The organism is Ruegeria sp. AG1 (assembly GCF_056541705.1).
This window is the reverse complement of the sequence record NZ_JBQFYU010000012.1, coordinates 1-107,839: the sequence shown is the minus strand read 5'-3', so window position 1 is coordinate 107,839 and position 107,839 is coordinate 1. Positions and strand designations below refer to the sequence as shown.

Genomic DNA, 107,839 nt, shown 5'->3' with positions numbered 1-107,839 from the left:
TAGAAGTCGCGATTCACTACATTACCGCAGGAACTTCGTGGCTTCGCTGGCTTCAAACATTCGACTCTAAAGGCGGTTAGCACCGCCAATACCAAGATAAGTCCAAACAGCCCGAGCGCCTTGTATTGGCATCATAAAGTGCACTGATCCTCCGTTGTAGCGTCAACCGTGGGGCAGTCGCTGGCGCGACTTGCGATCTTATCCGAGGGACCGCCTGCGGCACAGTGGCTCGGCCTCCACCGCGATCCTCTGCTTGAGCTTGATATGGCCCAAGACCTCGCGAAAAGCGCGGTGTTTGGGTTTGCCTTCCAGATAATCCGCAAGTTTGAGCAGGTTGATTGGGTGTTTCGCAATCAACCCCTCGATCCGCTGCACGGCATCGTCCAACTCATAGTGATCCACGTACTGACAGGCCACCTGCGTCGGCGTCAGCAGGCAGTAATCCTGCGGGCGTTTCTCGGTGTAGCGCGCGATATCGAAAGGTGACGCACCGAGGGCATGGAACTTGGGGATGTGCACGCGCATATCGGCCTCGGCATGCTCCAGCACCGTGCCGGAGGTCTGGCGGAACCCCAACGGGCCAAGCTTGCCGACCACATGCTTGCGCATCGCCGGAGAGATCATGTCCACATCTGCGCGGTCGTATTTCAGATCATCGAAAACCGACAACAGCCCCAGCTTCTCATCGGCAATCTGAAAATAAGGCTCGGCACTGAACGCCCGCATCTGCTCCAGCACCTGCGCACGCACGGTTTCAGGGTCTGAAACGAAATCGGCCCCGGCGGGTTGAACCGCCGAGGCCGTGAATAGTCGCAGTAAGCGTCGGATCAAAGACCAGTGCTCACGTCGATGGTGTTCCCCTCTTCCAGGGTCACATATGCTTTTTTGACGTCTTTCCGACGGCCCAGCTGGCCGCGGAACCGCTTGACCTTGCCTTTGGTCACGGTGGTGTTCACCGCTTTGACCTTCACACCAAACAGCGCCTCAACGGCCTCTTTGATCTGCGGCTTGTTGCTGTCGATCGCCACTTCAAAGACAACCGCGCCATTTTCGGACGCCATGGTCGATTTTTCGGTGATGATCGGCTTGCGGATCACGTCGTAGTGTTCTGCCTTAGCGCTCATTTCAGACGAGCCTCCAATGCTTCGACAGCCGCTTTGGTGAGCACTAGGGTGTCACGCTTGAGGATGTCATAGACGTTTGCGCCCATCGTCGGCAGGATATCCAGACCTTCGATGTTCTTGGACGCTTTCAGGAACCCTTCGTTCACGGTCGCGCCGTCGATGACCAGAGCACGTTTCCAGCCCAGGTTTGCAACCTGTTTGGCTAGAGCGGCGGTCTTGCCTTCGGCTTCGGCATTCTCGATCACAACCAGTTCACCTGCCTTGGCTTTGGCCGACAGAGCGTGGCGCAGGCCAAGCTTGCGGAACTTCTTGGGCAGGTCGTGGCCATGCGAGCGCACGACGGGGCCTTTGTAGATACCACCACCACGGAAGATCGGCGCGTTGCGGTCACCATGACGTGCGCCACCGGTGCCCTTCTGGCGATAGATCTTCTTGGTCGAGTAGCTGGTTTCCGAGCGGGTCTTGACCTTGTGAGTGCCGGCCTGCGCGTTGTTGCGCTGCCAACGGACCACACGGTGCAGGATGTCCGCCCGCGGCTCGAGACCGAACAGATCGGCGTTCAGCTCGATGTCGCCGGCTTTGCCGCCGTCCAGTTTGATTACATCAAGTTTCATGCTTCACCACCTTCCGCGGGAGCTTCTTCCGCAGGTGCTTCGGTTGCAGCCGATTTCACAGCAGCCGGGAAAGGCAGGCCTTCCGGTGCTTTCTTCTTCACGGCGTCCTTGACGGTGACCCAGCCCGATTTCGGTCCGGGAACGGCGCCTTTGATGAAGACCAGGTTCCGGTCGGCGTCGGTTTTGACGACTTCCAGGTTCTGGGTGGTGACACGGGCAGCACCCATGTGACCGGCCATCTTCTTGCCTTTGAAAACCTTGCCCGGGTCCTGACACTGACCGGTCGAACCGTGCGAACGGTGGCTGATCGAAACACCGTGCGAGGCGCGCAGACCACCAAAGTTCCAACGCTTCATCGCGCCGGCAAAACCTTTACCGATCGAGGTGCCCGAAACGTCAACTTTCTGACCTTCCAGGAAGTGTTCTGCCGAAATCTCGGCGCCCACATCAATCAGACCATCTTCGGAGACGCGGAACTCGGCCAGCTTACGCTTGGGCTCGACCTTTGCAGCGGCATAGTGACCGCGCATGGCTTTCGAGGTGCGTTTTGCCTTGGCAGCACCGGCGCCCAGCTGAACGGCGGTGTAGCCGTCTTTGTCAGCGGTGCGCTGTGCAACGACCTGCAGGTTGTCCAGGTGAAGAACGGTCACAGGGATCTGCTTGCCGTCTTCCATGAACAGGCGGGTCATGCCGACTTTTTTTGCGATAATACCAGAGCGCATAATTTATACCCTCCGATCTTACGACTGCAGCTTGATCTCGACGTCCACACCAGCAGCGAGGTCGAGCTTCATCAGCGCGTCAACGGTCTGGGGGGTCGGATCAACGATGTCGAGCAGACGCTTGTGCGTACGGATCTCGAACTGGTCGCGGGATTTCTTGTCAACGTGAGGACCACGGAGAACCGTGAACTTCTCAATCTTGTTCGGCAGCGGGATCGGGCCGCGCACGTTCGCGCCGGTCCGCTTGGCAGTGTTGACGATCTCTTGCGTGCTGGCATCCAGAACGCGATAGTCAAATGCCTTCAGCCGAATACGGATATTTTGGCTTTGCATATTAACAGCCTTTTTTAGGCGTTGAGGTTGAGAGGAGGACAGACGCGCATCGCCAACCCTCTTCGAACCCAAAAGGCGGGAATCACCCCGCCTTGACGTTCTTATCGAGAACTCGCGCGTATTAGTGGGGTTGGTGGGGTTTGGCAAGGGGTTTGTTGGCTTTGTCCCACCTCAAAGAGCGACACGACCCAGTACCAAGAACTGATCTTCAGGACCAACTTCGCAACAAGAACGCGCTAAAGAACTATGGGCGAGGTGTACAGCCTACACGCGACAATTGAGCATTCAGAGAAAACCGACTTGGTCTGGAAGGTTTTCACCCCACGCTACAGTGAATACGCTGGTTGACGACACAGGTTCTGGACGTGCTTTAGCGCTTCAGGTTCTGTTAGGCTGCTCGGCAAGCCGGACGTCGAACCGCTTACGCTCGCGGTTAAACTCACTGATATCACAGTCGACTTCTTGGTCGTCGTCACTAAGGATCGCAGCACGCATGTCCTCCAGATCCTTGCTGTGAAGGATTTGCGTTCCATAGTTCAAGAATTCAAAACCTAACATGATTTCCTCCTGATTGCGTCAGCGGATCGGCCTGCGCACGCCCCGCTTTTTGTTTCAGATCACATGTGGGTTTCCTGTCTTTGGGTGAGGTGGAGTTTGGATTAAGAAACCTCAATACATTTTTCCCCTTAACGACGGCGAACTTTCTAAGCGTCATCTCGGTTCGAACACGTTTAGGCCCACCTCGGAACAGTATGGCTCAAACGAAAAAGGGCGTCCCGAGGGACGCCCTTTCCGTCTGATCATTCGCTTGCGCGACTTATTCAGTGATTTTGGACACAACGCCGGCGCCGACGGTGCGGCCGCCTTCGCGGATCGCGAAGCGCAGGCCCTGCTCCATCGCGATCGGCGCGATCAGCTCAACGCCGAACGACACGTTGTCGCCAGGCATGACCATCTCGGTGCCTTCCGCCAGGGTCACGGTGCCGGTCACGTCAGTTGTACGGAAGTAGAACTGAGGACGGTAGTTCGCGAAGAACGGAGTGTGACGACCGCCTTCTTCCTTGGTCAGGATGTAGGCTTCGGCTTCGAACTTGGTGTGCGGTGTAACCGAACCCGGCTTACACAGAACCTGGCCACGCTCAACGCCGTCACGGTCAACACCACGCAGCAGCGCGCCGATGTTGTCGCCCGCTTCACCGCGGTCCAGCAGCTTGCGGAACATTTCAACGCCGGTGCAGGTGGTTTTCGAAGTGTCGCGGATGCCGACGATTTCAATCTCGTCGCCAACGTTGATCACGCCACGCTCAACACGGCCCGTGACAACGGTACCACGGCCCGAGATCGAGAACACGTCTTCGATCGGCATCAGGAACGGCTGGTCAACAGCACGCTCGGGGGTGTCGATGTAGTCATCAACAGCCGCCATCAGTTCCTTGATCTTCTCTTCGCCAATCTCCGGGTTGTTGCCTTCCATCGCGGCCAGAGCCGAACCTGCGATGATCGGAATATCGTCGCCGGGGTATTCATACGAAGACAGCAGCTCGCGGATTTCCATTTCCACCAGTTCCAGCAGCTCTTCGTCGTCAACCTGATCGACTTTGTTCATGAACACGACCATCTTCGGGATGCCAACCTGGCGGCCCAGCAGGATGTGCTCGCGGGTCTGCGGCATCGGGCCGTCAGCAGCGTTCACAACCAGGATCGCGCCGTCCATCTGAGCGGCGCCGGTGATCATGTTCTTGACGTAGTCGGCGTGGCCGGGGCAGTCGACATGTGCGTAGTGGCGGTTCTCGGTCTCGTATTCCACGTGGGCGGTCGAGATGGTGATCCCGCGCGCTTTCTCTTCCGGCGCACCGTCAATCTGGTCATACGCTTTGAAGTCACCGAAATACTTGGTGATCGCTGCGGTCAGCGTGGTCTTGCCGTGGTCAACGTGGCCAATCGTGCCGATGTTGACGTGCGGTTTTGTACGCTCAAACTTTTCCTTTGCCATTCCTCAGGCGCCCTTTTGCGATTTGGGGGACCCTTGGTCCCGTGGTTACATCTGCGCGCGCGAGATATTTGGTTCAAAGGGGAAAATCAAGCACATCCTGAGGGAAATGCGCCGATCACGCCGGATTCTGCGTGAGCTCGCTCGTTTCCAGCGGCTGGATCAGGTCCGGACGCCGGTCAAACCAACCATTGTCCTTGTGTTCTTCGGCCAACCACTCTTCGACTCGGTCGGCAACTTTCAGGGCAAGGCCGCTCATCTGCTCTTCTTTGGTGCGGGTATTGCCCGATCCTGTCAGAGCGCTCTCTCCGGTCGTGTCTTCCAAAACCTGGAACTGCTTGCCCTTGGCGAGGAATTCTTTCTTCTTCACATCGTAGACATTGACCAGAACAATCGCCGTGCTTTTGGGATTGTAGATGACGGGAATGCCCGGAGGCGCCAGCATGTATCCTTCGAGGCTGATACCGATGTCGTATTCCTGAGCGCCTTCATAGCGGCCGAGACGGATATCAACCGCGTTCTGAATGGCGTTTTCCCATTCTTTTGGTGTCGCATCGCGCGAGACCGGTCCTTGGCGGGCTTTCTCAGCGAAGGCGTAGTTTACGCGCAGCTTGAATTCGCCCAACGACTCGGGTTCTTCATAGACTTGCGTCTGCGTGCAGGCGCCCATCAGGGCAAGTCCAGTAATCAGGGTCAAAATGCGCAGCATGATCTCGTCTCGATAGGCCTGTTTTTCTTTGATCTAGCGCACCGATACGGCCTGTGCCAAGCCGTATCGGCGGAATTTGCCCGAAACCCTCGTCAGATCACGAGAATTTATAGTCACGCGGGAAACCATAAGGGGGCTTTTTCCCGACGCTGGCGCGTTTGGCCAGCCATTGGGACATATCCGCCTCGTGCCGGGTTTTGTCGCCACCCATGGACCATTTGAGCCCTTCTTCCCAGTTAAAGGTGGTGATGTCGGACAGGCCGCCATCCAACTCCAACGTGCCCTGCCGGCCGCGCGCCATATTGTATTTCTGCAAACGCACGCCTTTGCCTCGGGTCATCTCGGGCAGCTCTTCGGTCGGGAAGACCAGGAACTTGCCATTCTGCGAGACCACTGCGACGTGGTCACCATCGACCGGTTTACAGATCATCGCCGTCTCGTCGCCTTTGACGTTCAGCACCTGCTTCCCGTTTCGGGTCTGCGCCAGCACATCATCCTCGGGCACCATGAACCCGTTACCCGCGTCCGAGGCCACCAGCAGCTTGCGCCCCGGTTTGTGGATCAGGATGTCGATGATCTGTGCCTCGTTCGGCAGATCCACCATCAGGCGGAGCGGTTCCCCCATGCCGCGCCCGCCGGGCAGGTTGGCGGCGCTGACGGTGTAGAATCGCCCGTTCGATGCGAACACCAGCAACCGATCCGTGGTTTCACCATGGAAGATGAACCGGGGGCCGTCGCCATCTTTGAACTTCAATTCGCGCTTGAGGTCGATGTGGCCGGTCATGGCCCGAATCCAGCCCATCTGAGAGCAGACCACCGTTATCGGTTCCTTGTCGATCATCGCCTCAAGCGGCACTTCCTCGACCTGTCCGGCCTCGGCGAATTGCGTGCGACGCGCGCCGCCTTCGTAGTCTTTGCCGAAGGTCTTCTTGGTCTCTTTCAACTGCTCGGCGATCTTTGCCCATTGAAGGGCAGGATCGGCCAGCAGGTCTTCGAGATTGGCGCGTTCCAGCATTAGCTCGTCACGCTCGCGAACCAGTTCCATCTCTTCCAGACGACGTAGGCTGCGCAGACGCATGTTGAGGATGGCGTCGACCTGAATCTCGGACAACTCGCCCTCGCCCGGTTTGGGCGAGACATAGTCGGATTCGTCCGTGGCACGGACGTGGTCGATACCCCAATCCTCGCGCATCAGCGCGACTTTGGGGTCGTCGTCGTAGCGAATGATGTCGATCACACGGTCGAGATTGAGGAAGGCGACGATAAAGCCCTCCAATACCTCCAGCCGATGGTCGATTTTCGCCATGCGGTGACGCGAGCGACGGATCAGGACCTCTTGCCGGTGATCGAGGAAGGCGCGCAACACTTCTTTCATCGAGCAGACTTTAGGCGTCACACCGTCGATCAGCACGTTCATGTTCAGGCTGAACCGCACCTCAAGGTCCGAGTTGCGATAAAGCATGCCCATCAGCACCTCGGGATCCACGTTCTTGGAACGCGGCTCGAGGATCAGACGGATGTCATCGGCGGATTCGTCGCGCACATCGGCGAGAATCGGGATTTTCTTGGTCTGGATCAGTTCTGCGATCTTTTCGATCAGCTTGGATTTCTGAACCTGATAGGGGATCTCGGTGACCACGATCTGCCACTGACCACGACCCAGATCCTCGACCTCGAACTTGCAGCGTAGGCGGAAGGACCCGCGCCCGGTGCGATAGGCTTGCGCGATATTCTCGGGCGGCTCGACGATCACGCCGCCGGTCGGGAAATCCGGGCCGGGCACGTAGTTTAGCAGAGTGTCGTCGCGCGCATCTGGCGTTTTGATCAGATGCAGACAAGCGTCGCAGAGTTCCGAGATATTATGCGGCGGGATATTCGTCGCCATGCCCACGGCAATACCGCTGGCACCATTCGCCAACAGGTTCGGGAACTGAGCGGGCAGTACGACCGGCTCAGTCAGCGTCCCATCATAATTGTCGCGGAAATCAACGGCGTCTTCGTTCAGACCTTCCAGCAGCGCCTCGGCCACGATGGTCATCCGCGCTTCGGTGTAACGCGAGGCCGCCGGGTTATCGCCGTCGATATTGCCGAAATTCCCCTGCCCGTCGACCAGCGGGTAGCGCACGTTGAAATCCTGGGCCAGACGCGCCATCGCGTCGTAAATCGCGGCGTCACCATGCGGATGGTAGTTGCCCATCACATCGCCCGAGATCTTCGCAGACTTCCGGAAACCTCCGGTTGCACTGAGTCGTAGTTCCCTCATCGCATAGAGGATTCGCCTGTGAACCGGTTTCAAACCATCACGCGCATCCGGCAGCGCCCGATGCATGATGGTGGACAGCGCATAGGTCAGATAGCGCTCACCAATTGCGCGGCGTAGCGGTTCGGCTACCTCGCCCCCATTGTCAGGGGCCTCCATGTTGGGGTCGTCGATCGTATCGTTCATATATGATGTGATACGACGCAAGCGCAGCTTGGTAAAGCAACCAAGACTTATTTTACTGGGGACAAGTCGCGCTTTTTGCAACAGGGGGAGGCAACCCACGGATTTCCCCCATTTTTCGACTCCCGCCTCGAAATATGCTATGGTCTCATGAATTAAACTGCTGCCAATTCTTGTATTTACGATTTCTTCGGGGGGAAGCGTCATGACGCGCCTGATACTTGTTACTTTTGTCGCCCTTGGCTGGGCCTTCTACGTCATGAGCGGAGGCCCCGATTTCGAGCCGCGCGGCCTGCGCAGTGACAATCCGCAGCGTATGGCGGCCACGTTCGAACCTGCACCCAAGGCGACGCCTCCGGCTGCCGCACCGGTTGAGGAGTTGGTGACCCGCGCCGCAGTTCAACCCATCCCTGTTATTGAGTTTATTGCAGAACCAGAACCTGTTCTGGGTGAGGAAGAAACCAAGGCGCTTCTGTCTCAGGTTGCAGCCGGATTGCAGGCGAATCCGTCCCTGTTCGAAGATCAGGATGTCACGTTGACGCTGGCCTCGCTGGAAGGCGGCGTAACGGCGATACAGCAGGTCACAACCGATGCCGAACCTGCTGTGGCACCTGTCGCAGAGCCCGAAAAGGACATCCGCGAAATCTCTGGCACCCGCGTCAACATGCGTGACGGCCCGGGCACGATCTATCCCATCATCGGCAAGGCCACGATCGGGCAAAGGGTCGAAGTACTGAGCGATTCCGGCACGGGTTGGTTGCGCACACGCGTGTTTCCCGGGCAACAGGTCGGATGGATTTCGGCATCACTGGTCCGCAAAACCACGAATTGACGTCCGGGCGTCATTGCCCTGTTTCCTCTCGCAGCCTAGGTGTTGGGGACGTTGAGGTTCGGGGCCATCATGCAGAAATCCATTCTTATTACCGGCTGCTCGTCCGGCATCGGCCTGGATGCAGCACACGGTATGCGTGCACGCGGTTGGCGCGTCTTTGCCTCGTGCCGTCAGCAGCGTGATTGCGACAGGCTGCGCGCGCAAGGATTTGAAAGCCCGCTGATCGACTATCAGGACACAGACAGCATCACCGCCGGACTGGCCGAGGTTCTTGAGGCCACCGGAGGCACCTTGCACGCCCTGTTCAACAACGGGGCGCACGGGCTGCCCGGCGCGGTCGAAGATGTGCCGACCGACGGTTTGCGGTTCATCTTCGAATCGAATGTCTTCGGCTGGCACGAACTGACGCGGCAGGTCATTCCCGTCATGCGCGAACAGGGTCATGGGCGCATTGTCCAGAACTCCTCGGTTCTGGGACTGGTCGCGTTTCCTTGGCGCGGCGCCTATGTCGCCACCAAATACGCGATCGAAGGTCTGACCGACACGATGCGCCTGGAACTGCGCGGTAGCGGCGTCAAGGTCATCCTGATCGAACCCGGTCCGATCACGTCGAAAATCCGCGAAAAAGCGATTCCGGTGTTCGAGCGCTTCGTGGATTGGGAAAACTCGGTCTTGCGTGACAGGTATGAGGCATCTTTGCTGAAACGGCTCTATGAAGGCTCTGGCCCGGACAGGTTCGAACTGCCGGCCTCGGCGGTGACAAACAAACTGGCACATGCGGTCGAAGCGAAACGGCCCAAGGCGCGCTACTACGTTACGACTCCGACCTATATCGCAGGCTATTTGCGGCGAATTCTGCCAACAAAAGCCGTAGACCGCATACTGTCAGACATCTGAGGCAATATTTCCCGTTCGCTTTTGGCCCTGCAGGCGCTAGATCAGGCGCACCCAAAGAAAAAGCGGACGGTGACTGACGATGGACCCTTTGATGGTCGTTTTGCTCCTGGCGATGGCGGCGGTTGTCGTCGTGCTGACCCTTGGCATCGCAAATTTCGGTAAAAGCGGCATGGATGCCGCCAAGAAAAGCAACAAGATGATGCGGCTGCGCATCCTCTTTCAATTCATTGCCGTATTGCTGATTGTGCTTTACGTCTTCCTGCGCGGACAAGGAGTTTGAAGATGGTCGTTCTGAACAAGATCTACACGCGCACAGGCGATGACGGAAAAACCGCTTTGGGCAATGGCGAGCGGGTTGCGAAATACTCGGGCCGCGTGGCCGCATATGGCACGGTAGATGAGCTGAACGCCTTTGTCGGCGTCGCCCGGACCGAAGCCGAGGGTGAAACCGATGCCGCCTTGGCCCGCATACAGAACGACCTGTTCGATCTGGGGGCTGATTTTTGCCGACCCGACATGGAAAAAGATGCCGAGGCCGACTACCCGCCGCTGCGCATCGCGCCTGCTCAGATCGATCGGCTTGAGGCTGAAATCGACGCTATGAATGCTGATCTGGAACCGCTGCGCAGCTTCATCCTGCCCGGCGGCTCGCCTTTGGCGGCGCATCTGCATGTCTGCCGCACCGTCTCACGCCGGGCTGAGCGTCTGGCTGTTGAGCTTACCAATATGGAGCCTGTCAACGAGGTCGCGGTTAAATATCTGAACCGTCTGAGTGATTGGTTCTTCGTCGCCGCCCGCTGCGCCAACAACAGCGGCAAGGATGATGTCTTGTGGGTTCCGGGCGCGAACCGCTGAAAGCGGCGGGACGTCCACTGGACGTCCCGGCGACCGGAAGGGCGGAGCCCCGGCCCGAAGGGCGGGCGCAAAGCGTCGTATACTCGGCGCACCGCTAACCAAAACAATCAGTCTTCTTGGTTCAGCTAGAGGGGTTGGCCTCCGACGAGCAAATCCCCCCGACCCCAACTTCGACGGCTAACCGTCAAAAAACTCTGCTCCCTATTCTTCAAAAAACACAAAACGCGACGTCTCAAGCCCATGACGTGACGATTTTGCTCTGTTGTCGATGAGATTGAGGCGCTATCTAGTCTCGCGAGAGCATTGGTGGAGTCGCGACGCGGCTTGCCGTTTTTGTAAGGAGCGAACGCAAAAATGAAGGTACTTGTGCCTGTCAAGCGCGTGATTGACTACAACGTTAAGGTCCGTGTTAAGGCGGATGGCAGCGGTGTTGATCTCGCCAATGTAAAGATGTCGATGAACCCGTTCGACGAGATTGCAGTTGAAGAGGCGATCCGCCTGAAAGAAGCAGGCAAGGCTGACGAAGTCGTTGCTGTTTCGATCGGTGTGAAGCAGGCGCAGGAGACGCTGCGGACTGCTCTGGCCATGGGTGCGGACCGCGCGATTCTGGTTGTGGCTGCGGATGACGTCCACACGGATATCGAGCCTCTGGCCGTTGCGAAAATCTTGGCCAAAGTGGTCGAGGAAGAGCAGCCGGGCATCGTTCTGGCGGGCAAGCAGGCGATCGACAATGACATGAACGCCACCGGCCAGATGCTGTCGGCCCTACTGGGCTGGAGCCAGGGCACCTTCGCCTCCGAGCTGGACATCGAAGGCGACACCGCCAAAATCACCCGTGAGGTTGACGGCGGTCTGCAGACCATCAACGTCAAGATGCCGACTATCGTGACCGTTGACCTCCGCCTGAACGAGCCGCGCTATGCGTCGCTGCCGAACATCATGAAGGCGAAGAAAAAGCCGCTGGACGAGAAAACCGCCGCCGATTACGGCGTCGACGTCACTCCGCGTCTGGAAATCGTCAAAACCGATGAGCCGCCGGCCCGTGCCGCTGGTATCGTCGTCGGCTCGGTTGATGAGCTGGTCTCGAAACTCAAAGAAGCGGGGGCTGTGTAATGGCTGTACTTCTGCTTGCCGAAGTCAACAACGGCGAACTGTCGCTGGACGCCACTGCCAAGGCCGTGTCCGCTGCGAAATCGCTGGGTGATGTGACCGTTCTGGCCGCGGGCGGTTCTGCCGCTGCTGCCGGTGAGGCTGCTGCCAAGATCGACGGCGTGTCCAAGGTTCTGGTTGCTGAAGACGAGTCGCTGGGCCACCGCCTGGCGGAATCGACCGCAGCGTTGATCGTGGGTCTCGCCGATGGCTATGAGCACATCGTTGCCCCTGCCACCACCGACGCCAAGAACGTCATGCCGCGCGTTGCTGCGTTGCTGGATGTGATGGTGATCTCGGATGCGTCTGGCGTGGTTGACGGCTCGACCTTCGAGCGTCCGATCTATGCAGGCAACGCGATCCAGACCGTCAAATCGAACGACGCCAAGAAAGTCGTCACCTTCCGCACCGCTTCCTTTGATGCGGCAGGCGAAGGCGGTTCGGCTGCGGTTGAGACCATCTCGGTTGGCGAAAACCCCGGCCTGTCGTCCTGGGTTGAGGACAAGGTTGCCGAGAGCGATCGTCCCGAGTTGACCTCGGCTGGTGTTGTTGTTTCGGGCGGCCGTGGTGTCGGCTCGGAAGAAGACTTCAAATTGATCGAGACTCTGGCTGACAAGCTCGGCGCCGCTGTTGGCGCGTCGCGTGCCGCCGTGGACTCGGGCTATGCCCCGAACGATTGGCAGGTGGGTCAGACCGGTAAGGTTGTTGCACCGGACCTGTATGTCGCTGTCGGCATCTCGGGCGCGATCCAGCACTTGGCTGGTATGAAGGACTCGAAGGTCATCGTTGCGATCAACAAAGACGAAGAAGCACCGATCTTCCAGGTTGCTGACTTCGGTCTGGTTGCTGACCTGTTCCAGGCCGTACCCGAACTGACCGAGAAACTCGGCTGATCGAACCAAGCGGTTGCTTGGAAAACCATTGCAAGGCCCGCCCCACCGGCGGGCCTTTTTCAATGCAAATCCCGGATCGAACGGGAAAGAGTTTCTGCGATCCGACGATGGGTCGCCGGGCCGATCATATGTTCGGCCATAGGCTGCTGAAGGGTCCCGAACAGCATATCTTCCAACTCATCCGATTCGCCGGAGATCCGGACTGACATCGAAACGACATCCGCACTGTAGGGCCTCAGTGCGTCCAACATCTCGGTATCCACAAAGACCGGCTCACAGCCCAGCGGCCCTGCAACCTCATGGGCGATCTCGCCATCGACCTGCAGGTTCAGCAAAACGACCGGAGGCCGGATCGCCTGTAGAAAAGCGCCAAGCGCCTCGACCCACTTTTTGCGAAGTTCGTGGGTGACGATTTCGAAGCGTGCGTCCGAATAGGAATGCAACAGTCCCAGCAAGTGACGCACGAAATGGACGTCCGTGAAATCCACTTCTGGGTAGAGCGTCAGCAGGTCCGGTGTCGGAGATAAAAACCGGTCGTTGCGGCGCGGATGCACGCGGTAGAAGCGATTCGATTGCCCCAGCGCCCCTGGCAATTGCAGCACGCAAAGTTCGGACTCATTCGCCAGCTCAACCAAGGTGGAATCGCCGCACAGCGCCTCAACCCCACAAAGAAGACTGCCGAAGTTGATGCATTTGCGGTCCAGCAGACCTTCGAGAATCGCGACGTAGGGGCGTTCGACGAAGCGACCGAATGTCTCGTCCCCTCCTATACACGCCAGATAGGACCCGTCCAACGCGCGCAACGGCCCCCGGAATCGCAGTTTTGACGCCCCATACTGACAGACGCTGTCTTCGAGCACGGCTGCGCACGTTTGATGATAGCTCATATCACTCACCCAATTTTTCACCCGGTTGCCATCTTGCCGTCGCAAGTCTTGCGAAATTGCTAATGTGCGGATTTGAGGCAAATTTGACCGGTCCGCAGACCTCGGATGCCTCTTGCCGCCCGCCCCAAACTGCCGGTAATGTCGCGGCGAGCTGAGAGCAGAGGCACCAGAGCATGGAAATCAAATCGGTCGGAGTGATTGGCGCAGGCCAGATGGGCAACGGGATCGCGCATGTTCTGGCCTTGGCCGGCTATGACGTGTTGGTCAATGACGTCAACAAGGACGCCCTGGACAATGCCATAAAGACGATCGAAGGCAATCTGGCGCGTCAGGCCTCACGCGGGAAAATCTCGGACGAGGCTGTGCAAGCCGCTTTGGGGCGGATCACCACCACGCTGGAATTGCCGCGTCTGGGCCAGACCGATCTGGTGATCGAGGCCGCGACCGAGCGTGAGACGATCAAGCAGGCGATCTTTGAGGATCTGCAACCGCATTTGCTGCCGCATACGATCCTGACATCGAACACATCCTCGATCTCGATCACGCGATTGGCCAGCCGGACCGACCGACCAGAGCGGTTCATGGGGTTCCACTTCATGAACCCGGTGCCCGTCATGCAACTGGTCGAGCTGATCCGAGGGATAGCCACCGACGAAGAGACCTATAACGCCTGTAAGGCCGTTGTCGACAAACTGGGCAAAACCGCCGCCAGCGCGGAGGATTTCCCGGCCTTTATCGTGAACCGTATCCTGATGCCGATGATCAACGAGGCGGTCTATACGCTCTATGAAGGTGTGGGGAGTGTTCAATCCATCGACCAGTCGATGAAGCTGGGCGCCAATCATCCTATGGGGCCACTGGAACTGGCCGATTTCATCGGGCTCGACACCTGTCTGGCGATCATGAACGTGTTGCATGATGGGCTGGCGGATACCAAGTATCGCCCCTGCCCGCTGCTGACGAAATATGTTGAGGCCGGTTGGCTGGGGCGTAAGACCCAGCGTGGATTCTACGACTATCGCGGCGACGTGCCGGTTCCGACGCGCTAAGAGGGGGCCAGCCCCCTCGCCCGGATTTCATCCGGTCTCACCCCCGGGATATTTTAGCCAGATGAAGGAGCGGATCAGCGTTTGGCTGTACCGCCCAAAGACATCGTGTGGTTTCGCAGCCACGCCATGAAACCGCGCGGGTCGCGTTCAAGCAGTTGCATGTCTTCATCCGAGATCGGCTCTCCGATCACCGGGGACTGGGGCTTGTTGCAAGAGCGGACGATCTCATGCAGCAACAGGCCCTGCCGTAGGATCGGCGAAAGCTTGTTGGCGATCTGATAGGCGCGCGAGTTGCGGCCGGGGAAGTAGATCGGCACTACGGCCGCGCCTGAACGGCGGATCATCTTGGCGGTGAAGACGTTCCATTCGCGTTCGATCGCCGGCCCGAACCAATCATCCGAGGACATCACCACACCCGAGGGGAACAGGGCGACCACGCCACCTTCTTTCAGGTGGTCCATAGCCTTGGTCCGCATTTCCAGCATTTTGGTTTGCGCTTCGGGATCGTGCGGGAAAGGAACGGGGATCATGAACGAGGTCGCGGCCTCATCCAGACCAGTCAGAACCGAGCGGGTCAGGATACGGTAGTCGCTACGGACACGTCCAATCAGCTCAGCGAAAATCATGCCGTCCACCATGCCATGAGGATGGTTAGCAACAACAACAACGGGGCCGGTTTTGGGAATACGTGCAATCTGTTCTTCGGGCGTGGTGAGGGTAATCCCCATCGTCTTGAGCGCCCCACCCCAGAACCGCTGGCCACGATACTGCTCGTTTTTCTTTTCGAATTTATTGACCATCCGAAGAATGGTCAGCTTGCCAGTACACCATTCGATGGCGCGGATTGCCGTCGCGGTCCAGGCATCGTCGAACGAATTGGCATATGTCAGGGTTCTACGGTCGTAGACCTCGCCCTGATCTTCGGTCCCGTTGACAACGGGGCCTGTCTTGGTGTCGTGCGTTGTTTCCGCCAATTCTTGGTCTTCCCGTTCTTCCTGTCCCGGCGGGGTGGCTTTAGAACCCCTCGCCGAACTTGTCGTTCACAAGCGTTTCCAAGGCTTCTGCCAATGCCTCAGCATCCGGCCCGGAGGTCTCGACGTCAATAGTGGTTCCGCGCGAGGCTGCCAACATCAAAAGGCCCATGATACTGTCGCCTGATGCAGAAAGTCCGTCCTTGGAGACTTCGGCACTGGCATCGAAACCTTCTACCACCTCAACCAGCTTGGCCGAGGCACGGGCGTGCAGGCCCTTTTCATTGATGATTTTCAAGCTTCGATTGGTCATTTCAATACGTCCGGTCCTAATCCAATGTCACATTTTGCGCATTGATGTACTTGCGTCCAGCCTCCATCGCGTGACGCACGGCATCGGCTACAGGCAAGTGGCGACTTTTGGCCAGTTTGATCAGCATGGGAAGGTTCGCGCCATACAAAATGCGCCGATCCTGCGGCGCACAGGCCCGGAGGCTGAGGTTCGACGGGCTGCCACCGAACAGGTCCGTGACGATCACCACACCGCCGCCCATATCAACGTCGTTTGCGGCACGGCAGATTTCGGCCTGCTTTTCATCGCGGTCATGATCGGCTTCGATCGCGATCGCGACGAGGCCGGGCTGCGGCCCGACAACATGCTGCATGGCGGCCAGATACTCTTTGGCCAACCCTCCATGCGCTACGATCACTATCCCGATCAATCCGGCCTCACATTCAATGCGCGTCGTTCCATCTCGCGGTGCCTAATTGCCACCTGCTGCCCCCTGTCTGCAAGGGCTTTCGCAACCGCCTCTGCCAAAGCGACAGATCTGTGCTGGCCACCGGTACACCCGAAAGCAACCGACAGGTGCGCTTTGCCTTCGGCGCGAAAGGCTGGTAGCAAAATGTCCAGCATTCCGACCACCCGGTCAAAGAACGGAGCGTAATTCTTATCGGTTTGGACATAGCGCGCCACGTCAGCGTTTCGACCGTCGGCGGTACGCAATTCGGGCCGCCAATAGGGATTGGCCAGAAAACGGCAATCGAACACCATGTCGAGGCCGCGCGGCAGGCCGCGTTTGTAGGAAAAAGACTCGATCGAGACCGCAAGATGGCGGCCACCCTGTGGGGCGAACCAGTGTTCGACCTCTTCACGCAGTTGGTGAACATTCAGGGCGCTGGTTTCGATCAAGGTATCGGCAATTTCGCGGATCGGGGCCAGCAGTTCTTTTTCCTGGCGCACGCCGGTTTCAGGGCCCGCGTCCTTTGCCACAGGGTGGCGCCTGCGAGTTTCCGAGAAGCGGCGCAGAAGAACATCATCACTGCAATCCAGATAAAGGACGGTTAGGTCAACCTGTTCCATACGGCCCAGCTTGGCGGCCAGTTCGATGAAGCCGATGGTCGAGAAATCCCGGTTACGCGCATCAATCCCCAACGCCATGGGTCGATCATCCCCCGCGCCTTCCAACAGGCGCGTCAGCAGGCCCATGGGCAGATTGTCTATCGCCTCGAACCCCAAATCCTCAAGCACGTGAATGGCTGTCGATCGTCCTGCCCCGGACGGGCCAGTCACCAGAACGATCCGCCGTTGCGCTGTCATGTGCTGGTCCATTCCGGGTCTACGCGCCCCATTTTAAGCAATTGCATCAGTGCTTCGGCCAAATTGGGCACGCCGGCGCCATACAACAAGGGTACATAGTGCCCCAGCAACTGCAAAGTAACGGGTTCTGGCAGGCGGGCGGGCTGCGTCTGGTCCATGTCGAGCACATAATCCAAAGCCACCGGGCCGCAAGGGGCGGCGCGCAACAGCCCGATGCCACGCGCCTCGATCAAGCCCGCAATCCGCGGTGGTGCGTCGGCAATCACCGCGCCCGCGTCCCGCCGCAGATTGACCCGGTCGTCGGCAACCAGATCGGCCCCAAAGGCCATCATGCGAAGGGCGAGTGAGGACTTTCCCGACCCCGAGGCCCCAACGATCAGAAGCCCCCGCCCCTGAACCGCAACACAGGTCGCGTGAACACAGGCGCTGTCTTTGTCCCCAAAGTCTGAAAGCGTCTGACTGCTCATGTCCTACACAGGAAGCCCCACGACGAAACGCGCTCCCAGCGGCTCCGAGGTGACATCGGCTTCGGTCGGTCGGATATTCTCGGCCCAGATCACGCCGCCATGCGCCTCGACAATCTGTTTCGAGATTGCCAACCCGAGGCCGGAGTTGTTGCCAAAATGCTCCTCGGGGCGCTCAGAGTAGAAGCGTTTGAAGACCTTGGTCAGGGCCTGTTCCGGAATGCCGGGACCGGTGTCTTCGACGACGACCAGCACGCGGTTGTCGCGCTGACGCACCCAGACGCGGATTGCGTCGCCGTCTTCGCAGAAGGAGATCGCATTGGTGATCAGGTTGACGAAAACCTGTGCCAAGCGCGCCTCAAGCCCATTGATCACGATCGGGTCGGCGGGCAGATCGGTGGCGTATTCAATGCCCTTGGACTTGGCATCTTCGCCCAAAAACTGACCCAGATTGTCCAGCAGTTTCAACAGGTCAAAGGGCTGCTCAGCCTCTTTCACAAGCTCCGCATCCAGCCGCGAGGCGTTGGAGATATCGCTGACAAGGCGGTCCAGACGCCGCACGTCATGTTCGATGACGCCCATAAGCTTTTCACGCTGATCGTCGCGCTTGACCATCCGTAGCGTTCCAACAGCGGATTGAAGACTGGCCAGCGGGTTCTTGATCTCATGTGCCACGTCGGCCGCGAATTGTTCATTTGCGTCAATCCGGTTGTAGAGCGCCGTGACCATGCCCCGCAGCGCCAAGCTGAGGCGACCAATCTCATCAGGACGGGCGCTCAGATCCGGGATACGAATGCGGCCCGGATTAACGCCTGTGCCACGGTCTTTGCCCATCTCGGCCGCGGCGGCCAGATCGGCCAACGGATTGGCAATGGTCGACGCCAGAACAAGGCTAAGACCGACCGAAACCAGCAGAGCGACAACAAACATTTGCAGAATCCGCTCCTGCTCGCGTCGGGCCAGCGCGTCGATTTCACCTGCCGGTCCGGTTATGGCAACAGCTCCAACCGTCGCGTCGTTGAACACAATGGGAGATGCGGCAACGATCACCGTCTCGTCCATCTCGTCCTGAACGGCCTGCACCTGCGTTCTGCCGCCAAGCGTATCGGGGATGATGGATTGCACCCGTTGGGCCAGTGTTGGGGCCTCGTCAGTCGTTGACCAGTTGAACACCCGGGACACCCCGGTCCAGACCGCATTCAAAGCGTCACTGATAACGGTGCTTCCAGTTTGGATATCCGCCTCTGACTGCAGGATGGTTGACAGATCCACCGCAACTGAGGCACCCCGCGTCCAGCCGATCAACGTGCCGCTGGCGTCGTAGACGAAAACTTCGCCACCTTCTGGTAGGCTTAACCCTGCCAGCGTGTCACCCACATCCAGCACCCGCGGATTCTGAGCGCCCGCGGCTGCGTTCTGACGGATCTGAGCCTCGAACACGTTGCTAACCAGCTGCGCATCGCCCATGAGATTGCGCGCGGTTTGCTGCACCTGTTCCTTCCGGGAATCGTCCAGATACAAAAGCCCGGTCACCAGAATGACCAAAGCGATCAGGTTGAAGGTGACGATCTTGCGTGCCAAAGGCGAGCCGCGCAGAGAAAACAGGTTCCTCCGCGACCGCTTTTCTCGCAGCTCGGCAGACTCGGGGTCTTGCGGGATAACCCAGTCATCCCCGATGACGACATCACCGTCGTGCAGCTCGTCAGATTGGTCAGTGTCACGCACGGGACCACAATACCTTCAAACGGGGCGCGTGCCTATTCTTCGTTGTAGCGGTAGCCAATACCATAGAGCGTCTCGATGGCCGAGAACTCAGGATCAGCGGCGCGCATCTTCTTGCGAAGACGTTTGATGTGGCTGTCGATGGTGCGGTCGTCGACATAGACCTGATCATCATAGGCCACATCCATCAGCTGGTCGCGGCTTTTGACGAAGCCCGGGCGTTGTGCCAGGGCCTGCAGAAGCAGAAACTCGGTCACGGTCAATGAAACATCATTACCCTTCCAGGTCACCGCGTGACGCAGCGGGTCCATCCGCAGCTCACCACGTTCCATGACCTTCGCATCACCGGTGCTGACCGCAGCGCTATCGCCCTCGGTGGCTTCCTGACGACGCAGCAAGGCGCGAATACGTTCGACCAGAAGGCGCTGCGAAAACGGCTTCTTCACATAGTCGTCCGCGCCCATGCGCAGACCCAGAACTTCGTCGATCTCGTCATCCTTGGAGGTCAGAAAGATAACCGGCATCTGGGTTTTCTGGCGCAGCCGCTGCAACAGATCCATCCCGTCCATCCGCGGCATCTTGATATCCAGAACAGCCATATCGGGCAGCTTTTTGTTGAAAGCATCCAGCGCAGCCTGACCGTCATTATACGTTTCAACCTCGAAACCCTCGGCTTCGAGCGTCATGGATACCGACGTCAGAATGTTTCTATCGTCATCCACTAGTGCAATCTTTGACATTGGGGTCACCCCTATTCCTGCTCATATACGCAATAATACGCTTTTTTGTAAGATATTGTTGGCGGTTTTAAGGCGCCGAATCAATCCGTAACCACGAATCAAGCCATTCTTGCGGCAGTTCTGCGGCAAAAATGCCTTGCCGACCGCAAAATGCTGCCCGGTTTTCCGACAGGAAATTTGTGATGGCGCTAAACCTAGACTTGGTTGCGCTAACTGCGTCAAAGCCTCCTGTTCATGCCCCAAACGACCATGATAAGAGGACGCCTGTCCGCCGGAGTCGTCCGGCATGATTGCCCCAAGAGCGCACCGGGCCGAACTGCCTCCGCGCCGCCACAGGAGAAGACACAAATGACATCTGGACGGGTTAACCCGCAATTCCGCCTCGAAGATCAGGGCATCGAGGGTCTGGGCAATGTCTATTACAACTTCATGGAACCGGCGCTGATCGAAGAAGCGCTGAAGCGCGGCGAAGGCACCCTTGGCAATGGCGGGGCCTTTCTGGTCACCACCGGCAAGTTCACTGGCCGTTCGCCCAAGGACAAACACGTCGTCAAAACCGAAAGCGTCGCCGACAGCATCTGGTGGGAAAACAACGCCGCCATGAGCCCCGAAGGCTTTGACGCACTGTACGAAGACATGCTGGCCCATATGAAAGGCCGCGACTACTTTGTGCAGGACCTCGTTGGCGGGGCCGATCCGACCTACTCGATCAACGTGCGCATGGTCACCGAGCTGGCCTGGCACAACCTGTTCATCCGCCACCTCCTGCGCCGCCCGGATCGCGAAGATCTGGATGATTTCACGGCTGACTTCACCATCATCAACTGCCCCAGCTTCCAAGCGGATCCCGCCAAGCACAACTGCCGTAGCGAGACGGTGATTGCACTGAACTTCGACCGCAAGCTGATCCTCATCGGCGGCACCGAATACGCGGGCGAGAACAAAAAATCCGTTTTCACCCTGCTGAACTACATGCTGCCGGAAAAAGGCGTGATGCCAATGCACTGCTCGGCCAACCACGCTGTTGGGAACCCGGTCGACACCGCCGTCTTCTTTGGCCTGTCCGGCACCGGCAAGACCACCTTGTCCGCCGATCCGGCACGGATTCTGATCGGTGACGACGAACATGGCTGGTCGGATCGTGGTACGTTCAACTTCGAAGGTGGCTGCTATGCCAAGACCATCAACCTGAACGCCGAGGCCGAGCCCGAGATTTACGCGACGACCTCGAAATTCGGCACGGTGATCGAGAACATGGTCTTCGATCCCGAAACCAAGGAACTTGATTTCGATGATGACTCACTGACTGCAAACATGCGCTGCGCCTACCCGCTCGAGTATATCTCGAACGCATCCAGCAGCGCTCTGGGCGGTCATCCCAAGAACATCATCATGCTGACCTGTGATGCGTTCGGCGTACTGCCTCCCATCGCGCGGCTGACACCGGCGCAGGCCATGTATCACTTCCTGTCGGGCTTCACCTCTAAGGTAGCAGGTACCGAGCGTGGCGTGACCGAGCCGCAACCAACCTTCTCGACCTGCTTTGGCGCGCCCTTCATGCCGCGCCGCCCCGAGGCCTATGGCAACCTGCTGCGTGACAAGATCGCCCAGCACGGTGCGACCTGCTGGCTGGTCAACACCGGCTGGACCGGTGGCGCCTACGGGATTGGCAGCCGGATGCCGATCAAGGCAACCCGCGCCTTGCTGACTGCTGCGCTGGACGGTTCGCTGGCCGATGCCGAGTACCGCAAGGATGCTAATTTCGGCTTCGACGTACCTGTCTCGGTTCCCGGAGTGCCTGAGGTTCTGCTGGATCCGCGCCGCACCTGGGATGATCAGGTTGCGTTCGACAAGCAGGCAGAGAAGCTGGTGCAGATGTTTGCGGAGAACTTTGAACAGTACATTCCGTTCATCGACGAAGACATCAAGGCTGTTGCCATCGGCTGACCTGAATCAAGGGCGCTTCGGCGCCCTTTTCTATGCCAGAGCGTTCACCTTCCGGTTACCGCGCGGAAACAGCATATACAAATGCGTTGTTCCGAAGTTTCCGATACGCTACAGTCGCTACATTAAATTGGCCCGGAGCTTTTGCACCGGGCCGAATCTTAAAATAACCTTTGGGCAGCTCATGCGCGGACACTCACACCAGCGAATTGGGCAACCTAATCACGACGCTAGTCTAAGTAGATGGGGTAAAGTGTCAATATGAAACCAGCCAGACACCACGGTGTTTGGATATATTTCCAGGTTTCGGCTTTGGCCGCGTTGGCACGAAAAAGACAGGTAAGATATGACCGAAATCTCGAAACTCACCGAACTTCGCAAGCTCATGCAAAGCATGGAGCGCACACTAGGCCTTGAACAGCTTTCTCCGGTCGAGCGCGACATTTATTACGCGGCCGAAGAGCTATCGAAAGCCGATCAGGAAGTCCGGACATTCGGCTTGATCGAACACACTCTGGTCCAGAGCGTTTCGCGGCCCACCTTTTTCCGCGCGCTGAAGTCGCTGGTCGAAAAGGGTTATCTGTCGCAAAGCGGCACAGCCAATCGCGGACGGTATATCGTACATGCACCACGGTGACGCCGCGCCCCGGCAGATCAACGGCTGATCGACGTGCGCAAGTGGGCCTCGGAAACATTTTTTGCCTCTTTGGCCTATGTGATCGCATCCTTCCTCACTTTTGAGGTCCTGATGCCTTTGCAGAACTTGTTCTTTCCCGAATATCCAAGCCGGGCAAGTCTGCTGTTTCTACCACATGGCGTGCGCGTTCTATCCGCGTGGTTGTTGGGCTGGAGGGCGATCTTTGCCCTTCTTCCCGGTGTTTTCATCGTTTTCGCAGCACTCGGCGGCAGCGATGTGTTCCTGCCAAGCCGTCTTTTGGCAATGGCAATCGCCGTAACCACGGTTCCAGCGGTCTTCTATCTCTGCAAATGGCTCGGTTGGGATCTGTTTCCACGCGCCGACCGCAAACCCTGCTGGATTTGCATCATGGGCGTCGGCGTCGTGACCTCGTTCCTGGTCTCAGGTCTGACGAATTTGGCCTTCGGCAGTGCGACCGCAGAGTACATCGCCTTTCTGATCGGAGACGTCTCAGGCCTCTTCTTCCTGATGCTCGGCCTCTATTTCGCGTTTCGCTTTGCGGACAAGCGGGCGTGATCCGCTAACCGAAGAGACCACGGCGGACAAGGTTCAGCCCAGCAACCAGCAGCACCAACAGGGTGATTTTCCGAAACAGGGCCTGATCAATGCGGTCCTGCAACCGCATCCCCAGCCACAACCCCGCAAGGGCTGGCACGACCAAAACGGCTGAGAACGGCGCTGTCTCTCGATTCAGTATCCCTGAGCCGATATGCGCCACTGTCAAAGCCACAGCGCCCAGACCATAGATCACACCCTGCACTCTCAACTGCTCTTGCTTTGGGGTGTTCAAGGCCGTCAGATACGCCACGGTCGGAGGCCCCCACACGCCCGATATCCCACCTACAAAGCCCGCAATTACGCCGAAGATCGCTTCTATACGCGCTGATGCTTCCTTGAGGGAAAAGGTAACCCCGAGGATCTGCAGCAATGCAAAGGCTGTCACCGGAATGCCGATCAACATCAGGAAGGTCGAGGCCGGAACCAGCGTCACCAACTGCGCTCCGATCAGCAGAAAGATCAAACCAACGCTCAGAAAGACCCGGAACCGCCGGATCGAGGCAATAGCCGCCCGCCCCCCTTCCTGCAGCGCCTGAACGCCGTTGGTCACAACGGTCGAGAAGATCAGACCGGCAACAGCAAGCTCGGGCGGCAGAAACATACTCAACCCCGAAACCAGAACCATCGGCATCGCGAAACCGACCATTCCTTTGACCCATCCGGCAAGACAGGCAATCGCGGCGGCAAGGGCAAGATCGGTCGGAGAGAGTGTGGAAAACAATGTCATGCCGTCTAGATATCACCCTGTGCGCTCTCTGCACTGCAAAAATACCAAGGTAATATTTGAACTTTTTCGCAGCGTAATAAGTATTTTTGTTGCGCTGCACGTGCAGCATGATATGACCAGACGACGCAAAAGAGGACGTGATTCATGGCCCATGACGGACAGGATATGACCCAGATGACGACAGCTGCGATTTTGCCGGACCTTCTGGCCCTGACAAAGGCCGCTGTACCAGCGGTCGAAGCTGTATTTGAGCGCGCGCGCGATTCGGTGCGGTCCATGGTCGAGGCTGACGGTCGCATCTCGGGTGCGTTGATCGAGGCGAACCAGACAGCTGCTCACGGGCTGGCATGGCTGGCGACCTATCATCAGTCCCTTGCACAGATGCAACGCTGGGCCGAAGCGCTTGAGGCGGACGGCAAGTTTGGCGAGATTGAGCAACTGCTGCACCAGATCGCCTTTGGTGAGTATCTGCATCAGGTCGCTGGCGGTATCCCCATGAACCAGGGCGAAGTTGTACGCCTGCAGGATCTGGGGCTGGGCTGGGACGCTCTGTCCGGGTTCCAGACTTCTGAGATCCAGACGCTGATGGCGCAGGCCAATACGCAAGCCGCGCGGTCTCGCCTTGTCGCTCTCATGGAAGATCAGGCCGGAGCCACCATGTTCGGCGCGTCGGGTCTGGACGAAGAACTTGAGATGATCCGCGACCAGTTCCGTCGCTATGCGGTCGAAAAAGTCGAACCGCACGCCCATGACTGGCACCTGAAGGACGAACTGATCCCGATCGAGGTCATCGAAGAGCTGGCCGAAATGGGCGTTTTCGGCCTGACCATCCCCGAAGAGTTCGGCGGGTTCGGCCTGTCCAAAGCCTCGATGTGCGTGGTGTCCGAGGAGTTATCGCGTGGCTATATCGGCGTCGGCTCTCTGGGCACACGCTCCGAGATTGCGGCCGAGCTGATCATCGCAGGCGGCACGGATGAGCAAAAAGCAAACTGGCTGCCGAAGCTGGCCAGCGCCGAGATACTGCCGACCGCCGTGTTCACCGAACCCAACACCGGCTCGGATCTGGGCAGCCTGCGCACCCGTGCGGTCAAGAACGCTGATGGCGACTATGAGATCACCGGCAACAAAACGTGGATCACCCACGCGGCCCGAACCCATGTGATGACCCTGCTGGCACGTACCAATCCTGACAGCACCGACCACCGGGGTCTGTCGATGTTCCTGGCCGAGAAGACGCCAGGAACGGATGAAGTCCCCTTCCCCACCCCCGGCATGACCGGCGGTGAGATCGAGGTGCTGGGCTATCGCGGCATGAAGGAATACGAGCTGGGCTTTGACGGCTTCCACGTGAAGGGTGAAAACCTTCTGGGTGGCGAAGAAGGCAAAGGCTTCAAGCAGTTGATGGAGACCTTCGAATCCGCCCGCATCCAGACCGCCGCCCGCGCCATCGGCGTTGCGCAAAGTGCGCTGGATATCGCGATGCAATATGCGCAGGACCGCAAGCAGTTTGGTAAATCGCTGATCAACTTCCCGCGCGTTTCCGGCAAGCTGGCGATGATGGCGGTTGAGATCATGATCGCGCGGCAGCTGACCTATTTCTCGGCCTGGGAAAAAGACCACGGACAACGCTGCGATCTAGAGGCCGGTATGGCCAAGCTGCTGGGCGCACGTGTGGCCTGGGCCGCGGCCGATAACGGGCTGCAGATTCACGGCGGTAACGGCTTCGCGCTGGAATACAAGATCAGCCGCGTCCTTTGCGACGCGCGTATCCTGAACATTTTCGAAGGGGCTGCCGAAATTCAGGCACAGGTCATTGCACGGCGTCTGCTGGGCTGACCGAAATTCGGCAACTTCATTTCCCCAACTGAACCCGGCGCCCGCGCCGGGTTTTTTTCTTGAACTGCACATTTTGTCCGTGGCGCTAACCACGCGTACATAACCAATTCCGAACACTCCTCACTGCAACTTCCCCCTTCCCGATCCTGCGCAGATCACTTACACGACCTTTCGAAACCCGGACGGAGAGACAAACGTGATACGCCTGACCGCGCTGCTGGCTGCCTTGGTGATGCTGACCCTTGGGGCCTGCGCTCCGTCTTCGACCGTTACACGGGCGGATGTCGATGGGCTGGCGCTTGAGATCCGCAACCTTGGCCCCGATGTCGATCCGGCCGAGGCCCGCCGCGCCGCGGAAATCTCGTACAGCTATTCGCAGCAGTTGAAGCGGGACTGGAACGTGACGGATTCGCCGATCGTTCACAACGCCAAGGTCATCAACGGCTTTCGCGACTACGGCCTATGCAATGACTGGGCGCAGGCCATGACCCGGCGCTTGCAGCAAGAGAACTTTCAAACGCTGGATGTGCATTGGGCCACCTCTCCTCCGACCACGTTCCGCATCATCCACCATTCGGCAGCGATCAGCGCGCGGGGAGACAGCCTGAAGGACGGCGTGATCCTTGATCCCTGGCGGCAGAGCGGCGACCTGTTCTGGGGCGAGATCTCGGAAGACGACCGTTACAACTGGCGGCCCCGGCTGGAGGTGCGCGAAGAGCTGATCTCGGCCAGCGCGGGCAGCTGAGATTCTGGTTCAGCACAAACCGAAGTCGCGCTAGATTGTGCCCATGCTACGCCTGACCCTCGTTCTGCCCTTGATGGCCCTGTTTCAATGCGACCGCGACGAAACCGTGGCAGCCTATGGCGCGTCTGACCGGTCCTGGGTCCTGCAGGAGATTGACGGACAGCCCTTTGAAGCCAGCGCCCTGCTGCAATTCCCCGAGGAGGGCAAAATCGCGGGCAACGCCCCCTGCAACAGCTACAATGGCACGCTGAACGCGCCCTATCCATGGTTCGAGATCAAGGACCTTGCCGCCACCCGCGCCGCCTGTGCCGCGCTTGAGGCCGAGGGCATGTATTTCGCAGCCCTGTTGGCGATGACCCAATCCGAGGTTTCGGGCGATGTGCTGATCCTGCGCAATGAGGACGGGCACGAGATGGTGTTCAAAGCCGCCGAGTAAGCCTTTCGATGAACCGCGCTCGCGCCTCGGGTAGCGGATGATGACCCAATGCAGGGGCAACGCGGTGTTCCATGAAATACCCCGTCGTGTTCAGCCCCTGGACGATTTCGGCATCCGGGGCCGTCCCTTCGCCCCGCAGACAGGGCGGAAGGGGCAAAAGGCGGTCGGCCCACTCTCCGGCACCCTCCAGACTGACGGCCCGACCCGTTTTGGGCGAGACATAGACCAGCCCCTCGGTCGCGCCGGTTACAGCGCAAGAGGACAGGTCGAGGCCAAAGCCCAGCTCCTCAAGCAGCGCAAGTTCCCAACGCAGATAGGCCAGCGGCCAGATCTCATCCTGCCCGAGCAGATCCATCAACTGCTCGGTCTGGCTGTAGATTGCGGGATGCGGCTCGCGCTCGGGCAGGCAAAAGGACAACAGCGACACTACGGCGTTCAGCCCCGCCAGCGCCAGCCGACCAGAGAACGCCGCCGCCGCGCGCGAGCGTAGGGGTTCGACCTGGAAGGTGCCAATATGTTCCTCAAGTCGCGCCCGCCACAGCACGTCCAGTTGCGCGCCGGGCTGTAGGATCGGCGCGATCTTGCGGCTGGTTCCCCCGCGCACCACGCCCGCATGACGGCCATGAGCCTCGGTGAAGACCTCGATAATCGCGGCCGTTTCACCGTGGCGGCGCGTGGTCAGTAAGATGCCGTGATCGCGCCAGTCCAAGGCAAGCTCCGCTCGAGGTTGGAAATCGGTTGTCTCACAAGAGCGCAACCGCGCGGCAGGCGCAAGCGGGATGGGGGACTCGACAAACCGGATACGACGACCAAGAGTGGAGCAATGGGACAAAAGACGCCACGGCCAGCCAATTTCTGGGTAACGCTGATCGCATGGATCATCGCACCCCTTTCCGCCTTCGCGCAGGCAGACTGGTCACAGGTCAAGCCGGTTCTGGACAAGCGATGCGTGGTTTGCCACGGCTGCTACGATGCGCCCTGTCAGGTCAAACTGACCTCGCCCGAGGGGCTGCTGCGCGGCGGCAACAAACTGGCGGTTTACCATTCGCAGCGCCTAGAAGATGCCCAACCCACCCGTTTGGGACAGGATGCCACAACAATTGAGGGGTGGCGGGATTTGGGGTTCCATCCGGTTCTTCCGCAGGCAAAAGGCGAGACCAGCCTGCTGGAGCGCTATCTGGCGCTGGGGGCCGAGAACCCTCTGCCCACAAACGCGCCCCTGCCGGACTCGTTGGGTCTAGCGCTTGACCGCCCCTTGGTCTGCCCAACCGATCAGGAATTCGACGCCTTCCGCGAAAGTCATCCCATTGCCGGAATGCCCTATGGGACTGCTCCACTGGCAGCCTCAGAACATGCGTTGCTGATGGATTGGGTGCAGAGCGGAGCAGCCTTGCCTGAGGCGACCACGCCATTGCCGGACGATATCCAAGAGCAGGTTACCGAGTGGGAGGCATTTTTGAACGCCCCCGACCCGCGTGCGAAATTGATGAACCGGTATCTGTTCGAACATCTGTTTCTGGCCCGCCTACATTTCGAAGGCGATGACCCACGGCGGTTCTTTCAAATGGTCCGGTCCAGAACGCCCGGTGGAGAAAAGATCGACATAATCGCCACACGCCGCCCGTTTGATGATCCCAGCTCTGACCCTTTCTTCTACCGCTTGCAACAAGTCGATGAGACCATCGTCCACAAGGAACACCTAGTCTATACGCTAAGCCCCGATCGCATGGCACGGTTTCAGGCGCTGTTCCTGCAGCCCAACTGGGCACTGACCGACCTGCCCTCCTATGGCGATGCCGAAGGCGGAGACCCGTTCTCGACCTTCGCGGCAATCCCCGCGCGCAGCCGTTATCAATTCCTGTTAGACGACGCGCTGTTCTTTGTCCGTAGCTTCATCCGCGGCCCCGTCTGTCACGGAGAGACTGCCGTTGACGTCATCGAAGACCGGTTCTGGGTCAGTTTCCTTGACCCCGACGCCGACCTCTCGATCACCGACCCAAGTTTTCTGGCCGAGGGCGCTGCGCTTCTTGAGCTCCCCGTCGCGCAGGTAGGTCAAAGCTTGGGCGACCTGCACATGTTCTCGCATCAGAACCAGGCCCAGTACCTTGAGTTCCGCGATACCCGCTATGGCAACAGCCCCGCGCATCAAAGTGGTTGGGGCTATGACGCGATCTGGGATGGCGAGGGCACCAACCCGAACGCCCTGATAACCGTGTTTCGGCACTTCGACAACGCTTCGGCCCTGACTGGGTTTCATGGCGATATCCCGGAAACCGCCTGGGTTATCGACTATCCGGTGTTTGAACGGATCTACTATAATCTGGTCGCTGGATATGACGTGTTCGGACGTGTCGAGCATCAACTGGCGACCCGCATCTACATGGACGAATTGCGCATGGAGAGTGAGGACAACTTCCTGACCTTCATGCCGCGCAATCTACGGCCGGGGATGCACGAAAACTGGTACCGAGGCGTTCTGGCCAGATTGCACACTTTCTGGCACACCCGACGCATCGACGACACGATGCCCACCGGGATCACGTTTGAAACGGACGCCCCCAAGCAGGAGTTTTTTCTGCAGCTTCTGGCACGCGGCAACGGTCTGTGGCCGCGCTCAGACCCGATCAACCGATGCGATGGCGCGGATTGCGCGCAGGATGCGCTGACTGCCCTGGCCAGCCAGACCGGGCCTTGGGTGAAGTTCCTGCCTGACCTTTCCTTGCTGGTGGTCGAGACAAGCGACGAGAAAGCCGAAGTTTTCACCCTGATCCACGACAAGGCCCATACCAACATTGCCTTCCTGTTTGACGAATCCGCCCGGCGAGAACCCGAAGAAGACGTTCTGACCATTTTACCTGAGATGATCGGAAGCTACCCAAACTTCTTCTTCAAACTGCCTGAGGCGCAATTGCACGGCTTTGTTCAGGCTGTGAAAGCTGTCGCCACGCAAGAGGACTGGATGCAGCTGGTTGCCGATTTTGGCGTGCGTCGGACCAGCGAAGATTTCTGGGCCATCAGCGATCAAATCCATGCCCGTTTTCTGAAGAACAAACCAATTCAGGCGGGCATTCTGGACCTCAACCGGTACAAAGAGCCAAAGCCCGGCGAAGATCCGACCTGAGCATTGCGGTTTGATGAAGAGGGGATGAAAAACACCCCCCAGCGCCGCAAGCTGTGACACCTACACGATAAGTTCAGCCCAACAGACTTGCCCAAGGACGGCACCGGCCCTACCCTTTTACCATGCGGTCTTTTGCACATATCCGGCCAGCCTATAGCCGGGCCGAGCGCATCAGTGACGGAGTTGTACATGTTCTGGGCCTGTTTCTGGCCCTCATCGCGGTTCCCATTCTGATTGTCATGACGATGTTTTATCGCGCCGACCCGGACGCGGTCATGGGCGCGTCGATCTATGGAGTGACGCTGATCCTGATGCTCAGCTTTTCTGCGCTCTACAACATGGTCGTCAGTGATCGATGGTCAGAAGTTCTGCGCAGGCTTGATCACTCGGGCATCTATGTGAAGATCGCAGGCACTTACACGCCCTTCCTGCTGCTGTCCGGAGCGCAAGCCCCGGGGCTGATGATCGGCCTTTGGTCCTCGGCCACGCTGGGATCAATGCTGAAGATGGTGGACCCGCACCGCTTTCGCTGGATCGGGCTGGTCTTGTATCTGGGAATGGGCTGGGCCGCCGTCTGGAGCGGGCACGCTTTGCTGGACGAGCTGCCACCTTCGGTACTCGCTCTGATGATTGCCGGAGGGGTAGTCTATACCGCAGGCGTCATCTTCTACCTGTCCGACTGGATGCCCTATCACAACACGATCTGGCATGTTTTCGTTCTGACAGGCAGTGTTCTGTTCTTCGCCGCGGTATCGTTGCGGGTGTCGCTGGAGCCGCTGGTGCTAGGCTAATGCTCGCTCAGAACGTCAGCCCCGCGTGCATCAGGATACCAACGACCATCAACAGGTTGAGGATCATCGAGATCCCATTGCCCACATAAATCGGCAGCTTTCCGACCACCAACCCATAGGCAAACCAAAGGAATGACAGCGCAGCATAAAGCGACCAGGACAAAAGCGACTGGCCGGTGGCGTGTTGTGAATGGGTGAAAAACAGTTTGATCAGCTGCGGCAACGTGGCAAAGGGGCCGACGACACCAATGAAGACCATGAAGCCTTCGAATCGCTGCATCCAATGACCGAGGTTCGATTTTTCAAGTTTCTCAGCGAGTGTTTCAGCCACGCCTACACCTGACCTTATTGCGGTTATCTCAATGATCGGCCTTGCCGACCTGCCCTTCAAACTAGACGGTTTGGGCCGCCTGTCCAAGTCCCTGTGGGTGGGGCTATTCCAGACCCTCTTCATCCAGCAAATGCCGCCCCTGCCGGTCTTCGACCTCAATCACCCAGAGATCAGGGTCAAAGCTGCGCTGGCGTTGGATGGCCTCGTCCACATCACGCTCGGCGCCGCTTGAAAGTTCCACCCATTTGCGCGCGCCGCTCATCAGGTCAAAGCTGCGCTGAAAAGCCACCGCCTGCCCATCAAGTGTGTTGAGCTTGACCAGCACCGCACCCGCCGTGTCGTCGCCATGCGCCACCACAAAGGCCGGGATTTCCTGAAACCGCAGCCGTGCCAGATAGGCATGGACCCAGAAGTCTGCGGTCAGACGGGTCATGCGTTGCCGTCTTTGAAATCCAGACCCATCTCCGAGTACCGCTCGGATTCCTCCAGCCAGTTGGGCCGAACTTTGACCTGCAGGAACAGGTGAATCTTGCGGTCGAGGAACTCTTCCAGTTCGGCCCGCGCGGCCTGGCTGACCGCCTTGATCGTCTCGCCCTTTTTGCCCAGCACGATGCCTTTGTGACCGTCGCGCATGACATAGATGATCTGATCAATCCGGGCCGAGCCGTCTTTGCGCTCTTCCCAGTTCTCGGTTTCGACGGTTAGCTGATAGGGCAGTTCCTGATGCAAGCGCAGAGTCAGCTTTTCGCGTGTCATCTCAGCGGCGATCATGCGCAGGGGCAGATCGGCGATTTGGTCTTCGGGATAAAGCCAAGGGCCTTCGGGCAGCTCACCCGCCAGCCATTTGCGCAGGTCGTCGACGCCGTGGCCTTTCTCGGCCGAGATCATGAAGGTCTCAGCAAACGGGTAGCGTGTGTTCAGGTCACTGGTCAGCGCCAGCAGCTTCTCGGAGGGCACCTTGTCGATCTTGTTGATGGCCAGCGCGATGGTGCGCCCCTGTCCGATCTCTTCGAGCCCTTCGAGGATGCGCTCGACCCCTTCGGTGATGCCGCGATGGGCCTCGATCATCAGGACAACCACATCCGCATCAGCCGCCCCGCCCCACGCAGCGGCAACCATCGCACGGTCCAGACGGCGGCGCGGTTTGAACAGGCCGGGCGTGTCGACAAAGACCAGCTGCGCGTCGCCTTCCATCGCCACGCCACGGATGCGGGCGCGGGTGGTCTGCACCTTATGCGTCACGATCGAGACCTTGGCTCCGACCATGCGGTTCAAAAGGGTGGATTTGCCTGCGTTTGGCTCTCCGATCAGGGCGATAAATCCGGCGCGTGTGGTCATGTTTGTTGCGATCCTGTTTGCAAGTGCGCACCCCTATAGCAGAATGCCCGCGCGGGCCAGAGGGTTTTGTCGCATTGCGATCCGTCGTGCGCAGTGAAACTGTAGCCCCACGCCACGCCGATGACAGCCAGGCGAGGATTTCATCAAAGAGGCAAATCATGAAACGTCGCGAGTTCCTTTTGGGCGGCAGCGCCGCCGCTGGGGCAATCGGACTAGGAGGGTTCGGGCTGGCTTCGGCCGCGCCCGAACTGATCATTCAATCGGCCAGTTTCGCACTGCGCGATCAGGTGACGACCGGGATGGTCAGCCTGTCCTCGGATGCGCCGCCGCCGGTGTTGCGGGGCCGTCAAGGCGAGGCGATGAGCCTGCCGGTGCGCAACTCGACACTGGACTACACCGCAATGCATTGGCACGGGCTGCGTATTCCGAACGCAATGGACGGCGTTCCCTATCTGACCCAGATGCCGATGGGACCGAATGAACTGTTCGACTATGAGTTCACGCCCCCCGACGCTGGAACCTATTGGTACCACCCGCATTGCATGACGATGGAGCAGATGGCCCATGGTCTGACCGGCGTGATGGTTATTGCCGAGGCCGAAGACCCCGGATTTGACAGCGAACAAGTCATCAATCTGCGTGATTTCCGTTTGGATGAAGAGGACCAGTTCCTGCCCGCGTACACCCAGCGCGGCGCGGCGCGAGCCGGGACATTCGGCAATATACAAACCGCAAACTGGCTGGATACACCTGTCTACGATCATATCTCGGGCGGGTTGGTGCGGCTGCGAGTGGTGAACACAGACACGACCCGGATCTGTCGGCTGCATCTTGAAGGCGCCGAGGCCCGCATCATCGCATGGGACGGACATCCGGTGGATGTCGAGGTGCCCCTGCCAAGCGCCGAGGACCCTCTGCTGGTCGGACCGGGCCAACGGGTGGATTTCGCGGTGGCGATGCCCTCAGGCGAGGCGCAGATGGTGGATCTGGTCGCGAAACTGCCGGGTCAGCCGCATCGCCCGATGGCGCGTCTTCGGGCCGTAGGCGCGGATGTTGCGCGGGACTTGCGGGAGTTGAAACCACTGCCCCCGAACCCGGTTGCACGGCCTGATCTGGCAAAGGCCGAACTGCATGAGTTCGTCTTTGGCTGGACGCCCGAAGATGGAGAGCCAAACAACGGGTTCTGTGGCTCTCTAGGGTATAATTTCTGGTCGATCAACCAGACCCCTTGGGCGGGAGATGCCGCCGAGGGCGTTGGCCCCCTGGCCGTTTTGGAGATGGGCAAAAGCTACGTTCTGCGGCTACGAAACGAATCGCCGAACCTGCACCCGATCCATTTGCATGGGCTTGTGTTCTCGCCGCTAAAGTCGAACCTACGTAAGCTGCCGCCTTTGCTGACCGATACAATGCTGCTGCTGAAAGATGAGGTGGTCGAAATCGCTTTGGTCTCAGACAATCCCGGCGACTGGGCCTTTCATTGTCATGTGATCGAGCATCAGAAAACCGGTCTGACCGGGTATATCAAAGTGATTTAGGCATCGGGTTGGCCGCGCCAATCCAACCGGGAGCGGGCCAGCCCCCTAGTCCGGATTTCATCCGGCCTCACCCCCGGGATATTTTTGGCCAGATGAAGAGCGGATCGGGTTTCGGAAGATGAATGGGGGCTACTTCGGCAGCGAGTCCAGAAGGGCCTTTGCAGCAGCCTGTTCGGCCTGGCGTTTTGATCCGGCGGTGGCCTGTGCCTCGGTCCCGTCTTGCAGGCGGGCGGCGATGGTAAAGACCGGCGCGTGGTCGGGGCCGCTGCGTTTGACCTCGATATAGCTGGGGGGCTTCTGGCCACGGGCCTGTGCCCATTCCTGCAGCGAGGTTTTGGCGTCGCGAGCGTCGGCTTCGACCGTGTGGATGCGATCCCCCCAGAGGGCGAGGATGACATCGCGGGCGGCCTCGAACCCGGCGTCGCGGTAGATGGCGGCGATTACTGCCTCCATCGCGTCGCCCAGAAGTGCCTGTTTGCGGCGGCCGCCGGACAGCATCTCGGACCGGCCCAGCTTGAGCACGGCACCCAGATCAATTTGACGGGCGACATCGGCACAGGCTTCTTTACGCACCAGCGCGTTGAAACGAGGGGCCAGCTGGCCTTCGGAGGCTTTCTTATCCGCCTCCAGCAATGCTGTTGCCATCACCAGACCCAGCACGCGGTCGCCCAGAAATTCGAGCCTTTGGTTATCGGGCCGGGTGGCGGAGGAAACCGAACCGTGGGTCAGTGCACGCACCAACAGTTCGGGGTTCGAGAATTCGTACCCCAAGCGGTGTTGAAATGCCTTTATGTCGGCCGATACCTTCAATTGACCGCCTTAAAGAAGCGGTCGCTGCGCCATGTCCAGAAGAACAGCATAGACCGGCCGGCCGAAGAGAACATGATCCGGTCGGCACGACCGATCAGATTTTCGTAAGGAACATAGCCTACACCGCCAGCAGATTGCGGCAGACGGCTATCAGCAGAGTTGTCCCGGTTGTCACCCATGAAGAAATAGTGGCCTTCGGGCACGGTGTATATGCCGGTATTGTCGGACCCCTGATTGCCGATACTCAGCACGTCATAGGATACGCCATTGGGCAGGGTCTCAACAAAGCGCTCTTTCTCGCAGACGCCACCGATACCGACCGGACCGTTGGAGCATCGTGGACGCAAGCGTTGCGGGCCTTGCGGAGCCGCCACTTCGGTAAACACACCATCGGCTTGTTGCGGGACAGGTGTGCCGTTCAGAATGATCTGCCCCTGACGGACCTGAACGCGGTCGCCCGGCAGACCGATGAGGCGCTTGATGTAGTCACGCCCCGTCACAGGGTGACGGAAGACGATCACATCGCCGCGCTGGGGCTCTCCGCCCCAGATGCGGGTATTGTCGTCACCCGGAAGCCAGCCGCAGATATCCTCGGCGTCGATATTCAGACCGACACTGGGGATGATCAGGCTGGGGCAGGAGGCGTAGGAGTAACCGTAGGCCATCTTATTGACGAACAGGAAATCGCCGATCAGCAGGGTCTGCTTCATCGAGCCGGAGGGAATCCAGAAGGGCTGGAAGAACAGGGTGCGGAAAACGCCTGCGATCAACAGGGCGTAGACAATGGTTTTGATCGTCTCCCAGATGGGATTTCCGGTTTTGACGTCCTCGGCCATACTGCTCTCTGCTCCTTGGTGTGTTGGGTGCTACATGCGGGCCATGCGGGGGCAAGTCAAGGCTGCGTACCGGCTTCTTGAAACGGGCGCGCCTCGATCACCACAAAGGCCTGCGCCCAAGGGTGGTCATCGGTCAGGGTGACGTGGATGATCGCCTCATGTCCGGGGGGCGTCATCTGGTGCAGCCGGTCGGCGGCCCAGCCGGTTACATGCATCACGGGCTGGCCCGTGTGCAGGTTGCTGACCGCCATGTCCTTCCAGGCGATGCCCATGCGCAGACCGGTGCCCAGCGCCTTGGAGCAGGCCTCTTTCGCCGCCCAGCGTTTGGCATAGGTGCCTGCGGTGTCGTGGCGACGTTCGGCCTTGCGCTGCTCGGTCTCGGTGAACACGCGATTGCGGAAACGGTCGCCGAAACGGTCGAGCGTGCGCTGAATCCGCTCGATATTCGCGAGATCTGTGCCAACGCCTAGGATCACGACAACCGCACCGTCAAAATCTTATAGCTGGCGACGCCGAAGAACCCTGCAAAGGCAAAATCGAACCAACGTCGAGCACGCCGGTAGGCGCTAACCATACGCACCGAGGAAAACAGGAAGGCGTAACCGATGAAGATCAGCAAAGATCCCGCATAAAGTAGGCCGAAATATCCCAACAACACCCATAGGCTGGCATCATTTGGGGCAACAATCGCATAGATCGATCCCCAACTGAGGATCGCCTTGGGGTTCGTCAGGTGAATGGCTGCACCTTTCGCAAAGATCGTACGCAGCGACCCGGTGACAGGCTTGCCCAACGGCACCTCACCGGCGGTCATAGCGCGGCGCAGGGCCTTGAGGGCCAGCCAGCCCAAATAGGCGACACCAAAGTAACGGATCACCTCGAAGACCCAGACATTTGCCAGCATGATCGCCGACAAGCCCAGCGCGGCGGCGATCCCCCAAGCAGCAGAGCCCGCGCATATGCCAAGTGCAAAGACCAGCCCTGCGCGGCGACCTTCAGTCATAGCGGTACCGGCAATGCCCATGGTGGCCGGACCGGGTGAGCCACCGGCCATCAACCAGGCAAACCAGATCGCTATGAAAGTCGGCGTGATCACGCCCGCGCCTCATCCATCAGGCGGCGCATTTCCTGTATGGCGGGGGTGAGGCCCAGAAAGATCGACTCGCCGATCAGGAAGTGGCCGATGTTCAACTCACGCACCTCGGGGAAGGCCGCTACAGGTTTCACCGTCTCATAGGTCAACCCATGGCCCGCATGGACTTCGAGGCCCAGCGAATGGGCAAACGTCGACATTTGGCGCAGGCTTTCCAGCTCACGCTCGGCGTCTTCCATGCGGCCTTCAGCGAAGGCGTCGCAATAGGCGCCTGTGTGTAGCTCGATCACCTCGGCGCCGATGCGGTGGGCGGCCTCGATCTGGCGTTGGTCGGCGGCTATGAAGATCGACACGCGACAACCGACATCGCGAAGCGGAGCAATGAAATGGGCCAGTTTGTTTTCCTCGCGCGCGACTTCGAGCCCGCCTTCGGTGGTGCGTTCCTCGCGCTTTTCCGGCACGATACAGACCGCATGAGGTTTGTGCCGAAGGGCGATCTTCTGCATCTCGTCAGTGGCCGCCATCTCAAAGTTCAGCGGAACCGAGAGGACGTCCATCAACCCGTCGATATCAGCGTCCGAGATGTGACGGCGGTCTTCGCGCAGATGCGCCGTGATGCCATCAGCCCCAGCCTCTTCAGCCAGCTTGGCGGCGCGCAGCGGGTCGGGGTAAGCCCCCCCGCGTGCGTTACGCACAGTTGCGACGTGGTCGATATTCACACCAAGACGCAGATAAGTGTCAGACATCGCGCGATTCCTTTTTCACGGCTTGAGCTGAAGCTAGTGCCTTTTCCACCGAAGTGTCAGCCTCGGTTTCGGCAAGACGTTTGATTTCTTCGAATTTGGCTTTGATCCGTGCGCGGCGGCGCTGTTGATAGGTGCGGATCAGCGGCAGGCTGAGGTAAAAGCAGATTACCCCCGCCAGCAGACCGGGAAGAATGCCGCCGATCATATAGGGGTAGAATACCTCGCGGTAGAAAAGGCCCAGGCCGTGCCAATCTGCGACGCGGTCAGTGAACATCGCGAGAAAGTTGTTCTTGAGATCGCCCATCGCATCCGCGAATTTCCCCATCAGACCGCGGGTTTCACTTTTCTCGAATTCGGTTCCCAGAAGGAAGTGCCCCGTCTGCAGGCAGATGACACCGATTGGAACATAGGTCAGCGGATTGCCGAAGAACGTGCCGCTGAGGGCGGCCACGATATTGCCGTTGAGCAGGCGCGCGCCGATGGCGGCGACCAGAAAATGCAGGCCATAGAAGGGTGTAAACGCTGCAAACACCCCTGCCCCGATACCGCGTGCGATCCGCTCGGGCGAGTCTGGCAAACGGCGAACGCGATGTTTGACATAGTGAAAGGCGCGGGTCCATCCGCCACGTGGATAGACAAACTCAGATGCGGCCTGAATGGGAGAGCGTCGATCTCGGCGCTTGAAAACCACTCCTGATCACCTCATCTCAACCAGCCGGCAGGGCGGCATTTTCACGCTCTCGGTACCGTTCGACAGCGGCCACGTCACTTTCTGCCTCGAGCATCAGCATCAGCGAATGCAATTGTTCGAGGTCTCGCAGTTCGACATTGATCAACAGTCGGTAAAAATCCGGTTTGCGGTCGACGAACTCAAGGTTTGAGATATTGGCCTTTTTCTCGCCGATCAATGTGCAAATACGCCCCAGCACGCCCGCATCGTTGCCGATGGTGAGGTCAAGTGTCGCGCCATAGACCGCCGGGTGGGTGCCGGAATGCCAGTGAAGATCGACCCACCGCTCGGGCTCATTCTCATATGCGCCCAGGCGGTTACAATCGATGGCGTGAACTTCAACACCCTTGCCACGATGCGTGATGCCGACAATCCGCTCGCCCGGCAGGGGCTGACAGCAGGGGGCGCGGTCGAATTTCTGACCCGGTTCAAGACCAATCACGGCGCGCCGCAGCGGGATCGCATCGCCGTCATCCTGTGTCAGTTCCGGATAAACGGCGCTGACCACATCATGGGCTGTCAGTTCAGCACTGCCCAAACGCGCGAGCAACTCATGCCGGTCTTTCAGGCGCAGGTGTTTGGCGGCTGTATCAAGCGCCTTATCGGTGGATTTGCGGCCGACATGTTCAAACCCGGAACGCGCAAGCTCTTTGCCCAGCTTGATGAACCGCTCACGGTCAACCTCGCGCAGGGCGCGGCGGATCGCAGTCCGAGCCTTTCCGGTCACCGCTATCTCAAGCCAAGTGACCTGAGGGGTCTGGCCATCGGCGGTGATGATATCGACCGACTGCCCGTTCTTCAGCCGGGTCCAGAGCGGCACGCGGATCGCATCGACCTTTGCCCCGACACATGCGTGCCCAATACGGGTGTGGATGGCGTAGGCAAAATCAATCGGCGTCGCCCCGCGCGGTAGTTTTACGACATCGCCTTTCGGCGTGAAACAGAACACCTGGTCCGAGTACATCTCAAGCTTGACGGCTTCGAGGAAGTCTTCGTGATCTTCCTCATTGTCGAATTGCTCGGTCAGGTTCGAAATCCACTTGGCGGGGTCGACCGCAAATGGGTTCTCGGTCCGGACACCGTCACGATAGGACCAGTGTGCGGCCACACCTGTTTCGGCCACATCATGCATCTGGCGGGTACGGATCTGAACTTCGACCCGTTTGCCGTCACGTCCCGAAACAGTGGTGTGGATCGAGCGGTAGCCGTTCGATTTCGGCTGAGAGATATAATCCTTGAACCTCCCCGGCACCGCCCGCCAGCGTTGATGGATCGCGCCGAGGGTGCGGTAGCAGTCTTCCTCGGTTTCGGTGATGATACGGAACCCGTAGATGTCGGACAGGCGCGAAAAGCCCTGATCCTTTTCCTGCATCTTGCGCCAGATCGAATAGGGCTTCTTGGCGCGACCGAATACTTCGGCCTCGATGCCCGCTTTCTCCAGCTCATGGCGCATGTCGCCGGTGATCCGGTGGATCACGTCTCCGGTTTCGCGCTGCAGGGTTATGAAGCGGCGGATGATCGACTGACGTCCCTCGGGGTTCAGCACACGGAAGGCGAGGTCTTCGAGTTCCTCGCGCATCCACTGCATCCCCATCCGACCCGCAAGCGGCGCGTAGATATCCATGGTCTCGCGTGCTTTGACGATCTGCTTTTCAGGGCGCATCGCCTTGATCGTGCGCATGTTGTGCAGCCGGTCGGCCAGCTTGACCAGGATCACCCGAAGGTCCTTGGACATGGCCATGAACAGCTTGCGGAAATTCTCGGCCTGTTTGGTTTCGCGGCTGGAGAGTTGCAGATTGGTCAGTTTGGTGACGCCATCGACCAGTTTGGCGACCTCATCCCCGAACAGCTCCGCCACTTTGCCATAGCTGGCTTTCGTGTCTTCGATCGTGTCGTGCAAAAGCGCCGTGATAATGGTCGCATCATCCAGACGCTGTTCGGTCAGGATGGCGGCAACGGCAACGGGATGGGTAAAATAGGGCTCGCCGGAATGACGGAACTGCCCTTCGTGCATCTGCTGACCGAATTCATAGGCCTTGGCGATGCGTTCAGCGTTTGTTTTTGGGTTATAATTGCGGACCAGCGCAATCAGGTCGTCAGCAGAAATCATCCGGTCCGCACCTTCGTTTTGAGGGCTTACCCCTGCCCTTGAGCCTCCATCAGAGCACGCAGGAGTTTTTCTTCCGACATGTCATCTTCGGCAGGCTTGTCCGATTCGGCACCCATCAGCAGCGCCATCTGATCTTCTTCCGGCTCATCAACCTCGATCTGGGTCTGGTTGGCCTCGATCAGACGCTCGCGCAGTTCGTCCGCGCTCTGGGTTTCGTCGGCGATTTCACGCAGTGAGACAACGGGGTTCTTGTCGTTGTCACGGTCCACAGTGATCGGTCCACCGGCGGAAATCTCACGCGCACGATGGGCGGCAAGCATCACCAGTTCAAACCGGTTGGGAACCTTGTCTACGCAGTCTTCAACCGTCACGCGGGCCATGGAACGCTACTCCGTTGCTGAGTCCATATCAGGAAGCGTTGTATCTAAGACCGATTGCGCGCCTTGACAAGCAGGAAATAGCGCAAATCCACCAATCTACAAAGGTGTGACTGCTGCTATATCTTCAGCTGGCAGCGCCTTTAGCATCTGCTGGACGGTCTGGCCTAGAACCGGATGGCGCCAATCCGGGGCCACGTCGGCCATGGGGACAAGCACAAACGCCCGGTCCTGCAGGCGGGGATGGGGCAAAATCAGCTGCTCTGGCGCCTCTTGACGCTGTGCATCCGCGGGCAGGCTCAGCCAGCGATCGAAGGTGGCGGGATCGGGCAACACCTGATCCTCGTAGGCCACCAGATCCAGATCCAGCGTCCGCATCCCCCAGCGCTGCACCCGTTCGCGACCGAACTTATGTTCGACCTCATGCAGAACCTCCAGCAGAGGCGCAGGCGGAAGGTCGGTCTCGATCAAAAGGGCGGCATTGACGTAGTCGGGGCCCGCCCCCGGAGGGAAACAGGGGGTTTCAAAAAACCGGCTTTCGGCGCGAATCACCACACCACGGTCCGCAAGCGCTTTTATTGCGTTGCGAAGTGTCACCTTGGGCCCTAGTCCGCTCAGATTGAGATTTGCGCCCATCGCAACAACTGCATTTGACGTGGTTTTGCCCATTAATACCCCCATATTCGGCCAAATGCATACTTGCGATGCGCATTAAAAGCCCTAATTATAGGCACACCAGCACGCTTAATTTTACACCACTCACTCTTAAACGCGCAGCGGGCTGGATTATACCGGAAGGACCTATTTATGTTTTATAAAGACGAACGGCTAGCGCTGTTCATCGACGGCTCGAATCTTTATGCCGCCGCAAAAGCACTTGGCTTCGACATCGACTACAAGCTTCTGCGGCAGGAATTCATGCGCCGCGGTAAGCTTCTGCGTGCTTTCTACTACACAGCGCTTCTGGAGAATGACGAGTACTCTCCGATCCGACCACTGGTTGACTGGCTGCACTACAATGGCTTCACCATGGTGACCAAACCGGCCAAGGAATACACCGACAGCATGGGGCGTCGGAAGGTAAAGGGTAACATGGATATCGAACTCACCGTCGATGCCATGGAACTGGCACCACGCGTTGATCATATCGTGTTGTTTTCGGGCGATGGGGATTTCCGCCCGCTGATTGCCAGCCTGCAACGTCAGGGCGTACGTGTTTCGGTCGTGTCGACCATCCGCAGCCAGCCGCCGATGATCTCGGACGAGCTGCGCCGCCAGGCCGACAACTTCATTGAACTGGAAGACCTGCGCGACGTGATCGGCCGCCCGCCTCGGGAAATGCCGACCGAACCACGCAGTGTTGCTGCCGCCGGCGGGCACTAACCCACGGCGTCACAATTGGGGATGAGATTAGCGCGGTCAGGGTATGAAACCCTGGCCGCGCTTCTTTAACTAAGGTTTGGTACTGAAACACCTAACGGCTATCAGTGATTCATGTCAGATCAATGACGCCGCCCTGTCTGGACCAAGGCCGTGAAAAGACCTACCTGTGGCGCAAGGAGACAGCGACATGACCAAGCCGCCATTGACTTTGTACCTGGCCGCGCCGCGCGGGTTCTGCGCGGGCGTGGACCGCGCCATAAAGATCGTCGAGATGGCGCTGCAGAAATGGGGCGCGCCGGTCTATGTCCGGCACGAGATCGTCCACAACAAATTCGTGGTCGACGGGCTGCGCGCCAAGGGGGCCGTGTTTGTCGATGAACTGGATGAATGCCCAGATGACCGGCCGGTGATCTTCTCGGCTCATGGGGTCCCCAAATCCGTACCTGCCACCGCCGCTCGTCGCGAGATGATCTATGTCGATGCCACCTGCCCTCTGGTCTCGAAGGTCCATGTCGAGGCGCAGCGCCACTCGGACAACGGCCTGCAGATGATCATGATCGGCCACAAAGGCCACCCCGAGACCATCGGCACCATGGGACAACTGCCCGAAGGCGAGGTGCTGCTGGTCGAAACCGTCGAAGATGTCGCCACCGTTCAGGTCCGAGACCCGGATCAGCTGGCCTTTGTCACCCAGACCACCCTGTCGGTTGATGACACAAAGGATATCATCGCAGCGCTTGAAGAGCGGTTCCCCAAGATCGTCGGCCCGCACAAGGAAGACATCTGCTACGCCACAACCAACCGGCAAGAGGCCGTGAAAGCCGTAGCGCCGAAAGCGGATGCGCTGCTGGTGGTGGGCGCTCCGAACTCGTCCAACTCACGGCGATTGGTCGAGGTCGCCTCGCGCGCTGGATGCAACTATGCGCAGTTGGTGCAACGTGCCTCCGATATTGACTGGCGCGCGCTTGAGGGAATTTCGAGCATTGCCATCACTGCCGGGGCCTCGGCCCCTGAGGTACTGGTGAATGAAGTCATCGACGCGTTCAGCGATCACTACGACGTAACCGTCGACCTCGTGGAAACCGCCGTCGAAAACGTAGAATTCAAAGTCCCCCGCGTGCTGAGGCAACCGGCATGAACGGCGTCCCCAAATCCGCGCTCTATTTGGGGTTGGCGGGGCTGATCCCGTTCATTTGGGGGGCGCTGACCTATCTGTACTCGGACCTGCACGATCTTGGCACGCGCGAGCTGGGCTCTCGTTTCGTAGGCCCTTACATCCAACTTTTCTATGGCTCGGTTATCCTGAGCTTCATGTCCGGTGTCTTGTGGGGCTTCGCCACCAAGACCTCGGGCAGCAAGGCGACTGTGGGCTATACCCTGTCGGTCCTTCCCGCCCTTTGGGCCTTCTTCATGACAGGCGGCGGGCCGATCAGCGCTGGCACCAATCTGATGATCGGCTTTGCCGGGCTTTTGGTGCTGGACGCCCTGTTCTGGTACTGGGGCCTCGCGCCGCGCTGGTGGATGCGATTGCGTATCCTGCTGACGGCCATCGTGCTGCTGTGCTTGGCCGTCGGAGTGTATCTATGAGCGATCGTGCGACGATCTCAGTCTATAACGAACAGGCCGCGCGCTATGCCGATCTGACTGATGAAGCCAACACCGAGGACCCACAACTGACCCGTTTCATTCAGGCGGTTCCAAAAGGTGGCAAGGTGTTGGATCTGGGCTGCGGCCCCGGTGCCTCGGCGGTGATCATGGCGCAGGCGGGGCTACAGGTTGAGGCCATGGATGCCTCGGCCGAGATGGTCCGGCTGGCCTCGGCTCACCCTGGCGTTTCCGCATGCCAAGCAGCGTTTTCGGACCTGAAGGACGAGGATGTCTATGACGGCATCTGGGCCAATTTCAGCCTTCTGCACGCCAAACGCACGGATTTCCCGAACCATCTGGCCGCCATTCACCGGGCGTTGAAACCCAAGGGCGTCTTCTATATCGCCATGAAGCTGGGCCAGGGTGAAGGGCCGGATCGTTTGGGGCGCTTCTACAGCTATTATTCCGAGGAAGACTTGAAAACCTATCTGCAAGAGGCGGGCTTTACCGTCACCGCACGACGACTTGGCAGCGGCACCGGGCTGGATGGCTCGGTCTCAGACTGGATTGGGCTTGCCACCCATGCCTGAGCTATTTGCCTATACCGATGGGGCCTGTTCCGGCAATCCCGGTCCCGGTGGCTGGGGTGTGCTACTGCGCGCAATGCAGGGGGACTCGGTCCTGAAAGAACGGGAACTAAAGGGCGGTGAGGCCGAGACCACCAACAACCGGATGGAGTTGCTGGCCGCCATCAGCGCGCTGGAGGCGCTGGAGCGCGCGTCCAAGATCACCGTTGTGACCGATAGCGCCTATGTGAAAAACGGCGTGACGGGCTGGATTTTCGGGTGGAAGCGGAACGGGTGGAAAACCTCTAATAAGAAACCCGTTAAGAATGTCGACCTTTGGCAGCGGTTGGACGAGGCGCAGGGTCGTCACGACGTGACATGGGAATGGGTCAAAGGCCATGCGGGCCATCCCGAAAACGAAAAAGCAGATGAGCTGGCCCGCGCGGGCATGGCGCCCTTCAAACCCGCAAAGGCGCAGGAGTGAGCGCGCTTGCCCTGCTGGATTACGCCTCGGTTCTGGTCTTCGCGCTGACCGGGGCGCTGGTGGCCAGCCGGGCGCAGCTTGATCTGGTCGGGTTTGCCTTCATCGCCTGCCTGACTGCGGTCGGAGGCGGCACCGTGCGGGACCTGCTGCTGGATCGCCATCCGGTCTTTTGGGTTGGCCAGCCGGACTACATCCTGATCGCGGTCGGGGCCGCCGTTCTTGTGTTCTTCACCGCGCATCTGGTCGAAAGCCGCTATAGCTGGCTGATCTGGCTGGACAGTTTCGCTTTGTCCATTGCCGTTGCTGCGGGAACCGGAGCAGCACATTCGCTGGATCAATCCGGCATCATCGTGGTGCTGATGGGCGTCACCACCGGATGTCTGGGCGGATTGATGCGCGATGTGGTCTGCAACGAGGTCCCCCTGGTGCTGAAACAGGGAGAGCTTTACGTCTCATGCGCGTTTGCAGGTGCCTTAACGGCAGTGGTCGCGACACGACTTGGGCTCGAAGGCTTGCCCGCGCTGGCACTATGTGCCGCGATCTGCTGGGCCTTGCGCGCCGGATCGCTTATCTTCGGTTGGAGGCTTCCTGTCTACAAAGCCCGCCCGCCGCGCCAATAGGGCGTGTAAAGACCGCAACAAACCGAAGGCCCGCTTGTGAAACCTGCCGTGTCCTTGCTCGCCGCCAGTGCGCTTTGCCTCGCCTCTTGCGCGGAACCCTACAGCCCGACGCAATTCGTGGCCCAGGGCGATCAGATCGTCGTTACTGGGGCCATTGACCACACCACTTTGGATGCCTTCCGTGCGGTGGCAGCCGACAACCCGCAAATCAAAACGCTTGTCCTGCAGAGCATCGAAGGATCCGTGGATGACGACGCCAACGTGATCTTCTCGCGCGAGGTGCGAAACCGGGGTTTTGACACGATGGTGCCGTCTGATGGCATGGTCGCCTCAGGCGGGACGGACCTGTTTCTGGCGGGCAACAGGCGCACCTTGCAGCCGGGCGCCTGCGTCGGCGTTCATAGCTGGGGCGGAGGGGGCATCATCGCCACCGAATTGCCCGAGGACGACCCCGAACACGACCGGTATCTGGACTACTATGACGATATCGGCGTGTCAGAGGCTTTCTATTGGTACACACTAGAAGTCGCCTCGGAGGACGAGATGCACTGGATGACAGCCGCCGAGGCCAACAGCTACGACATGGCCACCACGCGCGCGACACGGCTGGGGTCAGCCTCAACCTGCGACGCGCGCTGAACTCAGCGCGATAGCAGCCGCGCGCCGATCTCTTTGACGAATTTCGCAGCCACCATTGCGGTCATGCCATACGGGTCGCGGTGGGGGTTAAGTTCGACAATATCTGCGCCGACCAACTGCCCCTCGAACCGATGGATCAGGTTAATCACCTCGCGCGTGCTGAGTCCGCCGGGTTCGTGATGTGACACACCCGGCGCAAAGGCCGGGTCCAGCGCGTCGAGGTCCAGAGACAGGTAGACCGGTCCGTCAAAGCTGATCTCCAGCTCGGGACGCCAATTGCGCATGTCGATCACCTCGACCCCGAACTTGTCCGCCTGCTCCTGTTGGTGCTTGTTCATGGTGCGGATACCGACCTGCACCAGACGTTTGACCTTGCCGGTCTCCATCACCCGCGCGAAAGGGCAGCCATGACCCAGAGGGCCGATATCCTGCGTGTCATACAGGTCGGGATGCGAGTCGATATGCAGGATGTTCAGCCCCTCATACCGCTCGGCATGGGCCTTGATCAGCGGGAACGCGACAGAGTGATCACCGCCCAGCGACAACAGCCGCGCGCCAGTTTCAATCCGTGCGGCAGCACCGGCCTCGATCCGGTCGATCGGCTCTTGCCCGCGCATCTCGAACACATCCAGATCACCGGTATCCTTGAACCGATCCGTGGCCCCCAGATCGGTGCCATCCTCCGCCGTCAGATTGGCCGCACCGGAATGCAACGCCTCGCGAATGCGACCAGGCGCAAAGGCAGGACCCTGCAGAAATGAGGAATGCAAATCCAGTGGAACGCCCATCAGGGCAACATCACCAGCGTTCAGATCATACGACATGGGTCACCTGCTTTAAAACTCGGCTTGATCTGGCGGCGACCCAAGGGAAAGGTCAAGCCTTAACGGCGCTTTAAACTCTGCCATATCCAGATCACCAGCAAAGCGCCCAGCACCGCCCCCACAAAACCGGACAACCAGCCGGAAACGGTGATCAGTGCACGCAACAGGAACCCGCCGACCAAGGCACCGACGATACCAATCAGCATGGTCGTGGGAATATCGGCCTCGATCCGCATCAGGCGGGTGGCGAGGAACCCTGCGGCGGCTCCGATCACGATCAGGGCGACAACGGGCATGTCACTTCCTCCAATGGGTCGGCACGATGATCAGCGCACCGATTGAAGATAGAACCGCGTCCAGCCCAGGCGGGCCAAAGCTGATGCCAAACATGATGCGGACGAAGTAGAACAGGAACGCGCCGCCAACACAGATGATGATGGACTGCAGGTAACCGTTATGGGTGAATTCCGTCTTCTCGGACAGGTAGCCGACAATCCCGGCAATCACGACGGTGCCCATCAGGACCATGAACATCTGTCTCTACTCCGACGTCAGGCGGGTGCCGACTGGAATGGGCCAGCCCCGCAGAAAGGTTTCCCTATCCTGCGCGCCTTTGCCTGCCCGTTGCAAGCGCAACAGTTCAACCGCGCCCTGCCCGCAGGCGACATGCAATTCGGGTGTCAGGACCTCTCCCGGAGTGCCCTGCCCCTCGGCCACGCGCGAGGCAAGCAGCTTGAGCCTCGCGCCTTCCATCTCGGTCCACGCTCCGGGAAAGGGCGACAGACCCCGGATTTGGCGATCGACCTCAACTGCGGGTCTGGACCAGTCGATCCGCGCCTCGGATTTGTCGATCTTTGAAGCGTAGGTGACGCCCTCTTCGGGTTGTGGCTGGGGTGCAAGGTCCGGCAGCTGGGTCAAGGCTTCGGTGATCAACGCAGCCCCCATTGTCGAGAGCCGGTCGTGTAGCTGCGCGGTGGTTTCCTCGGCCTCGATCGGCGTGGCTTCACGCATCAGAACGGGGCCGGTGTCCAAACCCGCCTCCATCTGCATGATGCAGATGCCGGTTTCCGCGTCGCCCGACATGATCGCGCGATGGATCGGCGCGGCCCCGCGCCAGCGTGGTAACAGGCTCGCATGGATGTTAAGGCAACCCCGCGTGGGTGCATCCAGAATGGCTTGTGGCAGAAGCAGGCCATAGGCGACGACCACCGCCACATCCGCGTTCAAAGCGGCAAACGCGTCCTGTTCCTCAGGCGATTTCAGCGAGACTGGGTGCCGGACCTCTAGCCCCAACGCCTCGGCGCGCGCATGCACGGGTGTCGGGCGGTCTTTCTTGCCCCGGCCAGCAGGGCGCGGGGGCTGGCAATAGACGGCGGCGATCTCATGCCCCGCATCGACCAGAGCGTCCAATACCGGGACCGAAAAATCGGGCGTGCCCATGAAAATTAGTCGCATCTTCCGCTCCGGTACGATTTCCGGGTGCCGGTCTGAAGCCCGACCTACCCCTGTTTTTTGGCTTTGCGCAGCAGCATGTCTCGTTTGACCTTGCTGAGGCGGTCGAAATACATCCGGCCGTTCAGATGGTCGATCTGGTGCTGCACGCTGGTGGCCTCGATCCCCACAAAATCGCGGCGGTCAATGATGCCCTGTTCGTTCAGGAATTTGACGGTCACGGCCCGAGGGCGCTTTACCTTGGCCGACACGCCCGGCAGATTCGGGCTGGCCTCATCATGTTCGCGCAACTCGATCGAGCTGTGCAGGATTTCCGGGTTCGCCAGTCGTACCACCCGACCGCGCTCGGTCGAGCCATCGACAACGGCCAGACGCAGCATCACCCCGATCTGAGGCGCGGCCAAACCTACACCGGGCATCGCCTCCATCGTGTCGATCATATCGTCCCAGATGGCCCGGATCTCATCGGTGATCTCAGGCACATGCTCGGCCTTGGTCCGCAGGCGTTTGTCCGGCCATGGCAGGCAGGTGCGGACGGTCATGTGCGGGCCTTCTCGCGCTTGAGCTTTTGCATCTTGCGCGTGATCATCTGCCGTTTCAGCGGCTTGAGGTAGTCGATGAAAAGCTTGCCATCCAAGTGGTCGATCTCATGCTGCACGCAGGTGGCCCAGAGCCCATCAAAGGTTTCCTGCTGTGCGTTACCGTTCTGGTCCATCCAGGCCACGTCGACGACCTTCGGGCGCGTGACCTCGGCATATTGATCCGGGATCGACAGGCAACCTTCCTCGTAGACATTGGTCTCATCCGACGAGGCGATGATTTCGGGGTTGAACATGACCAGCGGACGGAGGGCCTCGCCCTCTTCCTTGACGCAATCGAGAACGATCAGGCGATCCAGCACTCCGATCTGCGGCGCGGCCAGACCAATGCCGGGCGCATCGTACATGGTCTCCAGCATGTCATCGGCCAGCTTGCGCAGATCATCTGTCAGATCGGCAACCGGGGCGCAGACCTTTTTCAGGCGAGGATCGGGATGGATCAGAATAGTGCGTTTCATGAGGCTGATTTAGGGTATACAGCCCGTCGCCGCAACGCCCCCCTTGCACCCGCCTGATTTGTAGTTAGCTTTCGCCTCGACAGATGGAGCAAACATGACTTTCAATACCCCAACCGACCGCCGCGGTACCCACAGTTCAAAATGGGACAAGATGGAGCAACTCTACGGCGTATCCCCCGATGATGGGCTGGCGATGTGGACGGCTGATTCCGACTATCAGACCGCGCCTTGCGTGATTGATGCGGTGCGCCGTGCAGCTGAGCATGGGGTCTTCGGCTATTCGTGGAAACACCCTGAATATTTGGCTTCGGTTCAGTGGTGGATGCAAGCCCGCCATGACTGGCAAATCGACACCGATTGGGTGCTGACCTCGCAAGGTTTGGGCAATGCAATCGCCCTCTGTCTGGATGTCTGGAGCGAACCGGGCGATGGCGCTGTGATCTTCACGCCCGTTTACCATGAGTTTGCCCATAAGGTGAACAAATCCGGACGCCGCGTGGTCGAATGCCCGCTGGTGCGCGAGGGCGACAGCTACGCGATTGATCTGGACGACGCGCAATCGCACTTGGACGGGTCGGAAAAGCTGCTGCTGTGGTGTTCGCCGCAAAACCCGTCGGGCCGGGTATGGACGACTGAGGAGCTGCGCTCGGTGGCTGAATTCGCCGGGCGCAACGGGCTGATTCTGGTCTCGGATGAGATCCATCATGATCTGGTTTACCCGGGGGCGAAGTTCGTCCCGATGGATGTCGCAGCCCCTGAGGCCCGGCCTTGGACCGTGACACTTACGGCAGCGTCGAAGACGTTCAACATTGCGGGACAGCGCACCGGCAACATGATTATCCCCGACCCTAAGCTGCGTGCAGCGATGCGCTACCGGCTGGATACGCTGGACTATGAACCAAGCGCCCTGGGCGTGGCCATGATCACCGCCGCCTACACGCCCGAAGGGGCGGAATGGGTGGATGCTCAGGTCGCGCATCTGGATGGAAACCGCCAGCTGTTTGACGCCACGATCGCCGAGATTCCCGGCCTCTGGTCGATGCCCCTACAGGCAACCTATCTGGCCTGGGTCGATTTCTCAGGCACTGGGATGAGCCATGATGAGTTTGTTCGACGTCTGCGTCAGGACGCGCGGATCGCGACCTCATCAGGCCCCGGATTTGGCGCCGGCGGTGAGACTTTCGAACGTTTCAACCTTGCCACCCAACACGCCCGCGTCGAAGAGGCTTGCGTGCGGCTCAAACAGGCGTTCGGAGATCTGCAATAGCAGATGCGCCTGCTGGCCCGGATCACGCTAGTCTTTCTGATCGCAGCCCTTGGCTGGATCGGCTGGCAGATATACGGGCCGCGCCCTCCCGCGCCTGCCATGGCGCCTGACGCGGCACAGATCGATCACATTCTGATCGAAAAATCTGCCCGTCGCCTGACCGCAACGTTGGATGGCGCCATCGTACTGCAGAGCGAGATCGCACTGGGCTTCGCGCCAGAAGGAGACAAAGAGCAGGAAGGCGACGGTAAGACGCCTGTTGGAGTTTTTACCATCGACCGGCGCAACCCGAACAGTGCGTTCCACCTGTCACTTGGGATCGACTACCCTAAACCCGATGACATCGCACGCGCACAGCAGCAGGGCATAGACCCCGGCGGAGATATCTTCATTCACGGGCAACCAAATGGCGTTGTCGGCCTCATCCTGCCCGGAGACTGGACGCTTGGCTGTATCGCTTTGTCCAATGACGAGATGGGACAGCTTTGGAGCCTGACTCCGACCGGAACGACCGTCGAAATTCGACCCTAGATCGCTATGCGTTTGATTTGAGGCGACATACGCTGCCTCTCCCTTCGGTCGAACGCGCCTTTCAATGGACTTGCCTCAGGTAAAACGCAAAACGCTTTAGTCCTCGTGCCCCAGCAGAGCAATCGGAGCATCTGGCGCTCGGTAGAAATCCAGCGGCGCCTTGTCGGAAGCCGCCGTGTTGCGCTTGAACTCATAGCGCATTTCGCCCGCCTCTTCCTCGTCCGCGACGATCAGGCATTGATACAGATGGTTCGCGCCGTCATGGATATCGACTAACCCGCGCAAACGCGGCGTGGTTTCAGCCTCGACTGTAAAGCCATTCTTCCACAATCTAAGAATTTTGAAGTAATTGTCGCCCATTTCCACCCGCAAACGGCTGGTTTTTTTCAAAGTGACGATTCGCGCAGCCTCTAACTCAGCGCTCATTTCCTTGGAAACATAGGTACTCATCAAATTTCCCCCCTTCGATATCTCTTATTGTGGGGGCAAAACTGTAAAAATCCAGTGAAGCCGACCACATAACATCACAGCACACGAAGATGTTGCGCGCACATCTCAGGCCGGTGATGTGCGCAGGTGCAGGCTGTATGCGCGCGGGCTGTCATAGGAAGGCCGGGTTCTGCGCCCTATCTTTGCCGAAACGCAGATACGGAGGACGCGACATGGGCCTGCTGGTCGACGGAACCTGGCACGACACCTGGTATGACACCAAATCCACCGGCGGCGCGTTCAAACGCAGCGCCGCTCAGTTTCGCAATTGGTTGACGGCTGATGGCAGCGCTGGCGCGTCTGGCAAGGGTGGCTTCAAGGCCGAACCCGGGCGCTATCACCTCTATGTTAGTCACGCGTGTCCCTGGGCCCATCGGACGCTGATCTTTCGGGAACTCAAAGGGCTAAGCGATCTGATCTCAGTTTCGGTTGTGCATCCGGACATGCTGGACAAGGGTTGGAGTTTTGAAACCGATGATCACGGCGCGACCGGAGATGATCTATACGGCCTGGAATATGCCCATCAGATCTACACCAAAGCCGACCCCGCCTATTCCGGCCGGGTTACGGTGCCGATCCTGTGGGACAAACAGCAGGAAACGGTCGTTTCGAACGAAAGCTCGGAAATCATCCGCATGTTCAACTCGGCCTTCAACGAGATCACGGGCAACTGCGATGACTACTGGCCCGAGGCAATGCGCGACGAGATCGAAGAGGTCAACGCGCGGATCTATTCGGACGTCAACAATGGTGTTTACAAATCCGGTTTTGCCACCTCGCAAGAGGCATATGACGCCGCCATCCACCCCCTGTTCGACACGTTGGACTGGCTCGAGGACAGGCTGGCCCGAAACCGCTACCTGATGGGAGACCGCGTGACCGAAGCCGACTGGCGTTTGTTCACCACGCTGATCCGGTTCGATCCGGTCTATCACCTGCATTTCAAGTGCAACAAACGCCGGCTGATCGACTACCCCAACCTCTGGGCCTATACGCGTGAGCTATATCAATGGCCGGGCGTCGCGCAGACCGTGAACATCAATCATATCGTGCGGCACTATCACTACAGCCACGACAGCATCAATCCGCACCGTATCATCCCGGTGAACCCGACCCTCGACTATCTTGAACCGCATGGACGGGATCAGCGCCCCGCCGCGTAGTGCTCTACCATCGCCGCCAGATCCTCGGGCGGGGTGCCGCTTTGCACATAGGCGCAGGCATTGGGACTGTGTGCAAAGATTGACCCGTCCGAGAAGAAGGTGGTGTTGGTGACAAAAATTACCCGTGCATCAGGACGGCGGTAGCTGGCGAAATCGGCTACGGCCAGCGCGCTGCCGGTTTCCAAAACCAGATCCAGCACGATAATCTCGAACTCAGAGCCATAGAGCGCCAGTATCGCGGCCTCTTGCCCGGCCACAAGCGTCACCTCGGCACCTTGTCGTTCAAGATGCCTCTTCCAGACCCGACCCAGATCGGGGTTACTCTCAACAATCAAAACTTTCATACTACAACCTCGGCACTTGGTGTGGTGAGTGGTGCCGACCCCCAAGACCTGTGATCACGTCATTTCCTTAACAAAGTGTTAACTCTGTCTGTTAACGCCTCTGATCACGCGGATTTGCTTGTCAAAACGGCGAAAATCCGCTTGAAGCGGGGCGAATACGTCATTTGGGACATGCGGTGGGATGAACGATACCGAACTGAATCCGCGGGCGAAACGCGACCATGGTGGCGGTCTGGATGGGGCCATCGCACAATATGGCGGCGCGCGCAGCGATTGGATCGACCTGTCCACCGGGATCAACCCGCATCCCTACCCAATCGCAGGGCTGCACCCCTCGGACTGGACCGAGCTGCCCGATCATGGCGCGTTCGAGCGGCTCAGCGCAGCCGCCCGGCAATTCTGGAATGTCCCGGCGGAGGCGGCGATCCTGCCCGCGCCCGGAGCTTCAGCTCTGATCGCGCGTATTCCCGCACTGGCGGCGCAAGGCCGGGCGCAGATCACGATGCCCACCTATAACGAACACGCCGCCGCCTTTCGGGCTCAAGGCTGGTCAGTGCAGGAAAGCGGCCCTGCTGAGGCGAGGGTGATCGTGCATCCGAACAACCCAGACGGCCGGGTGTGGCAGGCCAGCGACGCCACCGCGCCTTTGACCATTATCGACGAAAGTTTTTGCGACGTGTTGCCCGGTGCCTCACTGATCCATCTGGCCGGACAGCCCAGCGTGATCGTTCTGAAAAGCTTTGGTAAGTTCTGGGGGCTGGCCGGGATGCGGCTGGGCTTTGCCATCGGTGCATCGGAACTGATTGCCAGACTGAACGACCTGACCGGCCCGTGGGCTGTCTCCGGTCCCGCGCTGCGGGTCGGAACACAAGCCTTGCAAGACACAGATTGGGCAAACGAGACCCGCGTGCGTCTGGAGGACGAGGCCAACCGGCTGGACGCTATGGTTACTGATAAAGGCGCACGGCTGGTCGGCGGCACAAGCCTGTTCCGCCTCTACGAGGTCGAGGATGCAGCCCTCTGGCAAGACCGGTTGGCGCAGGCACATATCTGGAGCCGCATCTTCCCCTACTCCCAACGCTATCTGCGCCTTGGCCTCCCTCCTGCACACGGATGGGATCGGCTGGAGGCCGCGCTGTGAGCATCCCCTTTCTGTTGGTCTGCGCGATGTGTCTGGACGCGGCGTTGGGCGAGCCGGACTGGCTCTGGTCCCGCATCCGGCACCCTGCGGTGGTGATCGGCAATGCCATTGGATGGCTGGACAAGCGGCTGAACCACGGGGCGGGGCGGCGCGCCAAAGGCGTCTGCACGCTGATCCTGCTGGTCGTAGTCGCCTTTGGTGTCGGCTGGGGACTGGCACAGCTGGGCCGAGTTGTTGAGATTCTGGTCTGTGCGATCCTGTTGGCGCAGAAGTCGCTTGTGACCCATGTCCGCGCCGTCGGCGAAGGGCTACACGCCTCGCTTGCTGACGGGCGGGCGCAGGTGGCCATGATCGTCTCACGCGACACAAGCGATATGACCGAGGAACAGGTCGCCCGGTCCGCGATCGAAAGCGCGGCAGAGAACCTCAGCGACGGCGTTATCGCGCCCGCTTTCTGGTTTCTGGTGGCGGGCCTGCCAGGGTTGTTGGTCTACAAGGCCGTGAATACCGCTGACAGCATGATCGGCTATCGCACCGAGAAACACCGCGATTTTGGCTGGGCCTCGGCCCGGTTCGACGACCTGCTGAACCTGATCCCTGCGCGCCTGACCTGCCTGATGATCGTGGCGCTGTCAGGTCAATGGGCGAGTCGGAGGGATATCCTGCTGGATGCCCGCCGCCATATCTCGCCCAATGCAGGCTGGCCCGAGGCCGCCATGGCCCGCGCGCTCGACGTTGCACTGGCCGGGCCGCGCAGTTATGACGGGCGGCTGCGCAACCTGGCCTGGGTCAATGGCGATGCGCGCCGTCTAATCGGCGCGGAAGAGGTTTTCCGCGCATGCGACATGCTCTGGCGTGTCTGGGGGCTTGCGCTTGGCCTCGTCTCAGTGTGGGTTGGGATCAACGTGATCTTCTAAAGGACGCCCCATGCGCTTTCTGTCCGGCCTCATCGCCGCCGCCCTGATGACCTCACCTGCTTTCGCGCAATGTGGCGGAGGGTTCAATTCGTTCGTCAAAGGGCTGAAGGCCGAGGCCGTTCAGCAAGGGTTCGACAAGCCGACTGTCGACGCCTTCTTCAAGGGCGTCCAGCAGGACAACGCCGTTCTGAGAGCCGACCGCGCGCAGGGCGTGTTCCAGAAACCCTTCATCGACTTTTCGCGCCGCTTGATCTCGCAGAACCGGATCGACCGGGGCAAGGCTATGTCGCAGAAATACGATGCGGTCTTCGACCGGATCGAACGCGAATATGGTATCTCACGCGGGGTCCTGCTGGCCTTCTGGGCGTTCGAGACCGACTACGGCGCGTTTCAGGGCGATTTCAACACTCGCAATGCTCTGGTCACGCTGGCCCACGACTGCCGCCGCCCCGAGTTGTTCCGACCCCAGATTTTCGCTGCCATTGAGCTGTATAGTCGGGGAAACTTCGACCCCGCCCGCACTACTGGCGCCTGGGCCGGAGAAATCGGCATGGTTCAGATGCTGCCCCGCGACATACTGGAAAACGGCGTGGATGGGGATGGAGACGGCAAGGTCTCGCTAAAAACCTCGGCCCCGGATGCGCTGATGTCGGGGGGTAAGATGCTATCCCATCTGGGTTGGCAACCGGGCCAACCCTGGCTGCAAGAGGTCACGGTGCCCGCGCAAATGGATTGGTCTCTGTCTGGGCCGGGCAAACCGCGTTCCGTCTCTGACTGGCAAGCGATGGGTGTTCAGGCCCGCAGCGGCTCGTTGGCCAACCTGCCTGCCTCGCTGATCCTACCGCAGGGGCACAAGGGGCCAGCCTTTCTGGCCTATCCGAATTTCGACGTCTATTTCGAATGGAACCAGAGCTTTGTTTATGTCCTTACGGCGGCCTATTTCGGCACAAGGCTAGAAGGCGCGCAGATCTATGACGCGGGCAATCCCGCAGCAGGCCTGAACGGCGCGCAGATGAAGCAATTGCAGAGCAAGCTGCAAACGCGCGGCTATGACGTAGGCAAGATCGACGGCATTCTGGGCGCGGGCACTCGGGCCGCAGTACAGGCGGAACAGGCGCGTTTGGGCCTGCCTGCGGATGCCTGGCCTACGGTTGACTTACTGAACAGACTTTAGACGGGGCGGCACCCCTGCTGGCTGACCAGAACGTCAGCCGGGGCGCATGATTGGCCATTTTCCACCGGTCCGATTTTGTCCCGAAGCCCGTTCGGGGTATGATTTCCTTGTCCATTGCGAGGGAGTTCATTGATGAATATTGAAATACTTCAGCCCCAACCCTTCGACATCGTCGGCCAGACAATCATGATCGCAGGCAACGCCGTTGGCTTTGAAGGCCATCTTTCGATCTCGGTCACCGAAGGTCATGTGGAATTCAATGGAGCCGCGACGGCTGGGGCAATTGCGCTTCGCCAGTTTCAGGCCACGCTGGAAGTCCCTGACAATCCGAATTTCCAACTCGACCGTCTGATCCTGACGGTCAAGGATGACAGCGCCGGTGGTGAGGGCGGGATTCCGACCGTCCATGTTCCGATCTTTTACGGTCCGCGCATTCTGCCGGGATATGTCGGGTATCGGAACTATACCGTCGCGCCTGGAGATACTCTGACCGCGATCTCTGTATCGCAATACGGCAATGCCGGGCAGGTCTCGGTGATCCAAAGGGCGAACGCGCATTTTATCAGCGACCCGAATGTGATTTTCCCCGGTCAGGAGTTGAGGATTCCGATTGTCTGATCGCGCATGAGTAGCGGCAGACGGCTATTGCGCTTCGGGTCTAACTGGATACCGATCACCCTTTTGATCAATCAGAATCAGCCGCTCACCACTTCGCACATAGAGATCGCACCGGCTGAACCCGTTGCGATAGGCGACACAAACGCTGCCATCCTCGGCAATGGAATAGGTTCCAAAGGCGGATTCTCCGCTGGCGTAGGTGTAGGAATAGGCCCCTCCGGCGGAGTATTTGGACTGACCGTCGTCAAAAAAGGTCAAGGTTCGGCCCGCCAAACCGTTCAGCTCTTCAGAGGTCAGAGGCACGTCTCCGGGCTTTACGGCCCATTCGGCGGCAGTAAGAGGGCTGGCGGATAGCAGGGCGAGCAACAGAAAACGTATCATGCGGACACCCTAGCCCGAAGCGTCGTGAAACAGGCATAACGTTGCGGTGAGGGGGATCAGGCGACCATCTGCTCGGCTTTTTTCAGATCGACCGAGACCAGTTGGCTGACGCCTTGTTCCTGCATCGTGACGCCGAACAGCCGATCCATCCGCGCCATGGTCACCGCGTGGTGGGTGATAATCAAGAACCGTGTGTCGGTCTGGCGGCACATCTCGTCCAGCAGGTCGCAGAACCGGGTGACGTTGGCGTCGTCCAGCGGTGCGTCGACCTCATCCAGCACACAGATGGGGGCAGGATTGGCGAGGAAAACGCCAAAGATCAGCGCGGTCGCAGTCAGGGTCTGTTCGCCGCCCGACAGCAGGCTGAGGGTCGAGAGCTTCTTGCCCGGCGGCTGGCACATGATCTCAAGCCCCGCATCCAGGGGATCGTCGCTTTCGACCATGACCAGATTGGCCTCACCGCCGCCAAAGAGATGCTTGAAAAGCATGGCGAAATTCGAGTTGACCTGCTCAAATGCGGTCAGCAGACGTTCACGGCCTTCGCGGTTGAGACTGGCAATACCGCTGCGCAGAGCTTTAATCGCCTCTTCCAGATCAGCCTTTTCACCGTTCAGAGTGTCGAACTCTTCCTGCACTTCCTTGCTGTCTTCTTCGGCCCGCAGGTTCACCGCGCCCATCGCGTCGCGCTGGCGTTTGTGGCGGTTGACCTCTGCCTCGAGCGCATCGGCGGCAGGCATCTGATCCGGGTTCACGTCCAACTGGTTCAGCAACTGGTTCGGGGTCAGCTGCTGATCTTCGGCAATCCGCTCGGCCGCTGCTGTGACGCTTTCCTTCGCCGCATCACAGCGCGCCTCAGCTGCCGCACGGTTTTCACGCGCCTCCGAGGCCAAACGTTCCGCATCTCGCTCGGCCATGACAACCTCGCGCTGCTGGGTTTCGGCCTCGGCAAGCTTATCGGCGGCCTCAGCCCGGCGGGCTTCGGCGGCTTCGATCATCTCGTTCAGCTCTTCCCGTGCCTCGGCGATCTCGGCGGGCGCAGCCATGGCCTCGGAGAGTTCCTCCTCGGACCCCTCCTTTCGGTCGGCCAGTTCGGAAATCCGCTTTTCGGCGGTCTCCAACCGGTGCTTCCAACCGCTGAGGTCTTTCGTCACCTCCTGGCTGCGACGTGTCCGAGCCTCACCTTCGCGGCGCAACTCATCATGGGTCGAGCGGTGGGTCAGCATGGTGATCCGCGCGGCTTCGACCGTTTGCTTGATGTCTTCAACCTGCGCGCGGGCACTGTCGAGGTCGCCCAGTTCGGTCAGCGCGGCTTCGGCCTCACGGAGTTGCGCGCGGGCAGACATGGCGTCATCTTTGTGGCGATCCACAGACAGGGTCAGAGTTTCCAGCTTGCCCTGCGCCAGATTGCGATCCGCCTCGGCGCGCGACAAGGCGCGGGCGGCTTCGGCCATGCGCTGATCGGCCCCGCGGCGCGCCTCACGCGCGCGGCGGTCGGCTTCGGTGACATCGGCCAATTGCTGCGACAGGGCCTCATGCGCGGCGCGGGCCCCTTCGGCCTGCGCCTCGGTGCGGGCGAGTTCCTGTTTCAAAGCTTCCAGCTTGTTCAACTGCTCCAACCGCAAGGCAGCTGCGCTGGGGGCATCTTCGGCCCAGGCGCGGAATCCGTCCCAGCGCCACAGATCACCCGAACGCGACACTAGCCGTTGCCCCGGTTTCAATGACGCCTGCAACCGCGCGCCTAGCTCTGCATCCACCAAGCCGATCTGCGCGATCCGGCGGCTGAGGCGATCCGGCCCTGACACATGCAGCGCCAAAGGTTCGGCCCCTTCTGGCAGAGGCTGATCCGCTTCGTAGCCCGCGACCTTAACCCAACCCGATGGCCCATCGCCCTCAACCAACGGCGCGCGCAAGTCGTCGGCCAAAGCCGCACCCAGCGCCTTTTCGAAGCCCGACGCGACGCGCAGCAGGTCCAGCACCTGCCCGCCTTCGGCGGTGTCTCGTTCGACCAGCTTGGCCAGCGCGGTGGTTTCGGCCCGTATGGCCCCCAACTCCCCGTCAGCCTCGGATCGTTGGGCCCGGGCCTCGGCCTCGCGCGCCTGCGTCTCGGTCCGCATCTCATCTGCGGCAGCCAGAGCTTCCTCGGCCGCTTCGGCAGCTTCGCGAGCCTCTTCTTCACCCTCTTGCGCCGCTTCAAAAGCTTCATCCGCGCGCGTCAGGGCAGACTTGGCTTCGTCCACCGCCAGCCGCGCTTTCTCCTCTTCGCCTTCGGACCGGGCCAGAGTCTTGCGGCTGTCCTCAACCAATCGCTGCGCAGACTGGTGGCGCGCGACCAGGCGGGCCATATCCTCGGTCTGTTGAGACAGGTGGTCTTCGCGTTCCTGCAGGATCGAGGCCGCTTCGCGCGCCACCTCGGCTGCTTCGGCGACTTTCTCGTCATGACCTTCCGCAGCCTTGATCAGCTCGCGGGCTTCCCATTCCAGGCGCTCGATCATTTCGCCTGCATCGCGGTTCAGGCCCGTCTCGCGTTCGATATCGTTGCCGAGTTGTTGAATGCGGTTGGTCAGCGTTTCAATGGTCTGGCGCGCGCGAGTTTCCTGATCCGAGAGCTGATCGCGCTGCACTTGTTGGCGTTGCAGGACGGCGGCGGCGATGGCCTCTTCTTCGCGTAGGGGAGGCAAGGTTTCCTCGATCTCCGCGCGTTTGGCAGCGGCTTCGCGGGCGGCGGCCTCCGCGCGTGAGGCTTCGGTGATCCGGTCGCGCAGCTTGTCTTCGGCAACCTGGCGGGCGATATCGGCCTCTTTCCAGCGCCGATAGAGCAGCATACCCTCGGCCTGCCGCAACTGTTCTCCAATCTCGCGGTAGCGCGCCGCCTGACGGGCCTGACGCGCCAATTGCGCAAGTTGGCCGCCCAACTGTTCCAGCACATCATCGACACGGGTTAGGTTGGCCTCGGTGCCCTTCAGCTTCAACTCGGCCTCATGCCGTCGCTGGTAGAGGCCCGAGATCCCGGCAGCCTCTTCCAGAATGCGGCGTCGGGCGCGGGGTTTGGCGTTGATCAGCTCGGCAATGCGGTTCTGCCCGACAAGCGCTGGCGAGTGCGCCCCGGTCGAAGCATCCGCGAACAGCATCTGCACATCGCGGGCGCGCACGTCCTTACCGTTGGTCTTGTAGGCGCTGCCGACATCGCGGGTGATGCGGCGGATGATCTCCAACTGGTCGCTGTCATTGAAGCCCGAAGGCGCCAAACGCTCCGAGTTGTCCATGGTCAGGACCACTTCGGCAAAGTTGCGCGCGGGCCGCGTAGCCGCCCCAGCGAAGATCACATCCTCCATCGCGCCACCGCGCATGGATTTGGGACGGTTTTCGCCCATCACCCAGCGCAGAGCCTCAAGAAGGTTGGATTTGCCGCAACCATTGGGACCCACTACACCGGTCAACCCATCTGCAATGATCAGATCGGTCGGATCCACAAAGCTTTTGAAGCCGGTCAGTTTGAGTTTGCTAAAGCGCAAAGGCGGCCTGTCCCATGATTCCTAATACAAGGAAGTCTGCGCAACGGATTGGGGCCGAGTCAACGGATATGCGCAGGATATGGGCAATGGACCCGAGTTATCCACAACATCTTGGCAGTTTCACGCGCAATGCGACGCGTGCTAGTAGGGCGTACACTCAAAAACCTGATAGCCGGATTCCCCGGAATAACCATAGTTAACGCATTCATAGGGCCGCAAAAGCAGCGCGCCAAGGATCAGCTTTTCCCCCAGCTCCTGATCACATCCCAACACGCCCAACGTCGCCGCCGCATCCCCCAGCACGTCCAGCAGCGGACAGCCCGAGATCTGCGCCATGGCCAGCGCCGCCCGGTCGCGAACCGGCCCCAGCCGCGGCGCGTATTGAGAGTTCACCCGCACCGCCTCGGCCAGAGGGCCACGCACACGCACGTCAAAGACACTGCCATTCACCGCAACCCGCGTTGCAGGCATATCGCGGAAATGAGGCGAGCCACCCGAACAGGCAGCCAGCAGCAGGATAGGAAGTAAGCGCATCATGCTGCCGTTCTAACGTCGATATGGTTAACGAAGCCTTACTGACCGCCAGCGCGCAGCACCTGCCCAAGGCGCCGAATGCCCTCGCGGATGGTGTCCTCATCGGAGTTTGAGAAACTCAGCCGAAGGGTATTTTCACCACTGCCATCCGGGAAAAACGCCTGACCGGGCACAAAGGCCACTTTGACCGTGTCCAGGGCTCGGGCCAAAAGCGCAGCTCCACTGGTCCCGACGGGAAGCGTCATCCACACGAACATCCCCCCCTCGGGTTTGGTCCAAGAGACACCCGCGGGCATATGGGCCTGCAACGCCGTCAGCATGGCATCGCGGCGTGCGCGATAGGTCTGCCGCACTTTTGGGATGTGGTTTTCGAAACAGGCCTGCGCCACCTGATGCACGGCCATCTGGTTGATCGTGGCCGAATGCAGATCCGCCGCCTGCTTCATCAGAACCAGCTGCGAGATGATAGGTTTGGCCGCCACAACCCAACCAACCCGCAACCCCGGCGACAGGGTCTTCGAGAAACTACCGCAATAGATCGTCCGACAGGCCTCAATCGACCCCTTCCGCGCTTGCTCCAGCGCCAGAATCGGAGGGATCGGCGCACCATCATAGCGCAGCGCCTGATAGGCCCCGTCTTCGATGATCGCACAGTCCAGATCCTCGGCCAGATCCATCAGCGCTTCGCGCCCGCGCAGATCGACGGTTTCACCTGTGGGATTGGAAAAGTCCGGCGAGAGATACGCGAATTTGACCCGTCCCGCGTCTGCGGCTTTTTGGTATTCCTCGGCCCCTTGATTGCCGGGAATGCTGAGCCGATCGAAACGCGGCTCGTACGCATTGAACGCGGAGATTGCACCCAGATAGGTCGGCCAGCCGACCAAGGCGGTATCGCCCGGAGACAAGAACAGCTTGCCCAAATAATCCAGCGCCTGCTGTGAGCCTGAAGTGATCAGGATGTTGTCCATATCACACGCGACCCCGATTGAGGCCATATGGTCGACCAGCCATTCGCGCAGCGGAGCATATCCTTCGCTCACCGAATATTGCAGCGCTTGCGCCTGCCGGTCCGGATCAAGGGCCGTCTGAAAGGCCTGCGCAAACGCGTCCGCCGGAAACAGGGCAGGATCGGGGATACCTCCGGCGAATGAGATGATATCCGGCTGATCCAGGAGTTTCAGCAGCTCCCTGATCTCGGATGCCTTCATGTTCTGCGTCCGAGTGGCGAATAGCGGATGTGTGGTCATTGGGCTCCTCCGATCTCAATGCGCGCAGCCTATGCAGACACTAAGTAAAGTCAATAATACTGACCTAATGTTTCACACGATTTGAAGCCCTGTTCTTGAACCCGCACGCGCCCTGTGGTCATATGTTTTGACCAATTTCGGACGACCCTATGCCCTTTCAGAAAATTCAGACCGAGAAGCTATCGATTGCTGTGGTTCGTCAGATTGAGCTGCTGATCCTGCGTGGCATCCTACGCCCCGGCGAGCGATTGCCGTCAGAACGAGAACTGGCCGAGCGGATGGGAGTCTCGCGCCCGTCCCTACGAGACGCCATCGCCGAATTGCAGGAGCAGGGCCTGCTGACCGCAAAAGCCGGGTCAGGGATCTATGTGGCCGAGGTGCTAGGATCTGCCTTTTCGCCAGCGCTGATCCGGTTGTTTGGCAGCCATGAAGAAGCGGTGTTCGACTACCTCTCATTCCGCCGCGACCTTGAGGGGCTGGCGGCCGAGCGTGCCGCGCGTCTGGGATCGACCAGTGATCTGAAGGTCGTTCAGGCGATCTTTGACCGGATGGAGGCCGCCCATGACCGCAACGCCACCCAAGATGAGGCGCAGCTGGACGCGGATTTCCACATGGCCATCATCGAGGCCAGCCACAATGTGATCATGCTGCATATGATGCGATCGATGTACGACCTGCTGCGTCAGGGCGTGTTCTACAACCGCCAGATGATGTTCCAGCAACGCGCAACCCGCGAAGCCATCCTCGACCAGCACCGGGCGATTAACGCCGCGTTACAAGCGCGCAACCCTGCCGAGGCGCGTTTGGCCGTGGAACTGCATTTGGATTTCGTCGAGCGCTGCATGAAGGATCAGCAAAAGGCGGAACGGAACGAGACTATTGCACAGCAACGCCTCATGAACGAGACAAGCCGATCGTGATTGCTTAGCTTTGGCTTTGCATCCCTTTGACGCGTCGTTTCATTGCCTCATAGTCCTGCTGAGTCAAACTGCATTCCTTGAATTGCTTCTCCAGCTTGCGTCGCTTCCAACTGCGGGGCCAGTTAAGTTCATCCAAGGTCGTGAATGCATAGATCTCGCCGCGAATGTGAACCTTCTTCATTCCCAGTTTCTGCGCCATGAAGTCCAGGCAATTTTCCGAGAAGAAACTTATGTGTTGACCGGTTTCAAAGGCCCAATACCACCAGTCCAGACCGGGGACGTTATTGGGATCGAAACAGGTTGCAGAGAAAAAGATCGTATCAAAGCCGAAATCCGAGCGGGCAGCTTCAAGGTGGGACAACGGATTTGGCAAATGCTCTAGCACTTCAAAGGCAGTGGCAACCTGGTACGACGTCCCTGCTTCGGCTTCGAAACCACGTGCAAACAAATTTTCCGCGTAAGGGTCGGACCAGTAGAAATCCACGCCAATATCGCGCAGGCCGCGCACAAGAAGCCCGTAACCGCCGCCGATATCTACGCCCTTTTTATGCTGCAGGTCATTCGCCCACATGGCCATAGAAATAGTCTCAATGTTCCCGAGATTGCGCATGACAATTCCAGTATCTGTCAGCGCGATGGCGTCGCTATAGGCTTCGTTCAACCAGGTCGGACTATCGACCCAGATGTATCCACAGCTTTCGTCGAGAAAGTACCGGGCCGGATGGCGACCAATTACCTTTGATTCAAACAGGAACTTTCCTTCTTGCCCGGTCAGCGGTGAATTCGGCATTTCTTTTGAAGTCCTCTAGATGGGGCAATATTTTGGGCGGCGTGACCGGGTTTCTCGTTCCGCGTTCTTGGATGGCACCGCATGGAAACCACTCAGACAAACACGAAACGAATTCCTGAAACTCAACGAAGCCGCGAGCACTGTTTTGCGATCTAACATAACGACTGGTGGCTATCCAGCGTGCATTAAGTCGACCGCCACCCGCTTGCAGCTTTCAACGCCCAAAGTCGCCACCGTGAGAAATTGACGGGATCAGCCTTCGACAAGCCGGGAAACTCTTTGTCCGCTTCTTTCTTGCTGCGCAAAGCCAAAGGGGTGCCCAAAACGCTACGTGTCAGACTGTTGTCCAGGACGGGTTTCAGGCGCTCCCTCTCAATCACGTTCAGCAACTCAGCGTGATAGGCATCCATTGCCTCGGAACGCTGCCCTTTCCGAAATCTGAACGCACCAATCCGGGCATCAACTGGCACCAATTCGGAGAACCGCAAGAACCGCATCCACAATTCTCCGTCGACGGCAAGTTTGAGGCTTTCATCCAACTGCCCCCCTGCTTGGTCCCACAGGCTTCGTCGCCAATACGTGGATTCCTGCTGAACCCATTGATAGTCGCCTGCCAGAAACCTCGGGTACGATACGCGTCTTGCGCGATGTGAGTGCAAGATATCGCCGGCTTCGTCTATGGTCGTGATACGCCCGGTCAACCAGTTGACAGAGTCGTGCTGACCAAAAATCGACCCTACGGTCGCAAGGCCACCCGGCATCAAGACGTCGTCCGAGTTTATCCATCCCATGACATCGCCAGTTGCCAAGGCAAACCCTTTGTTCACCGCATTGGCCTGCCCCGTGTCTGGTTCCGAAATAATATGGGCAAACGCATCCCGATATCGCTCGGCAATGTCTAGTGACCCATCTGTGCTGCCGCCGTCGGACAAGATAAGTTCAAGATTCGGGTAAGACTGTTCGATCACCGAAACAATCGTTTGCTCCAGGAACTCGGCGCAATTCAGATTGGGAATCACCAAACTTATTTTCGGGATTTCCATTGTCTCAGATCCTTACATTCAAAAACCAAATCTAGATATTCTCATACCAGCAAAGCAACCAGCGCGCTCAAGGCCCCTCTTTCACGGACCGAGGCAAAGTTCATCGTATTAAGTGCTTGGGAATTCTGCGGCCACTTCCCGGTCCGGTATGCTCAGTCTGCGCAACCGATAGCAGCCCGGGGTCGATGAAAAGACGCTTACCCTGTTCCCTCAGCAACTGGTGCAGCATGACATGCTCACACGTGATCATACCCGAAGCGTCACGCGCCGCGTATTCTGCATTCCGCAACGCGTCGGTTTTGTAGATCCCGAGCCCGCCGAAGGCGCTATCAACCTCGATAAGAGGGACGTCGGACGGTATATGGTACTGCCTGGAGTAAATGATTTTGCGTTTCATGCGGCGAAACCAGACGCTGCGCAACATCCTGGGCGGGGTCAAGCTGACGAGTTCCCGCCACGGATCAGCGGCACACCAACCTTCTCGGCGTAGCGCGTAGAGATCATAGTAAACAGGGTGTGAATTTGCGAATACGGCGTCCCACCTTGGGGTTTCCCGAGAAAGCGCGCGCAAAACCTGATCCGCATCCAACTCCGTGTTCGGACCATCCATGTCGAGAACCATCGTGAACGGAAATTGCTTTCCGCAGGCAAACAGATGCTTCAACACGGCATTTCTGGCTGCCGCAATACGCTCGACCCTCTCATCATGGAGCGCGGCCAGGCCCTCAAGAGTAAGTATTTCGACATTCTCATGGGAGGCGGCATAGCTCGCCAAAACCTGATCGGTGCCGTCAGAGTTATCATTGGTTGCAATGATGACACGACTGTCTTCAAGCCGCTCTCTTAGGCTCTGAATGCGCGAGAGGGTCGCACTTAGGGCCGTGCCGCCATCTCGGACAACTCCAAGAATGTTCATAAGGATTTAGGCACTCTCAATCTGGGCTCTGAAACGAAGATGACCCGAAAGCGTGCTTCCGGGTCATCCAAAATAGTACAGAGTGCTATCAGTGCAGCTTTTCGCCAACATCAGCGATTGCCGCGTCGATGAGCTTGTTCGCCTGCGTCGCGGTCATTTGCTTCGCCAGAACGGCGTTTGCAGCAGATACCGCAACCGAGATCGCCTGATCGCGAACCTCTTTAACCGCCGAAGCCTCAGCCGAAGCGATCTGATCCTGCGCGGCAGCCAAACGGCGTGCGATGGACTGTTCCAGATCGACCTTGGCCTGCTCGGCCGCGCGGGCTGCGTCTTCTTTCGCGGCAGCAACAATCGCATCCGCTTGGGTCTGCACTTCACGCTGCTTGCGCTCATACGAGGCCAGCAGGCTGCGTGCTTCTTCATGCAGGGCGCGGGCTTCGTCGAGCTCGGACTTGATGCCCTCGGCACGGTTGTCCAGGGCACCACCGATCATACCGGGGACCTTGAAGTAGATCAGAACCGCGATGAAGACGATGAAGCCCAGAAGGACAACAAAGTCGGTGTTGCCAAGCGAGAAGAACGGGCCGCTTGCCGCCAGCGCGGGGCTGGCTGCACCGACGGTCAGGATAAGGGCAAGAGTGTTCCGCATGTCACTTATCCTTTCATCTGCGCGTCAACGGCACTGTCGATGGCTTTGGCATCTGCCTCGCCGCCCAGTGCGGTCACCAGTTCAACCGCCGTATCCTTGGCAACCACTTGAATGCTTTCCAGCGCACCGGCACGGATGTCGGCAATTGCCTTCTCCGATTCAGCCGCTTTAGCAGCGATTTCCGCATCCGCCTTGGCAATCGCGTCATCCAGACCAGACTGGATCTCGGCGCGGGCTTCCGCTGCGATACGCTGAGCCTCAGAACGGGCATCGGCCAGCGCCTTGTTATAGGCCTCTTCGGCCTCGACCGCCTTGGCCTTCAGATCTTCGGCCGCAGCCAGGTCATTTGTAATGGTCCCCTGACGTTCAGCCAGGATTGCCGCGATGCGGGGCAGAGCCACGCGAGACAGGACCAGAAAGATGACGACCAGCGTAATGACCAGCCAGAAAATCTGGTTGGGGAACCAATCGAAGCAGAGCTGCGGCATCCCGATGGCAGAGCCATAGGAGTCGACGCACGAGCCAGCTACCTCTTTTGTAAGGGGTTCAGTCGCCATGATATCCTCCGTCGGAAACTTGTCTTTACAACAGGTGGGCCGCTATGGCTTGGGCCCACCTGCGCGTAAGGATCAGGTTCCGCAGATTATACGGCGAACATCAGCAGCAGCGAGACCAGGAATGCGAAGATCCCCAGGGCTTCTGCGAACGCGATACCGATGAAGAGGGTTGCGGTCTGCGAAGCAGCCGCCGAAGGGTTGCGCAGGGCGCCGGCCAGGAAGTTGCCTGCTACGTTGCCCACCCCGATTGCGGCTGCGCCGGAACCGATTGCTGCCAGGCCTGCGCCGATGTGTGCGAGATCGCCTTCCATGATGTATCTCCTTACGAATTGGAAGTTTCGATGTTGGGTGTTCGGACCTTAGTGCGACGGATGCAGCGCATCTTTCAGATAAACACAGGTCAGAATGGTGAATACGTAGGCCTGAATGAAGGCCACCAGGACCTCGAGACCATACATTGCGGTGATCGCCAGAACGGACACGGGCGAGATCACGGCAACCGCAGCGAAGCCTGCGAAAACCTTGATAACCGCGTGGCCAGCCATGACGTTACCGGCAAGACGAATGGAGTGGCTGACGGGACGTACGAAGTACGAGATCAGCTCGATGATCGCCAGGATCGGGCGCAGGGCCAGAGGCGCGCTGGAAACCCAGAACAGACCCAGGAACGCGGCACCGTTTTTGACAAAGCCCAGAACAGTTACGGTCAGGAACACAGCCAGCGCCAGCGGGATGGTGACCGCGAAATGCGAGGTTGTGGTGAACGAGGTCGGGATCAGGCCCAGGAAGTTTGCGCAGACAATGAACATGAACAGGGTCATGACATAAGGGAAGAACTTGACGCCTTCCTTGCCGCAGATGTCTTCCAGCATCTTGTAGACGAAACCGTAGGTCAGTTCTGCGATCGACTGCATACGTGTCGGAACGATTGCGCGCTTCGATGTGGGCAGAACCAGAAGCAGAACAACCGCGACGATTGCAAAGAACAGCCACAGGGTCACGTTGGTGATGGTGAACATACCAACAGCGCCGTCGCCAAACAGCGGTTTGACGATGAACTGATCCATTGGGTGGAATACCAGGCTGCTGCCTTCTGCTGCGGTGGTCTCAGTTGCCACGTTCAGTCCCTCTCGTCCTTCTCGGCAGCCGTCGCCGCCATTTGTTTCTCTTGGGCCTCTTTCGCGCTGCGGAGCATAACCTTCACGCCCGCGACAAGGCCCAGCAATGTGAACAGCACCAGGAAAATCGGGATTGTCCCGAGCAGGCTGTCCAGCCCGTATCCGATGCCAAATCCGATCCCCAGACCGGATACCATTTCGATGACCATCCTCCAGGCAAGCTCGCCTCCGGATACGTCAGCATCTGCACGGGGCTTGGGCTGTTTCGCCTTTTTCGCCGCGTCGATCTTGGCCTCAAGCTGCGCCATACGCTGCTTTTGGTCGTCATCGGTCACGGGCGTTTCCCTCGTATAGTCTTGAGGCTAGGTGCTAAGGGGCAAGGGGCGCAGAGTCAACGGGCTTGCGCGCCCGAATTGACGCAGGTTAAAGCATTGATTTAAAATCAATAAACCACCCAGGCGAAATCGCGCAACTGCACAGGCAAAGACCAAAATCAGGCAATCCGCCTAAAATGCCATATTCAACCTTTTGGTTGATCTTTGACTTCCGCGCCTTGGCGCATCCGTCGAACAATGCGCCCATCGATCAGCAAAAGCCCGACAAGGATCGCTGCCATACCAAGCATATGCTCGGGGCGCAGGGCTTCTTGTAACACCCACGTTCCCAGCACCAACGCCGAGACCGGAGCGATGAGGGTAACGGTTGAAATGTTCGTCGGACCCACTTTGGGCAGCAACCAATAAAACACGATGAATGCCGCCGAGGTCAGGACAAATCCGATCATCAGCAGAGACGCCCAGGTCTCAACCCGGGTGACATGGGGCAACCCCTCTTGCCAGAGGGCCAGCGGAGTGATTGCCAGTGTTGCTCCGGTCAGAGCCAAGGCAACCAGAACCACGGGCTGCATATCCCGGAACGCGCGCGCGAAGTTGACCGAGAAGGCATAGCAAACCGGAGCCAGCAGGATCAGCAAAATGGCCCAGAACTGGGAATCGGCCCCAGAGTGCAGAACCGGCAGCGACAGCACGACAATGCCCGCGAACCCACAGACCACGCCCAGAGACTTCAAGAAGGTTGCCCGCTCACCCCCCGGCCAGAAATGCGAGACGATGACCGCGAAGGCAGGCGTCGTTGCATTCACGATACCCGCCACGCCGGCACCAATATGCTGCTGGCCCAGCGCGTAAAACGCGAATGGCGCGGCATAGCTGAGCGCACCAAACCCCAGCAAGGCAATCGCGCGGTTGACTGACAAGCGTACGTTCAGACGGGCGCCAATAACGTAAATCCAGCATCCCAGTGCTCCGAACCCGACCCTTCCCATGGACACGGAGAGCGGCCCGAGTTCGCGCAGCAAAATGGCGTTGAACATGAAGGACATGCCCCAGCCGATGCCGAGGATACAGATCACCAGCCAGTATTTCAGCGGCATTGAGACACCCATTTGCAAGTCACGGCGCAGCATCGCAATGGGCTGCAAATTGTCAAACCGGTTCCTGCGTATTAGGAACGTGCCATGTCTAGCGATCTCGATACTGTTTTTGCCGCTTTGGCCGATCCGACCCGCCGCACCATCCTTGCGATGCTGCTGGAGGATGACATGGCCGTCACCGATGTGGCCGAACCGTTCGAGATGTCTCTGGCCGCGATCTCGAAACATCTGGTCATTCTGACCCGCGCCGGGCTGATCAGCCAGGAAAAACGCGGGCGGGTGAAATGGTGCAAGCTGGAGCCGGACGCCCTGCGCGCGGCCTCGGTCTGGATGCAGGGCTTCGGGCAGTTCGAACCCGTCAATCTGGACGCGTTCGAACGGTTTTTGGAAATCGAGCTCCCTTCGGGAGACGACCCCGAAGCTATCTGACCACGAAGACCGACACTTTCGAGTGCTGCGCCAGTTTCCCGGCGTGGCTCGTAAAGATGTAGTCGGTGATCCGGGGGGCATGTGTGCCGACGACGATCAGATCCGCGCCAATTTCTTCGGCGGCTTTCGCAAGATCCCCATCCACTTCAGCGGCCACGTCGACAGAGTGGATATTGCGCGTCTCAACCTCGGTGCCACTTAGTTTGCCGATCTCGTCTGCTAGCGCCGAAAGGCTTTCGGCAATCGCCTCATCCGTTTGCAAGGCCTCGCCAGGCTGCATACCCGTCACGCTGACGAGGGTAACCTTGGCGCTCTGCCATTTGGCGATTTCAGCCGCGACTGCAGTTGCCTTCTGGACCTCAGGCGGCATGTGCAAGTCGACAGGGATCATGATGTGATTGTACATGAATTCCTCCTCTCTCCAGTTTTGAGACTAGAGGACACCGCAATTTAGGGCCTTGATCTGGCTCAACACCTTCAAAAGGGCCGGTTTACCCCTCCTGACTGTATTCTACGTCGGTGATCACACCGGTCACATCCGCCCGGCAAATCCAGGGCGCTTCGGCGCCCGCCACAGAGACGCTCACGACCGTTCCCGTTGCCTCTGACTGGGTTGAGGTCGCCTGAACATCGCCAGATGCCACCCCAGTTTCCGCCGAGACCAGCGCCTCACAACTGGCCTGTAGATCTGATCCTTTCTGGTCAGAGCCGTTCGAGGCACAGCCACAGAGGAAAAGAGCCGTTCCAATCACGAAAACTCGGGTCATTTTGCGTTCCTTTCGCGCAATAGTCGAAATCTGCCACAGCTGGTATCAAGCACAAGAGTCACTCTTGCGCTGTTTGCGGAGCGGGCGCTTCGTCTTTCAACAGCATGAGAAGCGCGAGGATGGTCAGCCCGACCCCACCCAGAATAAGGCCTGTCGGGATGCCGTTGCCCAGCGCGATCTCCCACAAGATCACCCAGCTTGGGACAAGATAGGTATAGGCCATCACCTTGGCCGAGGGCAGGCGCAAAGCGGCGAACTGCACCAGCACGAAACTGACGGCGGTCGCAAAGAAGGACAGGTAGAACAGGCCCAGCCAGACGATACCCGGAAGGTTGACCCAGTCGGTTGCAAGGATATCGCGCCAGCCAAAGCCGGTCAGCAACAGGCATCCGGCGACGAGCGTGCCGAAGGTGAACACCACGGCCGGCTCGCCCCGGTTCAGTTTGCGCACCATCGGGGTGTAGATCGCATGGGCGACACAGCCCCAGAAATAGATGATCTCACCTCCTCCGATCGAGAACGCCCGGAACGCCTGCCAATCGGCGCGAAAGATCACCCAAAGCGCACCTGCCGCGCCGACCACCAAGGCCAGTGCCATCCGGGGCGTTGTGACCTGACGCAACAGCGCCCACCCGGCGAAGGCGGCGATGACGGGCGTCAAGGTGAACACCGCAGCCGCGCTGACCGGTGGGGCGGTTTGCAGTCCGTAGAACATCAGCACGAAATAGGTGGCGAACAGCCCGCCAAGCACAAGATACCGCCAAGGCGCCTGCGCCGCGCTGCGTGGCAAACCGGTGGTGGCCAATGCGGCAAGGCCGATCACACCTGCTGCTATCCCGAACCTCACCGCGTTCAGCGCCGCCGGGGCGATCTCATTGGCGATGATCGACCCCAACGAGAAACTGCCCGCGACCAGAGCCGAGAAGACCAGCATGGCCAGATGGCCACGCGCTTGTGGGCTCATGGCAGCCAGTCCTTGGACTGGTCTTTCAGGAATTGCAGGAAAGACTGCACCTTGGTCGTGCGATGCAGGTCCACATGGGTCACCAGCCACAACTTGCCGGACCATTCCGGCAATGACTCCATGACCTCTTCGAGTTCTGGATGGCGCGCGGCCTCCCAACGGGCCATGAAGCCTATCCCTGCCCCGGCAAGAACCGCTTCGCCACAGGTGAAGTTGTTGGAACACAGGAAGGTCATTGCCTCAACCGGTGCATTTGCCCGCAGCCAGCGCGAAAACGGCGCGCGGCTGTTTTCGTCGTCATTTCCGACAAAGGCGTGATTGCCAAAATCCTCTACACCCAAAGGCTTACCGCGCCGCGCGATATAATCCTTGCTGGCGTAGAGCCCGACCTCCTGCGCGACAAAGGGCTGTACAACATTGTCGGGCTGATCAGGCGCGGCACCGGCACGAATGGCCACATGCGCCTCACCATATTCCAGCCGGAACAGACGATCCCCGGTCAGATAGCGCACGATCAGGCCCGGATGTGACCTCTGAAACTCGGTCAATGTCGGCACGACCAGAGGGGCCAACGACGCCAAAGAGGTCACGACCAATTCACCCGAGACATCATCCCCGCGCCCCTTCATGCGACCGACCAGCTGGTTGAACTGATCTTCGGTCGCTTGGGCCACGCGCAACAGGTCCTCACCCGCCTCGGTCGGGGTGTACCCCCGCGCATGACGCTGGAACAGCTTCACTCCGAGGCGCGCCTCGATGGCGTCGATATGGCGAATGACCGTCGCATGATGCACGCCCAGAACCTCGGCCGCGCCGCTGACCGTTCCCATACGGGCCACCTGATACGCGGTTCTAACTTCGTCCCAATTGTCCATCACGACCTCATAATGTGCAATTTCAAACACTCAATGTTGACTTAGCCGAGTTTTGTTCGTCAGCGCAACGCTCATATTGGGAGCAGAGCGAAATTTCCCCAATGAGGACATCATGACCAAAACAATCCTGCATATCGACGCCTCGGCCCGCCGCACCGGATCAGCAACCCGCGATCTGTCGCATCGCGTCGTCCAGCATCTTGGCGCGGAACGCATCATCCGCCGCGATCTGGCCAGCCCCCTGCCGCTGCTGACCGAGGACTGGATCGCAGCAAACTTCACCCCGGCAGACCAACGCGATGCTGTTCAGCGCGATCAACTGGCCCTGTCCGACGAGCTGGTGAACGAACTGCAACGCGCCGATACCATCGTGATCGGCCTGCCGATCTACAACTTCTCGGTCCCGGCGGCGTTCAAGGCATGGATTGATCTGGTTGCCCGGGCCGGTTTGACGTTCTCCTACACCGAAAACGGCCCCAAAGGCCTGCTGGAAGGCAAACGCGCCGTTCTGGCCATCGCATCAGGTGGAACGGCAGTTGGGTCTGAAATCGACTTTGCAACCAATTACGCCAAGCATGTTCTAGGCTTCATCGGCATCACTGACGTCGACGTCGTAGCTGCAGATCAATTGGCCATTGACGCCGACTCGTCCGTCAAAAATGCCCACAAAGCCATTGGTGAACTGGCAGCCTGATCTGGCTCTGGCCAAAGCAAAGCGAAACGTCCAATCTGCGCAGCAGTAGCTTTCTGCGGATTGGGCGTTTGCAATGAAAAAGATCGGAATTCTCGGGGGCGTTGGCTGGGCCTCGACGGTGGATTACTACCGCGCGATTTCCCAAGGGGCGAGCCGCCACTTCGCCGCGCGTGGACACGGGTCCCCCCTACCCATTCCACCGATGACAATCGAGTCCGTCACGCAAGCCAAAACACGGGCCTTGCGCGGTGTGGCCGGTGATGAGACCAGTTGGGCTGCATTCGACGCGGTGTTTCGCGAAGCGCTTCTGACCTTGGAGAACGCGGGATGTGATTTTGGGATCATCGCCTCAAACACTCCGCACGCACGTCTTCATGCGATCCGGCAGGGGGTGTCGATGCCCATTCTCAGCATCTTCGACGCGACGGCCGAGGTCACCGCGTCAACAGGCGCGTCACGGGCGCTGGTTTTGGGCACGGCGGTGACCATGCAGGCGACCAACTACGCCGACAGGTTGGCACAGGAGGGCCTCGCCGCAAATGATCGTCTGCCCGAAGTCGAAATCGCCGAGATGCAGGCCATGATCGACAGCGAGTTTTATGGTGGTGCGTCAGAATCCGCTCATGACCGGCTGCTGGCCTTTTGTAACAAGCATGCAGAACCGGGCACGGCCATCCTGCTGGCTTGTACGGAACTGCCACTGGCTTTCCCCAACCATCTGGATGACCCGGTGTTCGAAGCCGACGGACATTTGTTCATCAACCCTTCGGCGGCCCATGTAGCCGCCGCGCTGAAACAAGCGTTGGAGGAGTGACTAAGGCAGCCAGGTCACGTCGCATTCGATCCGGTCGAAGAACGCCATCAAATCGGACTGCGTCATTGCGACGGTTCGGTCATTGACCAGCGGGTGCATGTAGATCACGTCGGCCTGTTGCACCGCTGCGTCCATGAAGAACCGCACGTTATTCTGAACCCCGTTGATCATCGCCAGCGGGCTGACTGCACCCGGACGGATGCCGAGGTGCTCCAACAAGCGATCCGCCGAGCCAAAAGACAGGTTGCCGATCCCCAATTCAGCGCCTAGCGCTTTGAGATCAATCTCGCGGCTCTGCTCCAGCGTCACCAGATAGTTGCGCTTTTTCTTGTCGCGCAGATACAGGTTCTTCAACCGCAACGCATTCTCGCCCGGCACCATGAACTGGCCCTCAACTGCCTTCGCATCCTCAACTGTGCGCAGTGGCACATGAGAATGCAGCCGATACGCCAACCCCCAATCATCCAACTGCGCCAACAACGCATCGGAACTGAGCGGCAATGTGTCCTGAAAAGCGGATGATGCGTCCATGAAAGCCTCCTGTTTGACGCGCTAATCGCGCAACATGCGGGCGAATTCAAGCCACGACAGCCCTAGAATTCGATGCTAGCGTGCCGCCATGAAAGTCACGCGCAACACCCCGGACCAATTGATACTGTCCAATACACCCTGGCTGATGGGCATCATGCTGGTTGTCTTCATCCTCTGTTTCGTCGGCGCAGGCCTCTTCATGGCCACCGAAGGGGGTGAGGGTATTTTTTTTGGCATTTTCTTTGCACTGGTCGGTGGCGGTTTGGGCTTTGGCGCCTTCTGCGTCTTTGTGCGACGCGTGCAGGTCATATTGGACCGTCGCTCGAACAGCATCCTTATCCGCCGCCAATCGATTTTTGGTTATGACACCGTGGAACATGATCTGTCGAACCTCTCCCATGCCGAGGTGGAAACCACCACCTCGAGTCGCAAAGGAAACTCGTCCAAGATGCATCGCCCCGTTTTGATTCTGGAAAAGGGCATGAGTGCCGGCCGTCACCCGATTGTCGAAGCCTATGTCAGCGGAGGAGGCGCACAGCGCATGGTCGATGCGGTCAATGCCTGGCTTCCGGCGCACAAGGTTGACTCTGACAGCCAATCCGCCTAAAGCCGGATCCAAACATCCGGAAGCGTATGACCTTCCGGTCCCTTGAGTCGTTCAGGGATCGCCCCCCACCAGCGAGTTTCGCCCGTGGGGGCGTTTGTGCATTTAACCGGCGCATCCTATGTAGGGCACGCCATCAGATAACCGGCATAGGAGGCCGAAGGCATGTTTGAAAATCTATCCGAACGCCTCTCTGGCGTCTTTGACCGGCTGACGAAACAAGGTGCGCTGTCCGAGGAAGACGTCAAAACCGCCCTGCGCGAGGTGCGAGTTGCCCTGCTTGAGGCCGACGTCTCGCTGCCGGTGGCGCGCGCTTTCGTCAAGAAGGTTCAGGAGCAGGCGACCGGCCAGGCGGTGACCAGGTCGATCACGCCCGGCCAGCAGGTCGTCAAGATCGTGCACGACGCGCTGGTCGAAACTCTGCGTGGCGAAGAAGACCCCGGCAAGCTGAAGATCGACAACCCGCCCGCCCCGATCCTAATGGTCGGTCTGCAGGGCTCGGGTAAAACCACGACCACCGGTAAGCTCGCCAAACGACTGAAAGAGAAAGAGGGAAAAAAGGTCCTGATGGCCTCGCTAGACGTCTATCGCCCGGCGGCGATGGACCAGCTGGCCGTTCTGGGTACGCAGGTCGGTGTCGATACGCTGCCAATCGTTCCGGGCCAATCGCCCGTCGACATCGCCAAACGCGCCAAGCAACAGGCGACACTGGGCGGCTATGACGTCTACATGCTCGACACAGCGGGCCGTCTGCATATCGACGAAGTCCTGATGGACGAGGTCGAACAGGTCCGTAACGTTGTTGACCCGCGCGAGACCCTGCTGGTCGTTGACGGCCTGACCGGTCAAGTCGCGGTTGAAGTCGCCGAGGAGTTCGACGCCAAGGTCGGCATTTCCGGCGTGGTCCTTACCCGGATGGACGGTGACGGGCGCGGCGGTGCGGCGCTGTCGATGCGCGCTGTCACCGGCAAGCCGATCCGTTTTGTTGGTCTGGGCGAGAAGATGGACGCGCTCGAAACCTTCGAGCCGGACCGGATCGCTGGTCGTATTCTGGGCATGGGCGACATCGTTGCTCTGGTCGAAAAGGCCCAGGAAACGATGGAGATGGAACAGACCGAGCGCATGATGAAGCGCATGGTCAAGGGTCAGTTCAACATGAATGACCTGAAAATGCAGCTGGAACAAATGATCCAGATGGGCGGCATGCAAGGCATGATGGGTATGATGCCGGGCATGGGCAAGATGGCCAAGCAGATGGATCAGGCCGGTCTGGACGACAAGATCCTGCGCCAGCAGATCGCCATGATCCAGTCGATGACTAAACGCGAACGCGCCAACCCGCAGCTGCTGCAGGCCAGCCGCAAGAAACGGATTGCGGCGGGTTCTGGGATGGAGGTCAGCGACCTCAACAAACTGCTCAAGATGCACCGGCAGATGTCGGACATGATGAAGAAGATGGGCAAGATGGGCAAAGGCAAGATGCTGAAACAGGCCATGAAGGGCATGTTCGGTAAAGGCGGCCCCTCGCCCGAGGAAATGGCAGCAGGCATGGACCCCAAGGCGCTGGAACAGGCGGCCAAGGCCATGGGCGGTAAGATGCCCGGTGGCCTGCCCGGACTGGGCGGTGGCATGGGCCTGCCTCAGGGCCTCAGCGGGTTTGGCAAAAAGAAGTAGATGACTGCCCTCACGCCTCATATCCCCCAGCTTGAGACCGAGCGCCTGATCCTGCGCGCGCCGTCCGAGGCTGATCTTGACGCCGACACCGCGTTCTTCGCCAGCGAAGCTGCGAAGTATGTCGGCGGTCAGATGCGCCGGGATGAGGTGTGGCGTGTGATCGCTGCTCTGCTGGGCCATTGGTCGTTACGCGGCTACGGATACTGGAGCGTCGATGAAAAAAGCACCGGCGAATATCTTGGTCGTGTCGGTCTCTGGTGCCCCGAAGGCTGGCCTGAACCCGAGGTTGGCTGGACGCTGCTGACCCACGCCACTGGCAAGGGATACGCGACTGAGGCTGGGTTTGCAGCGCGCAGCTACGCATACGATGTTCTGGGTTGGGATACCGCGATCTCGCTGATCGACCCCGAAAACCATGCTAGCATCGCCGTTGCCAAACGTCTGGGCGCACAGTTCGAATACAATTACGAGCATCCCAAATATGGGACGTCGGAAATCTGGCGGCACCCAGCCCCGGCGGATCTGGTGAATGGTGGAATGGAGGCCTACGCATGACCTCTTTCACCATCCCCACTTTCGAAACCGAGCGTCTAATCCTGCGCGCACCGCATCAGGACGACCTGCCCGCGATGACCGCGTTCTTCAAAACAGAACGTAGCTATATGGTCGGAGGCCCGAAGGATGAATTGGGTAGCTGGGACTCGCTGGCCAAACGGTTGGGTCATTGGGCGCTCAAAGGCTTCGGCCTGTGGCATCTGACCGAAAAATCGAGCGGCGCATTCGTCGGTTGGGCGGGTATGATCTTTGCTCCGGGCTGGGATGAGCCAGAATTGGGTTGGACCCTGATGGAGCAGGCCGAAGGCAAAGGTCTGGGCTTCGAGGCCGCACGAGCCGCGCGCCACTACGCTGCCCAGCATCAAGGCCTGAACGGCGTTATGTCCTATATCGCCCATGCAAATGAACGCTCGCGCGCTTTGGCCGAGCGTCTTGGCGCCACCTATGAACGCGAGGCCGAGCTGCTGGGCAAGAAAGCCCAGATGTGGCGTCATCCGCGTATCGATAACTCTGAAACTGCTTTGACCTCCGAAAGGATCGGCCAATGACCAACCCCGTGACACAGGCTGCGACGCTGCTGAAAGAGCATCGCGAAAGCATCGACCGGCTTGACGCGATCCTTGTGTATACGTTGGGCGAGCGGTTCAAGCACACGCAGGCCGTTGGCAAGCTCAAGGCTGAACACGACCTTCCCCCGTCCGATCCCACGCGCGAAGCCGCGCAGATCGCACGGCTAGAAGACCTGGCGAAAGAGGCCGATCTGGACCCCGACTTCGCCAAGGCTTTTCTGAATTTCATCATTCAGGAAGTCATCCGACACCACCGGAAACATCAAGAGTGAACCTCCGGATCAACAAACACCAGAATTGACCGGGCAATTCCCGGCACACGCCATCTAAAGGAGATACCACCATGGCAATGAAAATTCGTCTCGCCCGCGGCGGCTCGAAAAAACGTCCCTTCTATCGCATCGTGGCTGCTGACAGCCGTATGCCTCGTGATGGCCGTTTCATCGAGAAGCTGGGCACCTACAACCCGCTTCTGCCGAAAGACAGCGAAGAGCGCGTGAAAATGAACATGGAGCGCATCCAGTACTGGCTGGATCAAGGCGCTCAGCCCACCGACCGTATCGCACGTATGCTCGAAGCTGCTGGCACCCGTGACAAAGCCGAGCGCAACAACCCCAACAAGGGTACTCCGGGCAAGAAAGCCCAAGAGCGCGCAGAAGAGAAAGCTGCAAAGGCTGCTGAAGCGGCCGAAGCAGCTGCTGCACCGGCTGAAGAAGCTGCTGCAGAAGAATAAGCAGGCCAACGCGTGCAGGATCAGGCTTTCACCGAGGATTTTCGCACGCAGTTTGATCTGTTGATGCGGCTCCGGCGCGATGTGCGTCGGTTCCGCACCGACCCTGTGGACGAGGCAGTGCTGACGCGCTGCCTCGACGCGTTTCTGCTGGCCCCATCCGTGGGGCTCAGCGAACCTTGGCGCGTGATCCGCGTCGAAAGTGAGGCCGCGCGCGACGCGGCGCTTAAGAATTTCCAAACCGCCAATTCGGACGCTCTGGCCGGGTATTCCGGTGAGAAAGCACAGCTGTATAGCGGCCTCAAACTTTCGGGCATGCAGGAAGCGCCAGTGCAATTGGCGGTGTTCTGCGATGACACCACCAGCAAAGGTCAGGGTCTGGGCGCGGGCACCATGCCCGAGATGCGGCGCTATTCGGTTGTCTCGGCCATCACCCTGTTCTGGCTCGCCTTGCGCGCGCAGGGGCTGGGGTTGGGCTGGGTATCAATCCTTGACCCTGACCAGATGAACACCGATCTGAACGTGCCGGACAACTGGCGGCTGATCGGCTATTTCTGCGTTGGCTGGCCGGAAGAAGAGTCCGACACGCCCGAGCTGGAAAGGGCCGGTTGGGAAGACCGCGACGAGACTCTGCCAATCGAGGTGCGATAGCCGATGTTCGGATTGTTACGGCTTCCCATCCTGTTGCTGATCGCATTTATTGTCGGCGTGTTCTTTGAACGCAATAACCAGCGTGAAGCCTGCGAAGTGATCGGGCAATGGCGAAACGGACTATGTATAACGGAAGGCTCAAATGAGTGATCTGATCTGCGTCGGCAGCATTGCGGGATCATATGGTGTGCGCGGCGAGGTGCGGCTGAAAAGCTTTTGCGCCGTGCCGGAAGACATCGAAGCCTATTCGCCACTGACCGACGAAGACGGCAAAGAGCGCTTTCCAGTGGTGCTGACCCGCGCAATCAAAAACGGATTTGCCGCGCGTCTGGGAGGGGTTGAAACCAAAGAAGAGGCGGACGCCCTAAACGGCCTGCGCCTGTATGCCCGGCGTGATCAACTGCCTTCGCTGCCGGATGACGAGTTCTATCACACCGATCTGATCGGGCTCGAGGTGTATGACACCGGCGGCACCCTGCTGGGCAAGGTGAAGTCCGTGCAAAATCACGGCGCGGCGGATTTGTTGGAATTGCACGGGCCGGGTCTGAAATCGACTGTCCTACTGCCCTTTACTCTGGACGCTGTACCGACAGTTGATCTTGAGGCCGGTCGCATCGTCGCGGATCCGCCAGAAGGCCTGATCTGATGCGGCGCGTTCTGCTGCATCTGGGTTTGCACAAGACCGGCACCACCGTTGCGCAGTCGTTTCTCTACAAGAACCGCCACCTGATCTGGCCGCATTTCTCGCTGATCCTGCCCTACAAGACCCGCAAAACCGGACTTGCAGACATCGCCACGCGGCATTCGGTCTATCGGATGAACAGCACATTGGCCGAGTTCGAAACAGGTGTGAATGCGCTGCTGGAACCGATCAACTTTGGCAACAGTCGCGGCCTGATCCTCAGCGAGGAAAACTTCGCCGGCCTGCGCCCCAGTCGTAACAGCGCCGAAGGCTACGGGGCGACCCCGGAATTGGCGACGACGCTGGTTGAGCAGGTGACAGACCGTCTGGGGCCTGAGCCGGTCGACCTCACGATCTATCTGTCCTTGAGACAGCGTGAGGATTGGATGCGCAGTCTCTGGGCACATGATTTGAAGCGGACGCGGCTAGTGCAGGACTATGACAGCTTCCGAGACACGCTGAACCATTTGTCATCGCCGAAAGAGACTGCGGATATGCTTCAGGACCGGCTGCCGCTGGTCAAGGTCCAGACCGAGTGGATGGAGGACCTGCGCAAGCGGCGTTTTGGTCCGGGCGCTCCGTTTGCGGCATTTCTGAACCTGCCGCGCGACAAGATGTTCAAATTGATCGCACCTGAGCCGCACAAGACCCGTCCTGCCGATGATGTTCTGCTGGAACTGCTGGAGTTGAACCGTTCCGCGCTGGACGATGCGGCCCTGATGGCGCAAAAGAAGGCCCTCATCAAACGCGCCAAGGACGATCTGGTTTCCCAGTCATGACAGATACACCAAGCAAATCTCACGGTCGAAAGGCCATCCGCCCCACTCTGCAACCGCGCGAGTTGATGACGCCGACGCCAGATCTGCACGGCGTGTGGAAGGCCAAGATCATCACCTTGTTTCCCAGCGCCTTCCCCGGCGTTCTAGGCGAAAGCCTGACGGGCAAGGCCTTGCAAGAGGGGCTTTGGCAGCTGGAAACTGTTGATCTGCGGCAGTTCGGAATCGGCAAACACCGCAATGTGGATGACACACCCGCAGGCGGCGGCGCAGGTATGGTGCTGCGGGCCGACGTGTTGGGGCCTGCCATCGAACAGACCATGGCCGGTATCCGAGGCAACTGGCCGCTGATCTACCTCAGCCCGCGCGGCAAGCGCATGGACCAACGGATGATGCAAAACCTCGCGCGATGCGCCGGGATGACCTTGCTTTGCGGCCGGTTCGAAGGCGTAGATGAGCGCGTTTTGGAGCATTACGGCGTTCAAGAGGTCAGCCTTGGCGATTTCGTCATGACCGGCGGTGAGATCGCGGCGCAAGCTCTGATCGACGCCACCGTGCGGCTGATCCCCGGCGTGCTGGGTAATCAGGCCTCGACCGAGGAAGAGAGCTTTTCCTCGGGCCTGCTGGAACACCCGCAATACACGCGCCCCGCAGAATGGAACGGCCGCCCGATCCCCGAGGTCCTGATGTCCGGCCACCACGGCCGCATCGCCGAATGGCGCCAACAGATGGCCGAGGACATAACGCGGGAACGGCGGCCTGATGTGTGGGACGAATACGTTCGCGCCAGGCAGAAATCTATCAAATGATACAGGCAACTGTGGCCCGCAAACCGCAGGTCCACAGTTAAAGCCGATGCTAATTGAAGTTGAAGAAATCGCGGGATACTCATCTCTGAGTTTTGCGATGGACTCAAAAATTCGCACATTTGAAAGAACGGGAATTCATGAAAAAGCTAGTACTTTTGGGCTGCGTACTTGTCTCGGCATGTGCAACCAGTGCTTTGGAAGACTCCGTGCCAACTCAGGCCGGACACAATATGGCATCCGCTCGAAACGCGGTATTGTCTTGCTCGAACGAAGCTGACATCGGCGGGAATGCCGCAGTGATCGGAGCCTATCCCGCCTTCATCCTGATGTCGTCACCTTTGGTCGGTTCTGTGCTTGCATATGGCAGCCGACACGAACTCAGGGCGCAAGGCGAGATGGATCAGGTAGACCGCTGCCTGAGCGAGCGCGGCTTTGACCGCCGCGTGCTGACCCAAGGAGAAGCGTTCTGGCTGCGCAATGCCTACGGTGAGGAACGCGCGCGCAGGCTCGATCACCTTGTCGCGGGCGGCACCGTGGAAAACTACGCGGCGCCTCAATCCTAAGGCGTCTACCCTTTCCACTGCGCCCAAATCTCGGGCGGGCCGCTAAAGACATTGATGTCGACCTTACCCTGTACGCCCGGCACCAGCCCGGTGCCAGTGTATTGCCAGAACCTCCAGACCGCGCCGGGATAGACCTGGCGAGGATGTCCTGCGACCGAGCGAAGCCAGAACTCGGTCTTTGACAGCCGTCCGATGTCGGTATCCTGGTAGAAGTCCACAGTCGTGTAGACGATGGGTCGGCGACCATAGTGCCGTTCGAGGATATCGAGGAACTTTTGCGCCTCGGCCCGGACGATTTTGCCATCAGGGCGCAGGGTGCAGGTTTTCGAATGCGGCGTCCATTCCATGTCCAGCACATGCGGCAGGTCCGCGCCTTTCGGGACATTCTGAATGAACCACTGCGCCTGTTCGCGGGCCGGTCGGCAGAAATAGTAATAGTGATACGCCCCCCACGGCACACCCGCCGCCTGCGCGCCGCGGCGATGTTCGTCGAACATCGGGTCGGTAAAATCACCCCCCTCGGTCGCTTTCATGAACACAAAGCTGACGCCCGAGGCCTTGGCCTGCCGCCAGTCAATCGGCCCCTGCCAACGTGACACATCCAACCCATGAACCGGATACAGGCCGGGATGTCGTCCGTCCCAGTCATAAGGGTCGGCATCGCCAAAATCGGGGTAGATCACGGCGGGCGCGGTCCGGTCCACGCCCGGCGTGGCGTCTACGACCTGCGGCGGAGGTCCTCTGCGTCCGCAGGACACCAAAACAGCGGCTGCCAGGGCCAGCATGATTGCAACTCGGGTCATTGGTTCAGCCTGAAAAAACTGCTCTTGTAATTGACCTCAGAATGCCTGATCCAACGCACAAAGCAACGTCGCATTCGGGAATTGGCAAAATCCCACCGCCGGTGCCTGCGATTTGGGCTTGATCCCTGTCCGCAAACCCCCTAAAGCAGCGCAATCCGGTGCCGCGTGATGCGACTCCGGTGTTTTGGTTTGTTTTATGGCGCAACGCTTGGCTTTCTTCGGCCACCGCGTGTCAGGGCAGACCGGACCAAAGGAACATTCGATCTGACCTCTGGCGGGCTGTACGCAGGACCCGGTGAAGACCAAGAGCTCTCAGGCCGTGCCCAAACTTCGTGGACCAACCACGAGCAGATAGGAGTGAATGCGATGGACCTGATCGCACAGCTTGAGGCGGAACAGATTGCCGCCCTGGGGAAAGACATCCCCGATTTCAAAGCCGGTGACACCGTTCGTGTCGGCTTTAAAGTGACCGAAGGGTCGCGTACCCGTGTGCAGAACTACGAAGGTGTCTGCATCGCGCGTAAAGGTGGCAACGGCATCGCCGGTTCGTTCACCGTCCGCAAAATCTCGTTCGGCGAAGGCGTGGAGCGTGTATTCCCGCTGCATTCGACCAACATCGACAGCATCACCGTTGTTCGCCGTGGCCGCGTCCGTCGTGCCAAACTGTACTACCTGCGCACCCGTCGTGGTAAATCCGCACGTATCGCAGAGGTCACCAACTACAAGCCCAAAGCTGGCGCCGAAGCGTAAGGAACGGAAAGATGAAAAAAGACATCCATCCCGATTATCACGTCATCGACGTCAAAATGACCGATGGCACCGTTGTTCAGATGAAATCCACCTGGGGCAGCGAAGGCGATCAGCTCGCTCTGGAAATCGACCCCTCCGTGCACCCTGCATGGACCGGTGGCTCGTCGCGCCTGATGGACGCCGGCGGCCGCGTGTCGAAGTTCAAAAAGAAATACGAAGGTCTGGGCTTCTAAGTCTTGCCACGTTCGATTTCGAAAGGCCGTCCCTTGGGGGCGGCCTTTTTTTGTTTCCGACTAAATGCATGATGCACGCCGCGCCCCGCTGACCTGTTTCAAAATGAAATCGGATCAGCAACTTTCTTACTTCGTCAGCTCCACTGCACTGTGCAGTGGTGGCACTGGCCCGCGTAGCAGCAACAGCGCCAAAACCATCCCGATCAGGGCGGCAATCGCAGCGACCACCATTGCGCTGTCAAAGGCGTTGTCCTGCAAATCCCGCATAGCCTCAGCCAGAGCTGTTCCTGCAGTCGGCTCCAAGCTGGTGAGTAACTGCTGGACCTCGCCAGGTTTGCCGTGGGTCAGCGCATGCGCCAGATCAGCACGCTGCGTTGATCCGGAGGGCAGTGCGTCAATCACTTCGGACAGGCCCCGACGAATGGTCATGGACTCTGCCAACCCACCGACCACTGCCCCCAAGGTGGCTCCGAAATAGAGACAGGCGTTGATCACGCCTGAGCCCTGTCCAACATGCTCTTCGGGCAACAGGCGAAGGCCGAGGCGTGGTAGAAGCGAGAAACAGATACCCAACCCGATGCCAACTATCAGCAGCTTCCACCATATCTCGGAATATTGCGTGGTATTCGAAACTGTCGTCAGCAATAGGAACCCACATGCCATTGCCCCCAGTCCGATCGCAACCGGCCACTGGAAACTGTAGGGCGCCAGAAAGCGGGGCGCGGTGACAGATATGACAAACATGCTGAGGCTAAGCGGCATGATCGCCAATCCTGCACCGATGGAGGTATAGCCAAAGGCATCCGGCGATTGCACAAACGTGTTGAAATAGACAAAGAAACAGAAAAGCGTGAAACCGGTAAAGAACATTCCCGCGGCGGCCATGAAATAACGCGGATGGCGGAAATACCGCAACTCGATCAACGGGTCATCACTGCGACGCGAGACAATGACCAGCAGGACGGTCGCCAGGGCCGCCACTGCCAGCGGTATAAGCGTCAGTGGAGTGCTCCACCCGCCGCTTTCCCCATTGCTAAGCGCAAAGGACAGCGGCCCGAGAAACAACAGAATGGCAACTGCTCCGGGATAGTCGAATCGTGCCCCGGCAAGGCGTGTGTCAGGCACGTACTTCCGTTTGCTGACATGCAATCCAATGGTGAAGGCCACGACCAGCAGAACCAGATCGGCGGCAAACACCGCGCGCCAGCTAATGTAATGCCCAAAGGCACCGCCTACGATGGGACCAACTCCGATAGCCAGCCCGACAATCGCGCCCCAGAAACCGGTGACACCGGCTCTCTGCTCCTCAGGAGTCGCCGCTGTCAGCAGGGAAAGAGAGGTTCCGAACAACGCCGCCGCCCCCGCGCCTTGCGCACCGCGCCCGATTAACAGCATCGTTGCGTCTTGCGCAAACAGGACCGAGCCAGATCCGAAGGCAAAGACGACCATACCAAAGAAGAAAACCCCCATCTTGCCAGTGATATCGCCCAGACGACTGACGATGGTAACAAGCGAGGCGCTGGCGACGGTATAGATCGCCATTACCCATTGCAGGCCGGACGGTGTCAGGTCGAATTCGGCTTTCAGGTTGGGCAGGATCGTCGCAACGGCGGTGGTGTTAAACCCCACAACCATCATGCAGATTGCTGTCATCGCCAGCACCACGCGGGCGCGGGCTTGTGGGGTTACGTCTGTCGGCGTCTTTCCGTTCATCGTGTCACCCTGAGCTTGTGGCTCTTTACCGCAGTTTATCAGTAGATTAGCGATTTTTGCAGCCGAGCATAGGGTTTACATCAAATCCAATAAGTCAGGGCCAGCGGTAGAACAAGTATGGTGGTCAGGGTAGACACAAGGATGAACCCGGCGACATCCGGGCCGTATTCCGGTACGTGCTGGTCGATGAACAGGTATGTCGCCACCGAGGACGGCATCAGGCAGCACAGGATCAGGGCGCCGCGCTCGGCACCTGTGAAGCCGAAGAGCCAGACTAGACCCATGGCGATGCCCACAGCCATGACTAGATGCAGCCCGGTCAGCAAGACGGCAAGCCCCAGACTGGCAATCCTTAGCGTTGCCAGCGTGTGGCCCAGTGTCAGCAACATCAGCGGGATCGACAACCCGCCCAGGATATCGAAGGACTTGGCGATCGGTTGCGGCAGGCTGGTCCCTGTGGCCATCAGGATCAGCGACAGGGCCACGGCATAGATGATCGGCGATGTGACCAGCTTTCTGACCGAGAACACACCCGCCGGGATCCACATGCCAACGGTAAAGATGCTGATCAGCACAACGACGACAAAGGCCATTGTGTAGGCCATCCCCGCATCGCCCAGCGCCAGCAGAGTGATCGGTAGGCCAATATTGCCCACATTCCCATGCATCAGAGGCGTCAGAAACGCCCTTACAGGCAGGCGCAGAAACCGCAGCGCCACAAAACCCAGAACGCCAAAGCTGGCCACCGCGAGCGCGGCGGCGCTCATCATATCCAGAAACGTGCCCACATTCAGCTTGGTGCCTGCCAGATGCGATAGGATGAGGGTCGGATAGCCGACCCGCGAGACGATCCCTCCGACCACCTTGTTGTCAAACGGAGACTTGCTGATCGCCAGCCCATACCCGATGCCCACGCAAATCAGGACCGGTAAAACCACGTTCAGAACGCTCAGGAACAGTTGCTCCAACCGGTATCCTCCTGTCCGATCCCCGATTAAAGAGTGAATCACGGACCCGGTTTTGGCAAGCATGGCGTTCTAAACTGCCAAAGCGATTGGGTTTTCCAAATTAGAGCCTGATATTGGTCGAAACAACGCCCCGAGGTTCTTTTCTTCCCCGCTGACACAACATATAGTGGCTCATAACAACGTGTGGACAAACACGGTAGGGCTTGGGAACGACGGCATGGCACATATCATCGTAGTGGGGAACGAAAAGGGCGGCGCAGGCAAATCGACCGTTTCCATGCATGTAGCCACCGCTCTGGCGCGTCTGGGCCGCAAGGTCAGCACGCTGGATCTGGACCTGCGGCAGCGAAGCTTGGGACGCTATTTCGAGAACAGGGCGAACTTTCTGAAAAACGCTGAAGCGACTCTGCCCAGCCCACGCCACCACGACCTGCCCGAGATCGACGCCAGCACCCTGAAACCAGGTGAGAACATCTATGACCATCGCCTGTCGGCGGCTGTTTCGCAGCTTGAGAACGACAGCGATTTTATCCTGATCGACTGCCCCGGCTCACATACCCGCCTCAGCCAAGTGGCGCATTCGCTGGCCGATACGCTGATCACACCACTGAACGACAGTTTCATTGATTTCGACCTGCTAGCCCGGATTGACTCCAAAGGTGAGAAGATCCTCGGCCCTTCGGTCTATTCCGAAATGGTTTGGAACGCGCGGCAATTACGGGCGCAGGCTGGTTTGAAACCGATCGACTGGGTCGTCGTGCGCAACCGGGTGGGTACTCAGCGCATGGTCAACAAGGAAAAAATGCAACGCGCGATCGAGATGCTGTCGCAACGCATCGGGTTCCGCGTCGCTTCGGGCTTTTCCGAGCGGGTCATCTTCCGCGAGCTCTTTCCCCGTGGCCTGACTTTGCTGGACCTCAAAGATATCGGCGTCAAACAGCTGAACATCTCGAACATCGCCGCGCGTCAGGAGCTGCGCGACATGATGCGCGAGTTGAACTTGCCCGGCGTCGAGATCGACTTCTAAGCGCTATTTGAACCGCTTACTCGCCAGACCTGGCAACCCCAATCGGGCACTACAGCCTAAGACGCGCGGCGGTAGCGATCGAATGTTATCCAGACAGAGTCTCGAGAGATCTCGGCAAAGCGGCACTTCTTGAGGATCGATTGGGACGCAATATTGCTCTCGTGCACAACCGCAAAAAGCCGACTAATCTCAGGGTTTAGACGCAAGCACTGTGTGCAGAATTGCGCTACGATGGAGCTGGCATACCCTTTGCCCCAATGCTGCTCGCCGATCCAATAGCTAATTTCGGCGCTGTCTTGTCCCACTCTCAGCATTCGGGCTTGTCCGATGACAGTGTCGTCTATCGAAGCGGCCAAGACTTCGTGATGGTCTTCACCCGTCAACTCGATCAACTGTCGCGCGTCATCCTCGCTGATTGGGCCCGGGTATCGGTCGGGTAAATATTGCCACAAGCGTTCTGACGAGAGCATGGCAACATAGTCATCTGCATCCCGCGCCTGCCAGGGGCGCAACTGAATTTGCTGAGATTGAGGCCGGCTGGAGGTTTCAGATATGTCATCCTCACAAAGCAGAGGCACCCATCCGATTTGCACAGGATCATATGCCAATTCAATGCCGCGCATCTTGCACCAGTCAATTTCGCCCTTCGAAAGGACACCCTGCGAACGCGAAGTTGGCAATTGGATTGAGTCTCGCAACGCGCGGACGCCATCAGTTCTAGCGAATTCGTTTTGAATATTCATGAAATCCTCCGAGCAAACGCACCAAAAACAAGCGCTCTGAAATAGGCCACATGGTAATGATGGTTGTTTCGGTCCAATATAATAGCCTATTGTGTTAGAATGTTTGATTGGAAAAACCTATCAATGGAATTGCAACTGACGCTAAAACAACTGGCTTACTTTCGAGCGCTGGCCGAAACTGGTCACTACAGAAAAGCCGCTGAACGGATAGGCATCAGCCAGCCGTCTCTCAGCCTGCAGATTGCCAATCTCGAAGCCGCGCTTGAACTGAAACTGGTCGAGCGCGGCAGAGCCGGAGCTGTGCTGACACCAGAGGGGCGCGAAGTACTGGAAAAAACCCGGAGCATCTTGTCAGAGGTCGCTTTGCTGCAAGAGACATCCGGCCGGATGAAATCCGAGCTTGCGGGCACGTTCCGACTAGGATCTTCACCAACCCTCGGCCCGTACCTTTTGCCACGTGTTTTTCACCACCTGCACGAAAACCACCCGAGCCTAAAACTGATGGTGCGAGATGGGGCACCATCCGAGCTGTTGCAAGGGCTCCTAAGCGGGGTACATGATTTCATTTTGACGCAACTGCCGGTGAGCTCGTCAGACGTCACAATCCTACGCCTGCTTCGGGAACCTCTGAAACTTGCGGTGGCCCGAAATCACCGTCTCGCCCAAAAAGAAATAGCCAATGACGAAGATCTGAAGGGTGAGAACATTCTGGCTCTCTCTCGTCGATTCACGCTTCACAACCAAGTTGCAGACCTCGCCAATAGCTTGGGGGCCAACCTCCTTTACGACTACGAGGGTACAAGTCTTGACGCAATTCGGCAGATGACAGCAATGAATATCGGCGTGTCCTTCCTTCCGTCACTCTACGCCGCATCTGAAATTCCAGAGGTCGGCGGAGATGTAGTTCTGGTGCCCTATCGCCCGGGACGGTTGAACAGGTCCATCGGTCTGGTTTGGCGAAAATCCAGCGGCCATCACAAGACGTTCGCCTTCCTTTCGGAGATTATTCTAAGTGTCGCGAGAAAAGAGTTTTCGGGGCTGGTCAGCATCGAAGGCTAGAAGGAGTGCGATCGGACCGATTTGCCTGCGAGCAAGTGCTTCTTCTTCAGGATAGCAGCCCGATTTTGGCCAATCCGCGCTGGCATCTCTTTTCAGAGATCGACGCAACAGGTTTGCGCAAGAGGAAAACCTGCGACAGCCGTCCGTACGCTGCAGCAACTCAGCCGTCGCCCACAGCCGCGATAAGAGCCTTGGCCAAAGGCAATGGCGAATATCCCAACCGTGACGGCGTCAGCCCCAAACGCACTACGACCATATCTTGCGAAGGAAAAATGCCGACGGATTGGCCGTCATGGCCCTGCAGCCAGACGGTGTCCTCGAATTGCGGCTCACCACGTGGGCCGTCCAGCCACATATGCCCTTTGGCATAAGCTCCGTCCGAGATTGCGACAGGTTCAAACATCCAATCGGTGTAGCCTTCGGGCAGGATCTGTTGCCCTTTCCAAACACCGCCTTGCAGCAGAAACTGCCCAAAGCGCGCCCAGTCGCGCGCGGTGGCGTACATGTAGCTTGAACCCACGAATGTATCTGCCCCATCGGTCTCCATCACAGCTGAGTGCATGCCCAGAGGGTCGAATAGTGCTGTGCGCGGGTAGCCGAGGTCGCCCTCTTCAAGCTGGCCCTGCCACACCCGCGACAGAACTGTGGACGTGCCCGAGGAATAGCTGAACTCGGTCGCGGTGGGATAGGCTGCGGGGCGTCCTGCGGCGAACCCGACCATATCATCCTTGAGATACAGCATCCGCGTTACGTCCGAGACGTCGCCATATTCCTCATCCCATTGCAGACCGCTGGACATGGCTAGCATGTCCTCGACCGTGATGTTGCCGCGCGAGTCGCGGGCCCAATCGGGGAAGATATCCGTCAGATCATCGCCCAGCGCCATGTCGCCCGATTGGATCAACGTACCAATCAACCCTGCGGTGATCGTTTTGGTCATGGACCATCCCAACAAGGGGGTTTCGGCACTAAAGCCATCAGCATAGGCCTCGGCTAAGATGCGCCCGTCTTTGACCACCACGACAGCACGGTAGCCTTCTCCCAGCATGGACGGGTCCGACAATACTTCGGCCAGCGCGGCGTTCTCGGACAGAACCACCTCATTTCCATGCGGCCAAAGACCGTTGGGTACGGGCGTGGGTTCGGGCAATGTGTGATCTGCCAGCTGTGCCATATGAACATTGGTGCATCCCAAACCGGGCCGATACTGGGATGTGGCCAGAGCGAAGAAGCCAAACATCCGCGCCTCAACCGATTGGCCCTTTTCGTCGACGCTGACCGAAACCTGCTTCAGCAACGGATGCCCCGGCGCCTGCACATCGCTTTGCAGCACAGTCTCTGCGTCGCGCCCGGCCAGGAATACGTTCGAACAAACGATCTTGGCCGAGTAGTTGGTGCCCACTTTCAACAGATCCGGAGGCGCGATCCATAGGTAGCCGCCTGCTGCGACAACAGCCAGCGCCAACGTCCCAACCGCGTATTTTAGAACCTTCCCGAACATGCGCACCCTTCGGGCCTAGACGGCCCGCCCCTTTTTTCCCATTTGACCAGAAGGTTTCACCACGGCACGAGCCACGCCACCGTTACGTTGCGTTCTTAACCTCTGTCTCTTCCGAGACCTGCGTGGGGCTGTAGATCGTAAACAGCTCTTTCGGTTCGTTCACACCGCGCAACATGTAGCGCCCGACCGAAATCAGTTCCTGGCTGCAAGGTTGTGCGGCGCGGGCGACGTCGTCGGAGACGAGAATCCTCTGGCCCAACGACCGATGCATCCCGGCAATCCGGGCCGCCTGATTGACCGCAGGACCAATCACCGTGAAATCCAGCCGAGTTTCTGATCCGATATTGCCATAGAGGATCTCACCCGAATGTAGCGCCAGAGTGAAATTCGCCACCCTCAGCCCATTCGCCTGTCTTTGCGCGTTCAGCTCTTCCATCCGGCTTTGCAGCATGGCGACGGCGGCGAGAGCCGCGCGGGCATCGGCATCGCTCTCTCCCACGTCGAACATGGCCATCAGCCCGTCACCCATGAATTTTAGGATGTTGCCACCATTGTCGTGTACCACGCCCACGGCAACGGCCAGATAGTCGTTCAGCATGTCGATGATCTCGTGACCCGGCATATCCTCGGACAGGGTGGTGAAGCCTTCGAGGTCGAAATTCCAGATTACCGCATCAATCTGTTGCAACGAACCGCGACGGATTTCGCCAGATAGGACACGCCGCCCCGCATCGCGTCCAAGGTAGACGCGCATCAGATCCTTGGCCATGGTCTGGTTCTTGGCGGATTTCAACGCAAGCCCAAGATGCGGCAGAGCTACATGGATTTTCCCCAGATCGCTGTCATCAAAACCGGTGGGAGCGTCGCTGGTCCAGGACATCAGCACTCCGTCACCGATCTTTTTCTCACCCGCCGGACGCACCTGTTCGGAGCGTTCAAACGACACGCCCGTTGCGTAGTAATCCGTCGCTCCGATCTCTCGCAGGTCATTCAACAAGGGGAAACGGCTGGGTTCGTTCTGATCAACCAGTCGAACGCGAAGGTCATCCATGTCCTCATGCAAAAGCGCATAGAGAGGGCTGCGTTGCCAGACTTCGCTTGGGGTGTCGGTGTTTGCGAACCGCTCGGATTCCCCGCCGGAATCCCGATACCAGCTATAGCCAGTGCCGCCATAAAGCGGATGCAGCGTCGACTGCGCCGCGTGGAATCGCATCAGCGGAAGGCCCAGATCAATCAGGCGGTTGCAAAAGCCGTCTAGCAATTCTTCCTGACCAGCCCCTTCAAGCCCTTTCGAAACAAGCCAGTCGATTAGATCAAAGATGGGATCAGAAGAGGTCATGGAATTGTCCGCCAAAGTACTGCCCTGAATGTGGGCCGCGTCATGGAAATTACTAGACCTTATGCCATCCCTGCTAGTCGCCGCAGCATTTTCCTCAGCATGGCGGCCTCTTCTTCCGAGAATGCGCCCGCCAGTTTCGCGTCATAGCGCTCAGCTATACCGCTCAGTTCACGATAGACGGTCTGACCGGCAGGTGTCAGTGTCAGCCATTCAACCCTTCGGTCGTCCTCATCCCTTGTGCGCTTGAGGTAGCGGCTTTGTTCCAGCCTATGAACCGCGCGGCTGATCTTGGTTTTGTGCAGTTTCGCGCGCTTGCCAATCTCTTTCGCGGTCAGAGTGCCGAAGACACCCAGATGGAACAGCACCCGCCATTCGCTGCGCAGCATGCCATAGCGTTCTTTGTAGAGGCGCTGAAACTCCAATGAGGCTGCTTCAGCTGCCTGATTCAACAGGAACGGCAAAAAATTCTGCAGATCAAAATCATCTTTTTCTTGGGACATGCTTGTTAGTTACAAAAACAACTAATAATTCACAAGCAGAAAACCGAGGAGTTCACGATGTCCAACAAGGCTGAACCGCATAGTCTGACGCAGGCTGTCACACCTGTAGGAACGCATCCCGGCTATATGCCTGGCTTCGGCAATGACTTTGAGACCGAGGCGCTGCCTGGCGCGTTGCCGCAGGGCATGAACAGCCCGCAGCGCTGCAACTATGGCCTCTATGGCGAACAGCTCAGCGGCACGGCCTTCACCGCGAATCCACCCGAGCGGACGTGGTGCTACCGCATTCGCCCTTCGGTCAAGCATTCGCATCGCTATGAGAAAATTGACCTGCCCTACTGGAAGTCCGCGCCCTGTATCGACCCGGATGTGATCAGCCTTGGTCAGTATCGCTGGGACCCGGTTCCGCATTCTGACGCCTCTTTGACCTGGCTGACCGGTATGCGCACCATGACAACGGCGGGGGATGTGAACACGCAGGTCGGCATGGCCAGCCATGTCTATCTGGTCACCGACTCGATGGTGGATGACTATTTCTTCTCAGCCGACTCCGAGCTTCTGGTGGTGCCGCAAGACGGCCGCCTGCGCTTTGTGACCGAGCTGGGGATCATTGATCTGGAGCCACAGGAAATCGCGATCCTGCCGCGCGGGTTGCTCTACCGTGTTGAAGTGCTGGAAGGTCCGGCGCGCGGATTTGTCTGTGAGAATTACGGGCAGAAATTCGAACTGCCGGGCCGCGGACCGATCGGTGCCAATTGCATGGCCAATCCGCGCGACTTCAAAGCACCTGTCGCGGCATTCGAGGACCGAGAGGTGCCTTCGACCGTGACGATCAAATGGTGCGGGCAGTTCCACGTCACTCAGATCGGTCATAGCCCGCTGGACGTGGTGGCCTGGCACGGCAACTATGCGCCCTACAAATATGACCTTCGCACCTATTGCCCGGTCGGCGCAATCTTGTTCGACCACCCGGATCCATCGATTTTTACCGTCCTGACAGCGCCTTCGGGCCAGCCAGGTACAGCCAATATCGACTTCGTCCTGTTCCGCGAGCGTTGGATGGTGGCCGAAGACACCTTCCGCCCGCCATGGTACCACAAGAACATCATGTCCGAGCTGATGGGCAATATCTACGGCCAGTATGACGCCAAACCTCAGGGCTTTGTTCCGGGCGGCATGAGCCTGCACAACATGATGATCCCGCATGGTCCGGATCGCGAAGCGTTCGAAAAAGCCTCAAACGCCAATCTGGGGCCGGACAAGCTGGATCACACCATGTCCTTCATGTTCGAAACCCGCTTCCCACAGCATCTGACCGCCTTCGCCGCAACCGAGGCCCCCTTGCAGGACGACTATATTGACTGCTGGTCCTCGCTTGAGAAAAAGTTCGATGGGACACCGGGAAGGAAATAACCTGCCATGAGCTTTGATATCTGGATCACCTATGTCGCCACCGTCCTGCTGCTGATGAGCACTCCAGGACCAAGCCAGCTTCTGATGCTGTCGAACTCGGCCACCAACGGGCTGCGCCGGGGCGTGTTCACGGCTGCTGGCGATCTGACGGCGAACCTGTTGCAGATGTTGGCGGCGGGTCTCGGGCTTGCCGCGATTATTGCAGCCTCGGGCACAGCGCTGACTGTGATCAAATGGCTGGGCGTCGCCTATTTGGTCTTTCTCGGTGTCAAAGCGATTGTCAAAGCCAAACCTCAAACAGCGCAAACCGCACAGCTGACCAGCCGCAAAACCTTGTGGATGCAGGGCTTTATAACCTCAGCCGCCAATCCCAAAGCAGTAGTGTTCTTTGCCGCACTGTTTCCCCTGTTCATTGACGGCGCGCTGCCCTTCTGGCCGCAATTCGCGATCCTCTCGGCCACCTATCTGACCCTGGACGGGTTGTTTCTGACCGCCTACGGAGCAAGCGCCAGTTGGTTAGCAACGCGGCTCAAAGGGTCTGCGCGGCTCTGGCTGGATCGCGCGGGTGGCGGGTTCATGATTCTGGCTGCCGTTCTGCTGGGGCTGAAGTCCCTGCGAGACGCTCAATAAACCAAGACAAGGATCAAAAGATGCCTTTGCTGAAATCCTGGGTCGCCTCAGCCAATGATGTGACCCATCCATTTCCGCTGAACAACCTACCCTACGGAGTGTTTGCCCTTGGCGACGAAGAACCCAGATGCGGCGTTGCCATCGGCGATATGATCCTCGACGTCACCGCAGCCGAGGCCGAAGGACTCATCACCCTGACCGATGAGCCGCTATTTGACCTGCCCTTTTGGAACCCACTGATGGAGCAAGGCCCCGCCGTCTGGGCCGCCCTGCGAGAACGCCTGACGGCGCTTTTGTCCGAAGGCACGGCGGAGCAAGAGACGGTGGAGCTTCTGCTGGTGCCGCAAAGCGCGGTTGTCATGCACATGCCCTTCGAGGTCAGCGAATACACCGATTTCTACGCTGGTCGGCATCACGCCTTTAACGTGGGTTCGATGTTCCGGGACCCCGAAAACGCGCTTCCACGGAACTGGCTTCATATTCCCATTGGATATAATGGCCGGGCATCCTCGGTCGTGGTGTCGGGTACGGATATCCGCCGCCCGTGGGGTCAGCTGAAGTCGCCCGATCAGGACAAACCCGCCTTCCTGCCCAGCCGCCGCTTCGACTTTGAGCTTGAGTTGGGTGCAATCGTTGGCACTCCGTCCGACGGCCCGATCTCGGTGCAGCAGGCTGATGATCATATCTTCGGCTACGTGTTGCTGAACGACTGGTCCGCCCGGGATATTCAAGCGTGGGAGTATCAGCCTCTTGGCCCATTCCAAGCCAAGGCCACGGCAACTTCGATCAGCCCGTGGATCGTGACCAAACCTGCGCTGGAGCCCTTCCGCTGCGACACACCCGAGCGGGAATTCGAGTTGCTGGATCACCTGAAGGATTGTGGCCCGATGCTCTATGACCTTTCGCTTGAGGTGACGCTGGCCCCCGAAGGACAGGCGGCAACCACAATCACCCGCACGAACTACAGCGAGATGTACTATTCCGCCGCGCAACAACTGGCCCATCACGCCAGCTCAGGCTGCCCGATGAACACCGGTGATCTGCTGGGTTCCGGCACGATTTCCGGGCCGACGCGCGATACCCGAGGTTCACTCCTGGAACTCAGCTGGGGCGGCAAAGATCCCTTGAGTCTTGAGACTGGTGAGTCCCGCAGCTTCCTTGAAGACGGAGACACGCTCACCCTGTCCGGCTCTGCGCAGGGGGATGGCTATACAATCGGGTTCGGGACATGCCATGGCACTGTGCTAACGGCGCTGGAAGACCCTCTCAAACCCTGAGCCATGCCGCACAGCACCTGTGTGCCGGTGTTGGTAGGATTGAGGACCAAGACCGCCTAGGTTGGTTGCATCCAAGCAATGAGGCCCCCGATGTCTGAGATCACCGGCTATCACGCCCATGTCTATTTCGACGCTGACACACAGGATTTAGCGCAACACATCTGCGAAGAGGCCGCCCGCCTCTTTCCGGTCCAGATGGGGCGCATGCACGCGCGCCCGGTTGGCCCGCATCCGAGGTGGAGCTGCCAGCTGGGCTTTGCCGCCGACGCATTCGATCAGGTCATTCCGTGGTTGATGCTCAACCGACAGGGCCTGACGATCTTCACCCATGCTGAAACTGGCGATCACCTGGCCGACCACCGGGATCACGCCTTGTGGATGGGAGAGCTTTTGGATCTGGACCTGTCAATTTTCGACAAGGTCTAGCCCAACGCCCGCGCCTGATCCCGCAGCACGAATTTCTGAACCTTGCCGGTGGATGTCTTGGGCAAAGTCCCGAACACCACGGTCTTGGGCGCTTTGAAATGGGCCATGTTGTCCCGGCAGAACGCAATCAGATCGGCTTCGGTCGCGCTGGCCTCTGGCTTTAGTTCAACGAAAGCGCAGGGGGTTTCACCCCATTTCTCATCCGGGCGGGCAACCACTGCGGCCTCCATAACGGCAGGGTGCTTATAGAGGACACCTTCAACCTCAACGGATGAGATATTCTCACCGCCCGAGATGATGATGTCCTTGGATCGGTCCTTCAGCGCGACATAGCCATCAGGGTACATCACCCCCAGATCGCCCGAGGCAAACCAACCGCCGTTGAACGCCTTTTCGGTGGCATCGGGGTTCTTGAGGTAGCCTTTCATTACCACATTGCCCTGCATGAAGATCTCTCCCATGGTTTCGCCATCGGCGGGCACAGGCTCCAGCGTTTCGGGATCGGCCACCATCAGGCCCGAGAGCGCCGAATAGCGCACGCCCTGACGCACCTTGAGGGCGGCCCGTTCGGCTTGGTCCTTCTGGTTCCATTCATCCTTCCATGCGCAGACGACTGAAGGGCCGTAGGTCTCTGTCAGGCCGTAGACATGGGTCACCTCGACGCCCATTCCCTCCATCGCTTCGATTACAGCGGCGGGTGGCGGGGCACCTGCGGTCATTACCTTGATTTGGTGGTCGAAATCTTTCAGGTGGTCAGGAGCATGCGCCAGCATATTCAGAACGATGGGCGCGCCACAGAAATGGGTGACTTTCTCCTCTCGGAAGGCGGCGTAGATCGGCTCGGCCCGAACCGCACGCAAGCAGACCGAGACCCCGGCATTCAGCGCCATGGCCCAGGGGAAACACCAGCCATTGCAGTGGAACATCGGCAGGGTCCACAAATAGACCGAGTGCTTAGGCATACCCCAATCCAGCAGATCGGACTGCGCGTTAAGGGCCGCGCCCCGGTGATGATAGACCACGCCTTTGGGGTTGCCGGTCGTGCCAGAGGTATAGTTTAGCGTAATCGCATCCCACTCATCCGCGGGCAGATACCAATCGAACTCCGGATCGCCTTCGTTCAGCAGGGCGTCATAGGTCAGGCTGCCAAGGCGTTCGCCACCATCAAAGCTAGGATCTTCGATATCGATCACCAGAAGGTCATGATCGACCTGCGGCAGCGCCTCTTTGACGACGGCGGAAAACTCGGGGTCGACCAACAGCACCTTGGCCTCGGCGTGGTTAAGGATGAAGGCGATGATCGGCGCGTCGAGGCGCGTGTTGATCGCGTTCAGAACAGCGCCGGCCATGGGAATACCGAAATGGGCCTCATAGAGCTCGGGGATGTTGGCGGCGATGATCGAGACGGTATCGCCCTTGCCCACCCCACGGGCCGTCAGGGCGCTGGCAAGACGGCGGCAGCGCTCATAGGTCTGCGCCCAGCTGTAGCGGCGGCCTCCATAGACGACGGACGGATAGCCGGGGTACACCGCCGCCGTCCGTTCAATGAAGCTGAGCGGGGATAGCGGCGTGTAATTCGCACGGTTCTTATCCAGATGACGCTCATACATATTGGCTGCTTGCATCCGCCAACCCTCCCAATTCGCGTGTGTCGCCACATGACCATAAACACAAGGCTGTGACCATCTTGTAGAAATACGACAACTGGCGGGGCTCTGGCGATACGCTATGATGACATCTGGCCCTATATTCGCGACCCCATTCGCGGTGATCTGGGCCATCGCAATTACTTGCTATCGTGGGACCGATCCCACAATCTGCACACCGCATCAGACTGAAAGGACATGTCATGGACGGCACGTTCAACGAAAACGATCTTTCCCGCGTGGTCGAGGCCGACCGCGCCCATATCTGGCACCACCTGATCCAGCATAAACCCTTTGAAACAAACGATCCCCGCATCATTGTCGAAGGCAAAGGCATGCGTGTCTGGGACCAGAAGGGCAAAGAGCATCTGGATGCGGTCTCTGGCGGCGTCTGGACGGTGAACGTCGGCTACGGCCGCGAATCCATCTGCAAGGCGGTCTATGACCAGCTGATGAAGCTCTGCTATTTTGCGAATTCGGCAGGGTCGATTCCCGGTTCTATCTTCGCGGAAAAGCTGATCGAAAAGATGCCGGGCATGAGCCGCGTTTACTACACAAACTCAGGCTCCGAGGCGAACGAGAAAGCCTTCAAGATGATCCGTCAGATCGCGCACAAGCGCTATGGCGGCAAGAAGACCAAAATCCTGTATCGTGACCGCGACTATCACGGCTCGACTCTGGCGGCGATGTCAGCCGGCGGTCAGGATGAGCGCAACGCGCAATACGGCCCGTTTGCTCCGGATTTCGTACGTGTTCCCCATTGCATGGAATACCGCAAGCACGAACTGAACGGCGCGCCGGAGGAAAACTTTGGCGAGTGGGCCGCCGACCAGATCGAAGAGGTCATCCTGCGCGAAGGGCCAGATACCGTTGGCGCGCTGTGCCTTGAACCTGTGACCGCAGGTGGCGGTGTGATCGAAGCACCCGAAGGCTACTGGCAGCGCGTTCAGGAGATCTGCAAGAAGTACGACGTGCTGCTGCATATTGATGAGGTTGTGTGCGGCGTCGGTCGCACGGGTACCTGGTTTGGCTACCAACAGTATGGCGTGAAGCCTGACTTTGTCACCATGGCCAAAGGCGTTGCCTCGGGCTATGCGGCCATCGCCTGTCTGGTCACCACCGAAGAGGTCTTTGACATGTTCAAAGACGACGCGGCGGATCCGATGAACTATTTCCGTGACATCTCGACCTTCGGCGGCTGCACCGCTGGTCCGGCCGCGGCGATCGAGAATATGCGCATCATCGAGGATGAGAACCTGCTGGGCAACTGCGTCGACATGGGCGATCGCATGATGGGTAACCTGCAAGCGCTGATGGAGAAGCATAAGGTCATCGGCGATGTGCGTGGCAAAGGCCTGTTCCTGGGTGCCGAACTGGTTGCGGACCGCTCCACACGTGAACCGATGGACGAAAAGAAGGTACAGGCCGTTGTGGCAGACTGCATGGCGCAGGGTGTCATAATCGGCGCGACCAACCGCTCGCTGCCGGGTCGCAACAACACGCTGTGCTTCTCGCCCGCTCTGATCGCGACGGCGGATGATATCGACCAGATCACCGATGCGGTCGACGGCGCGCTGGGGCGCGTGTTCGGCTAGAGAATGAAAAACGGGAAACCGGGCGTTCCTGCGCCGGTTTCCCTTCCTCCGGGCCGCAAAATTTTTTGCGAACCAGACGATCAGACACACCTCTTGCTCTTGCGTTTTAACCGGCGCAGACTTGCATGCAGAGGAGTGTACCATGACACCCAAAACCTCAGACTCGGAACCATCGGGCGATATGGCATCGCCACAAGGCGCAGCGCTCAAGGTAAACACAGTAAGTGCGCAGGACATCAAGGACTCACTGAAGGCGGGCCTGGCAGACTTTCTTGCCCGCCCTGTCATGAGCGGGTTTTTCGGCCTGTTCTACGCCGTTTTTGGCCTTGTCTTTGTGTGGTGCCTGATCTGGCTCGGCAAGGTCTGGATGATCATTCCGGCCATTGTGGGCTTTCCACTGGTCGCGCCCTTTGCCGCTGCCGGGCTCTATGAAATGTCCCGACGATTGCAGAGCGGGGAACAGTTCGGCTGGTCCGATATCCTGACGGTGATGGCCAATCAACGCAAACGCGAGATGGGCTGGATGGCCTTTGTCACCCTGTTTATATTCTGGGTGTGGGTCTATCAGGTACGCCTTTGGTTGGCGATCATCCTGCAGAATGCGTCCTTCTCGGACTTTGACGGATTTCTGAACACCGTCTTCTTCACGCCCGAAGGCTGGACGTTTCTGGCCATTGGCACCTTTATCGGCGCGGGCCTGTCGGCCGTGCTGTTTTCGGTCACCGTTGTCGCAATGCCGCTGCTTCTTGACCGAGAGACCAACTTCGTATCAGCCATGCTGACCTCGATCCGAGTCGTCACCGAGAACCCGGTGGTGATGCTGGGTTGGGCCGCGATCATCTCGGTAACCATGCTGCTCTCGCTGATCCCGGCATTCTTGGGCCTGATCTTCATCCTACCGATCCTTGGTCACACCACGTGGCACCTGTATCAGCGCGCCGTTCCTCCGGCCGAGGACTGAACGGGACTCCTTTAAGGGACAGGCACATCAGAAACAAAAAGGACCGCCCCAAATGGGACGGCCCTTTGTTCACTGTCTCTCTTTTCAGAGATCAGGCAGCCAGAGCGGCCTGAGCTTTGGCGACGATCGCACCGAACGCTTCCGGTTCGTGTACGGCCAGGTCTGCCAGAACTTTGCGGTCCACTTCGATACCGGCCAGGTTCAGGCCGTTGATAAAGCGGGAATATGTCAGAGCCTCGTCATGCGAACGGACTGCAGCGTTGATACGCTGGATCCACAGAGCGCGGAAGTTGCGCTTGCGGTTCTTGCGGTCGCGGGTTGCATACTGGTTGGCCTTGTCTACGGCCTGACGGGCAACTTTGAAGGTGCTCTTGCGGCGGCCATAGTAACCTTTGGCGGCCTTGATGACCTTCTTGTGACGGGCGTGAGTTACGGTTCCACCTTTAACGCGGGACATCTCTTAATCTCCTCTTAGCGGTCGTAGGGCATGTAGCCCTTGACGATCTTGGCGTCGGGGGCGGACAGGGTGGTGTTGCCACGGGCATCGCGGATGAACTTTTTGGTCCGCTTGATCATGCCGTGCCGTTTGCCGGCCTGGCCAGCAAGGACCTTACCGGTCGCAGTCACCTTGAAGCGCTTCTTAGCGCTCGACTTGGTCTTCATCTTAGGCATTTCCGTCTCCTTTCAGGGTTCGGTACTAAACGCGACTCGGCATGCCATCTCGGCCGGTCACGCAATCAGATGCGCCGTTTACGCAAGTTCGGTCATACTGGCAAGGGGGTTTGGCCCAGAATCTGCGCTTTTCGCAGCGGCCTTGGCACCGGGGCGGCACAGGGCCGCCCCGGTGAAGTGTTTAGTGGCTGAATTTGCGGATTTCGCCGCTCTTCAGACGTTCGGAGTAGGACGCCAGCTCCTGACGCACCACTTTCATCAGGAAGTAGAGTGCAAAGACGTTCACAACCGCCATCGCAAAGATCGCCGCATCCGAGAAATCGATGACCGGGCCAAGGTTGGCGGCAGCACCGATGACAACGAAGATGCAGAAGATGATCTTGAAGACCAACTCTTTGGTGTGGCCTTCGCCGAACAGATAGGTCCAGGCTTTGAGGCCATAGTAGGACCAGCTGATCATGGTCGAGAAGGCAAACAGAACCACGGCAATCGCCAGAATGAACGGGAACCAGCTGAACGCGCTGCCGAAGGCCGCCGAGGTCAGGCTGACGCCGGTATTGCCGTCGACCGTTGCAATCGCATTGCCCGCTTCGTTCAGCATGTAGTTGCCGGTTGCCGGATCAACGATCAGCTGCTGGGTGATGATGATCACCAGCGCAGTCATTGTACAGATCACAACCGTGTCGATGAACGGCTCAAGCAGCGAGACAAAGCCCTCGGTGATCGGTTCTTTGGTCCGTACGGCTGAGTGCGCAATCGCTGCGGAACCCACACCCGCTTCGTTCGAGAACGCCGCACGACGGAAGCCCTGGATCAGCGCACCGACCATACCGCCAGCAACGCCGAGGCCGGTAAATGCACCTGCGAAGATCTGACCGAAGGCCCAGCCGATCTGGTCTGCATGCATCAGGATGATGACCAGCGCCGCCAGCACGTACATGACACCCATGAACGGCACGACCTTTTCGGTCACGCGCGCAATGGATTTTAGGCCACCAACGATCACCGCAAAGACGATGCCCGCAAAGACCAGACCTGTGATCCAACCCGGATAATCTCCGACAATCCCGGCAATCTGCTGGTGCGCCTGATTGGCCTGGAACATGTTGCCCCCGCCCAATGCGCCAAGGATACAGAAGATCGAAAACAGCACCGCCAGGATCTTGCCCCCCGGCAAACCCAGCTCGGCAAAGCCCTTGGACATGTAATACATCGGGCCGCCTGAGACGGTGCCATCTTCATATTCGTTGCGGTATTTCACACCCAACGTACATTCGGTGAATTTCGACGCCATGCCCAGCAGGCCCGCGACGATCATCCAGAACGTGGCACCCGGTCCACCGATCCCGATGGCAACCGCCACACCGGCGATGTTCCCAAGACCAACGGTCCCCGACAAAGCGGTGGCAAGGGCCTGAAAATGGCTGACCTCACCCGCGTCATTGGGGTCGGAGTAATCGCCTTTAACCAAGCTGATCGAGTGTCCGAAGAATCGGAATTGCACAAAGGCAAAATAGAGCGAAAACACTGTGGCCGCGACGACCAGCCACCCCACGATCCATGGGAATCCAGTGCCCGGAAACGGCGCGAAGATAAAGCTAACGAAGGGGCCGGTAAAATCCGCGAAAGCCTGATTGATCTTCTCGTCCAGACCGGGCGCCTCTTGCGCGAAAGCGGGGCCAGACATCAGAGCCATGGTCGCACCAAGGCCCAATTTTTGAAGCATATTCATCCTAATCCCTCCGCTCAGTTCACGACCGTGACAGGCACGTCGGCATGCATGACCAGATTCTGAGTCGAGCTTCCAAACAGCCGTTTCTTAAACCCATCCGCCGAGGCGCGGCCAACGATGATCTGCGTACCGCCGTTTTCAACCGTGATCGCGTTCAGCGTCTCGGCCACGTCGCCATGGCGCACGATGCCGTGCGCTTCGAACCCATCGGCCTTTAGCGCCTCAACCGTAGGGGCAATGATCCGCGAGGTGGCCAATTCGACCTCTTCCTCGCGCCGCTTGTGCCGTTGGGCGTTTTCTTCCGGTGTTTGGAAAGTGAAAGGGGACCATTCGATGACATAAACAACCAGCATTTCGCATGAGCCAATCCGCCCGGCCAAATCCTTAGCAAAGGCGATAGCGCGCTCTCCGGTTTCTGTCCCGTCCAGTCCAATGACAATCTTTGTTGTCATGACGTTCCTCCGTTTTTTTCTGGTTTGACCGGGACCCGTGCCCCCGGTAGGGCGACCGGAACCTGGAACTATCTGAGATGATCGCCCTAAGGTTCAGTATCCGGCAAAATCACCAAAAAACAGAGGCATTTTTGCTGAATACAACCCTACGGGCATCTTCCTCTTGAAAACAAACAAGAAAAGCCGCCTAAAAATTAGGCGGCTTGAGAGTTCTCAATATGATCCTTCCTGAAATCCGGGCGAACTCATCCCGGATCGGTGTTGTAGATCAGACGCTCGTCACAAGGGGCAATACGCAGAATATTGGTGGTTCCGGGGACATTGAACGGAACGCCTGCGGTAACAACGATCTGATCGCTCTCGGCGGCGAAGCCCCCTGCGCGCGCGGCGCGGGCCGCATTGACCACGGCCCCTTTGAACCTCTCAAGTTCGGGCGTCATCACACAGTGACAACCCCAGCTCAGGCACAGACGGCGGGCGGTTCCCGTCGCCGGCGTCATGGCGATAATCGGCACACCGGGACGTTCGCGCGCAGTCAACAGCGCAGTGGTGCCGCTTTGGGTGAAACAACAGATCGCTTTGATGTCGGTCTTTTCCGCGATCTCGCGCGCGGCTGCCACGATACCGTCCGCGATGGTCGACCCTTTGGCAGTACGCGAGGCCGCGATGATCTGGGTGTAGGTCGGGTCGGCTTCGACCTCGATAGCGACCTTGTTCATGGTCTGCACGGCCTCGATCGGGTACGAACCTGCCGCAGATTCCGCGCTGAGCATGATGGCATCCGTGCCTTCGTAGATCGCGGTCGCAACGTCCGAGACCTCGGCGCGGGTTGGCATCGGGCTTTCGATCATGCTCTCCAGCATCTGGGTCGCGACGATCACCGGCTTGGCTGCGCCACGACACTTGCGAACCAGGCGTTTCTGGATCGGAGGCACAGCCGAAACCGGCAGCTCAACGCCCAGATCACCACGGGCCACCATGATCCCGTCTGATGCGTCGAGGATATCGTCAAACGCCTCAACCGCCGCGGGCTTTTCGATCTTCGACAGGATCGACGCTCGTCCATCCGCCAGCGCGCGCGCCTCGAACACGTCTTTGGCCCGCTGTACAAAGCTGAGCGCCAGCCAATCCACTCCCAATTGGCACACAAACTCCAGATCATCGCGATCCTTGGCCGACAAGGCTGCCAGTGGCAGCAGCACATCAGGCACGTTCACACCCTTGCGGTTCGAGATCGTCCCGCCGACTTCGACAGTGCAATTGGCGAAGTCCTGGCCGCAATCCTGCACGGTCAGACGGATCTTGCCGTCATTGACCAGCAGCCGCGCGCCGGGTTCGAGCGCTGCAAAAATCTCGGGGTGTGGAAGGCAAACACGGTTGATGTCTCCGGCCTCGGGGTCGAGGTCCAGCCGGAACGCGGCACCCTCGACCAGTTCTTCCGCATCATTGGCAAAAACCCCAACACGCAGCTTCGGGCCTTGAAGATCGGCCAGGATCGCGATCGGGCTGTCCAGATCCTTTTCCACCTGACGAATGATGCGATGCCGTTCGCGGATCTCGTCATGGCTGCCATGGCTCATGTTCAGGCGAAAGACGTCGGCCCCGGCCTCATGCAAGGCCCGGATGGTGTCATAGTCATTGGACGCCGGTCCCAGCGTCGCCACGATTTTTACATTTCTAAGGCGTCGCACTGGTTTCGCTCTCCTCAATCCCTCGGTGATGCGGCAATGTTACCGCAAACAGTATGTGGGTGGTTATTGCGCAATTCCCTTTTGGAAGCAACTGCCATACACCTGCCGCAAACTTGATGACAGGCACATGACATACACTCCGTTTTTTATCCATGGCGAGGATCGCCCGTCCCGATGGCTGATCACCTGCGATCATGCGACCAACACCGTCCCTCCCGAAACAAATGGCGGGGATCTGGGATTGCCGCGCGAAGATATGGAACGCCACATCGCCTATGATGTCGGCGCCTACGAGGTCTCGAAACATCTGGGCGAGATCCTGAACGCGCCGGTCATCGCAGCCAATTTCTCGCGCCTAGTGATTGATCCGAACCGAGGTGAGGATGACCCGACCCTGCTGATGAAGCTCTATGACGGTTCGATCATTCCCGGCAATCGCCACGCTGATGCGGCCGAGCGTGAGCGGCGTTTGGACATGTGCTATCGCCCTTATCACGACGCGCTTGGGCGGCTGGCCGCCCTGCCCCATGCGGTGATCGTGTCTATGCACTCTTTCACCCGCCAACTCCGCGGTCGGGAACCACGCCCTTGGCATGTAGGCGTTCTGCACACCCCGGATGAGCGCTTCTCACGCCCTCTGATCAACCGCTTGAAGGCCGAAGACGATCTGTGCGTCGGCGTGAATGAGCCCTATACCGGCGTTCTGCCCGGCGACGCCATCGACACGCATTGCACCTCGCACGGTCGACCAAATGCATTGATCGAGCTTCGCAATGACCTGATCGCAGATCACGCAGGGCAGCGATCCTGGGCCGAAAGGCTAGCAGTGATCTTACAGGATGCGCTAACAGACAGCGGCCTTTGATCGCACACCATTGTGAGCTGCACCTTCAGCCCCCACATTGGAGGCTGGGAAGGAGGCGACCATGACCCAAGAGTTGCTGACAAGTGTTTTTGGCTGGATGGCGATACTGAACATCGCTGTTTTGCTGTTCACAACCGTTATGATTGTGCTGTTGCAGGATTGGATTGCAGGGGTTCATGCCAGAATGTTCCAAATGGAACGGCCTGATGTAAAGCGTGCCTATTTTCGGTATCTAGCAAACTACAAAATCCTCACGCTGATTTTCTTCATCATTCCGTGGCTGGTCTTGAAACTGGCCTAACGCTGATTCAGTTGAAACACGCACATCAGAGCGTTAATTCGGAAACAGACCCCATCCAATTCTTCGGAGCCAGACCATGGACAAGCAAACCGAAATCGAACTTCAAGCCGCAGCATACCGTCGGCTGCAAAAGCACTTGATGGAAGATCGCACCGACGTTCAGAATATCGACATGATGAACTTGGCCGGGTTCTGCCGCAACTGTCTGTCACGCTGGTATCAGGAAGCGGCCAAAGAAAAAGGCATTGAGATGGGCAAAGACGAAGCCCGTCAGATCTTCTACGGCATGACCATGGATGAATGGAAAGCCAACTACCAGACCGAAGCCAGCCCCGATAAACAGGCCGCCTTCAAGATCGCATTTGAGGAAAATGTTACGAAAAGGGACTAAGGCCCTAAGTCCAACGAGCCGACAACGCAGACTGATGACCTAGTCCTGTACAGCAGCACCCAAAAGCACGCTGTGATGCGTGCACACGGTCTCTGAGTTTAGGTGATACTTAGTAGCCTGAAGAACAAGATCGCCGCTCGTGTTGAATTCACAGTGCTTCCAGCGGTGTTTCTGGAACCGAAAAGCCTCGCGTGGTGCGAGGCTAAGTGCTTGATATCTGAGTTAGAGTATTGGTTTTGGGGTTAGGATTTGGATCTACGACCTTTAGGTTATGAGGCTGACGAGGTTAGGACGTTAAGCAATTGATCCGGGGATCAATTGTAGTCTGAACGGGCTGTTTTGGATTTTCTGACG

130 protein-coding genes (1 of these 130 cut by a window edge) are annotated in these 107,839 nt (G+C 58.9%); 59 read left to right on the top strand and 71 right to left on the bottom strand.

The window, feature by feature from the left end:
• Nucleotides 1-80, top strand: partial view of a hypothetical protein gene (locus ACR0B5_RS18095; protein ID WP_170768621.1) — the 3' portion only. It extends 292 nt beyond the left edge of the window; 80 of the gene's 372 nt are visible here — the last part of the coding sequence; the start codon falls outside the window, past its left edge; it ends in the stop codon at nucleotides 78-80.
• A gap of 118 nt (nucleotides 81-198) precedes the next feature.
• On the opposite strand, the gene ACR0B5_RS18090 is transcribed toward ACR0B5_RS18095, so the two are convergent.
• The 9 genes from ACR0B5_RS18090 to parC all read right to left on the bottom strand — a co-directional run bounded on the left by ACR0B5_RS18090 (nucleotide 199) and on the right by parC (nucleotide 7,938).
• The gene (locus ACR0B5_RS18090) at nucleotides 199-831 is read right to left on the bottom strand and encodes a hypothetical protein (RefSeq protein ID WP_480542339.1); all 633 of its coding nucleotides are present in this window, start codon (nucleotides 829-831) and stop codon (nucleotides 199-201) included.
• The gene (locus ACR0B5_RS18085; protein WP_008757532.1) at nucleotides 828-1,124 is read right to left on the bottom strand and encodes a 50S ribosomal protein L23; all 297 of its coding nucleotides are present in this window, start codon (nucleotides 1,122-1,124) and stop codon (nucleotides 828-830) included. Before ACR0B5_RS18085 ends, ACR0B5_RS18090 begins: the two co-directional genes overlap by 4 nt.
• Nucleotides 1,121-1,738: a 50S ribosomal protein L4 gene (rplD, locus tag ACR0B5_RS18080; protein ID WP_170463489.1), complete on the bottom strand. Its 618-nt coding sequence runs from the start codon at nucleotides 1,736-1,738 to the stop codon at nucleotides 1,121-1,123. Before rplD ends, ACR0B5_RS18085 begins: the two co-directional genes overlap by 4 nt.
• Nucleotides 1,735-2,460, bottom strand: coding sequence for a 50S ribosomal protein L3 (gene rplC, locus ACR0B5_RS18075; RefSeq protein WP_008758167.1), 726 nt, complete (start codon nucleotides 2,458-2,460; stop codon nucleotides 1,735-1,737). The genes rplD and rplC overlap by 4 nt, the downstream gene beginning before the upstream one ends.
• An 18-nt stretch (nucleotides 2,461-2,478) precedes the next feature.
• Nucleotides 2,479-2,793 carry a 30S ribosomal protein S10 gene (gene rpsJ / locus ACR0B5_RS18070; protein ID WP_008756422.1) on the bottom strand — a complete coding sequence of 105 codons (315 nt, stop codon included), beginning with the start codon at nucleotides 2,791-2,793 and terminating at the stop codon, nucleotides 2,479-2,481.
• 378 nt (nucleotides 2,794-3,171) lie between these two features.
• Entirely contained in the window at nucleotides 3,172-3,351 is a 180-nt protein-coding gene (locus ACR0B5_RS18065) for a hypothetical protein (protein WP_480542337.1), read from the bottom strand.
• A gap of 259 nt (nucleotides 3,352-3,610) precedes the next feature.
• Nucleotides 3,611-4,786: an elongation factor Tu gene (gene tuf, locus ACR0B5_RS18060; protein WP_480542335.1), complete on the bottom strand. Its 1,176-nt coding sequence runs from the start codon at nucleotides 4,784-4,786 to the stop codon at nucleotides 3,611-3,613.
• Between the two features lie 115 nt (nucleotides 4,787-4,901).
• Entirely contained in the window at nucleotides 4,902-5,492 is a 591-nt protein-coding gene (locus ACR0B5_RS18055) for a hypothetical protein (protein ID WP_170380416.1), read from the bottom strand.
• A 97-nt stretch (nucleotides 5,493-5,589) separates the two neighbouring features.
• Entirely contained in the window at nucleotides 5,590-7,938 is a 2,349-nt protein-coding gene (gene parC / locus ACR0B5_RS18050) for a DNA topoisomerase IV subunit A (RefSeq protein ID WP_480542333.1), read from the bottom strand.
• 202 nt (nucleotides 7,939-8,140) lie between these two features.
• On the opposite strand from parC, the gene ACR0B5_RS18045 reads away from it, so the two are divergent.
• From ACR0B5_RS18045 to ACR0B5_RS18020, 6 genes are all read left to right on the top strand, one after another.
• Nucleotides 8,141-8,767 (top strand): SH3 domain-containing protein, encoded by a 627-nt coding sequence (locus ACR0B5_RS18045; protein WP_480542331.1) that lies wholly within the window; start codon nucleotides 8,141-8,143, stop codon nucleotides 8,765-8,767.
• 69 nt (nucleotides 8,768-8,836) lie between these two features.
• The gene (locus ACR0B5_RS18040; protein ID WP_480542329.1) at nucleotides 8,837-9,664 is read left to right on the top strand and encodes an SDR family NAD(P)-dependent oxidoreductase; all 828 of its coding nucleotides are present in this window, start codon (nucleotides 8,837-8,839) and stop codon (nucleotides 9,662-9,664) included.
• Nucleotides 9,665-9,743: 79 nt separating this feature from the next.
• Complete coding sequence (locus tag ACR0B5_RS18035; protein ID WP_170380419.1) at nucleotides 9,744-9,944, top strand: twin transmembrane helix small protein; 201 nt, start codon at nucleotides 9,744-9,746, stop codon at nucleotides 9,942-9,944.
• Between the two features lie 2 nt (nucleotides 9,945-9,946).
• Complete coding sequence (locus ACR0B5_RS18030; RefSeq protein WP_480542327.1) at nucleotides 9,947-10,519, top strand: cob(I)yrinic acid a,c-diamide adenosyltransferase; 573 nt, start codon at nucleotides 9,947-9,949, stop codon at nucleotides 10,517-10,519.
• A 354-nt stretch (nucleotides 10,520-10,873) separates the two neighbouring features.
• Nucleotides 10,874-11,632 carry an electron transfer flavoprotein subunit beta/FixA family protein gene (locus tag ACR0B5_RS18025; protein ID WP_170463230.1) on the top strand — a complete coding sequence of 253 codons (759 nt, stop codon included), beginning with the start codon at nucleotides 10,874-10,876 and terminating at the stop codon, nucleotides 11,630-11,632.
• The gene (locus ACR0B5_RS18020) at nucleotides 11,632-12,561 is read left to right on the top strand and encodes an electron transfer flavoprotein subunit alpha/FixB family protein (protein WP_170380422.1); all 930 of its coding nucleotides are present in this window, start codon (nucleotides 11,632-11,634) and stop codon (nucleotides 12,559-12,561) included. Before ACR0B5_RS18025 ends, ACR0B5_RS18020 begins: the two co-directional genes overlap by 1 nt.
• A 59-nt stretch (nucleotides 12,562-12,620) precedes the next feature.
• On the opposite strand, the gene ACR0B5_RS18015 is transcribed toward ACR0B5_RS18020, so the two are convergent.
• Nucleotides 12,621-13,448, bottom strand: a complete 828-nt coding sequence (locus ACR0B5_RS18015; RefSeq protein WP_480542325.1) for a DUF6473 family protein — start codon at nucleotides 13,446-13,448, stop codon at nucleotides 12,621-12,623.
• Between the two features lie 173 nt (nucleotides 13,449-13,621).
• On the opposite strand from ACR0B5_RS18015, the gene ACR0B5_RS18010 reads away from it, so the two are divergent.
• A complete protein-coding gene (locus ACR0B5_RS18010) occupies nucleotides 13,622-14,497 on the top strand; it encodes a 3-hydroxybutyryl-CoA dehydrogenase (RefSeq protein WP_170380423.1) in 876 nt (291 codons plus the stop codon).
• Between the two features lie 74 nt (nucleotides 14,498-14,571).
• On the opposite strand, the gene ACR0B5_RS18005 is transcribed toward ACR0B5_RS18010, so the two are convergent.
• Genes ACR0B5_RS18005 through ACR0B5_RS17970 form a run of 8 tightly spaced genes read right to left on the bottom strand, consistent with a single transcriptional unit; the run spans nucleotide 14,572 to nucleotide 20,282 of the window.
• A complete protein-coding gene (locus tag ACR0B5_RS18005) occupies nucleotides 14,572-15,471 on the bottom strand; it encodes a lysophospholipid acyltransferase family protein (RefSeq protein ID WP_480542323.1) in 900 nt (299 codons plus the stop codon).
• Nucleotides 15,472-15,511: 40 nt separating this feature from the next.
• The gene (locus ACR0B5_RS18000; protein ID WP_170380425.1) at nucleotides 15,512-15,781 is read right to left on the bottom strand and encodes an HPr family phosphocarrier protein; all 270 of its coding nucleotides are present in this window, start codon (nucleotides 15,779-15,781) and stop codon (nucleotides 15,512-15,514) included.
• Between the two features lie 16 nt (nucleotides 15,782-15,797).
• Nucleotides 15,798-16,190 (bottom strand): PTS sugar transporter subunit IIA, encoded by a 393-nt coding sequence (locus ACR0B5_RS17995; protein WP_170474049.1) that lies wholly within the window; start codon nucleotides 16,188-16,190, stop codon nucleotides 15,798-15,800.
• The gene (rapZ, locus tag ACR0B5_RS17990; RefSeq protein ID WP_480542320.1) at nucleotides 16,187-17,068 is read right to left on the bottom strand and encodes an RNase adapter RapZ; all 882 of its coding nucleotides are present in this window, start codon (nucleotides 17,066-17,068) and stop codon (nucleotides 16,187-16,189) included. Before rapZ ends, ACR0B5_RS17995 begins: the two co-directional genes overlap by 4 nt.
• Nucleotides 17,065-17,535 carry an HPr kinase/phosphorylase gene (locus ACR0B5_RS17985; protein ID WP_480542319.1) on the bottom strand — a complete coding sequence of 157 codons (471 nt, stop codon included), beginning with the start codon at nucleotides 17,533-17,535 and terminating at the stop codon, nucleotides 17,065-17,067. Before ACR0B5_RS17985 ends, rapZ begins: the two co-directional genes overlap by 4 nt.
• Before the next feature lie 3 nt (nucleotides 17,536-17,538).
• Nucleotides 17,539-19,257 (bottom strand): ATP-binding protein, encoded by a 1,719-nt coding sequence (locus ACR0B5_RS17980; RefSeq protein WP_480542317.1) that lies wholly within the window; start codon nucleotides 19,255-19,257, stop codon nucleotides 17,539-17,541.
• 32 nt (nucleotides 19,258-19,289) lie between these two features.
• Nucleotides 19,290-19,994, bottom strand: coding sequence for a response regulator transcription factor (locus ACR0B5_RS17975; protein ID WP_170380430.1), 705 nt, complete (start codon nucleotides 19,992-19,994; stop codon nucleotides 19,290-19,292).
• 21 nt (nucleotides 19,995-20,015) lie between these two features.
• Nucleotides 20,016-20,282 (bottom strand): hypothetical protein, encoded by a 267-nt coding sequence (locus ACR0B5_RS17970; RefSeq protein WP_170641376.1) that lies wholly within the window; start codon nucleotides 20,280-20,282, stop codon nucleotides 20,016-20,018.
• Nucleotides 20,283-20,342: 60 nt separating this feature from the next.
• On the opposite strand from ACR0B5_RS17970, the gene ACR0B5_RS17965 reads away from it, so the two are divergent.
• The 3 genes from ACR0B5_RS17965 (at nucleotide 20,343) to ACR0B5_RS17955 (ending at nucleotide 23,151) form a co-directional block, all read left to right on the top strand.
• On the top strand, nucleotides 20,343-21,941 hold the full coding sequence (locus ACR0B5_RS17965; RefSeq protein ID WP_170681222.1) for a phosphoenolpyruvate carboxykinase: 1,599 nt from the start codon (nucleotides 20,343-20,345) through the stop codon (nucleotides 21,939-21,941).
• Between the two features lie 343 nt (nucleotides 21,942-22,284).
• Nucleotides 22,285-22,575 carry a hypothetical protein gene (locus ACR0B5_RS17960; protein WP_170380432.1) on the top strand — a complete coding sequence of 97 codons (291 nt, stop codon included), beginning with the start codon at nucleotides 22,285-22,287 and terminating at the stop codon, nucleotides 22,573-22,575.
• A gap of 111 nt (nucleotides 22,576-22,686) precedes the next feature.
• Nucleotides 22,687-23,151, top strand: a complete 465-nt coding sequence (locus ACR0B5_RS17955) for a hypothetical protein (RefSeq protein WP_480542315.1) — start codon at nucleotides 22,687-22,689, stop codon at nucleotides 23,149-23,151.
• Between the two features lie 4 nt (nucleotides 23,152-23,155).
• Here ACR0B5_RS17955 and ACR0B5_RS17950 read toward each other — a convergent pair whose 3' ends face one another.
• Nucleotides 23,156-23,920, bottom strand: coding sequence for a sulfite exporter TauE/SafE family protein (locus ACR0B5_RS17950; protein WP_480542313.1), 765 nt, complete (start codon nucleotides 23,918-23,920; stop codon nucleotides 23,156-23,158).
• Nucleotides 23,921-24,064: 144 nt separating this feature from the next.
• Here ACR0B5_RS17950 and ACR0B5_RS17945 point away from each other — a divergent pair, with 144 nt between their 5' ends.
• The 3 genes from ACR0B5_RS17945 to ACR0B5_RS17935 all read left to right on the top strand — a co-directional run bounded on the left by ACR0B5_RS17945 (nucleotide 24,065) and on the right by ACR0B5_RS17935 (nucleotide 26,937).
• On the top strand, nucleotides 24,065-25,756 hold the full coding sequence (locus ACR0B5_RS17945; protein ID WP_480542311.1) for an acyl-CoA dehydrogenase family protein: 1,692 nt from the start codon (nucleotides 24,065-24,067) through the stop codon (nucleotides 25,754-25,756).
• A gap of 196 nt (nucleotides 25,757-25,952) precedes the next feature.
• Nucleotides 25,953-26,501: a hypothetical protein gene (locus ACR0B5_RS17940; RefSeq protein ID WP_419737767.1), complete on the top strand. Its 549-nt coding sequence runs from the start codon at nucleotides 25,953-25,955 to the stop codon at nucleotides 26,499-26,501.
• Nucleotides 26,502-26,544: 43 nt separating this feature from the next.
• The gene (locus ACR0B5_RS17935) at nucleotides 26,545-26,937 is read left to right on the top strand and encodes an META domain-containing protein (RefSeq protein ID WP_209254969.1); all 393 of its coding nucleotides are present in this window, start codon (nucleotides 26,545-26,547) and stop codon (nucleotides 26,935-26,937) included.
• Here ACR0B5_RS17935 and recO read toward each other — a convergent pair.
• Complete coding sequence (gene recO / locus ACR0B5_RS17930; RefSeq protein ID WP_480542308.1) at nucleotides 26,921-27,646, bottom strand: DNA repair protein RecO; 726 nt, start codon at nucleotides 27,644-27,646, stop codon at nucleotides 26,921-26,923. The two genes, ACR0B5_RS17935 and recO, sit on opposite strands and share 17 nt — an antisense overlap.
• A gap of 114 nt (nucleotides 27,647-27,760) precedes the next feature.
• On the opposite strand from recO, the gene ACR0B5_RS17925 reads away from it, so the two are divergent.
• A complete protein-coding gene (locus ACR0B5_RS17925) occupies nucleotides 27,761-30,058 on the top strand; it encodes a fatty acid cis/trans isomerase (protein ID WP_480542306.1) in 2,298 nt (765 codons plus the stop codon).
• A 122-nt stretch (nucleotides 30,059-30,180) separates the two neighbouring features.
• Nucleotides 30,181-30,849 carry a PAQR family membrane homeostasis protein TrhA gene (trhA, locus tag ACR0B5_RS17920; RefSeq protein ID WP_480542304.1) on the top strand — a complete coding sequence of 223 codons (669 nt, stop codon included), beginning with the start codon at nucleotides 30,181-30,183 and terminating at the stop codon, nucleotides 30,847-30,849.
• A gap of 7 nt (nucleotides 30,850-30,856) precedes the next feature.
• Here trhA and ACR0B5_RS17915 read toward each other — a convergent pair whose 3' ends face one another.
• The 3 genes from ACR0B5_RS17915 to era all read right to left on the bottom strand — a co-directional run bounded on the left by ACR0B5_RS17915 (nucleotide 30,857) and on the right by era (nucleotide 32,518).
• Nucleotides 30,857-31,180: a SemiSWEET transporter gene (locus tag ACR0B5_RS17915; protein WP_170662549.1), complete on the bottom strand. Its 324-nt coding sequence runs from the start codon at nucleotides 31,178-31,180 to the stop codon at nucleotides 30,857-30,859.
• Between the two features lie 103 nt (nucleotides 31,181-31,283).
• The gene (locus tag ACR0B5_RS17910; protein WP_170556395.1) at nucleotides 31,284-31,613 is read right to left on the bottom strand and encodes a DUF1491 family protein; all 330 of its coding nucleotides are present in this window, start codon (nucleotides 31,611-31,613) and stop codon (nucleotides 31,284-31,286) included.
• Nucleotides 31,610-32,518, bottom strand: a complete 909-nt coding sequence (gene era / locus ACR0B5_RS17905; RefSeq protein ID WP_170556394.1) for a GTPase Era — start codon at nucleotides 32,516-32,518, stop codon at nucleotides 31,610-31,612. Before era ends, ACR0B5_RS17910 begins: the two co-directional genes overlap by 4 nt.
• Before the next feature lie 158 nt (nucleotides 32,519-32,676).
• Here era and ACR0B5_RS17900 point away from each other — a divergent pair, with 158 nt between their 5' ends.
• Nucleotides 32,677-34,053, top strand: coding sequence for a multicopper oxidase family protein (locus ACR0B5_RS17900; protein WP_480542302.1), 1,377 nt, complete (start codon nucleotides 32,677-32,679; stop codon nucleotides 34,051-34,053).
• Nucleotides 34,054-34,182: 129 nt separating this feature from the next.
• Here the strand turns inward: ACR0B5_RS17900 and rnc are convergent, their stop codons facing one another.
• From rnc to folK, 9 genes are all read right to left on the bottom strand, one after another.
• Entirely contained in the window at nucleotides 34,183-34,863 is a 681-nt protein-coding gene (gene rnc, locus ACR0B5_RS17895; RefSeq protein WP_480542300.1) for a ribonuclease III, read from the bottom strand.
• Complete coding sequence (lepB, locus tag ACR0B5_RS17890; RefSeq protein WP_170643747.1) at nucleotides 34,860-35,699, bottom strand: signal peptidase I; 840 nt, start codon at nucleotides 35,697-35,699, stop codon at nucleotides 34,860-34,862. The genes rnc and lepB overlap by 4 nt, the downstream gene beginning before the upstream one ends.
• A 56-nt stretch (nucleotides 35,700-35,755) precedes the next feature.
• A complete protein-coding gene (gene acpS / locus ACR0B5_RS17885) occupies nucleotides 35,756-36,175 on the bottom strand; it encodes a holo-ACP synthase (RefSeq protein ID WP_170643748.1) in 420 nt (139 codons plus the stop codon).
• Nucleotides 36,172-36,795 carry a LysE family translocator gene (locus tag ACR0B5_RS17880; RefSeq protein WP_480542298.1) on the bottom strand — a complete coding sequence of 208 codons (624 nt, stop codon included), beginning with the start codon at nucleotides 36,793-36,795 and terminating at the stop codon, nucleotides 36,172-36,174. The genes acpS and ACR0B5_RS17880 overlap by 4 nt, the downstream gene beginning before the upstream one ends.
• On the bottom strand, nucleotides 36,792-37,538 hold the full coding sequence (locus ACR0B5_RS17875; RefSeq protein WP_425085635.1) for a pyridoxine 5'-phosphate synthase: 747 nt from the start codon (nucleotides 37,536-37,538) through the stop codon (nucleotides 36,792-36,794). The genes ACR0B5_RS17880 and ACR0B5_RS17875 overlap by 4 nt, the downstream gene beginning before the upstream one ends.
• A complete protein-coding gene (locus ACR0B5_RS17870) occupies nucleotides 37,531-38,229 on the bottom strand; it encodes a DUF2062 domain-containing protein (protein ID WP_480542296.1) in 699 nt (232 codons plus the stop codon). Before ACR0B5_RS17870 ends, ACR0B5_RS17875 begins: the two co-directional genes overlap by 8 nt.
• Nucleotides 38,230-38,245: 16 nt before the next feature.
• Nucleotides 38,246-40,378 (bottom strand): RelA/SpoT family protein, encoded by a 2,133-nt coding sequence (locus tag ACR0B5_RS17865; RefSeq protein WP_170556386.1) that lies wholly within the window; start codon nucleotides 40,376-40,378, stop codon nucleotides 38,246-38,248.
• Nucleotides 40,379-40,404: 26 nt separating this feature from the next.
• The gene (rpoZ, locus tag ACR0B5_RS17860) at nucleotides 40,405-40,758 is read right to left on the bottom strand and encodes a DNA-directed RNA polymerase subunit omega (protein WP_170380450.1); all 354 of its coding nucleotides are present in this window, start codon (nucleotides 40,756-40,758) and stop codon (nucleotides 40,405-40,407) included.
• A 96-nt stretch (nucleotides 40,759-40,854) separates the two neighbouring features.
• Nucleotides 40,855-41,424, bottom strand: coding sequence for a 2-amino-4-hydroxy-6-hydroxymethyldihydropteridine diphosphokinase (folK, locus tag ACR0B5_RS17855; RefSeq protein WP_480542294.1), 570 nt, complete (start codon nucleotides 41,422-41,424; stop codon nucleotides 40,855-40,857).
• 138 nt (nucleotides 41,425-41,562) lie between these two features.
• Between folK and ACR0B5_RS17850 the strand changes: the two genes are divergently transcribed.
• From ACR0B5_RS17850 to ACR0B5_RS17820, 7 genes are all read left to right on the top strand, one after another.
• Nucleotides 41,563-42,138 (top strand): LabA-like NYN domain-containing protein, encoded by a 576-nt coding sequence (locus ACR0B5_RS17850; protein ID WP_039541714.1) that lies wholly within the window; start codon nucleotides 41,563-41,565, stop codon nucleotides 42,136-42,138.
• A gap of 187 nt (nucleotides 42,139-42,325) precedes the next feature.
• Nucleotides 42,326-43,276, top strand: a complete 951-nt coding sequence (gene ispH, locus ACR0B5_RS17845; RefSeq protein WP_480542292.1) for a 4-hydroxy-3-methylbut-2-enyl diphosphate reductase — start codon at nucleotides 42,326-42,328, stop codon at nucleotides 43,274-43,276.
• Complete coding sequence (locus ACR0B5_RS17840; RefSeq protein WP_480542290.1) at nucleotides 43,273-43,725, top strand: DUF3429 domain-containing protein; 453 nt, start codon at nucleotides 43,273-43,275, stop codon at nucleotides 43,723-43,725. The genes ispH and ACR0B5_RS17840 overlap by 4 nt, the downstream gene beginning before the upstream one ends.
• Nucleotides 43,722-44,315: a class I SAM-dependent DNA methyltransferase gene (locus ACR0B5_RS17835; RefSeq protein WP_480542288.1), complete on the top strand. Its 594-nt coding sequence runs from the start codon at nucleotides 43,722-43,724 to the stop codon at nucleotides 44,313-44,315. The genes ACR0B5_RS17840 and ACR0B5_RS17835 overlap by 4 nt, the downstream gene beginning before the upstream one ends.
• Entirely contained in the window at nucleotides 44,308-44,775 is a 468-nt protein-coding gene (rnhA, locus tag ACR0B5_RS17830; protein WP_170380455.1) for a ribonuclease HI, read from the top strand. Before ACR0B5_RS17835 ends, rnhA begins: the two co-directional genes overlap by 8 nt.
• Nucleotides 44,772-45,395, top strand: a complete 624-nt coding sequence (locus tag ACR0B5_RS17825; RefSeq protein ID WP_480542286.1) for a trimeric intracellular cation channel family protein — start codon at nucleotides 44,772-44,774, stop codon at nucleotides 45,393-45,395. The genes rnhA and ACR0B5_RS17825 overlap by 4 nt, the downstream gene beginning before the upstream one ends.
• Before the next feature lie 48 nt (nucleotides 45,396-45,443).
• Nucleotides 45,444-46,034 (top strand): COG3904 family protein, encoded by a 591-nt coding sequence (locus tag ACR0B5_RS17820; RefSeq protein ID WP_480542284.1) that lies wholly within the window; start codon nucleotides 45,444-45,446, stop codon nucleotides 46,032-46,034.
• 2 nt (nucleotides 46,035-46,036) lie between these two features.
• Here the strand turns inward: ACR0B5_RS17820 and speB are convergent, their stop codons facing one another.
• The 6 genes from speB to def (ACR0B5_RS17790) are packed head-to-tail and all read right to left on the bottom strand — an operon-like array spanning nucleotide 46,037 to nucleotide 49,367.
• The gene (gene speB, locus ACR0B5_RS17815; protein WP_480542282.1) at nucleotides 46,037-46,858 is read right to left on the bottom strand and encodes an agmatinase; all 822 of its coding nucleotides are present in this window, start codon (nucleotides 46,856-46,858) and stop codon (nucleotides 46,037-46,039) included.
• A gap of 59 nt (nucleotides 46,859-46,917) precedes the next feature.
• Nucleotides 46,918-47,154 carry a GlsB/YeaQ/YmgE family stress response membrane protein gene (locus tag ACR0B5_RS17810; RefSeq protein ID WP_170380459.1) on the bottom strand — a complete coding sequence of 79 codons (237 nt, stop codon included), beginning with the start codon at nucleotides 47,152-47,154 and terminating at the stop codon, nucleotides 46,918-46,920.
• Nucleotide 47,155: 1 nt separating this feature from the next.
• Nucleotides 47,156-47,392, bottom strand: coding sequence for a hypothetical protein (locus tag ACR0B5_RS17805; RefSeq protein ID WP_170529103.1), 237 nt, complete (start codon nucleotides 47,390-47,392; stop codon nucleotides 47,156-47,158).
• Nucleotides 47,393-47,398: 6 nt separating this feature from the next.
• Nucleotides 47,399-48,313, bottom strand: coding sequence for a methionyl-tRNA formyltransferase (gene fmt, locus ACR0B5_RS17800; RefSeq protein ID WP_480542279.1), 915 nt, complete (start codon nucleotides 48,311-48,313; stop codon nucleotides 47,399-47,401).
• Nucleotides 48,314-48,357: 44 nt separating this feature from the next.
• Nucleotides 48,358-48,852 carry a peptide deformylase gene (gene def, locus ACR0B5_RS17795; protein WP_480542278.1) on the bottom strand — a complete coding sequence of 165 codons (495 nt, stop codon included), beginning with the start codon at nucleotides 48,850-48,852 and terminating at the stop codon, nucleotides 48,358-48,360.
• Entirely contained in the window at nucleotides 48,849-49,367 is a 519-nt protein-coding gene (gene def / locus ACR0B5_RS17790; protein WP_480542276.1) for a peptide deformylase, read from the bottom strand. Before def (ACR0B5_RS17790) ends, def (ACR0B5_RS17795) begins: the two co-directional genes overlap by 4 nt.
• Nucleotides 49,368-49,461: 94 nt before the next feature.
• Between def (ACR0B5_RS17790) and ACR0B5_RS17785 the strand changes: the two genes are divergently transcribed.
• Nucleotides 49,462-50,634 carry a MalY/PatB family protein gene (locus ACR0B5_RS17785; protein ID WP_480542274.1) on the top strand — a complete coding sequence of 391 codons (1,173 nt, stop codon included), beginning with the start codon at nucleotides 49,462-49,464 and terminating at the stop codon, nucleotides 50,632-50,634.
• A gap of 3 nt (nucleotides 50,635-50,637) precedes the next feature.
• A complete protein-coding gene (locus ACR0B5_RS17780) occupies nucleotides 50,638-51,165 on the top strand; it encodes a L,D-transpeptidase family protein (RefSeq protein ID WP_480542272.1) in 528 nt (175 codons plus the stop codon).
• A gap of 96 nt (nucleotides 51,166-51,261) precedes the next feature.
• On the opposite strand, the gene ACR0B5_RS17775 is transcribed toward ACR0B5_RS17780, so the two are convergent.
• Nucleotides 51,262-51,615 (bottom strand): hypothetical protein, encoded by a 354-nt coding sequence (locus ACR0B5_RS17775; protein ID WP_480542270.1) that lies wholly within the window; start codon nucleotides 51,613-51,615, stop codon nucleotides 51,262-51,264.
• A gap of 212 nt (nucleotides 51,616-51,827) precedes the next feature.
• On the opposite strand from ACR0B5_RS17775, the gene ACR0B5_RS17770 reads away from it, so the two are divergent.
• Nucleotides 51,828-52,817 (top strand): glutathione S-transferase family protein, encoded by a 990-nt coding sequence (locus tag ACR0B5_RS17770; protein ID WP_480542268.1) that lies wholly within the window; start codon nucleotides 51,828-51,830, stop codon nucleotides 52,815-52,817.
• On the opposite strand, the gene ACR0B5_RS17765 is transcribed toward ACR0B5_RS17770, so the two are convergent.
• Nucleotides 52,799-53,161 carry a hypothetical protein gene (locus ACR0B5_RS17765; RefSeq protein WP_170380467.1) on the bottom strand — a complete coding sequence of 121 codons (363 nt, stop codon included), beginning with the start codon at nucleotides 53,159-53,161 and terminating at the stop codon, nucleotides 52,799-52,801. The two genes, ACR0B5_RS17770 and ACR0B5_RS17765, sit on opposite strands and share 19 nt — an antisense overlap.
• Before the next feature lie 181 nt (nucleotides 53,162-53,342).
• Here ACR0B5_RS17765 and cobD point away from each other — a divergent pair, with 181 nt between their 5' ends.
• From cobD to ACR0B5_RS17745, 4 genes are all read left to right on the top strand, one after another.
• Entirely contained in the window at nucleotides 53,343-54,302 is a 960-nt protein-coding gene (cobD, locus tag ACR0B5_RS17760) for a threonine-phosphate decarboxylase CobD (RefSeq protein ID WP_480542266.1), read from the top strand.
• Nucleotides 54,299-55,219, top strand: coding sequence for an adenosylcobinamide-phosphate synthase CbiB (gene cbiB, locus ACR0B5_RS17755; RefSeq protein ID WP_480542264.1), 921 nt, complete (start codon nucleotides 54,299-54,301; stop codon nucleotides 55,217-55,219). The genes cobD and cbiB overlap by 4 nt, the downstream gene beginning before the upstream one ends.
• Before the next feature lie 10 nt (nucleotides 55,220-55,229).
• Nucleotides 55,230-56,393 (top strand): lytic murein transglycosylase, encoded by a 1,164-nt coding sequence (locus tag ACR0B5_RS17750; RefSeq protein WP_480542262.1) that lies wholly within the window; start codon nucleotides 55,230-55,232, stop codon nucleotides 56,391-56,393.
• Between the two features lie 132 nt (nucleotides 56,394-56,525).
• Entirely contained in the window at nucleotides 56,526-57,011 is a 486-nt protein-coding gene (locus tag ACR0B5_RS17745) for a LysM peptidoglycan-binding domain-containing protein (protein ID WP_475218931.1), read from the top strand.
• Between the two features lie 24 nt (nucleotides 57,012-57,035).
• On the opposite strand, the gene ACR0B5_RS17740 is transcribed toward ACR0B5_RS17745, so the two are convergent.
• From ACR0B5_RS17740 to ACR0B5_RS17725, 4 genes are all read right to left on the bottom strand, one after another.
• Complete coding sequence (locus ACR0B5_RS17740; protein ID WP_480542259.1) at nucleotides 57,036-57,392, bottom strand: hypothetical protein; 357 nt, start codon at nucleotides 57,390-57,392, stop codon at nucleotides 57,036-57,038.
• Nucleotides 57,393-57,448: 56 nt separating this feature from the next.
• Entirely contained in the window at nucleotides 57,449-60,904 is a 3,456-nt protein-coding gene (locus ACR0B5_RS17735; RefSeq protein ID WP_480542257.1) for a chromosome segregation SMC family protein, read from the bottom strand.
• Nucleotides 60,905-61,045: 141 nt separating this feature from the next.
• Nucleotides 61,046-61,441: a hypothetical protein gene (locus ACR0B5_RS17730; RefSeq protein ID WP_170556367.1), complete on the bottom strand. Its 396-nt coding sequence runs from the start codon at nucleotides 61,439-61,441 to the stop codon at nucleotides 61,046-61,048.
• Between the two features lie 35 nt (nucleotides 61,442-61,476).
• The gene (locus ACR0B5_RS17725; protein WP_480542255.1) at nucleotides 61,477-62,685 is read right to left on the bottom strand and encodes an aminotransferase-like domain-containing protein; all 1,209 of its coding nucleotides are present in this window, start codon (nucleotides 62,683-62,685) and stop codon (nucleotides 61,477-61,479) included.
• A gap of 149 nt (nucleotides 62,686-62,834) precedes the next feature.
• On the opposite strand from ACR0B5_RS17725, the gene ACR0B5_RS17720 reads away from it, so the two are divergent.
• Nucleotides 62,835-63,605 carry a FadR/GntR family transcriptional regulator gene (locus ACR0B5_RS17720; protein ID WP_480542253.1) on the top strand — a complete coding sequence of 257 codons (771 nt, stop codon included), beginning with the start codon at nucleotides 62,835-62,837 and terminating at the stop codon, nucleotides 63,603-63,605.
• Nucleotides 63,606-63,609: 4 nt separating this feature from the next.
• Here ACR0B5_RS17720 and ACR0B5_RS17715 read toward each other — a convergent pair whose 3' ends face one another.
• The 9 genes from ACR0B5_RS17715 to ACR0B5_RS17675 form a co-directional block, all read right to left on the bottom strand.
• Nucleotides 63,610-64,395, bottom strand: coding sequence for a class I SAM-dependent methyltransferase (locus ACR0B5_RS17715; protein ID WP_480542251.1), 786 nt, complete (start codon nucleotides 64,393-64,395; stop codon nucleotides 63,610-63,612).
• A gap of 185 nt (nucleotides 64,396-64,580) precedes the next feature.
• Complete coding sequence (locus ACR0B5_RS17710; protein WP_480542249.1) at nucleotides 64,581-65,438, bottom strand: glycosyltransferase family 2 protein; 858 nt, start codon at nucleotides 65,436-65,438, stop codon at nucleotides 64,581-64,583.
• 100 nt (nucleotides 65,439-65,538) lie between these two features.
• Nucleotides 65,539-66,354 (bottom strand): hypothetical protein, encoded by an 816-nt coding sequence (locus tag ACR0B5_RS17705; RefSeq protein WP_480542247.1) that lies wholly within the window; start codon nucleotides 66,352-66,354, stop codon nucleotides 65,539-65,541.
• An 88-nt stretch (nucleotides 66,355-66,442) separates the two neighbouring features.
• Nucleotides 66,443-67,003, bottom strand: coding sequence for a F0F1 ATP synthase subunit B (locus ACR0B5_RS17700; protein WP_480542245.1), 561 nt, complete (start codon nucleotides 67,001-67,003; stop codon nucleotides 66,443-66,445).
• A gap of 5 nt (nucleotides 67,004-67,008) precedes the next feature.
• Complete coding sequence (locus ACR0B5_RS17695; RefSeq protein WP_480542243.1) at nucleotides 67,009-67,560, bottom strand: F0F1 ATP synthase subunit B'; 552 nt, start codon at nucleotides 67,558-67,560, stop codon at nucleotides 67,009-67,011.
• Between the two features lie 86 nt (nucleotides 67,561-67,646).
• On the bottom strand, nucleotides 67,647-67,871 hold the full coding sequence (locus tag ACR0B5_RS17690) for a F0F1 ATP synthase subunit C (RefSeq protein WP_005981269.1): 225 nt from the start codon (nucleotides 67,869-67,871) through the stop codon (nucleotides 67,647-67,649).
• Nucleotides 67,872-67,919: 48 nt separating this feature from the next.
• The gene (locus ACR0B5_RS17685; RefSeq protein ID WP_170380481.1) at nucleotides 67,920-68,678 is read right to left on the bottom strand and encodes a F0F1 ATP synthase subunit A; all 759 of its coding nucleotides are present in this window, start codon (nucleotides 68,676-68,678) and stop codon (nucleotides 67,920-67,922) included.
• 2 nt (nucleotides 68,679-68,680) lie between these two features.
• Nucleotides 68,681-69,013, bottom strand: coding sequence for an AtpZ/AtpI family protein (locus ACR0B5_RS17680; protein ID WP_170380482.1), 333 nt, complete (start codon nucleotides 69,011-69,013; stop codon nucleotides 68,681-68,683).
• 185 nt (nucleotides 69,014-69,198) lie between these two features.
• Nucleotides 69,199-70,110 carry a DMT family transporter gene (locus ACR0B5_RS17675; RefSeq protein WP_480542414.1) on the bottom strand — a complete coding sequence of 304 codons (912 nt, stop codon included), beginning with the start codon at nucleotides 70,108-70,110 and terminating at the stop codon, nucleotides 69,199-69,201.
• 84 nt (nucleotides 70,111-70,194) lie between these two features.
• Here ACR0B5_RS17675 and ACR0B5_RS17670 point away from each other — a divergent pair, with 84 nt between their 5' ends.
• Complete coding sequence (locus tag ACR0B5_RS17670) at nucleotides 70,195-70,539, top strand: ArsR/SmtB family transcription factor (RefSeq protein ID WP_480542240.1); 345 nt, start codon at nucleotides 70,195-70,197, stop codon at nucleotides 70,537-70,539.
• Here the strand turns inward: ACR0B5_RS17670 and ACR0B5_RS17665 are convergent.
• The 4 genes from ACR0B5_RS17665 to ACR0B5_RS17650 form a co-directional block, all read right to left on the bottom strand.
• Nucleotides 70,532-70,945, bottom strand: a complete 414-nt coding sequence (locus ACR0B5_RS17665) for a universal stress protein (protein ID WP_480542238.1) — start codon at nucleotides 70,943-70,945, stop codon at nucleotides 70,532-70,534. The genes ACR0B5_RS17670 and ACR0B5_RS17665 overlap by 8 nt on opposite strands.
• A gap of 85 nt (nucleotides 70,946-71,030) precedes the next feature.
• Entirely contained in the window at nucleotides 71,031-71,306 is a 276-nt protein-coding gene (locus tag ACR0B5_RS17660; protein WP_170668017.1) for a hypothetical protein, read from the bottom strand.
• Between the two features lie 58 nt (nucleotides 71,307-71,364).
• On the bottom strand, nucleotides 71,365-72,270 hold the full coding sequence (locus ACR0B5_RS17655) for a DMT family transporter (RefSeq protein WP_480542236.1): 906 nt from the start codon (nucleotides 72,268-72,270) through the stop codon (nucleotides 71,365-71,367).
• Nucleotides 72,267-73,145, bottom strand: a complete 879-nt coding sequence (locus ACR0B5_RS17650) for a LysR family transcriptional regulator (protein ID WP_480542412.1) — start codon at nucleotides 73,143-73,145, stop codon at nucleotides 72,267-72,269. Before ACR0B5_RS17650 ends, ACR0B5_RS17655 begins: the two co-directional genes overlap by 4 nt.
• Before the next feature lie 112 nt (nucleotides 73,146-73,257).
• Between ACR0B5_RS17650 and ACR0B5_RS17645 the strand changes: the two genes are divergently transcribed.
• Nucleotides 73,258-73,839: an FMN-dependent NADH-azoreductase gene (locus ACR0B5_RS17645; RefSeq protein ID WP_170722649.1), complete on the top strand. Its 582-nt coding sequence runs from the start codon at nucleotides 73,258-73,260 to the stop codon at nucleotides 73,837-73,839.
• 73 nt (nucleotides 73,840-73,912) lie between these two features.
• Entirely contained in the window at nucleotides 73,913-74,653 is a 741-nt protein-coding gene (locus tag ACR0B5_RS17640; RefSeq protein WP_480542234.1) for an aspartate/glutamate racemase family protein, read from the top strand.
• Here ACR0B5_RS17640 and ACR0B5_RS17635 read toward each other — a convergent pair whose 3' ends face one another.
• Nucleotides 74,654-75,184, bottom strand: a complete 531-nt coding sequence (locus ACR0B5_RS17635) for a prolyl-tRNA synthetase associated domain-containing protein (RefSeq protein WP_480542232.1) — start codon at nucleotides 75,182-75,184, stop codon at nucleotides 74,654-74,656.
• Nucleotides 75,185-75,272: 88 nt separating this feature from the next.
• Between ACR0B5_RS17635 and ACR0B5_RS17630 the strand changes: the two genes are divergently transcribed.
• The 11 genes from ACR0B5_RS17630 (at nucleotide 75,273) to ACR0B5_RS17580 (ending at nucleotide 82,797) form a co-directional block, all read left to right on the top strand.
• Nucleotides 75,273-75,791: a hypothetical protein gene (locus ACR0B5_RS17630; protein ID WP_480542230.1), complete on the top strand. Its 519-nt coding sequence runs from the start codon at nucleotides 75,273-75,275 to the stop codon at nucleotides 75,789-75,791.
• A gap of 162 nt (nucleotides 75,792-75,953) precedes the next feature.
• Entirely contained in the window at nucleotides 75,954-77,462 is a 1,509-nt protein-coding gene (ffh, locus tag ACR0B5_RS17625; protein ID WP_480542228.1) for a signal recognition particle protein, read from the top strand.
• The gene (locus tag ACR0B5_RS17620) at nucleotides 77,463-78,017 is read left to right on the top strand and encodes a GNAT family N-acetyltransferase (RefSeq protein ID WP_480542226.1); all 555 of its coding nucleotides are present in this window, start codon (nucleotides 77,463-77,465) and stop codon (nucleotides 78,015-78,017) included.
• A complete protein-coding gene (locus ACR0B5_RS17615) occupies nucleotides 78,014-78,565 on the top strand; it encodes a GNAT family N-acetyltransferase (RefSeq protein ID WP_480542224.1) in 552 nt (183 codons plus the stop codon). The genes ACR0B5_RS17620 and ACR0B5_RS17615 overlap by 4 nt, the downstream gene beginning before the upstream one ends.
• A complete protein-coding gene (locus tag ACR0B5_RS17610; protein WP_170380494.1) occupies nucleotides 78,562-78,858 on the top strand; it encodes a chorismate mutase in 297 nt (98 codons plus the stop codon). Before ACR0B5_RS17615 ends, ACR0B5_RS17610 begins: the two co-directional genes overlap by 4 nt.
• Nucleotides 78,859-78,929: 71 nt before the next feature.
• A complete protein-coding gene (gene rpsP, locus ACR0B5_RS17605) occupies nucleotides 78,930-79,319 on the top strand; it encodes a 30S ribosomal protein S16 (protein WP_170350323.1) in 390 nt (129 codons plus the stop codon).
• A gap of 12 nt (nucleotides 79,320-79,331) precedes the next feature.
• Nucleotides 79,332-79,967: a 5,6-dimethylbenzimidazole synthase gene (bluB, locus tag ACR0B5_RS17600; RefSeq protein WP_480542222.1), complete on the top strand. Its 636-nt coding sequence runs from the start codon at nucleotides 79,332-79,334 to the stop codon at nucleotides 79,965-79,967.
• Between the two features lie 142 nt (nucleotides 79,968-80,109).
• Nucleotides 80,110-80,613 carry a ribosome maturation factor RimM gene (gene rimM / locus ACR0B5_RS17595; RefSeq protein WP_170494195.1) on the top strand — a complete coding sequence of 168 codons (504 nt, stop codon included), beginning with the start codon at nucleotides 80,110-80,112 and terminating at the stop codon, nucleotides 80,611-80,613.
• Nucleotides 80,613-81,428, top strand: a complete 816-nt coding sequence (locus ACR0B5_RS17590) for a hypothetical protein (RefSeq protein ID WP_480542220.1) — start codon at nucleotides 80,613-80,615, stop codon at nucleotides 81,426-81,428. The genes rimM and ACR0B5_RS17590 overlap by 1 nt, the downstream gene beginning before the upstream one ends.
• Nucleotides 81,425-82,234: a tRNA (guanosine(37)-N1)-methyltransferase TrmD gene (trmD, locus tag ACR0B5_RS17585; protein WP_480542218.1), complete on the top strand. Its 810-nt coding sequence runs from the start codon at nucleotides 81,425-81,427 to the stop codon at nucleotides 82,232-82,234. Before ACR0B5_RS17590 ends, trmD begins: the two co-directional genes overlap by 4 nt.
• 137 nt (nucleotides 82,235-82,371) lie before the next feature.
• Complete coding sequence (locus ACR0B5_RS17580; RefSeq protein ID WP_480542216.1) at nucleotides 82,372-82,797, top strand: hypothetical protein; 426 nt, start codon at nucleotides 82,372-82,374, stop codon at nucleotides 82,795-82,797.
• 5 nt (nucleotides 82,798-82,802) lie between these two features.
• Here ACR0B5_RS17580 and ACR0B5_RS17575 read toward each other — a convergent pair whose 3' ends face one another.
• Complete coding sequence (locus tag ACR0B5_RS17575; protein WP_480542214.1) at nucleotides 82,803-83,600, bottom strand: glycoside hydrolase family 25 protein; 798 nt, start codon at nucleotides 83,598-83,600, stop codon at nucleotides 82,803-82,805.
• A 366-nt stretch (nucleotides 83,601-83,966) separates the two neighbouring features.
• On the opposite strand from ACR0B5_RS17575, the gene rplS reads away from it, so the two are divergent.
• Together rplS and rpmE are read left to right on the top strand one after the other, a co-directional pair.
• Nucleotides 83,967-84,350: a 50S ribosomal protein L19 gene (rplS, locus tag ACR0B5_RS17570; RefSeq protein WP_170380501.1), complete on the top strand. Its 384-nt coding sequence runs from the start codon at nucleotides 83,967-83,969 to the stop codon at nucleotides 84,348-84,350.
• Between the two features lie 11 nt (nucleotides 84,351-84,361).
• Nucleotides 84,362-84,583 (top strand): 50S ribosomal protein L31, encoded by a 222-nt coding sequence (gene rpmE, locus ACR0B5_RS17565; protein ID WP_170380502.1) that lies wholly within the window; start codon nucleotides 84,362-84,364, stop codon nucleotides 84,581-84,583.
• A 126-nt stretch (nucleotides 84,584-84,709) separates the two neighbouring features.
• On the opposite strand, the gene ACR0B5_RS17560 is transcribed toward rpmE, so the two are convergent.
• The gene (locus ACR0B5_RS17560; RefSeq protein ID WP_480542212.1) at nucleotides 84,710-86,296 is read right to left on the bottom strand and encodes an MFS transporter; all 1,587 of its coding nucleotides are present in this window, start codon (nucleotides 86,294-86,296) and stop codon (nucleotides 84,710-84,712) included.
• A gap of 80 nt (nucleotides 86,297-86,376) precedes the next feature.
• Nucleotides 86,377-87,327 (bottom strand): AEC family transporter, encoded by a 951-nt coding sequence (locus ACR0B5_RS17555; protein ID WP_480542210.1) that lies wholly within the window; start codon nucleotides 87,325-87,327, stop codon nucleotides 86,377-86,379.
• Nucleotides 87,328-87,481: 154 nt separating this feature from the next.
• Between ACR0B5_RS17555 and ACR0B5_RS17550 the strand changes: the two genes are divergently transcribed.
• A complete protein-coding gene (locus ACR0B5_RS17550; protein ID WP_170463159.1) occupies nucleotides 87,482-88,291 on the top strand; it encodes a division plane positioning ATPase MipZ in 810 nt (269 codons plus the stop codon).
• A 56-nt stretch (nucleotides 88,292-88,347) separates the two neighbouring features.
• Here ACR0B5_RS17550 and ACR0B5_RS17545 read toward each other — a convergent pair whose 3' ends face one another.
• Nucleotides 88,348-89,034: a GNAT family N-acetyltransferase gene (locus ACR0B5_RS17545; RefSeq protein ID WP_480542208.1), complete on the bottom strand. Its 687-nt coding sequence runs from the start codon at nucleotides 89,032-89,034 to the stop codon at nucleotides 88,348-88,350.
• A 123-nt stretch (nucleotides 89,035-89,157) separates the two neighbouring features.
• Between ACR0B5_RS17545 and ACR0B5_RS17540 the strand changes: the two genes are divergently transcribed.
• A complete protein-coding gene (locus ACR0B5_RS17540; protein ID WP_480542206.1) occupies nucleotides 89,158-90,093 on the top strand; it encodes a hydrogen peroxide-inducible genes activator in 936 nt (311 codons plus the stop codon).
• A 160-nt stretch (nucleotides 90,094-90,253) separates the two neighbouring features.
• On the opposite strand, the gene ACR0B5_RS17535 is transcribed toward ACR0B5_RS17540, so the two are convergent.
• From ACR0B5_RS17535 to ACR0B5_RS17525, 3 genes are all read right to left on the bottom strand, one after another.
• The gene (locus ACR0B5_RS17535; protein ID WP_480542204.1) at nucleotides 90,254-91,594 is read right to left on the bottom strand and encodes a serine hydrolase domain-containing protein; all 1,341 of its coding nucleotides are present in this window, start codon (nucleotides 91,592-91,594) and stop codon (nucleotides 90,254-90,256) included.
• Nucleotides 91,595-91,676: 82 nt separating this feature from the next.
• Nucleotides 91,677-92,933, bottom strand: coding sequence for an adenylate/guanylate cyclase domain-containing protein (locus tag ACR0B5_RS17530; protein ID WP_480542202.1), 1,257 nt, complete (start codon nucleotides 92,931-92,933; stop codon nucleotides 91,677-91,679).
• A gap of 59 nt (nucleotides 92,934-92,992) precedes the next feature.
• Nucleotides 92,993-93,433 (bottom strand): MarR family transcriptional regulator, encoded by a 441-nt coding sequence (locus ACR0B5_RS17525; protein ID WP_170474298.1) that lies wholly within the window; start codon nucleotides 93,431-93,433, stop codon nucleotides 92,993-92,995.
• Nucleotides 93,434-93,490: 57 nt separating this feature from the next.
• Between ACR0B5_RS17525 and hmgA the strand changes: the two genes are divergently transcribed.
• The 4 genes from hmgA (at nucleotide 93,491) to ACR0B5_RS17505 (ending at nucleotide 97,179) form a co-directional block, all read left to right on the top strand.
• Nucleotides 93,491-94,846 carry a homogentisate 1,2-dioxygenase gene (gene hmgA, locus ACR0B5_RS17520; RefSeq protein ID WP_480542200.1) on the top strand — a complete coding sequence of 452 codons (1,356 nt, stop codon included), beginning with the start codon at nucleotides 93,491-93,493 and terminating at the stop codon, nucleotides 94,844-94,846.
• Between the two features lie 6 nt (nucleotides 94,847-94,852).
• Nucleotides 94,853-95,476, top strand: a complete 624-nt coding sequence (locus ACR0B5_RS17515) for a LysE family translocator (protein WP_170693397.1) — start codon at nucleotides 94,853-94,855, stop codon at nucleotides 95,474-95,476.
• 20 nt (nucleotides 95,477-95,496) lie between these two features.
• Nucleotides 95,497-96,753 (top strand): fumarylacetoacetase, encoded by a 1,257-nt coding sequence (gene fahA, locus ACR0B5_RS17510; protein WP_480542198.1) that lies wholly within the window; start codon nucleotides 95,497-95,499, stop codon nucleotides 96,751-96,753.
• Nucleotides 96,754-96,843: 90 nt separating this feature from the next.
• Nucleotides 96,844-97,179 carry a DOPA 4,5-dioxygenase family protein gene (locus tag ACR0B5_RS17505; protein WP_480542196.1) on the top strand — a complete coding sequence of 112 codons (336 nt, stop codon included), beginning with the start codon at nucleotides 96,844-96,846 and terminating at the stop codon, nucleotides 97,177-97,179.
• Here ACR0B5_RS17505 and ACR0B5_RS17500 read toward each other — a convergent pair.
• Nucleotides 97,176-98,804, bottom strand: a complete 1,629-nt coding sequence (locus ACR0B5_RS17500; protein ID WP_480542194.1) for an acyl-CoA synthetase — start codon at nucleotides 98,802-98,804, stop codon at nucleotides 97,176-97,178. The two genes, ACR0B5_RS17505 and ACR0B5_RS17500, sit on opposite strands and share 4 nt — an antisense overlap.
• 224 nt (nucleotides 98,805-99,028) lie before the next feature.
• Between ACR0B5_RS17500 and ACR0B5_RS17495 the strand changes: the two genes are divergently transcribed.
• Together ACR0B5_RS17495 and ACR0B5_RS17490 are read left to right on the top strand one after the other, a co-directional pair.
• Nucleotides 99,029-100,420 carry an aminotransferase family protein gene (locus ACR0B5_RS17495; RefSeq protein WP_170693406.1) on the top strand — a complete coding sequence of 464 codons (1,392 nt, stop codon included), beginning with the start codon at nucleotides 99,029-99,031 and terminating at the stop codon, nucleotides 100,418-100,420.
• 142 nt (nucleotides 100,421-100,562) lie between these two features.
• Nucleotides 100,563-101,381, top strand: a complete 819-nt coding sequence (locus ACR0B5_RS17490) for a DUF2189 domain-containing protein (RefSeq protein ID WP_480542192.1) — start codon at nucleotides 100,563-100,565, stop codon at nucleotides 101,379-101,381.
• Nucleotides 101,382-101,472: 91 nt separating this feature from the next.
• Here the strand turns inward: ACR0B5_RS17490 and rplT are convergent, their stop codons facing one another.
• The 5 genes from rplT to pyk all read right to left on the bottom strand — a co-directional run bounded on the left by rplT (nucleotide 101,473) and on the right by pyk (nucleotide 105,928).
• Nucleotides 101,473-101,838: a 50S ribosomal protein L20 gene (gene rplT, locus ACR0B5_RS17485; protein ID WP_008756009.1), complete on the bottom strand. Its 366-nt coding sequence runs from the start codon at nucleotides 101,836-101,838 to the stop codon at nucleotides 101,473-101,475.
• A gap of 14 nt (nucleotides 101,839-101,852) precedes the next feature.
• Entirely contained in the window at nucleotides 101,853-102,053 is a 201-nt protein-coding gene (gene rpmI, locus ACR0B5_RS17480; protein ID WP_010443552.1) for a 50S ribosomal protein L35, read from the bottom strand.
• A gap of 181 nt (nucleotides 102,054-102,234) precedes the next feature.
• The gene (locus ACR0B5_RS17475) at nucleotides 102,235-103,785 is read right to left on the bottom strand and encodes an alanine/glycine:cation symporter family protein (protein ID WP_170380992.1); all 1,551 of its coding nucleotides are present in this window, start codon (nucleotides 103,783-103,785) and stop codon (nucleotides 102,235-102,237) included.
• A 14-nt stretch (nucleotides 103,786-103,799) separates the two neighbouring features.
• The gene (locus ACR0B5_RS17470) at nucleotides 103,800-104,237 is read right to left on the bottom strand and encodes a universal stress protein (RefSeq protein ID WP_170380993.1); all 438 of its coding nucleotides are present in this window, start codon (nucleotides 104,235-104,237) and stop codon (nucleotides 103,800-103,802) included.
• 245 nt (nucleotides 104,238-104,482) lie between these two features.
• Nucleotides 104,483-105,928, bottom strand: a complete 1,446-nt coding sequence (gene pyk, locus ACR0B5_RS17465) for a pyruvate kinase (protein ID WP_170475104.1) — start codon at nucleotides 105,926-105,928, stop codon at nucleotides 104,483-104,485.
• Between the two features lie 127 nt (nucleotides 105,929-106,055).
• Here pyk and ACR0B5_RS17460 point away from each other — a divergent pair, with 127 nt between their 5' ends.
• From ACR0B5_RS17460 to ACR0B5_RS17450, 3 genes are all read left to right on the top strand, one after another.
• The gene (locus tag ACR0B5_RS17460) at nucleotides 106,056-106,793 is read left to right on the top strand and encodes an N-formylglutamate amidohydrolase (protein WP_480542190.1); all 738 of its coding nucleotides are present in this window, start codon (nucleotides 106,056-106,058) and stop codon (nucleotides 106,791-106,793) included.
• 61 nt (nucleotides 106,794-106,854) lie between these two features.
• Entirely contained in the window at nucleotides 106,855-107,094 is a 240-nt protein-coding gene (locus ACR0B5_RS17455; protein ID WP_480542188.1) for a DUF6868 family protein, read from the top strand.
• A 76-nt stretch (nucleotides 107,095-107,170) separates the two neighbouring features.
• A complete protein-coding gene (locus ACR0B5_RS17450; protein ID WP_480542186.1) occupies nucleotides 107,171-107,485 on the top strand; it encodes a DUF1244 domain-containing protein in 315 nt (104 codons plus the stop codon).
• Nucleotides 107,486-107,839: the final 354 nt, after the last annotated feature.

Bases quoted from the DNA above. Each gene is read 5' to 3' on its own strand.
- ACR0B5_RS17720 (WP_480542253.1), top strand. From the start codon at position 62,835: ATGCCCTTTCAGAAAATTCAGACCGAGAAGCTATCGATTGCTGTGGTT.
- ACR0B5_RS17985 (WP_480542319.1), bottom strand. From the start codon at position 17,535: ATGAGCAGTCAGACGCTTTCAGACTTTGGGGACAAAGACAGCGCCTGT.
- ACR0B5_RS17535 (WP_480542204.1), bottom strand. From the start codon at position 91,594: ATGTTCGGGAAGGTTCTAAAATACGCGGTTGGGACGTTGGCGCTGGCT.
- rpmI (WP_010443552.1), bottom strand. From the start codon at position 102,053: ATGCCTAAGATGAAGACCAAGTCGAGCGCTAAGAAGCGCTTCAAGGTG.
- ACR0B5_RS17810 (WP_170380459.1), bottom strand. From the start codon at position 47,154: ATGCCCGTTGTCGCCCTGATCGTGATCGGAGCCGCCGCAGGGTTCCTC.
- ACR0B5_RS17775 (WP_480542270.1), bottom strand. From the start codon at position 51,615: ATGAGTACCTATGTTTCCAAGGAAATGAGCGCTGAGTTAGAGGCTGCG.
- ACR0B5_RS18025 (WP_170463230.1), top strand. From the start codon at position 10,874: ATGAAGGTACTTGTGCCTGTCAAGCGCGTGATTGACTACAACGTTAAG.
- trhA (WP_480542304.1), top strand. From the start codon at position 30,181: ATGCGGTCTTTTGCACATATCCGGCCAGCCTATAGCCGGGCCGAGCGC.
- rplS (WP_170380501.1), top strand. From the start codon at position 83,967: ATGGACCTGATCGCACAGCTTGAGGCGGAACAGATTGCCGCCCTGGGG.
- rpsJ (WP_008756422.1), bottom strand. From the start codon at position 2,793: ATGCAAAGCCAAAATATCCGTATTCGGCTGAAGGCATTTGACTATCGC.
- ACR0B5_RS18015 (WP_480542325.1), bottom strand. From the start codon at position 13,448: ATGAGCTATCATCAAACGTGCGCAGCCGTGCTCGAAGACAGCGTCTGT.
- ACR0B5_RS17690 (WP_005981269.1), bottom strand. From the start codon at position 67,871: ATGGAAGGCGATCTCGCACACATCGGCGCAGGCCTGGCAGCAATCGGT.
- ACR0B5_RS17835 (WP_480542288.1), top strand. From the start codon at position 43,722: ATGAGCGATCGTGCGACGATCTCAGTCTATAACGAACAGGCCGCGCGC.
- trmD (WP_480542218.1), top strand. From the start codon at position 81,425: ATGACAGATACACCAAGCAAATCTCACGGTCGAAAGGCCATCCGCCCC.
- ACR0B5_RS18030 (WP_480542327.1), top strand. From the start codon at position 9,947: ATGGTCGTTCTGAACAAGATCTACACGCGCACAGGCGATGACGGAAAA.
- ACR0B5_RS17700 (WP_480542245.1), bottom strand. From the start codon at position 67,003: ATGCGGAACACTCTTGCCCTTATCCTGACCGTCGGTGCAGCCAGCCCC.
- lepB (WP_170643747.1), bottom strand. From the start codon at position 35,699: ATGGCCGAGGACGTCAAAACCGGAAATCCCATCTGGGAGACGATCAAA.
- ACR0B5_RS17840 (WP_480542290.1), top strand. From the start codon at position 43,273: ATGAACGGCGTCCCCAAATCCGCGCTCTATTTGGGGTTGGCGGGGCTG.
- def (WP_480542276.1), bottom strand. From the start codon at position 49,367: ATGAAACGCACTATTCTGATCCATCCCGATCCTCGCCTGAAAAAGGTC.
- ACR0B5_RS17965 (WP_170681222.1), top strand. From the start codon at position 20,343: ATGACATCTGGACGGGTTAACCCGCAATTCCGCCTCGAAGATCAGGGC.
- ACR0B5_RS18065 (WP_480542337.1), bottom strand. From the start codon at position 3,351: ATGTTAGGTTTTGAATTCTTGAACTATGGAACGCAAATCCTTCACAGC.
- ACR0B5_RS17955 (WP_480542315.1), top strand. From the start codon at position 22,687: ATGCCTTTGCAGAACTTGTTCTTTCCCGAATATCCAAGCCGGGCAAGT.
- ACR0B5_RS17780 (WP_480542272.1), top strand. From the start codon at position 50,638: ATGCGCCTGCTGGCCCGGATCACGCTAGTCTTTCTGATCGCAGCCCTT.
- rimM (WP_170494195.1), top strand. From the start codon at position 80,110: ATGAGTGATCTGATCTGCGTCGGCAGCATTGCGGGATCATATGGTGTG.
- ACR0B5_RS17785 (WP_480542274.1), top strand. From the start codon at position 49,462: ATGACTTTCAATACCCCAACCGACCGCCGCGGTACCCACAGTTCAAAA.
- ACR0B5_RS17725 (WP_480542255.1), bottom strand. From the start codon at position 62,685: ATGACCACACATCCGCTATTCGCCACTCGGACGCAGAACATGAAGGCA.
- ACR0B5_RS17450 (WP_480542186.1), top strand. From the start codon at position 107,171: ATGGACAAGCAAACCGAAATCGAACTTCAAGCCGCAGCATACCGTCGG.
- speB (WP_480542282.1), bottom strand. From the start codon at position 46,858: ATGTCGTATGATCTGAACGCTGGTGATGTTGCCCTGATGGGCGTTCCA.
- ispH (WP_480542292.1), top strand. From the start codon at position 42,326: ATGACCAAGCCGCCATTGACTTTGTACCTGGCCGCGCCGCGCGGGTTC.
- ACR0B5_RS17640 (WP_480542234.1), top strand. From the start codon at position 73,913: ATGAAAAAGATCGGAATTCTCGGGGGCGTTGGCTGGGCCTCGACGGTG.
- ACR0B5_RS17500 (WP_480542194.1), bottom strand. From the start codon at position 98,804: ATGCAAGCAGCCAATATGTATGAGCGTCATCTGGATAAGAACCGTGCG.
- ACR0B5_RS17975 (WP_170380430.1), bottom strand. From the start codon at position 19,994: ATGTCAAAGATTGCACTAGTGGATGACGATAGAAACATTCTGACGTCG.
- ACR0B5_RS17715 (WP_480542251.1), bottom strand. From the start codon at position 64,395: ATGCCGAATTCACCGCTGACCGGGCAAGAAGGAAAGTTCCTGTTTGAA.
- ACR0B5_RS17935 (WP_209254969.1), top strand. From the start codon at position 26,545: ATGCTACGCCTGACCCTCGTTCTGCCCTTGATGGCCCTGTTTCAATGC.
- ACR0B5_RS17615 (WP_480542224.1), top strand. From the start codon at position 78,014: ATGACCTCTTTCACCATCCCCACTTTCGAAACCGAGCGTCTAATCCTG.
- ACR0B5_RS17850 (WP_039541714.1), top strand. From the start codon at position 41,563: ATGTTTTATAAAGACGAACGGCTAGCGCTGTTCATCGACGGCTCGAAT.
- ACR0B5_RS18085 (WP_008757532.1), bottom strand. From the start codon at position 1,124: ATGAGCGCTAAGGCAGAACACTACGACGTGATCCGCAAGCCGATCATC.
- ACR0B5_RS17575 (WP_480542214.1), bottom strand. From the start codon at position 83,600: ATGACCCGAGTTGCAATCATGCTGGCCCTGGCAGCCGCTGTTTTGGTG.
- ACR0B5_RS17925 (WP_480542306.1), top strand. From the start codon at position 27,761: ATGGGACAAAAGACGCCACGGCCAGCCAATTTCTGGGTAACGCTGATC.
- ACR0B5_RS17620 (WP_480542226.1), top strand. From the start codon at position 77,463: ATGACTGCCCTCACGCCTCATATCCCCCAGCTTGAGACCGAGCGCCTG.
- ACR0B5_RS18000 (WP_170380425.1), bottom strand. From the start codon at position 15,781: ATGACCAATCGAAGCTTGAAAATCATCAATGAAAAGGGCCTGCACGCC.
- ACR0B5_RS17745 (WP_475218931.1), top strand. From the start codon at position 56,526: ATGAATATTGAAATACTTCAGCCCCAACCCTTCGACATCGTCGGCCAG.
- ACR0B5_RS17580 (WP_480542216.1), top strand. From the start codon at position 82,372: ATGAAAAAGCTAGTACTTTTGGGCTGCGTACTTGTCTCGGCATGTGCA.
- ACR0B5_RS17635 (WP_480542232.1), bottom strand. From the start codon at position 75,184: ATGGACGCATCATCCGCTTTTCAGGACACATTGCCGCTCAGTTCCGAT.
- ACR0B5_RS18055 (WP_170380416.1), bottom strand. From the start codon at position 5,492: ATGCTGCGCATTTTGACCCTGATTACTGGACTTGCCCTGATGGGCGCC.
- ACR0B5_RS17665 (WP_480542238.1), bottom strand. From the start codon at position 70,945: ATGTACAATCACATCATGATCCCTGTCGACTTGCACATGCCGCCTGAG.
- ACR0B5_RS17645 (WP_170722649.1), top strand. From the start codon at position 73,258: ATGACCAAAACAATCCTGCATATCGACGCCTCGGCCCGCCGCACCGGA.
- ACR0B5_RS17475 (WP_170380992.1), bottom strand. From the start codon at position 103,785: ATGAATATGCTTCAAAAATTGGGCCTTGGTGCGACCATGGCTCTGATG.
- hmgA (WP_480542200.1), top strand. From the start codon at position 93,491: ATGTCCAACAAGGCTGAACCGCATAGTCTGACGCAGGCTGTCACACCT.
- rplT (WP_008756009.1), bottom strand. From the start codon at position 101,838: ATGTCCCGCGTTAAAGGTGGAACCGTAACTCACGCCCGTCACAAGAAG.
- ACR0B5_RS17705 (WP_480542247.1), bottom strand. From the start codon at position 66,354: ATGAACATTCTTGGAGTTGTCCGAGATGGCGGCACGGCCCTAAGTGCG.
- rpsP (WP_170350323.1), top strand. From the start codon at position 78,930: ATGGCAATGAAAATTCGTCTCGCCCGCGGCGGCTCGAAAAAACGTCCC.
- ACR0B5_RS17695 (WP_480542243.1), bottom strand. From the start codon at position 67,560: ATGGCGACTGAACCCCTTACAAAAGAGGTAGCTGGCTCGTGCGTCGAC.
- ACR0B5_RS17900 (WP_480542302.1), top strand. From the start codon at position 32,677: ATGAAACGTCGCGAGTTCCTTTTGGGCGGCAGCGCCGCCGCTGGGGCA.
- rpmE (WP_170380502.1), top strand. From the start codon at position 84,362: ATGAAAAAAGACATCCATCCCGATTATCACGTCATCGACGTCAAAATG.
- cobD (WP_480542266.1), top strand. From the start codon at position 53,343: ATGAACGATACCGAACTGAATCCGCGGGCGAAACGCGACCATGGTGGC.
- ACR0B5_RS17750 (WP_480542262.1), top strand. From the start codon at position 55,230: ATGCGCTTTCTGTCCGGCCTCATCGCCGCCGCCCTGATGACCTCACCT.
- ACR0B5_RS17660 (WP_170668017.1), bottom strand. From the start codon at position 71,306: ATGACCCGAGTTTTCGTGATTGGAACGGCTCTTTTCCTCTGTGGCTGT.
- fmt (WP_480542279.1), bottom strand. From the start codon at position 48,313: ATGCGACTAATTTTCATGGGCACGCCCGATTTTTCGGTCCCGGTATTG.
- ACR0B5_RS17630 (WP_480542230.1), top strand. From the start codon at position 75,273: ATGAAAGTCACGCGCAACACCCCGGACCAATTGATACTGTCCAATACA.
- tuf (WP_480542335.1), bottom strand. From the start codon at position 4,786: ATGGCAAAGGAAAAGTTTGAGCGTACAAAACCGCACGTCAACATCGGC.
- ACR0B5_RS17805 (WP_170529103.1), bottom strand. From the start codon at position 47,392: ATGTTCATGGTCCTGATGGGCACCGTCGTGATTGCCGGGATTGTCGGC.
- rapZ (WP_480542320.1), bottom strand. From the start codon at position 17,068: ATGACAGCGCAACGGCGGATCGTTCTGGTGACTGGCCCGTCCGGGGCA.
- ACR0B5_RS18035 (WP_170380419.1), top strand. From the start codon at position 9,744: ATGGACCCTTTGATGGTCGTTTTGCTCCTGGCGATGGCGGCGGTTGTC.
- ACR0B5_RS17960 (WP_170380432.1), top strand. From the start codon at position 22,285: ATGACCGAAATCTCGAAACTCACCGAACTTCGCAAGCTCATGCAAAGC.
- ACR0B5_RS18010 (WP_170380423.1), top strand. From the start codon at position 13,622: ATGGAAATCAAATCGGTCGGAGTGATTGGCGCAGGCCAGATGGGCAAC.
- ACR0B5_RS17770 (WP_480542268.1), top strand. From the start codon at position 51,828: ATGGGCCTGCTGGTCGACGGAACCTGGCACGACACCTGGTATGACACC.
- ACR0B5_RS17970 (WP_170641376.1), bottom strand. From the start codon at position 20,282: ATGCCGGACGACTCCGGCGGACAGGCGTCCTCTTATCATGGTCGTTTG.
- ACR0B5_RS17555 (WP_480542210.1), bottom strand. From the start codon at position 87,327: ATGCTTGCCAAAACCGGGTCCGTGATTCACTCTTTAATCGGGGATCGG.
- ACR0B5_RS17540 (WP_480542206.1), top strand. From the start codon at position 89,158: ATGGAATTGCAACTGACGCTAAAACAACTGGCTTACTTTCGAGCGCTG.
- ACR0B5_RS17765 (WP_170380467.1), bottom strand. From the start codon at position 53,161: ATGAAAGTTTTGATTGTTGAGAGTAACCCCGATCTGGGTCGGGTCTGG.
- ACR0B5_RS17655 (WP_480542236.1), bottom strand. From the start codon at position 72,270: ATGAGCCCACAAGCGCGTGGCCATCTGGCCATGCTGGTCTTCTCGGCT.
- ACR0B5_RS18040 (WP_480542329.1), top strand. From the start codon at position 8,837: ATGCAGAAATCCATTCTTATTACCGGCTGCTCGTCCGGCATCGGCCTG.
- def (WP_480542278.1), bottom strand. From the start codon at position 48,852: ATGACCGTCCGCACCTGCCTGCCATGGCCGGACAAACGCCTGCGGACC.
- ACR0B5_RS17950 (WP_480542313.1), bottom strand. From the start codon at position 23,920: ATGACATTGTTTTCCACACTCTCTCCGACCGATCTTGCCCTTGCCGCC.
- ACR0B5_RS17710 (WP_480542249.1), bottom strand. From the start codon at position 65,438: ATGGAAATCCCGAAAATAAGTTTGGTGATTCCCAATCTGAATTGCGCC.
- ACR0B5_RS17590 (WP_480542220.1), top strand. From the start codon at position 80,613: ATGCGGCGCGTTCTGCTGCATCTGGGTTTGCACAAGACCGGCACCACC.
- ACR0B5_RS17610 (WP_170380494.1), top strand. From the start codon at position 78,562: ATGACCAACCCCGTGACACAGGCTGCGACGCTGCTGAAAGAGCATCGC.
- ACR0B5_RS17865 (WP_170556386.1), bottom strand. From the start codon at position 40,378: ATGATTTCTGCTGACGACCTGATTGCGCTGGTCCGCAATTATAACCCA.
- era (WP_170556394.1), bottom strand. From the start codon at position 32,518: ATGACCACACGCGCCGGATTTATCGCCCTGATCGGAGAGCCAAACGCA.
- ffh (WP_480542228.1), top strand. From the start codon at position 75,954: ATGTTTGAAAATCTATCCGAACGCCTCTCTGGCGTCTTTGACCGGCTG.
- folK (WP_480542294.1), bottom strand. From the start codon at position 41,424: ATGGGCAAAACCACGTCAAATGCAGTTGTTGCGATGGGCGCAAATCTC.
- ACR0B5_RS17650 (WP_480542412.1), bottom strand. From the start codon at position 73,145: ATGGACAATTGGGACGAAGTTAGAACCGCGTATCAGGTGGCCCGTATG.
- ACR0B5_RS17545 (WP_480542208.1), bottom strand. From the start codon at position 89,034: ATGAATATTCAAAACGAATTCGCTAGAACTGATGGCGTCCGCGCGTTG.
- rpoZ (WP_170380450.1), bottom strand. From the start codon at position 40,758: ATGGCCCGCGTGACGGTTGAAGACTGCGTAGACAAGGTTCCCAACCGG.
- ACR0B5_RS17525 (WP_170474298.1), bottom strand. From the start codon at position 93,433: ATGTCCCAAGAAAAAGATGATTTTGATCTGCAGAATTTTTTGCCGTTC.
- ACR0B5_RS17530 (WP_480542202.1), bottom strand. From the start codon at position 92,933: ATGACCTCTTCTGATCCCATCTTTGATCTAATCGACTGGCTTGTTTCG.
- ACR0B5_RS17910 (WP_170556395.1), bottom strand. From the start codon at position 31,613: ATGACCCGTCTGACCGCAGACTTCTGGGTCCATGCCTATCTGGCACGG.
- ACR0B5_RS17490 (WP_480542192.1), top strand. From the start codon at position 100,563: ATGACACCCAAAACCTCAGACTCGGAACCATCGGGCGATATGGCATCG.
- ACR0B5_RS17730 (WP_170556367.1), bottom strand. From the start codon at position 61,441: ATGATGCGCTTACTTCCTATCCTGCTGCTGGCTGCCTGTTCGGGTGGC.
- ACR0B5_RS17560 (WP_480542212.1), bottom strand. From the start codon at position 86,296: ATGAACGGAAAGACGCCGACAGACGTAACCCCACAAGCCCGCGCCCGC.
- ACR0B5_RS17515 (WP_170693397.1), top strand. From the start codon at position 94,853: ATGAGCTTTGATATCTGGATCACCTATGTCGCCACCGTCCTGCTGCTG.
- ACR0B5_RS17945 (WP_480542311.1), top strand. From the start codon at position 24,065: ATGGCCCATGACGGACAGGATATGACCCAGATGACGACAGCTGCGATT.
- rplD (WP_170463489.1), bottom strand. From the start codon at position 1,738: ATGAAACTTGATGTAATCAAACTGGACGGCGGCAAAGCCGGCGACATC.
- ACR0B5_RS18045 (WP_480542331.1), top strand. From the start codon at position 8,141: ATGACGCGCCTGATACTTGTTACTTTTGTCGCCCTTGGCTGGGCCTTC.
- rnhA (WP_170380455.1), top strand. From the start codon at position 44,308: ATGCCTGAGCTATTTGCCTATACCGATGGGGCCTGTTCCGGCAATCCC.
- ACR0B5_RS17550 (WP_170463159.1), top strand. From the start codon at position 87,482: ATGGCACATATCATCGTAGTGGGGAACGAAAAGGGCGGCGCAGGCAAA.
- rplC (WP_008758167.1), bottom strand. From the start codon at position 2,460: ATGCGCTCTGGTATTATCGCAAAAAAAGTCGGCATGACCCGCCTGTTC.
- ACR0B5_RS17460 (WP_480542190.1), top strand. From the start codon at position 106,056: ATGACATACACTCCGTTTTTTATCCATGGCGAGGATCGCCCGTCCCGA.
- ACR0B5_RS17875 (WP_425085635.1), bottom strand. From the start codon at position 37,538: ATGTCTGACACTTATCTGCGTCTTGGTGTGAATATCGACCACGTCGCA.
- fahA (WP_480542198.1), top strand. From the start codon at position 95,497: ATGCCTTTGCTGAAATCCTGGGTCGCCTCAGCCAATGATGTGACCCAT.
- ACR0B5_RS17675 (WP_480542414.1), bottom strand. From the start codon at position 70,110: ATGCCGCTGAAATACTGGCTGGTGATCTGTATCCTCGGCATCGGCTGG.
- parC (WP_480542333.1), bottom strand. From the start codon at position 7,938: ATGAACGATACGATCGACGACCCCAACATGGAGGCCCCTGACAATGGG.
- ACR0B5_RS18020 (WP_170380422.1), top strand. From the start codon at position 11,632: ATGGCTGTACTTCTGCTTGCCGAAGTCAACAACGGCGAACTGTCGCTG.
- ACR0B5_RS17505 (WP_480542196.1), top strand. From the start codon at position 96,844: ATGTCTGAGATCACCGGCTATCACGCCCATGTCTATTTCGACGCTGAC.
- ACR0B5_RS17740 (WP_480542259.1), bottom strand. From the start codon at position 57,392: ATGATACGTTTTCTGTTGCTCGCCCTGCTATCCGCCAGCCCTCTTACT.
- ACR0B5_RS17455 (WP_480542188.1), top strand. From the start codon at position 106,855: ATGACCCAAGAGTTGCTGACAAGTGTTTTTGGCTGGATGGCGATACTG.
- ACR0B5_RS17495 (WP_170693406.1), top strand. From the start codon at position 99,029: ATGGACGGCACGTTCAACGAAAACGATCTTTCCCGCGTGGTCGAGGCC.
- ACR0B5_RS17670 (WP_480542240.1), top strand. From the start codon at position 70,195: ATGTCTAGCGATCTCGATACTGTTTTTGCCGCTTTGGCCGATCCGACC.
- ACR0B5_RS17470 (WP_170380993.1), bottom strand. From the start codon at position 104,237: ATGACAACAAAGATTGTCATTGGACTGGACGGGACAGAAACCGGAGAG.